The organism is Microlunatus ginsengisoli, from assembly GCF_039537205.1.
Taxonomy (GTDB): Bacteria; Actinomycetota; Actinomycetes; order Propionibacteriales; family Propionibacteriaceae; genus Microlunatus; species Microlunatus ginsengisoli.
Genome location: NZ_BAABAB010000016.1, coordinates 132,527 through 246,914 on the forward strand (window position 1 = coordinate 132,527; position 114,388 = coordinate 246,914).

Genomic DNA, 114,388 nt, shown 5'->3' on the forward strand with positions numbered 1-114,388 from the left:
AGTCGCGGTTGGCCGAGCGAAGTCGGGGTGTGGGCGGGTCCGGGGCGCGACCCGCCCCACGCCACGCGGCGCCGGGGCGGCTGGTCGCCGTCACCTACGGCGGTGACGGCTCGGCCCTGTTCGAGCACGGCCGGCAGATCGCGTCTGCGCCCGGACACGACGTAGCCGTGGTGAACACGATCGGCGCCGGAGACGCGTTCTGCGCCGCCCTCGTGCTCGAGCTCAGCTCCGGGCTGAATCCGGACACTGCGCTGCGGGTCGCCAATGCGGTCGGCGCCGACGCGGTCGGGGACCCGTCGTCCCAGCCGGAGCTGGCGCCGCTGTCGGACTACCTGGCGCGGGTGCGCGACCTCGTCCCCGCCTGATCCGGGGCGCGCGGCGCCCCGCGTCGGACGCGGCGGGTGTCGCAGATCGACCCCGGGCGCCGCGGAAACCGTTTGCCGATGACGTTTCCCGCGTTCCGAGGTCGATCAGCGACACGACCCGTCCCGATCGGCCACGCTCCGATCGACAACCGGGCAGGGAGGCGGGTACGTCGGCACCGTGCCGTCGTCACCGTCGTCGCCGTCCGCGGGCGGGCGGGCGTCGACGACGGAGAGAACGGCACGGCAGCGACGTACGCGTGGCGCACGGTGTGGAGGCGGTCCGAGCAACGACCGGCGAGCCGGCAGCCGTCGATGCCGGTCACGACAGCGCCCGCGCCAACCAGAGCCGGAACCCGTGCGCCAGCTTCAACGCACGAACTCCCGGCCCTGGCCGGCTCGCCATCGCGTCCCCGTGACCTCGGTCCTCACCGGCAGGCTGGGCCTGCGGGGCAAAGCCCTCGATGCACGTACTCATGCCGCCACCTCGTCGGGCAGCGGGTGCTTGCGCGGGCGACCACGCGGCCGCTTGCGGGCCACGACCGCGCCGTGGACGAACAGCTGCCCGCCCCACACGCCCCACGGCTCGCGCCGCTCCAGGGCTCCGGCCAGGCACTCGGCCCGCAGCGGGCAGTCCAGGCACAGCGCCTTGGCAGCCTCGACGTCGGCCGGCGACTCGGCGAAGAACAGCTCCGGGTCGACCAGCCGGCACGGTAGTCGGTCCAGCACCCCGACCGGGTGCTGCGTTGCGAACGTTGCGACGGTCACGTCGCCTCCTCCTGCAGATAGTGGTTCGGCCAACAGTGGTGGAGATCCAGGCATTGGATTCCTCTGGTTGCGGTGGCCGGGAAACACGAAGGCCGTGAGTCCCGGTTGACTGGGATTCACGGCCTCTGCAGGGCTTCGGTCGGCTAGACCGAAGGTCTACGTGGAGGTGGTGCTCCCAATCGGGTGTCGATGTCGTCGGTGAGCTGGCCGAAACCGAAGCCGCCGAAGACGATGGAGTTGTGGGTGGTCGTGGTGCGGTGCTGCCAGCTCATCGGCGACTTCGCCATCCGCGCGCCGACTGCGACCGGGCAGACCTCACCCGTGAAGGCGGCGGAAACGGGCGCTGTGGCACGCGTCCAGGCGTCGATGGGACGGGCAGCGAGTCGGGGCGAGAACGACAGGGCGGGGCGATAACGGTCGGTTGTCGCGCTCGCGGCGTCGATCGTCGTCACGCGCTGCGCGCGATCCGTGGTGGACGTGTTGGTGACCATCTCGTTCCCCTCCTCTCGGGGTCTCGTCGTGCGGGTACGGAGTGATCCGCGTCCGGGCGGCCCGTCCTGGGCGTAGGCGTACGCCTACTCCAATCGGGACCGGTGATCAGCCTAGGGAGTATCCATCAGTGCCGCAAACCCTTTTTCTGCCCTCGATGCCTTCTTTTTCTGCCGGGTCCGGGCGCGGACGCCGAACAGCCGGGTTTCCCGCTCGAATCTCGAAGCGCGCCGCCCCGGAGGCGCCGGTGAGCCGTCACAGCCAGAACTCCGCCAGCTCGCGGGCCCGCGCCGCGCCCTGCCGGTGGCCGGCTCGCGCTGCCGGCGGCCGGATCGACGGATCCGTCAGATCGGGTCCGAACGCGTCGAGGGCATCGTCGTCGGGCAGGACCGTCTCGACGCTGCTGCCGCCGGCGCGCAACTCCTCGACCTGGACGGCGAGTCGTAACCCCCAGTCCAGCGGCGCTCGGGTCCGGCCGCCGAGCGGGGACAGCACGAGCACCCGCCCGTATCCGGCGGCCAGGTCGGCGTTCTCACTGGACCGGCGGTAGCCGCCGTCGATGTAGCGGCGATCGCCGATGGCGTACGGCAGACCGCTGGAGCAGCTGGCCGCGACCGCGTCCACCAGATCCACACCGCTGTCCCGGTCGAAGACGACCGGCTCGCCGGTCCGGGCGTCGACGGCCACGATCTGCAGCGGCCGCTCCGGCCAGTGCGGGCTGGGCAGCCGGGCCGCCACGATCTCCCGCCAGCGTGCCGTCCAGGCGCCGTCCGACGCCGCGTCCAGCGCGAGCGCCGAGGCACCCAACTTCCGTCGCAGATCGGGCAGGTCGGTGGCCGCGGCGAAGATCTCGTCGGTTCGGCGCAGGTGGTCGACCACCGGCCCGCCGCCGCGCGCTCCGCCCGAGCCGGGCCGCCCAGCCCGCGCCGGGGGTGGTGCGGGCGACACGATGTCGGCGAGCAACCGGTCCGGGTCGGCGGCGCTGATCTGCGCGGCGGCGGTCGATCCGGCCGACGTCGCGATGATCAGATCGGCCCGGGTGACGTCGACCCCGGCATCGAGCAGGCCGGCGACGACGCCGATCGACCACGCGTTGCCGGCCGCTCCGCCTCCGCCGAGGACCAGCGCGCGCCGGCCGGCCGGTGTCGTCGAGCCGGGCTGCGGCCCCGCGAGCTCTGGGGTCGGTGCCTTCGGATTCGATGTTTGCTGATTCGGGGCCTGCGGATTCGAGGCCTGCGTGTTCGGGGAAGGTGTGGTGGTGTTCATGGGAGTCGCCTCTCGCGAGTGTGTCCGGCGGGCGCTCCCGGTGGCGACTACCCGAGTCGCGCGATCGTGGGCGGCAGCGGAGCACCCACTGCTGATGCGTTCATGGGTCTCACCTCCTGCCGACGGATCACGATCAGCAAGGACGGTAGCACGCCTGCGACACGGCGCATCGGGTCGAGCTCACGGACCCTCAGGCGTTGGCGTGCTCCGCGACCCTCCGCTGAGCGGCGGCGAGAATCGCCAGCACGGCCTCGCCGTACTTCTCGATCTTGACCGCGCCGATCCCCGGCACCCGGGACAGCTCGGTATTGGTGGACGGCTCGCTCTCGGCCAGGGCCACCAGGGTGGCGTCGGTGAAGATGCAGTACGCCGGCAGGCTCTGTTCGCTCGCCTCCTGCTTGCGCCACTCCTTCAGCAGGGCCAGCGTGCGTTCGTCGTACGTCGACGGGCAGTCGGCATGCCGGCCCAGCTTTCGCTCGGCGCCGCCGGTGAGCGGCTTGCCGCAGGATCGGCAGTGTGCGGCCAGCGAGGAGCGCCGCTGGCGCCCGCCGCCCTCCCCGCCGGCACTCATCGAGGGCGGCAGCACCGCGTCGAGGAAGCGCGACGGACGCCGGGTGGACCCGCCGCCGTTGCGGGTCAGCGACCAGGAGAGGCGCAGCCGGCTGCGCGCGCGGGTGATGCCGACATAGAGCAGCCGCCGCTCCTCGGCCAGCTCCTCCGGCGTGGTGGCCAGCACGAACGGCAACGAGCCCTCCTGCATCCCGTACAGCGCGACCGCGTCCCACTCCAGCCCCTTGGCCGCATGGATCGTGCCGAGTGTCACCCCTTGGGCGGCCGGCACGTGCTGCGCGTCCGCCCGCCGGTCCAGCTCCGCCGAGACAGCTGCCAGATCGATCGCGGGCGAACCGGTCGAACCGGCCTCGAGGAGGGTCCCGGCCGTCGCCCGGGCCTCGGCCACCAGGTCCTCGGCCACGCTGACCAGCGCGGCCAGGGACTCCCAGCGCTCCCGCACCGCACCGGCGCTGTTGGGTGGCTGCTCGGTCCAGCCGAGTGTTCCGAGCACGGCCTTGACCTGCTCCAGCACGTCGCCGCCCCCGTCGGCGTCGAGCGCCCGCGCCTCGTTCCGCAGGGTCAGCAAGGCCTGCCGGACCTCGGGCCGCTCGTAGAAGCGTTCGCCGCCGCGGACGAGATAAGGGATGCCCCGGTCGGCCAGCGCCTGCTCCAGCGCCGGCGAGTTCGCGTTGATCCGGAACAGCACGGCCATCTCGCGATATTCGATCCCGGGTCGATCGGCGGTGGGTTGGGCGAGCCGGGACAGCCAGTCGGCGATCTGGCCGGCCTCGGCCTGCTCGTCGGGCGCGGAGGCGAACTCGACCGCCGGTCCCGCGGGCTGTTGCGCCTGCAGCCGGACCGCCGTACCGCTGCGCACGCCGGCGTCCATCACCTGGTTGGCGACCCCGACCACCTGCGGCGTCGAGCGGTAGTCGCGGACCAGCCGGATCACGGTCGCGTCGCGGTGCCGGCGGGCGAAGCCGGTCAGATAACTCGCCTGGGCGCCGGCGAAGGAGTGGATGGTCTGGGCCGGGTCGCCGACCACGCAGACGTCGGATCGGTCCCCGCGCCACAGGTCGAGCAGGGCCTGTTGCAGGGGTGAGACGTCCTGGTATTCGTCGACCACGAAGTGCCGGTACGTCGCCCGGACCTGCTCGGCCACCTGCGGATGCTCCGCGATCAGGGCGGCCGCGCAGAGCAGGATGTCCTCGAAGTCGATCCGCTCCCGGGACCGCTTGGTCGCCTCGTACGACTCGAACACCCGGCCGACGGTCTCCGGATCCATCGAGCTGACGCTGCGGTGGTGCTGCCCGGCCAGCCGGGCATAGTCCTCCGGCGCGACGTTGCTCACTTTCGCCCAGCTGATCTCCGACACCAGATCGCGCAACCGCGGTGTGTCAACCTGCACCCTCAGCCGGTTGGCCGAGTCCGCCACCAGTGACATCTTGTTCTCCAGCACCCGCGGCAGCTCCGAGCCGTAGGCACGCGGCCAGAAGTACTGGGCCTGGCGCAGCGCCGCGGAATGGAACGTCCGGGCCTGCACGCCGGTCACCCCGAGCCGTTGCAGCCGGCCGCGCAGCTCGCCGGCCGCGCGGGTGGTGAAGGTGACCGCGAGCACCGACGTCGGCCGGTAGACCCCGGTCGCCACCCCGTACGCGATCCGGTGCGTGATCGCCCGCGTCTTGCCGGTCCCGGCACCCGCGATCACCGCCACCGGACCGCGCAGCGTCGACGCGACCTCCCGCTGCTCGGGATCAAGCGCGGCGAGGATCTCATCGGGCGATCGGAACACGTCCCACACCGTACGCGGCACGGGAGACAGTTCCACGTAGCCGCGGGGCCGGTCGATCAGCCGGACTCGCCCGACTGTCCGGATATAACGGCGACACGCCGAGAACCCCGCGCAATTCGGGCCTCAGTGTCCAGATCCGTCATCGGTCGGATCGGCCGACGAGGCGCCCTTCGACAAGCTCAGGGCACATCATCCAGCGGCCACCGACGCTGCGCTCCCGCCGAGTCGAAGTGGACCCGAGCAATCAGAGCGTCATGTCGACGGGTTGCGCGGTCTGCTCCAGCACCGCCATCCAGAGGTCACCGTCCGGGGCCACCGAGTAGCGCTCCGAGATGACCAGCGAGATGGGTACGTGGATGAACCGGTTGTGCCGGCGGCCCACCACCATGTCGGTCCGGCCGGCCATGCCGGCGTGGACCGCCGACTGGGCCAGCCGGAGGCAGTAGACGGCGTCGTGCGGATCGGGCCGGACCGAGCGGATCGCGTAGCTGGGCTCGACGTACTTCAGCGTGAGCGCGCTGCCCTGCTCGGCGAAGTAGCGGGTGATCGAGTCGCGCAGGTGCACGCCGATGTCGGCGAACCGGGCGTTGCCGGACTCGTCGGTCGCGCCGCTCAGCTCGAGCAGGTCCTGCCCGGCCCCCTCGGCCACCACGACGACGGCGCTCCCCCGCTCCTTCACCCGCTGGTGCAGGCAGTTGAGCAGCCCGTTCGGACCGTCCAGCGCGAACGGTACCTCCGGAATCAGGACGAAGTCTGCCTCGTGGTTGGCCAGCGCGGCATAGCAGGCGATGAAGCCCGAGTGCCGGCCCATCAGCTTGACCAGGCCGACCCCGCCGACCGCCGCCTGCGCCTCGACCATGGCGACGCTGATCGACTGTGCGGCCCGGCTGAACGCGGTGACGAAGCCGAAGCTCTGACCGATGAACGGGATGTCGTTGTCGATCGTCTTGGGCACGCCGATCACCGCGATCTCCAGACCGCGCCGGGCGACCTCGGCGACGACCTTCGACGCGCCGCGCATGGACCCGTCGCCGCCGATGACGAACAAGATGTCGATGCCGAGCTCGACCAGGCGGTCGACCATCACCTCGGCGTCCTGCGATCCCCGGGACGTCCCGAGCATGGTGCCGCCGTGCTGGTTGATGTGGTGCACGACCTCCGGGGTGAGCCGGACCGGATCCGGCCCGGCCGGGGTCAGCCCGAGATAGCCGTTGCGGAACCCGGTCGCCTCCCCGATCCCGTAGTGCAGCGCCAGCTCCATCACGATCGCCCGGATGACATCGTTCAGGCCGGGGCACAAGCCACCGCAGGTGACGATGCCGACCTTGGTCCTGGTCGGCGCGAAGAACAGCCGGCGGCGCGGTCCGCCCGGCTCGAAACTCGGCCAGCTGTGCGGGTCGGGCGCGCGGCCGTCCAGGTCGGACACGGTGTCGTGATAGAGCACCCGGTCGTCCTCGGAGACGTAGTGCTCGTTGGTCCGCCGACCGGCCACGAAGGCGGCCAGCGGCGAGTCGTACCGCGGCTCGCCGAGCCGCGTGATGCGCAGGTCCGCCAGCTCGGCCATGACCTGAGCGTGGCACCGCCCGGTGACGACCATGTGACGGCGACGAAACAGTGTCCGTCCCGGCGACCGGCGGGCCGACCCGATACTGGTCCGGTGGCCCACATTCTCGTCACCGGCTCGGCCGACGGGCTCGGCCGGCTCACCGCCGAGGCCCTGCTGAACCAGCGCCATCGAGTCACCGTGCACGTCCGGCACGCCGGCAGGCTCGACGCCGTGCAGGACCTTCTCGACCGGGGAGCCGAGGTGGTCGTCGGCGACCTGGCCGACGCGGAGCAGATCAGATCCGTTGCCCGCCAGGCCGGCGAGCTCGGCCCGTACGACGCCGTGATCCACAACGCCGGCGTCTATCGGGGTCCGGAGGTGATGGCGGTGAACGTGGTCGCGCCGTATCTGCTGACCGCGTTGATCGACCCTCCGGCTCGACTGGTCTATCTCACCAGCGGCGTCCAGGACGGCGCCCGCGCCGAGCTGGGGCGCCGGGACTGGATCGGCGACGCCGGGCGCGGCGCGTACGCGGACAGCAAGCTGTTCGTCACCGCACTCGCCTTCGCCATGGCACGTCGCTGGCCAGAGGTTTTCAGCAACGCCGTCAATCCCGGCTGGGTGCCGACCAGGATGGGTGGTCCGCATGCCACCGACGATCTGCGGCTCGGTCACCTCACTCAGGAGTGGCTGGCCACGAGCGAGGACGCCGAGGCGCTGACCAGCGGCGGCTACTGGTTTCACCAGGAGCGACATCCGGCACCGCGGACCGCGAGCGATCCCGAATTCCAGGATCGGCTGCTGGCCGAGCTGGCGCGGCTGACCGGCGAGACGCTGCCCTGATCCGACCCGCGATGGTCCAGCCCAGCGCGTGACGTTCGGGCAACGGCGCCGCCGGGGAACGGGTGAGCTGCTCGCCGGAATCCGTACGGGTAATGCCGGTCACACCGCGGAATAGCCTTCGCCGGTGGCGTGCTGAAGCGGCCGTGACCTTCTCCGATCGCGCTGCCGAGCTGACCATGTACACCACGAGCTGGTGTGGGTATTGCGTCCGACTGAAGAGCCAGCTGAAGCGCGCCGGGATCGGTTTCCGGGAGGTCAACATCGAGCACGAGCCGCGGGCCGCCGAGATCGTCGAGCGGGTCAACGACGGCAACCAGACCGTGCCCACCCTGGTCTTCTCCGACGGCAGCGCCCTGACCAATCCCTCGGTCGTCCAGGTGAGCCGCCGGCTGGACGAGCTCGCTGCCTGACTCGCGCACGCCCGCCGCGGGGCGCGATCGCCCCGTCTCGGCCCGAATCCTCTCCTCCCCGTTCGGCAACCCGCCGCCCCGCATTCTCGGATCCCCTGTAGCGATTCGGATCCGCTGCAAAGGATCCGAATCGACGCAAGGGATCCGAGTTCCCGTTTGGGGTGCGTCGCACCCCGACAGTTCGCCACAGATCCTCGGATCCCCCATTGCGCGCCGGATCCCTTGTAACGCGCCGGATCCCCCACAGAGGATCCGAATCGACGTAAGGGATCCGAGTTCCGGTCCCGGCGGTGCGTTACCCCGGCACCTTGCTGAAGCTGTTCGGATTCCCTGGAGCGCACCGGAGCAGCGGTTGGGCGCGCGGGGCGCACGGCGTCGTACGCGCGTGAGTTCTGTCGGAGGCTCCGCCTAAGGTATGCGGCACCATGTCGCTTTACCTGCACCGCAGCGAACGCGCGGACCTGCTCGCGGCCGGCCTCGCCGGCCTGCTGAGCGACCCGCCGAGGGACCCGTTCGCGGCCGAGATCGTGGCGGTGCCGACCCGCGGGGTCGAGCGCTGGCTCGCCCAGACCCTGTCGAGCACGCTCGGCGCGGCGGCCGGCCGGTCGGACGGCGTGTGCGCACTGGTCGACTTCCCGTCCCCGCAACGACTGATCGGCAACGCGCTCGCCGCGGTCACCGGCGTGGACCGGCGGGAGGACCCGTGGCGCGCCGACCGGCTGACGTGGGCGGTGCTGGATCGGATCGAGGCGGCCCGGGGTGAGCGGTGGGCGCGATTGCTCTGGACCTTCGTCGACGGCTCGGCCTCCCTGTCCCCGGGCACCGTGATCTCGGACGACGTACCCACCTCCGAGCCGAGCGCCGCGTCCGGGCGGACGTACCGGCCGGGCCGGCGCTGGTCGACCGCCGCGCACCTCGCCGACCTCTTCGATCGGTACGCGGTTCAGCGGCCGGGCATGATCCGGGACTGGGCCGCCGGCCGAGACGTCGACCCGAACGGCCAGCCGCTGGACCCGACGCTGGCCTGGCAGGCCGAGCTGTGGCGGCGGGTCCGGTCCGAGGTCGCCGAGCCCAGCCCGGCCGAACGACTGCCCGACGCCTGCCGCCGGCTCGTCGAGCGGCCGGAGGCGACCGACCTGCCCGAGCGGCTTTCTGTGTTCGGCCCGACCCGGATCGAGCCCGACCAGCTCCGAGTCCTGGAGGCCCTGTCCCGACACCGGGACGTGCACCTGTGGCTCAACCATCCCTCCCCCGTGCTGTGGACGCGGCTGGCGGAGCGCCTTGGCAACTCCGTTCCGGAGCGGGCGAGCGTCGCTGGTCCGCGACGTGATGATCCGACCACGACCCTGCCGCGGCACCGGCTGCTGGCCTATCTCGGCCGCGACGTCCGCGAGCTGCAGCTCCAGCTGGCGACGGTCGACGCCGATTCTGTCGTGGACCTGCCGACGAGGGACCGACCGGTGCCGACCGATCCGGGCGCGGAGTCCGGCAGCCTGCTGACCTGGCTGCAGCGCGACATCACCGCCGACCGGGCGGCCCTGCCACCGGCCGAACGGCCCGTCCTCGCGTCCGGTGACAGCTCCGTCCAGCTGCACGTCTCGCACGGACCGGATCGGCAGGTCGAGGTGCTCCGCGAGGTGTTGCTCGGCCTGCTCGCGGACGATCCCACCCTGGAGCCGCGCGACATCGTCGTGCTCTGCCCCGACATCGAGACGTTCGCCCCGCTGATCGCGGCCACGTTCGGCCTGGACACGGGCGCCGAGACCGCGCCGGGCGCGCCGTCCCGTCCGCCCGACCATCCCGGCCACCGGCTCCGGGTGAGGCTGGCCGACCGAGCCCTGCGCCGGGTCAATCCGCTGCTGTCGGTGCTGGACCAGATGCTCGACCTGGCCGACTCCCGGCTGCCGGCGTCGTCGCTGCTCGACCTGGCCGCCAGCCCGCCGGTGGCGCGCCGATTCGGGTTCAGCCCCGACGACCTCGAGCGGATGGCGCAGCTCATCCACTCGGCCGGCGTCCGCTGGGGGCTCGACGCCGCCCACCGGGGGCGGTTCGGATTGGGGCATCTCGGCCAGAACACCTGGGCGGCCGGCCTGGATCGGATGCTGCTCGGGGTGGCGATGGATCGCGAAGGCGAGTACTTCATCGGCACCGCGCTTCCACTGGACGAGGTCGACTCCTCCGACGTCGATCTGGTCGGGCGGGTGGCCGAACTGCTCGCGCGGGTGCGGATCTTCGCCGATCGGGTGCTCGGGGTTCCAGCCGGCGGTTCGACCCTGCGCCGCCCGCTCGGCTGGTGGATGGAGACCTGCCGCGAGGCCCTCGACTCGCTCACCTCCGTGGCGCCGCGGGACATGTGGCAGAACGCCCACGCCTACGGCGAGCTGACCCGGCTGGCCGGCCAGGTCGGCGACGAAGCGGGGCGCGCCGACACCGAGCCTGATCCAGGTGCCGGGCTGTCCCTGGCGGACGTACGCAGCCTGCTGGCCGACGCGTTCAAGGGCCGGGCGACCCGGGCGAACTTCCGCACCGGCACCCTCACCATGTGCACGATGCTGCCGATGCGCTCGGTGCCGCACCGAGTGGTCTGCTTGCTCGGCGTCGACGAGGCGACCTTCCCGCGGCACCGGGTCGCCGACGGTGACGACATCCTCGCGGCCGACCCGTGGATCGGCGATCGAGACCCCCGCAGCGAGGACCGGCAGCTCCTGCTCGATGCGGTGATGGCCGCCGAGGAGCACCTGGTGATCGTCTACTCCGGGATCGACGCCCGGACCGGTGCCGGCAAGCCGGTCGCGGTCCCGGTCGGCGAGCTGCTCGATGCGCTGGACGAGACGGCGACCGTCCCCGGTGGCCGTACCGTCCGCGCGGCGATCACCACCCGGCACACGCTGCAGGCGTTCGACCCGGCCAACTTCACGCCGGCCAACTTGGCCCCGGCCGACTTCACGCCGGCCAACTTCGCCCCGGTCGATGCCACGCCGAGCGGCGCCCCGCAGAGCTTCGACCGCTCCGCGCTCCGCGGGGCGCAGGCGGCGTCCGGGAGCCGCGCGGATCCGCCGGACATCTTCGCGACCGCCACGCTGGAGCGGCTCCCGCCGCCAGACGAGATCGCGCTGGACGAGCTCACCCGGTTCTTCCAGCATCCGGCCCGGGCGCTGCTCCGGCTCAGGGCCAGGCTGTATCTCGGCGAGGACGATCCGGAGCCCGCCGAGCAGCTGCCGATCGAACCGGACGGCCTGCAGCGCTGGGCGATCGGGGACCGGATGCTGCAACGACACCTCGACGGTGTCCCGATCCCGCAGCTGGAGGGCGCGGAGTGGCGGCGGGGAGAGTTGCCGCCGCGCCGGCTCGGCGCGGCCACCGTCCGCGGGCTGTCGGCAGACGTGACCGAACTGGCCGCCGCCGTGGCGCCCTACCTCGGCGCCGACCGCGAGACCAGGGACGTCCTGGTCGAGCTGGACGACCGGACGCTGACCGGCTCCGTGGCCGGCGTCCGCGGCGAGCGGATCGTCACCGCGCTGTATTCGCGGCTCGCCGCGAAGCACCGGTTGCAGGCCTGGATCCAGCTGCTGGCGCTCACCGCCACCGATCCCGGGACCGGCTGGCAGGCGGTCACCGTCGGCCGCGGAGGGCGCTCGGTGATCGGACCGGTCGGCGAGCGGTATGCCCGTGCCGTGCTCGCCGACCTGGTCGAGTTGTTCCGGACCGGACGCAACGAGCCGCTGCCGTTCGCGCCGAAGACGGCGGCGGAATATGCCCGGATCCGCGGCGACGGCAAGTCGGTGGCGGCGATGCTGGGCGCGATCGAGCGCGAGTGGTGCGGAACCCGGGGCGGCCGGGGCCGGCCGCCGCGCCCGGGTGAGCGCGATGACGACTACGCCCGCTTCTTTCCCGAGTCGGTGGAGGAGTTGCTGGCACCCCGATCCGGTCCCGACGACGTACGCGGGGCGTTGGGTGAGCCGAGCCGCTTCGGCAGCCTGGCCCGCCGGGTCTGGCAGCCGCTGCTGGATCACGAGGAGCTGTCCCGGTGAGCGCCGTGACCCTCGCCGCCCCGCCGGTGCCCTTCGACGTGTGCGGACCGCTGCCGACCGGGACGACGGTGCTGGAGGCCAGCGCCGGGACCGGCAAGACGTACACGATAGCCGCCCTCACCGCCCGGTACGTCGCCGAGGGCCGCGCGAGCCTCGGCGAGCTGCTGCTGGTCACCTTCGGCCGGATGGCCACCTCCGAGCTGCGGGCCCGGGTGCGGGAGCGCCTGGTCTCGACCGAACGCGCGCTGCGGGCTGCGCTGGACGGGGACACGGCCGGGACCGCGCATCGGGCCGAGGACCGGGCTGGAGATCGGGTGGAGGCACTGCTGGTCGACGCGCCTCCGGCGGAGCTCACCCGCCGGCACCGGCGGATCCGGCAGGCGCTGGCCGACTTCGACGCCGCCACCATCGCCACGACCCATGAGTTCTGCCTGCAGATGCTGGACGGGCTGGGCGTGCTCGGCGACCGCGAGCCCGAGCGCCGCATCGTCGACCACCTCACCGACCTCGTCCACGAGGTGGCCGGCGACGTCTACCTGTCCCGCTATGCCGAGTCCGCACCGCCGATGCCGTACGACGCCGCGCGCCGGCTGGCCGAGCAGGCGGTCGAGGCGGGGCACGCCCGGCTGGTGCCGGCCGCGCCCGCCGACGTACCGGAGGAGAACTGGCGCGAGCTCGCCGCGTACGAGCAGAGCGCGTTTGCATCCGCGGTCCGGGCCGAGGTGGAACGGCGCAAGCGCGAACGCAGGCTGTTCAGTTATGACGACATGCTGACCCGGCTCCGCGACGCGCTGGCCGATCCGGAGTTCGGTACGGCGGCGTGCCGCCGGCTGCGCGATCGCTTCCGGGTGGTGCTGGTGGACGAGTTCCAAGACACCGACCCGGTCCAGTGGGACATCCTCCGCCGGGCGTTCCGCCCGGCCGTCGCCGAGCCGGCGGAGCGCACCACGATGATCCTGATCGGCGACCCGAAACAGGCGATCTACGCGTTCCGCGGTGCGGACGTGTTCAGCTATCTGGCCGCGGTCGACGAGGCCGACACGGTGGCGACGCTGGACACGAACTGGCGCAGCGACGCCGGCCTGGTCGAAGCGCTGCAGCAGCTGACCGGCGGTGCGAGTCTGGGTGATCCGCGGATCGCGGTCCGGCCGGTCTCCAGCGCCCACCCGGGCAGCCGGCTCAGTGGCAGCGGGCCGGCCGCGGCGCCGCTCCGGCTGCGGGTGGTGGTTCCCGACGGCGAGCCCGGCGAGACCCCCCGGGTCGGGCCGCTGCGGCAGCGGATCGAGGACGACCTGGTGGCGGAGGTGATCGCGCTGCTCACTTCGGGGGCACGGCTCCGGCTGCCGCCGGGCGACCCGTCCGCGCCCGGCCTACCACCCGCGCCCGATCTGCTACCCGCGCCCGATCTGCAGAACGTCACCGCGCCGGACGGGGCGGACGAGCCGGACCGCACCCGGCCGGTCGATCCGTCCGATATCGCCGTGCTGGTTCGCAAGAACAGCCGCGGCGAGGCGATCCGTGACGCGCTGATCCGGGCCGGCGTGCCGGCCGTGCTGCTGAGCGCGACGTCGGTTTTCGCGTCCCCGATGGCGCGCGAGTGGCTGACCCTGCTGCAGACGCTGGAGCAGCCGCGGCAGTCCGGTGTCCGGACCGCCGCACTGACCTGTTTCGTCGGCTGGACCTTCGCCGACCTGGCGCGTGCCGACGACGACCGGCTGAACCAGCTGACCTGGCGGATCCGGTCGTGGAGCCGGCTGCTCGCCCGCCGCGGCGTCGCGGCGCTGCTCGAGGCGATCACCGGCGACACGGGGTTGACCGAACGGCTGCTCGGTCAGTTCGGCGGCGAGCGAGCACTGACCGACCTGCGCCACATCGGCCAGAGCCTGCACGCGGCGATGCAGGGCCGGCAGCTCGGCATCAGCGCGCTGGTCGAGTGGCTGCGCGAGCGGATCGACGAGGCCGAAAGCCGCAGTCTCGACGGCTCGCGGCGGCTGGACACCGAGGCGCGCTGCGTCCAGGTGCTCACCGTGCACGCCAGCAAGGGCCTGGAGTTCCCGATCGTCTTCCTGCCCGAGCCGTGGGACACCCATGTTCCCGACGACGAGGGCCAGTCGCTGCGGCTGCACGAACGCGCGGACGGCTCCCCCGACGACTGCCTGCTGGATGTCGGCGGGCTCGCCGGGCCCGGCCGGCGGGACCGCCTGGAGAAGTCCCGCCGCGAGGATGCCGGCGAGGACCTCCGGTTGCTGTACGTCGCTCTCACCCGCGCGCAGTGCCAGGTGGTCGCCTGGTGGGCGCCGTCCAGGAACACCCCAGGGTCCGCCCTGCAGCGCTTCCTCTACCGCGACCGTCAATCCACCCTCGCCGGTGCCGGCGCCGAGCTCAGGCCGAGCTATCCGCTCGCCGGGGATCCGCGCGGGCTGAGCACACTCGGGCCACAGGTGGCGATCGAGCCGGTAGAGCCGCGTCCGCCGGCGCGGTGGCAGCAGCCGGGTGGTGGCCCGCCCGCACTGGCGGTGCGCAGCTTCGACCGGACGCTGGACGACGAGTGGCGCCGGACGTCCTACTCCGCCCTGACCGCGGCCGCCCACGGTCTGGACCCGGTCGTCGCCGGCGTCGGCAGCGAGCCCGAGGTGAGGGTCGAGGACGACGAGCCCCTGCCGACGGCACCGACGCCTGCACTCCCGCCGACAGCGGAGCCGGCCGACCGGGCGACGGAGGCCGAGCTCGGCCGAGCGTCCCCGATGGCCGGCCTGCCGATGGGCACCGAGTTCGGCACTCTGGTGCACGCGGTGCTCGAGGCGGTCGATCCGGCGGCCGGAGACCTTCTCGACGCGTTGACGACAGCGGCGGCCGACGCGCTGTCCCGGAGCTCCCTCGCACTCGGACCCGGGCAGCTGGCCGAGGCGCTCGGACCGGTGCTGCGGACGCCACTCGGCCCGGTCGCCGACGAGCTGAGCCTGGCCGGCATCGGTGCCCGGGACCGGCTGGCCGAGCTCGACTTCGAGCTTCCCCTCGCCGGCGGTGACCGGCCGCGCGCGGACGTACGGCTGCGAGATGTCGCCGACCTGCTGGCCGAGCGCCTCGATCCGGCCGACCCGCTGGCCGGCTACGCGGTCCGGTTGGCGGACCCGGCGCTGTCGGAGCAGACCCTGCGCGGATTCCTGACCGGCAGCATCGACGCCGTCCTTCGGGTCGGGTCTGACGCCGAGGCAACCCGCTATCTGGTGGTGGACTACAAGACGAACTGGCTCGGAGCACTCGACGGGCCCGAGCTCACTCTGGCGGCCTACGCGCCTGAGCGGCTGTCCGAGGCGATGATGGCCGCGCACTACCCGCTGCAGGCGCTGCTCTACTCGGTCGCGCTGCACCGGCTGCTGCGCTGGCGCCAGCCCGGCTACGACCCGGACCGGCACCTGGGCGGGATCGCCTATCTGTTCGTCCGGGGCATGGCCGGACCGGACACCCCGCGCGTCGGCGGCGTGCCGTGCGGGGTGTTCGGCTGGCGCCCGCCGGCCGGCCTCGTCCCGGCGCTGTCGGAGCTCCTGGACGGCGGCCCGATGGGTGGACGACCGTGACGGCCCCCGACGTTCTGGCGGCCGCGACCGCCGCGGCCGGCAGCGGGCCGCCGGAGGAGCAGCGGGCGACGTACGCCCGGCGTGCGTCCGGGCTGCTCCGGCTGTTCAACGAGGCGGGCGTCCTCGGCCTGGCCGACGTCCACGCCGCTCAACGGATCGCGTCGATCTGTGCCGAGCCGGACGAGACGGTCGGGCTCGCCTGCGCGCTCACCGTCCGAGCGCTGCGCCAGGGGTCGGTCTGCTTGCGGCTGACCGAGGCCCGGCAGGCGACGCTGGACGAGGCCGACGAGTCGATCGACACCTCCGCGCTGCCCTGGCCGGATCCGGCGGAGTGGGCCGCGGCCTGCGAACGCTCGTCGATGGTGACGATCGGTGCCGACCCGGCCGGTGAGCGTCCGCTCCGGCTGACCGGCGGCCGGCTGTATCTGGAGCGCTACTGGCTGCAGGAAGAGGCCGTCCGCCGGCAGCTGCAGGAGCGCTGGGCGCGGCCCGCACCGGCGATCGACCGCGACCGGGCCCGGGCGGCACTGAGCAGGCTGTTCGACGATCACGATCTGCCGCCGGGCGAGATCGACCGGCAGCGGCTCGCGGCGGCCGTCGCCGCCCTCAGCACCGTCAGCGTCATCGCCGGTGGCCCCGGCACCGGGAAGACGACGACGGTCGCGGCGCTGCTCACACTGCTCTGCGACCAGCCCGGCCCGCGACCGCGGATCGCCCTGGCGGCGCCGACCGGCAAGGCCGCCGCGCGGCTGACCGAGGCCGTGCACCAGGCCCGGGCCCGGCTCGACCCGGCCGACCGGGACCTGCTCGGCGAACTAACCGCCCAGACCCTGCATCGGCTGCTGGGCTGGCGGCCCGGGACCCGGGGCCGGTTCCGGCACGATGCCAGCAACCACCTGCCGTACGACGTAATCGTCGTCGACGAGATGTCGATGGTGTCGCTCACCCTGATGGCCCGGCTGCTGGAGGCCGTCCGGCCCGGTACGCGGCTGGTCCTGGTCGGCGACCCGCGGCAGCTGTCCCCGGTGGAGGCAGGTGCGGTGCTGGCCGACATCACCGAGGCGAGCGGCGACCCGGAACCGGCACTGGAGTCGGAGCTGATCGCGCTGGAGACCGCGTGGCCGGATCCTGAGCGGGTGGTGCGCCGGGTCGTCACCCTGCAGCACACCTGGCGCTTCGGCGGCGCCATCGACGAGCTGGCGCACGCCATCCGGTCGGCGGAACCGGACGTCGTCTTGTCGGTGCTGCGCTCGGGACGCCCCGAGCTGGAGTTCGGTGAGGTGGACCCCGGCGGTCCCGGGCTGACGCTGGATCGGCTGGCCGCCGAGGTCCGGGCGGCCGGTCGGCAGCGACTCGCGGCGGCAATCGCCGGCGACGTCGAGGGTGCGCTGGCGGCCGTCGACCGGCACCGGCTGCTGTGCGCGCACCGGCGCGGGCCGTACGGGGTGGCCCGATGGAGCGACGAGGCCGAGCGCTGGCTCGCGCCGGAGTCCGCGCCGGCGGCGAGCGCCGCCGACGGCGAGTGGTACGTCGGCCGTCCGGTCCTGGTGGTGGCGAACGACTACGACCTCGGCCTCTACAACGGCGACATCGGCGTCGTGGTCGCCACCGCGTCCGGTCCCAAGGTGGCGTTCGCCCGCGGCCGGGACCCGCTGCTGGTCGCCCCGGTCCGGCTGGACGGGGTGCAGACCGTGCACGCGATGACGGTGCACCGGGCCCAGGGCAGCCAGTTCGAATGCGTGTCGTTCGTCGTCCCGCCAGCCGACTCCCCGCTGCTCACCCGGGAGCTGTTCTATACCGCGGTCACCCGGGCCACCGCCCGGGTGCAGATCTTCGGCACCGCCGAGGCGATCGAGCGGGCCGTGCTGCGCCGCGCCGGCCGCGCCAGCGGCCTCGCCGAACGCCTCTGATCCCTCCCTCCGGTCCGACTCGCGCACCTGGGCCTAACCGGCGCGACACGCCGGCGATGCGCTCCTGCGCGCGCACTGCGCTGTCACCCCGTCACGGAAACTGTGCAGATCTCGCAGGTTGAAGCGTTTTAGACCTGCCGCTTCTGCACACTTTCGGGCTTTGGCGCCGGGGTTGAGAGGGATGAGAGGGGTGAGAGGGCCGAGCGGGAGCCACAGAGCTGGAGCTTGCCGTCGCGCCGGTGACCCCGTCGCCGGTGACCCCGTTGCGCCGGTGACCCCGTTGCGCCGGTGACCCCGGTGGCCCCCGTTGCGCCGGTGGCCCCCTCACGGAAACTGTGCAGATCTCGCATTCTGAAGCGTTTCAGACCCGCCGCTTCTGCACACTTTCCGGCTTGGGCGCGGCGGCTGAGCGGGCCGGGGCGGGAGCTTCAGAGCGGGAGCTCGCCGTCGCGCCAGGCCTGGATCAACCGGGAGGCGATCGAGGACCGGCCGGGCAGGCCCAGCTCACCGGCGTCGAGCTTGCGAGTCAGCTCGTCGCGGGTGTACCAGTCGGCGTACGCGATCTCCTCGTTGTCCACACAGATCGCCGATGTCGCCGCCCGGGCGGCAAAGCCGACCATCAGCGATCGTGGAAACGGCCAGGGCTGGCTGCCGAAGTAGGCGACCTCGGACAAGGTGACGTCGACCTCTTCGGCGATCTCGCGGTGGATCGCCTGCTCCAGCGACTCCCCTATCTCGACGAATCCGGCCAGCACCGACACCCGGTTGCCCCAGCCATTCTGGCTGCCGAGCAGGATCCGGTCGGCGTCGTCGACGACGGCGACGATCACCGCCGGGTCGGTCCGCGGGAAGTGGTCGGCGTTGCAGGTCTCGCAGTGCCGGGCGAAGCCGCCGTTGATCACCCGGGTGGCCCCGCCGCACTTGGCGCAGAGCGGCTCGTTGCGGTGCCAGTGGGTGAGCGCTGCGGCGGTGGCAGCGATGTCCCGCTCGTTGTCGCTGAGCTGGAAACCCACCTCGCGGAGGTCGTGCACCTCTCCCTCGGTCAGCGCCTCCACGGCGAAGATCGGGATCCCGTCGAGCAGCCCGAGGAGCCGGTGCCGCTGGTCGTCGAACTCCACGAACGGCTTGGTCATCCGCAGCTTGCTGCCGCCGGCGTTGGTCGTGAACCGCGACTCCGCGTCGAGCTTGAGCAGCTTGGCGTCCTCGGAGCGCCACAGACCGGCCACCCAGCTGGTCGATCGTCGATGGTGGTCGACGCGATCGAGATCGCTGGCAAGGGCCCAATGAATCACCCCGTCAGCGTAATCCGGCCGGTGGAACCCGTCATAACCCCCGATCGGTGACGGACGGGACCGAGCCGGCCAGGATCGCCTCCAGCTCCGGCCGCTCCGCCAGCCCGGTCGGGCGGATCACCCGGTCGGCGCGGACGTGGTAGAAGACCGCGTCGACCCGGTCCGGCGGAGTCCGGGTGACCTCGGCCCAGGCCAGCCGGTAGATGGCCAGCTGCAGCGGGTCGGCGCTGTCCACTCGGCCGGTCTTCCAGTCGACCACCTGATAGCGGTGATCGCCGCCCTCCGTACCGAGGTCGTACACGGCGTCGATCCGGCCACGGATCAGCCGACCACCGACCACCACGCTGAACGGCGCCTCGACCGCGTACGGCACGCGGTGGCCGTACGCCCCGTCCGCGAAGGCCCGGCACAGCTCCCGCAGGTCCTCGTCGGCGTCCGCCCCCGCGTCCGCGCGGTCCGGCAGGTCATCGGGGTCGATCAGCTGCTGCTGACCGAGACCGCCGACGCCCAGACGGCCCGCGAACTGGCGCTCCACCCAGGCGTGGAACCGGGTGCCGAAGCGAGCCGCGCGGGACGGCGGTCGCGGCATCGGCCGGGCCAGCTCGGCGGCGAACCGTTCCGGATCCTCGGCGAGCCGGAGCACGGCGCTGGCCGACAGATCGGCCGGCAGCAGCACCGTCCGCCGCCCCGATCGGCTGGACCGCAGCTCACCGATCAGCCGGCCGAGATCGGCGTCCCAGCCCGCCACGACCTCCGCGTCGTCGAGCAGCAGCTCGTACGTCCCCGGGTCGATCCCGCCGGCCCGGCGGGCGGCTTCCACCGCGGCCGCCGCCTGCTCTCGGCGGCTCGCCGCCTCGGGGTCAAGCGGTGCCGGCCAGGACTTCGGCACCGCCTGCACCACCAGTGGGTTCACCGGCCCCGGTTCGGCGGCGAACAGGTCGAGCCCGTTCTCGGCGTCGGCGGCGTCCATGATCGTCTGGAGGTAAGCCGACGGCTGCCGCGGGTTGGCCAGCTCCGCACGCCAGTAGTGCCCGGACCCGACCAGCAGCCGCTTCGCGCGGGTCGCGGCGACGTAGGCCAGCCGGTCCTCGGCCAGCAGCTGCTGGCTGCGCAGCGCCGTCTTGTACGCCCCCATCGCCGTGTTCGACGCGTCGGTCAGCTGCGGCACGGCACCGGCGTCGCCGCGCAGGTCGGCCGGCAGCACCGCGGGGTTGGCGACCCAGTTGTCGGTCACCCGGTCGCTCGGGAAGACCCCGTGCATCAGCGCCGGCAGGAAGACCACCGGCCACTCCAGCCCCTTGGCCCGGTGCACGGTGAGCAGCTTCACCGCCTCGCGGTCCGACGGCACGGCCTGCTCCAGCCCGGCGCCCTGCTCGATCTCGGCCTGCAGATAGGCCAGCAGGCCGGACAGCGAGGCGTCGCCGTCGACGTCGACGTAGTCGGCCACCGCGTCCAGGAACGTACCCAGCTGGTCGCGCCGGCCACTGCGGACGAACTCCGGCGTCGCCATCACCTCGACGTCGAGGCCGAGGGTCACGATCACCCGCCGGGTCAGGTCCAGCACCGGCTCGTCACTGTGCTGGCGCAGCTGGTCCAGTTCGGCGGCGATGTGCCGGAACCGGCGGAGCGTCTCGGCCGAGTAGTCGGCCTCACCCGGATCCTCCAGCGCGTCCAGCAGGCAGACCAGATCCGCCGGGTCGACATCGGCGACGGCGTCCTCCAGCGCCCCGAGCAGGTCCTCGGCCCGCTCGGCGGCCTCCCCCGCGGTCCGCGGGGCGTGTGCCAGCTCGCGCGCCCGCCGGCCCAGCAGGGCCAGGTCGCGGACGCCGATCCGCCAGCGCGGCCCGGTCAGCAACCGGACCAGGTCGGGATTGGCGGTGACGTCGTCGATCAGCCGCAACACGGCCAGCACGTCCGCGATCTCGGGCAGCTGCAGCAGCCCGCCGAGACCGACGATCTCGACCGGCACGTCCCGCCCGGTGAGCTCGCCGTAGAGCGCGCCGATGTCGGCGTTCCGCCTGGTCAGTACGGCGATGTCGGCCCAGTGCGGGGCCGTTCCGTCGGCCCGGGCGGCGACCACGCGGTCGCCGATCCAGCGCACCTCTTCCGGCCAGCTGCGGTGCATCGCGGCGTGCACCCGCCCGCTCGGCGTCCCCTCCGGTGCCCGCAGCAGCCCGAGCCCGTCCACGGTGCCGGCGCCGCCGAGCAGCCCCGTGGTGTCGGTCCGCAGCGAGGCACTGAGCGTGTTCGCCACGTCGAGGATCGCCTGACCGCTGCGCCGGTTGACCGTGAGCGCGAACTGCCGGGCCGGCCGACCGCGCCTGGTGCGGAAGTCGTCGGCGAACGCGATGATGTTGCTCGCCGCTGCGCCGCGCCAGCCGTAGATCGCCTGGAACGGGTCGCCGACCGCGGTAACCGGATGACCCAGGCCCTCATCGGGCGTACGTCCGGAGAACAGCCCCCGCAGCAGCGCCGCCTGGGCGGCCGACGTGTCCTGGTATTCGTCCAGCAGCACCACCGAGAACGCGTCCCGCAACGCCGCGGAGACCTGCGGCACCTCCTTCGCGAGCCTCGCCGCGATGGCCATCTGGTCGGCGAACTCGACCAGGCCGAGCCGCTGCTTCAGCGCCTGGTAGTCGCGGACCAGGCTGACCAGCTCGAGCCGTTCCTCGGCGGCGAGCATCGCCTTCTTCACGTCCGCGTAGACGTTCCCGCGGTTGTTCAGCGGCGCCGACTCCAGTGCCAGCAGGTAGTCGCGGGCGTGCGGGTCGAGCGCGTCCGGGGCCACCAGGTGCTGCTGGAGGTCGCTGTCCAGCTTCAGCACCCGGTCGGTCACCGTCGCCGGGCGGAGCCGGGAGATGTGGTCGAACGGGCCTGCCGCAGCCTTCACCACCCGGGAGGCGAGACGGTAGCGGGTCGCCCCACTGATCATGGTCGGGTCGGCCTCGAAGCCCAGCCGGAGGCCGTGCTCGGACACCAGCCGGCCGGCGAACGCGTCGTAGGTCATCACCACCTGCTCACCGCTGGAGTCCACCCCGCGGCCGTCCACTACCCCGGCGGTGACCAGGGCCGCCCGGATCCGCGCGGACAGCTCAGCCGCCGCCTTGCGGGTGAACGTCAGCCCGAGCACCTGCTCCGGCCGAACCGCGCCGGTGCCGACCAGCCAGACGACCCGGGCCGCCATCACCGTCGTCTTGCCCGAGCCGGCCCCGGCGATGATCACCCCGGGATCGAGCGGCGCGGTGATGGCGGCGAGCTGCTCGTCGGAGAAGTCGACCCGCAGCGCGTCGCACAGGTCCGCCTCGTCCCGGAGGATCGCGCTGACCGGAATCGGGTTCAGCGTGGACACGGTCACGGGCGGAGCCTCTCGGGAGTGAGGAGGGGTTTCGGGCGACACGCCGTTCCGTCGTCCGAAACGCCGACGAACGAGCGAGACCCCGCGCAGCCCGTGACCGCGGAGCGCGGAGCGCGACCATCGGAATCAGTCACGGGCGGAGCCTCTCGGGAGTGAGGAGGGGTTTCGGGCGACATGCTGTTCCGTCGTCCGAAACGCCGACGAACGAGCGAGACCCCCCGCAGCCCGTGACCGCGGAGCCCGTGACCGCGGAGCGCGCAGCGCCACCGTCGAGCCCGGTCACGCCACGACCTGCTTCCCCGCGCTCTGGGCCGGGCAGCTGGTCCGGAAGGCGCACCAGCGGCAGGCGGGCCCGATGGTGGCGTCGAAGCGTTCCGCCCGGATGATCGCGGCGGCGTCGGCGAGCCGGCCGTGCACCCAGGTGGGTACGTCCGGCCCCGCCTCCCCGGTCCCCTCCGGCCAGCCGAGCGGGAACGGCTGGTCATCCAGCGACGGCTGGCCGAAGACTTTCGGCAGCCCCGGCCCCGGGCCCGACCCGTCGCTCAGCCGGAGGAAGACCAGCTCGGCCCCGCCGGGACGGGCACCCGGACCCGCCACCGCGGCGAACGCACCGGCCGCCACCGCCAGCTGATAGACGCCGAGCTGGTCGTGCACCATCACGTCGGCCGCGGCGAGCGGCGCGCGCGAGGTCTTGAAGTCGACGATCCGGACCCGGCCGTCCGGGTCGCGCTCGACCCGGTCGGCGGTGCCGGTCAGCCGTACCCGCTCGCCCCGGGCGACGATCTCGCACTCGAACGGGACCTCGGTGCCGAGCAGCTGCTGGCCGGAGCGGGCCTGCTGCCAACCGGCGAACCGCTCGAGTGCGGCCTCGGCCTCGATCCGTTCGGTGGCGGACAACCAGTTGGCGTCGAAGTCGAGCTGGTCCCAGACCGTCTCCAGGTGCGCGGCCATCTGGTCGGCGTCCACCCCGCTGCGGGCGCCGTGCTCGGCCAGCACGTGGATCACCGAGCCGAAGCTCGCGGCGGCCTGCCGCGGTGTCTCGGCGCTGGCCTTGCGGGACAAGAACCACTGCCGGGGGCACCCGAGCACCGTGCCGAGCTGGCTGCCGGACAGGTGCACCGGATCGCCGGGCCGCTGCACCGGCGCGGTACCCGCGCCGTCCGGAGCGTCGCTCAGCGGGCGCATGCCCCACCAGTTGGCGGGTCGCGCCGCCGGAACCAGCGGGCGGCCCTCGTCGTCGGTGGAGTCCGCCAACCGCGCCAGCCGGACGGCGGCCTGCTCGCGCAGCGCCGGGCTCCGCTCCGGGTCGACGCTGACGCTGCGCAGCTCCGCCACCAGCGCCGGCAGCGACAGCGGCCGGCGCGGCCGGCCGGGGCGGGACCCGACACTGACGTCCAGCTCGGTCAGGAACCGGCTCGGCTGGTCGCCCTCGCCCTCGGTCCCGTCCACCGCGGTCACGATCAGCCGGGACCGGGCTCGGGTGCAGGCGACGTAGAACAGCCGCCGCTCCTCGGCGATCCGGACCGCGGTCGGAGCTGGATCGACCACGCCGCGCCGGCTGAGCCGGTCGGCCTCCAGCAGCGACCCTCGCCGCCGGACGTCCGGCCACACCCCCTCCTGGACGCCGGCCACGACCACCAGCTCCCACTCCAGGCCCTTGGCCCGGTGAGCGGTGAGCAGCCGGACCCCGCCGCCGCGGACCGGTGACTCGCGCAGCGGGTCGGCCGGGATCTGCTGACCCTCCACCTCCGCGAGGAATCCGGTGACCCCGCGCAGCCCGGAGACCTCCTCCGACCGGGCCGCGATCGCGAACAGGGCGCAGACCGCGTCCAGGTCACGGTTGGCCCGGCGGCCGACGTCACCGGCGCCGGCCGCGGACGTCCGCAGCCGCTCCGGCCAGCCGGTGCCCGACCAGAGCAGCCAGAGCACCTCCTCGGCGGTCCGGCCGGACCCGATCGCCGCGGCGGCCTCGTGCAGCAGCCGGGCCAGCCGGCGGGCGGCCGCGGCGTCGGCGGAGTCGGCCAGCTCGTCCAGCAGCGCCGGGTCGTGCAGCGCAGCCGCCAGCAGCTCCACCGACGGCCGGGGCAACGCGACACCGGCCAGCTCCCGGCGCTCCGCGTCGCGCAACGCGCGGCCGAGCCGCCGGATCGCCATGCTGTCCAGGCCGCCGAGCGGCGACATCAACAGCGTCTGTGCCTCGTCGGTGGTCGGCCGGACCGGGCCGGACGCGACGTGCAGGGCGGTCAGCAGCGGACGTACGGCGGCCTCGGCGGCCAGCGGGATCTCGTCACCGGCGACCTCGACCGGCACCCCGGCCGCGATCAGCGCCCGGCCCAGCATCGGAATGGTGCGCCGGCCGGACCGGACCAGCACCGCCATCTCCGGCCAGGCGATGCCGTCGCGCAGGTGCGCGGCGCGCAGCAGCTCGGCGATGTGCTCGGCCTCGGCGCCGGGGCTGACGCAGGTGAAGACCTCCACCCGACCCTTCGCCGTCCCGGGAGCGCAGACCGGCGACCGGAACGTCTCGAAGACCTCGCCGGGCAGGCTGCGCGGCACACCGAGCCGCCCGACCAGGCTCCGGCTGGCCGCCAGCAGCCGGGGGCCGAACCGCCGGGTCTGGCCGAGCGCCACCACCGGCGCCCGAGCGCCGGCGACGGTCGTGAACAGGTCGGGGAAGTCGAGGATGCCGCGCGCCTCGGCACCGCGGAACGCATAGATCGACTGGTCCGGGTCGCCGAACACCACCACGTCGCGTCCGTCGCCGGCGACGGTCTGCAGCAGCGCGACCTGGGCCGGGTCGGTGTCTTGATACTCGTCCACGAACACGGTACCGATCTCGCGCCGCAGCTGGTCGGCGACCCCCGCCGCGGCGAGCATAATCCGGCAGCGATGGACCAGCTCGGCGTAGTCCAGCACCCGCTCGGCGTCCAGCACGTCTAGATACTCGTCGAAGAACTGCCCGACGCTGACCCACTCCGGCCGGCCGGCGGCCAGCCCGGCGTCGACCACGTCCTCCGGGTCCATCCCGAGCTGACGCGCCTTGGCGATCACCGCCCGCACCTCGGCGGCGAAGGCCCGGGTGCCGAACGCGCCGGCGACCGACTCCGGCCAATCGGCCCGGCCCGTGTGCGGGCTGCCGGCGAGCACCTCGCGGACCCGGAACTCCTGCTCGGGGCCGGTCAGCAGCCGCGGCGGTGCGTCCTCCGGGCTCTCCTCGGCGAACCGGCGGACCAGCGCGTAGCAGAAGGCGTGGAAGGTCATCACCATCGGCGTGACCGCCGACCGGCCCAGCCGGGCACCGATCCGGCTGCGCAGCTCGGCAGCGGCACGCCGGGAGAAGGTCAGCACCAAGAGTGTGTCCGGAGCGACCCCGCGACGCTCGATCCGGTCCACCACCGACTCCACCAGGGTGGTGGTCTTCCCGGTGCCGGGACCGGCCAGCACGAGCAGTGGCCCGCCCGGGTGGTCGACGACGGCCCGCTGGGACGGGTCCAGCGCCGGCGGCAGGGCCCGCTCGGGCGGCTGTCGGATCAGTTCGTACATATCGCTTTCCGAGGATGTGCTTCGGCGAGGTTACGCCGAGGCCAGTGAAGCGGCGGGCACTGACACTCCCGGCGCACCACTCGGTCCGGCCAGTCAGTCCGGCCAGTCAGTCCGGCCAGTCAGTCCGGCCAGTCAGTCCGACCGGTCAGTCCGGCCGGTCAGTCCAGCGGGCGATCGCGCACGAAGGCCTGCACGATGACGGCGAACGCCGCCGCCACCAGACCGACCCCGAGGACGAGGTCGCCGAGCTCGACGAACGCGTCGACGGAGAAGCGGCCGGCGTCGCGGATCAGGGCGGCATAGGCGACCACGACGGCGAGCATCGCGGTATTGGTCAGCACCAGCAGCACCCGGGTGGGCCGCGGGAACCGGCGGCTGTCGCCGTTGCCCCAGCCGGCGCCGGTGAGCAGGTCCCAGAGCAGGCCGAAGACCGCCAGGCCCAGTCCGGAGTAGCCGACGATCTCCCCGACCGGATCGCCGAGATAGCGGCGCAGCGAGAACAGCAGCATCAGCACCAGCAGGGCGGACCCGGCGACCGCCCGGCCGGGCGTCAACCGGCGCCGCACCGCGTACGTCCCCAGCAGCCCGAGCACGCCGACGCTCGCCAGCAGGTTGACGGTGTCGGGGTCGAACCAGATCGCCCACCGCTGACCGGTCAGCGAGCGCATCGCGGTCGCGGTCAGGGTGACCGCGATGCAGCCGAACAAGACCGCCCTGGCCGCGCGCCCGCGCCGCGCGAGCCGGACCCCGAGGGCGACCAGCACGACCGCGAGCCCGATCCGGATCACGTCGGTCAGCTCGCTCAGCGCGATAACCCCGTCCAGGCTGCCCCGACCTGCCGCCGCGGTCGGGGCGAGAAAGACCACCACCGTGTACGCCGTCGCCGCCACCAGGATCGGCACCGTGAGTCCCACGATCGCCGCGCCGAGCGGCAGCGCCACCCGGCCGAGCTCGTCGGGCAGGGTGGAGACGGCGATCGGCGGCCCCGACCGGGCGAGCCGCAGCAGCACGGCGGACACCGCGGCCAGCGCGACGACGACGGCCAGCCCGGGCAGCACCGCGAGCCAGCCCTGCCGGACCGGGTCGAGATGGGTCAGCCGCCAGCCGACCTCGACCGCACGAACGGTGACCAGCCCGGCGAGCACGGCGTACGCCCCGCGCGCGCCGCGCGCCGCCGGACCGGTCCGTCGCCGGTCGGCCTGCGCGGCCGCCGTCACGGTCAGACCGACGGTCAGCTCCGCAACCGCGGTACCGGCCGCCACGGCCGCCGGCAGCGACAACTGCATCAGGCTGGAGACCGTGATCGCAGCCAGGTCCGGGACGATGTTCGCGCCGACCTGCCGCCCGCGGAACGCGAAGTCGCCGGTGCCGAGCGCGATCGCGAAGCCGATCGAGGCCACCAGCACGGGAAACTCCCACCAGGCGAACCTGCGTCGGTGCCGGACCACGCTGAACACGACCAGGCCGGCGATCAGCACCGCCACCGCGATCGGCACGATCGGCCCGGCCGCCAGCGCGGTATGCAGCCCGAACGTGCCCATCACCAGCGCACAGACGGTGGTGGTGAGCAGCAGCAGCCACCAGGGCCCGTGCAGTCCGGCGTGCTGGCCCAGCGCGAGAGTGACCGCGAGCAGCACGAGCAGCAGTCCGACCAGCGGCTGCGGGATCGAGGATCCGGTGGCCGCCGGCACGTCCAGCTCCGCGGCGCCGCGGAGCCAGTGCGATCCGAGGGCGAGCAGGCAGGCGATCCCGATCAGCCCGCCGCCGACGGCGACCACGGCGTCCAGACCGCGCGGCCAGCCGACGTCACGCAGCCGGCCCTCGCGGACCCGTTCGAGCACCGCCCGGTCCAGCAGCAGCCGTACCATCCGGGATCCGTCCGCAACCCGGGTCCGCGGTGCCGCCGGCCGCTCCACGGTGGTGGTCGGCTCGCCCGGTGGCACCCGGTCACCTTAGGCCATCGGCCGCCCGGCCGGGGGTAGAACTGTGCTGTGAGTGATCACTCCATCGAGCTCCGCTGGATCGGCCCCGACGGTACCTCGCTGCATGACCTGGCCGAGTTGGACGCGTTGCGCTCGCGATCCGACGGTTTCGTCTGGCTGGACGTCCCGGAGTGGACCGACGAGGCCGATGCCCTGCTGCGGGAACGGTTCGGCTTCCACCCGATCGCGCTGGACAACTGCCGGGACCGCAACCACACGCCGCGGGTGCACCGCTACCCCGACCACCTCTTCATCGTGGTGCACGCGCCGCTGATCGGGACCGGGGGCCACGTCCACTACCTCGAGCTGGACCAGTTCATCGGCCGCGACTTCCTGGTCACCGTGCACGGCCCGCTGAACCCGACCGTGCCAGTTGCGGAGGCCCTTCGGGAGACCCGGCACGTGGTCGAGCGGCTGGAGACCGGCCGGCTCCGGCCGACCTCACCGTTCGGGCTGTCGTACGCGATCGTCTCCACGATCGCGCGCGGTGAGGCGGCGATGGTGGCCGATCTCGCCCGCCAGGTGGGGTTGCTGGAGCAGCGGGTGATGGCGGCCACCGACGAGGAGCCGCAGCAGTTCCTGGCCCAGCTGTTCAGCGCCCGGCACGAGCTGATGACGATCAAGACGATGGCCAGCCAGGGTGGCGAGATCTATCGCCGGGCGATCAAGCTCGCCGCCTTCGCCCCACCGGAGGCGGTGCAGCTGCTGGAGGACCTGCTCGACCAGTACGAGCGGGTCGCCCACATCGCCCAGGCCCAGCTGGACTTCCTGGCCGGGGTGACGGAGTTCTATCGGGCCCGGACGGACACCAAGATGACCATCGCCGCCGAGCGGCTGGCGGTGATCGCCGCGGTCACGCTGCCGATCACGTCGCTGTCGTCGATCCTCGGCATGAACGTGATCGTCTACACCCACACCCACTGGATCTGGCTCGGCTTCCTGGTCGCGGTGATGATCGTGATGTCCGCCCTGCTGCTGCGCTGGGCCCACCGCCAGGGCTGGTGGGGCTGATCAGCCGGGCGGCGCGCCCCAGAACAGCCAGTCCCAGGTCTGGGTCGCGAGCAGCACGCCGGTGCGGTCTGCCGCGACGAGTCGCTGGCCGTCCACCACGCTGAGCGGTGGGATCTCCCGGCCTGCCAGCACCGTGCCGTCGGCGTCGAGCAGGTCGGCCCGGGTGTCGGCCCAGCCGACGAAGCGTCGCCCGGGCCCGGTGCCGGGCTCGGCCGTCACGACCGCGTACGACCTCGGCAGGTCCCGGGCCCGGCCGTCGGCGGTCAGCAGCTGGGACCCGGTCCGGCCGGTCAGCACCGCCCCGCCGGCCGCCGCGCTGATCGAGCGGAAGGTGCCCCGATAGGGCCGCATCCAGCGCCGCCTCCCGTCCGCCGGGGCCACCGCCTGGACGGTCTGCTCGCCGACCAGCAGGACCGCGTCGCCGGCCGGGGCGGCGCCGAGGTACTGGTCGATCTCCAGCTGCCAACGGGACCGGCCGTCGGCGGCGTCGAACGCGCTCACCGCCCCGCTCCGGTCGGCCACCACCACCAGGCCCGCGCCGGCGACCGGGGCGGTGCCGACGTCGCCGGGCGTGCTCGACCGCCAGCGCACAGCGCCGGAGGAGATGTCGACGGCGCGGACCGAGCCGGCCAGGTCGACCACGGCCAGCGAGTCGGCGGACAGCCGGACCGGGGCGGCGAAGGCCAGCTCGTCGAGGTCGACCGACCAGAGCCGGACGCCGTCGTCGCGGTAGCCGACCAGCTGCCGCAGGCTGGTGGACACCGTGACGACGTCGCCGAACGCAGCGACCGACAGAACGGACCCGCCGGGGTGCAGCCGCCACAGCGAGCGCCAGCGGCGGGCGGGATCGCCCGGCCCGTCGACGTACGGCGCGAAGGCGACCACGTCCTCGGCGCCGGCGGCCGCCCGGAAGATCCGTCCACCCGCCGTCACGACCGGCGGCAGCAGTGCCGGGACGGCCGTGATCGGTCCCTCGCCGAACGTCGGGTCCACCGAGACGGACTTGGCGGTGACCGAGCGCCACCCGCCCGCCTCCGGCCAGGCCGGAGGTGCCGTCGGTGTCGTCGAGATCCCTTCCGGGGCGGCGATCCGGCCGGTCGAGGTGAGGGTGACGGTCACGTCGTCGGCGGTCTCGCTGACGTCCACGATTCCGCGGTCGTGGCACCAGAGCTTGTCGCTGACCGTGCGCGAACGCAGTTCCCCGGTCTTCGTGGTCAGCCGGAGCTCACCGGCCACCCGGAGGCACTCCCCCGCTGCCGCGGATGCGCTGAACGAGGCGGCGTAGTCGGCATCGGTCCCGGCCGATCCGCTGCTGGTCCAGTGGCTGCCGACCGCGACCTCGGCCGGCAGCTCGACCACGCCGGGGTCGAAGACCATGCCGCGGCCCGGCCAGGACTCCGCGATCAAGGTGACGTCGCCGCCGAGGGCATAGACCCGGATCTGCTGCGGCTGGTCCGACCCAGTGGCCGAGGTCGTGGTGGTCCGCCAGAAATCCTTGCCGACATACGATCCGCCGACCGGAGCGAGCACCTGGGTGGCCAGCGTGAAGTCGAGGGCGGCGCGGAGCTCGCCGGCGGCATACCGTGCGGACTCCACCACCACCGGTTCCGCCGGGGCCCCGGCGGAGCTGCGCTCGGCCCAACCGACCGCGCCGTCGCGGGGAACGTACCGGATCGCCGCCGAACCGCCGTGCGGACGGCCCAGACCGTTCGCCACGACGATCGCGCCGGCGACGAGTGCCAGCACGACGAGGATGACGATCAGCGGCGACCGGCTCCGCCGCGATCGCGCCGGGCGGCCGGCCGGCGACCCCAGGTCCGCGCCCGGCGGCGGCAGCGTCGACCAGTCCTGCACCGGGAACGGCGCCCACCGGCCGTCGGTCGAGGTCGAGATCCCGGCGGACCGCACCGGCTGCGTCATTCGGAGCGGTCGACGTCGCGACCGCGGAGCCCGAGCATGAACAAGATCGCGTCCAGGTACGGCACCGAGACCGTCGTCCCGACCTGCCGCCGGACCAGCGGCTTGGCGTTGAACGCGATTCCCAGCCCGGCCGCGGCCAGCATGTCGAGATCGTTGGCGCCGTCCCCGATCGCCACCGTCTGGCTGAGCGGGATCCCTTCTGCTGCGGCGATCTCGGCCAGCAGCTCGGCCTTCCGGGCGCGATCGACGACCCGGCCGAGCACCTCGCCGGTCAGCACGCCGTCGCGCAGCTCGAGGGTGTTCGCAAAGGCGTGATCGAGATCCAGCTCGGACCGTAGCCAGTCGGTGAACGGGGTGAAGCCGCCGCTGATGATCGCCACCTTGGCGCCCAGCCGCTGCAGCGTGGCGACGAACGTCCGCGCCCCCGGGGTCAGCCGGATCCGGCGTCGGGCCCGCTCGATCGCGGCAGCGTCCAGGCCGGCCAGCAGCCGGACCCGCTCCCGCAGGGAGCCCTCGAAGTCCAGCTCGCCGGCCATCGCGCGCGCGGTGATCTCGGCCACCCGGGCGCCGACCCCTGCCTCGTCGGCCAGCAGCTCGATCACCTCGTCCGCGATCAGGGTGGAGTCGACGTCCATCACCACCAATCGCTTGGCCCGCCGTTCCAGGCCGCCGGCCTGCACGGCGATGTCCAGCCGATGATCATGAGCGACCTCCATCAACGACCGACGCATGGCGTCCGGGTCGTCGACGATCACGGCGAAGTCGTACGCGATCACCGGCTTCGTCGCCAGCCGTACGATCCGGTCGATGTTGCCGCCGCTGCGGGCGATCGCCTCGGTCACCGCGGCCAGCCCGCCAGCGCTCAGCCGCTCCCCCAGCACGGTCACCGCGTGCCGTGGCAGCTCGGCCCGCGACGACCTCGACTCCACCAGCGAGGCCGTCACGCTGAGCCCGTGCCCGGACCCCCAGTCGGTCAGCAGGCGCAGCGTCGTCGGGATGTCGCCGTCGAACCCGTCGAGGCGGACCAGCACGTCGAGGGTGAGCCGCTCCCGGACGACCAGCTGCTCCATGTCTTCCAGCACCGCCCCCTGCTCGTCCAGCAGAGACAGCAGCTCGTGGGTCAGCCGCGGCCGGTCGTGCCCGAAGATCCTGACCAGCCAGGGCCCGCCGGTCACCGGCCGAACCCCCAGACCAGCACCTCGGCCGGATCCAGTGCGGTGATCATCGACCCGCCGCGGTCACGGAGCTCCCCGTGATCCCCGGCCCCGAGCGGCCCCGCGCCCTCGAGCTCGATCCGGCCGCGGCCGACCAGGACGAACAGCGCGGGCGCGTCCGGCAACCGGCGCGCCTCGCCGGCACCGAGCCGGGTGGCCCAGAAGGTGGCGTCGCGGGTGCCGAGATCGATCGCCGCGTCCCGGTCGCGGCCGGAAGCGACCGGCACCAGCCCGGCGTCGAGATCGGCCGGTGCCAGCTCGCGCTGCGCATAGCCGGGGGTGGCGCCGGAGCGGTCCGGACTTACCCACATCTGGACGAACGAGACCGGCGCGACCGGGCGCTCCGGATCCAGCCGGTAGGCGTCGTTCACCTCGGCATGCACGATGCCGGAGCCGGCGCTCATCCGTTGCGCCAGGCCCGGGTGGACCACGCCGACATTGCCGAACGAGTCGCTGTGCCGCAGCGAACCGGCGAGCACCCAGGTGAGGATCTCGGCGTCGCGGTGCGGATGGTCGGGATAGCCGTGGTCGGCAGCGATCAGGTCGGTGTTGCACACCAGCAACGGACCGAACCCGACCCGGGCGGGATCGTAGTGCTCGCCGAAGGAGAACGCGTGCCACGACGTCCGTCCGGGGGCGGAGGTGACGAATCGCTCCCCCGCCCGCCGGACGACGACGCCGGTCCCCATCGCGCGATCCCCGCCGAGCACCGGACAAGTATCCCCGGCCTCACCCGGCCGTTCGGCTCGGGCTGGCCGGCTCGGTCGGGGACGGCCGGCTCAGTTCCGGATCGCCGGCTCAGTTGGGGATGGCCGGTTCAGTTGGGGATGGCCGGTTCAGTTGGGGATGGACAGGGTCGGCGAGTACTCCCACGACGTCCAGGCCGAGGTCACGCCGTGGCTGGCGACCCGGAAGCGGACCCGCTGCCGAACGTGCTCGTTGCCGGCACCGGTCTCGGGCAGTGCCTGGGTGACCCACAGGCTCACCGTTCCGGTCGAGCCGAACGTGTGCTTCAGCACGCTCTGCCCGAGGTACTTGTCCGGGCTCGGCACGGTGTCGTAGCGCCGCTGCTCGATGGCGATCGACCGATCGGCCGAGCACTTGACGGTGACCTTGTAGCGGACCAGCTTCACCCCGGAGCTGTTGAAGCCGACGAAGTACGGCCTGAGCGGCGTGACCGAGCAGCTGCTGCTGGTCGTGGTGGCCTGCGCCGGCGCGCTGGCCAGGGCGATCGGTGCCGCCGCGGCGAGCGCGATCATGCCGCCGACCACGGTCCGGCGGAGCTTGCCCTGCGTGGAGATGATGGTCATCTCGTCCCCCTCTGGTTGTCTGTTCCGGCCCTCCCGGAACATCAACTAGGGTGCGGTTTTCGCGCCGTCGGCGAATCTGCCCGCGGGCAGATCTTCGACCTCTGCCGGACGGCATAGACCGGGAGATCGGGCCGGCCTGAAGCGCAGCGAGGGCTTGCCCGAGCGGAGCCATCAGAACAGCGCGAATTCACCAGCACCGACGCTGCGCGCCGGGGAGTGCAGGAGGATCTGGTGAAACACGCCTTTCGTTTCACCAGATCCGACGAACGAGCCGGCCTGAAGCGCAGCGGAGCGCGGAGCGAGGGCTTGCCCGAGCGAAGCAATCAGAACAGCGCAGCGGAGCGCGGAGCGAGGGCTTGCCCGAGCGAAGCCATCAGGCACGCACCAGGCCGGATCGATAGGCCAGCGCGACCGCCTGGACCCGGTCCCGGCTGCCGGTCTTCATCAGCACCCGGGAGACGTGGGTCTTGATCGTTCCCTCGCCCACCACCAGCCGCTCGGCGATCTCGGCGTTGGACGACCCGTCGGCCATCAGCACCAGCACCTCCCGCTCGCGGGCGGTCAACCGGGCGATCAGGTCGCCGGAGGGCTCGCCCACCCGGGGCGTCCGGGCCAGCGCGGTGATCACCTTGCCGGCGACGGCCGGGTCCAGCCAGGCGTCGCCGTCCGCGACCCGGTGGACCGCGGCCACCAGGTCGTGCGGAACCGCGTGCTTCAGCAGGTAACCACTGGCGCCGGCCAGCAGCGCGCCGTAGACGGCCTCGTCGTCGTCGAACGTGGTCAGCATCAGCACGCGTGGGCCCGGTCCGTCCGCGGACGGCCGATCGGCGCACAGCGTCCGGGTCGCGGCGACCCCGTCCAGCACCGGCATCCGGACGTCCATGATCACCACGTCGGGCCGGTGCTCCGCGGCCAGCGCGACCGCCGCGGCGCCGTCACCGGCCTCGGCCACCACGGCCAGGTCGGGCTGGGCGTTCAGCAGCAGCACGATCCCGGCCCGGATCAGGGCCTGATCGTCGGCGACGAGGACGGAGATCATCCGGCCTGCCCGCTGGCCAGCAGCGATCCGGCCCGGACGCCGTGCCGAGGAAGGATCGCCCGGACCCGGAAGCCGCCGTCCACCGGGCCGGCCTCGAGGGCGCCGCCGACCATGATCACCCGCTCGCGCAGGCCGCGCAGGCCGTGGCCGGAGGACAGCGCGGCCGCCTGCTCGGCCGACAGCTTGGGCCCTCGTTCGCGGTCGGTGACGCTGACCTCCAGCGCGCTCTCGGTCCAAGCCAGCCGGACCCGGACGATCGCCTGCGGTCCGCCGTGCTTCGCCGCGTTCGTCAGCGCCTCCTGGACCACCCGGTAGGCCGCCCCGGACACGCTCGGGTCCAGCGTCCCCGGCGTCCCGACCTCCTCCAGCGAGACGTCTCGGCCGGCCTGGGCGGCCGCTCCGACCAGATGCTGCAGATCGCGCAGATCGGGCTGCAGCGCGCCCGGCTCGTCTTCGCCGTCGGGCATCCGCAGCAGGTTCAGCATCCGGTGCAGCTCGGCCATCGCCTGCACGCCGGAGTCCTCGATCACCTCCAGCGCCTTGCGCACGTCCGGCTGGCCCGGTTCCAGCACGGCCTTCGCCCCGGTGGCTTGGATCATCATGATCGTCACCGTGTGCGCGACGATGTCGTGCAGCTCGCGGGCCAGCCGCATCCGCTCGGCCTGGACCGCGGCCGCAGCCTCGGCGACCTGGAGCTCGTGCAACCGGAGGCTGCGTCGGGCGGAGACGTACGACAGCCGACCGACGGCCCAGGTAGCGGTGGCCAGCAACATCCAGAGCACCATCACCTCGGCGAAGGCGCGCGGCACGACGGTGCCGCCGACGTCGGCGGTCCGGGCGCTGTAGAGCGAGAACGGCACCAACGTCGCGAGCAGGGCGAGCACCGACCAGCGAGCCGACAGCCGGGCGGCCACGGCGTGCAGCGCGATCAGGAGCGCGGCGAACGGCTGGAACCAGACCTCGATCATCGTCGTCCAGGTGAAGCACCACTGCACGCAGAAGATCACGATCGGGTGCCGCCAGCGCAGCAGCAGGGTCGCATAGACCGCGGCGGTGGCGAGCACGAACAGGATCGGCGCGATCTGACCACCGCCGATACCCTCGGGTCCGGCGGCGACCAGGTCCATCATCAGCGCCAGGACGACAACGGCGACATCGCCGACTCGACGCAGCCGCAGCCTGAGCCGCGAGTGGGCACCGGGCCCACCGCGGGCCGGCGGGGCGCTCATCTGCAGTACGAGGCGTGGGGGAAGAGCACGCACCACAGACCGACCGGAATCGGAAAGCCGTGAGGATGCGGATTCGGCGGCCTTCCGGGCTGCTTCGGTCGCGCACCGTGGAGCAGCGCCGCCAGCTGCTTGGCGTCGAACTGAGGCACCGGCTGGTGGGAGATCGGCTTGCCGGGCCAGAAGATCGCCGGAGCCCGGGCCGGCTCGCTCAGTTCCAGTCCCCAGAGCGGGGCCCCGCCGAGGGCAACGGACTCCAGGACGCGGGCGACGTCGCGCAGCTCGACGAACAGGGTGCCGTCGGACCGCAGCGCGGCCAGCGCGACCTGCAGGGGTCGAGGCGGATCGGCAGACGCCAGCGCGGCGTCCAGGGGCGGATCGACGACGACGAGTTGGGGCGACGGCAACATTCCGCTGCCCAGCCGCTGGATCCGGCTCTGTCCGGCCGGCGTGCCGTAGACGGCGGCGACCGTTTCGGTGGCCATGTGCTCAGTGTCGACCCGCGGCGACCGCCCTGTCACGGCCATACCCGGTCGACCGTCCGGTTCGGGTTCGGACGGGACACTAGGGTGGGCGCATGACGGCGGAGGACGTACCGCGGGGACGTCCCGTTCCCGACGCGATCGCGCCCGGGCAGGAGTCGGTCTGGGACTACCCGCGGCCCCCGGTCGCGCGCTTCAGCGACGAGGAGATCGTGGTCGTCCTCGGTGGTGAGGAGATCTGCGAGACCAGGACCAGTTGGCGGGTGCTGGAGACCTCGCACCCGCCGACCTACTATCTGCCGCGGTCGGCCTTCCGGCCCGGCAGCCTGATCTCGACCCGCGGCGGCTCGTTCTGCGAGTGGAAGGGGTCGGCGAACTACCTCGACGTGTACGGCGGCGAGCGGCTGGCCCGGCGGGCGGCCTGGTACTACCCACGGCCCAGCCCCGACTTCGCGATGCTGGCGAACCATGTCGCCCTGTACGCCGCGATGATGGACTACTGCCTGGTCGACGGCGAGCGGGTCGTGCCGCAGCCGGGCGGGTTCTACGGCGGTTGGATCACCTCGACCGTGGTCGGGCCGTTCAAGGGCGTACCCGGCTCCCAGGGCTGGTGAGGTCGCGATGCCCGATCGGGGTGTGGAGCCGCCGGCCGAGGACGACTACACCGAACTGGTGCTGGCGGTGGTGGAACGGATCCCGCCGGGCCGGGTGATGACGTACGGCGACATCGCCGAGTACGTCGGCCGCGGCGGCCCGCGCCAGGTCGGCACGGTGATGTCTCGCAGCGGGGCCGGCGTGCCGTGGTGGCGGGTCATCCGGGCCGACGGGCATCCGGTCCGCGGGCTGGAGGATCGGGCGCTGGACCGGCTCGCGGCCGAGGGCTGCGCGATCAGCGGCGACCGCATCCGGCTGTCGGTCGCGCGCTGGAACCCGGGCGCAGATTAAGGCGGCGTTTCGGCTCCCGATTAGTGGCCGGCACGAAGTAACCGCGAGCCCGCGACGCGCCGATGGAGGAAATCGACATCGGGTTCCACACCGCCCGGAAGTGTGCAAGGCTGGTCCCGCTGTTGAGCAAGTCTGTGTCGTGGTCAGTGCTACGCCCCCAGAACTTTGCGTGGGCGGCGGAGCACCCGGCGTCCGGCAGCAATGTCGAGGTCGTGAGGTGCGGCCTCGAGTGCCAGATGCTAGGAGATGTTTCATGGCGCAGGGAACCGTCAAGTGGTTCAATGCCGAAAAGGGCTACGGCTTCATCGCCGTGGACGGCGGCGGGCCGGACGTTTTCGTCCACTACAGCGCGATCGACGCGGCCGGGTTCCGCTCGCTCGACGAGGGCCAGCGGGTGGAGTTCCAGACCACCCAGGGCCCGAAGGGCCCCCAGGCCGACCAGGTGCACGCCATCTGAGGTTGCTGACCAACGAAGAAGCCCCCGTACCTTCGTGCGGGGGCTTCTTCGTTCCCGACCACCGGCTCAGGAGCCGCCGAATCACCAGCCGGTGAGCGTTTCTCCTCCCTCCGATGATGTTGCCTTCCGCGCACGGCCGGGCACCATCATCGGAGTCGTCCGCGCCGGTCCCCCGACCGGCGGAACAGGAGGAGAATTGTTCGGCCTCGCCGCCGGTGTCGCTCTGGCGTCGGCCGCCTGCTTCGCCACCGGATCCGCCGTCCAACATCGCGTGGTCAGTTCCGCTGCCGACGACGGGCGGTCGAGCATGGCCCTGGTCGCGGTGCTGGCGCGCCGGCCGGCGTGGCTGATCGGGCTCGCGTTGAGTGCCGTCGCCTTCGGACTGCACGCGCTGGCGCTCGGGCTGGGCGAGCTGACCGTAGTTCAGCCGGTGATCGTCAGCGGCGTGGTCTTCGCGGTGCTGATCAGAGCCGGCCTCGACCACCGCCTACCGCCGGCCCGGACCTTGATCTGGCTGTGCTGCACCTGGGGCGGGCTGGCGCTGTTCCTCGCGGTCCGGCAGTCCGGCACCACCGCCGCCCCGCAGGTCGGGCTCGCGGCCGCGTTCGTCGGTGCCGGATCGGTGCTCGGGTTGCTGCTGGCCGTCGGCGCCCGCGCCGGTTCGGGCGAGCGACTGCAGGGGCTGTTGTTCGGAGCGGCGGCCGGTGTCTTGTTCGGGCTGGTCGCCGGGTTGGCCAAGGTCGTCGTGTCCCAGCTCGGCACCGAAAGAAGCCGGGTTCTGCTCGGCTGGCCGGTGTGGGCGCTGATCGTCGTCGGCGCCTGCGCCGTGCTGCTGAACCAACGGTCCTATCAGGCGACGCGGCTGTCGCTGACGGCACCGATGCTGAACATCTCCCAGGTCGTCGTCGCGCTGCTGTTCGGCGTGCTGGTCTTCCACGAGAGCCCGGGTGGTTCCGGGCTCGTCTTGGCCGCCGAGGTGGTGGGACTCGGCGTGGTCGGCCTCGGCATCTGGAAGCTCGCCTCAGCGACGCCGGCCCGATCGGCCGAGCGGTCGGCTGCCGGCCCGGAGCAGCGTCCCGGCTCCGCCGGGTGACGGCACCCGCCAGCCGGGGACGTGCACATCAGGGACGCCCGCTGCCGTCTCAGCCCGTCGCCCGGCAGGCAACCGGTCGCCGGACGACAGGTTGAGCCGACCACGCCGGGGTAACCAACCACGGCTGCCAACCGAAGGAGCACAACCCATGCCCAGCGTTCCCACGCTCACCCTCAACACCGGCCTCCCCATTCCCCAACTCGGGTTCGGTGTCTTCCAGATCCCGCCGGAGGACACCAAGAAGGCGGTCACGACGGCGCTGCAAGCCGGATATCGGCTGATCGACACCGCCCAGGGCTACCGGAACGAGGAAGGTGTCGGTGCGGCCATCGCCCAGTCCGACCTGGCACCGGACGAGCTGTTCGTCACCACCAAGCTGACCAACAGCGAGCAGGGCTACGACTCCACCCTCGCCGCGTTCGACGCCAGCATGACCAAGCTCGGTCTGGACGTGCTCGACCTGTTCCTCATCCACTGGCCGCTACCCAAGTTCGACCAGTACGTCGACACCTGGCGCGCCTTCGAGAAACTGCAAGCCGACGGTCGGATCCGGTCGATCGGTGTGTCCAACTTCGAGATCGCGCATCTGGAGCGCCTGGCGGCCGAGACCGGCACGGTGCCGGCCGTCAACCAGATCGAGCTGCATCCCCAGTTCCCGCAGGCCGAGCTGCGGGCCTACCACTCCGAGCACGGCATCGTCACCGAGTCGTGGGGGCCGCTCGGCCAGGGCAAGGGCCTGCTCGACGATCCGCGGATCGCGGCGCTGGCACAGAAGACCGGCCGCTCGCCGGCCCAAGTCGTCCTGCGCTGGCATCTGCAGCTGGGCTGCGTGGTCATCCCCAAGTCGGTCACCCCGGAGCGCATCACCCAGAACCTCGACGTCTTCGACTTCGAGCTCGACCGGGCCGACCTCGACAGCATCGCCGAGATGGAGACCGGCGCGCGCCTCGGGCCGGATCCGAACGAGTTCGACGCGCGCTGACGCTGCGACTCCGCCGGCGCGAGACCGCGCCGGCGGTGCGCTCAGTACGAGGCCTGCGACGGATCGATCTGGCTGACCCAGGCGGAGACCCCGCCACCGACGTGGACGGCGTCCGCGAGCCCGGCGTCGTGCACCATCGCCAGCACCTCGGCGGACCGGACGCCGGTCTTGCAGTACAGCACGACCTGCTTGTCCTGCGGCAGGTCCGCCAGCGCGGCGCCGGTCTGGAAGTCGCCCTTGGGAATCAGGATCGAGCCGGGAATCTGGTTGATCTCCCGCTCGACCTGCTCACGGACGTCGATCAGCACGAAGTCCCGCTCGCGCGAGTCCCGCTCGTTCAGCATCTCCTCGAGCTGCTTGACCGACAGCGTGTGGCCGACCTGGGCCGCGGCGGCCTCGTCGGTGATCGCGCCGCAGAAGCTCTCGTAGTCGATCAGCCCGGTGATCGGTTCGCCGGCCGGATCGCGACGCAGCTTGAGCGTCTTGTAGCTCATCTCCAAGGCGTCGTAGACCATCAGCCGGCCGATCAGCGGCTCGCCGATGCCGGTGATCAGCTTGATCGCCTCGGTCACCATGATGGAGCCGATCGAGGCGCAGAGCACCCCGAGCACGCCGCCCTCGGCGCACGAAGGCACCATTCCGGGCGGCGGCGGCGAGGGATAGAGGTCGCGGTACTGCGGGCCGTGCTCGGCCCAGAACACGCTGACCTGGCCCTCGAACCGGAAGATCGAGCCCCAGACGTACGGCTTGTTCGACAGCACGGCCGCGTCGTTGACCAGATACCGGGTGGCGAAGTTGTCGGTGCCGTCCAGGATCAGGTCGTACTGGGCGAAGATGTCCATCACGTTGTCGTTGTCCAGCCGGGTCTCGTGCACGACGACGTTCACCAGCGGGTTCACCTCGGCGATCGACTCCTTGGCCGAGATCGCCTTCGACTTCCCGATGTCGGACTGGCCGTGGATGATCTGGCGCTGCAGGTTGGACTCGTCGACGGTGTCGAAGTCGATCACGCCGAGCGTGCCGACCCCGGCCGCGGCGAGATACAGCAGCGCGGGGCTGCCCAGCCCACCCGCGCCGATCACCAGCACCCGGGCGTTCTTCAGCCGCTTCTGTCCCGCCATCCCGACGTCGGGGATGATCAGGTGCCGGCTGTAGCGGTGGACCTCTTCGCGGGTCAGCTCGGCGGCGGGCTCGACGAGTGGCGGGTAGGCCACGATTCCTCCAGAATTCAAGACGACGTACGCGCGGTGCGGTGGACCGACTCCGCGATCCTCTCCGCCCAACGTGTACGTCCCTGGCGCTATTCCACATCCTGGGCAGCCGTCTCAGCGCAACTCGGAACAGAACGCGGGGCCCGGCCCCTCCCCGTCCCCCGGAACTCCCCCGTCCCCCGGAACTCCCCCGTCCCCGGAAAGTGTGCGGCTGTCGCAGTCGGCACCGGCGTGTCGCTGCAAGACGCGCACAGTTTCGGCTCGGGCCGCCCGGAGAGAATGGGCGGGTGGCAGCCGAGATCCTGGTCCGGGTGGGTGGACGGACGCTCTCGCTGTCCAACCTGGACAAGGTGCTCTATCCGGCCGCCGGCTACACCAAGGCCGAGGTGATCAGCTACTACACCCAGATCGCGCCCACCCTGCTGCCGTACGTCCGCGACCGGGCACTGACCCGGGTCCGCTTCCCCGACGGGGTCCGGTCCCAGCCGTTCTACGAGAAGAACCCGCCGAACGGCTCGCCCGACTGGCTACGTACGGTCCGGGTGAACACCAGCGACGGAATCGTGACGTACGTCGTCGCCGACGACGAGCCGACCGTGGTCTGGCTGGCCAACCTGGCCGCGCTGGAGTTGCACGTCCCGCAGTGGACGATCGCCAGCGCCCGCCCCGACCCGAACGGGATCGTCGGACTCCCTGAGCACGGCCCCCGAGACGGGGAGCCGCTGGCCGACCGGGTCGTGGTCGACCTCGACCCGGGCGAGGGGATGACGATCGTCGAGTGCGCCCGCGCTGCGCTGCTGGTCGCCGGGCAGATGGCAGCCGACGGCCTGCTGCCGGTGGCCCAGACCTCCGGCAGCAAAGGGATCCAGGTGTACGCCGCGCTGCGGCCGTGCCGGAGCCGGGACAGCTGGGGCTATGTCAAGCGGATGGGCCGGCAGTTGCGCGACGCCTACCCGGACTTCTTCGTCGCGACCATGTCCAAGGCACAGCGGGCCGGCCGGGTCTACGTCGACTACAACCAGAACCTGGCCGCCCGGAACACGGTCGCGCCGTACTCGATGCGCGGCCGAGAACTGCCCAGCGTCGCCACCCCGGTGAGCTGGGAGGAACTCGGCTCGGTCGCCCGGCCGGATGACCTGCGCTTCACTCCGGAGCAGGTGCTGGACCGGGTGGCCGGACTCGGCGACCTCGCCGCCGACCTGCTCATCGCGGACCCGCCGGCGCTGCCCGATCCCCCGGAGGAGAACGGCTGAAGGCGGGTGGGAACCGTTCGCGCCGAGCCGGACTCTTCCACCACATGACCCGTCTCCGAAGCCCGTTGCGCGGACACCGCGATGACCGCCGGTGAATCACCGGCGGGGGTGCGCCACTCTGAACCGGTTGTGAGCACCCTCGACGGCGATCGCTCGGACGCCCAGCTGTGGCAGCGGCTGCGGCTCGCCGACGAACGCGCGTTCGCCGAACTGTTCGCGCGGCACCGCGACGCCGTCTACACCTACGCGTTCCGGCGGACCGCGTCCTGGTCGGTCGCCGAGGACGTCACCCAGGCGACGTTCACCACGCTGTGGCGCCGGGCGCGTCAGCGCCGGATCGAGGAGCTCCGGCTCGAGTCGGCCCGGCCGGTGCTGCTGGCGATGACCAGAGACGAGTGCAGCAACGCCAACCGGTCGCGCCGGCGCCAGCTGGCCCTGGTCGATCGGGCCGGCAGCCGTGAGTCGACCGGCGGCGACACCGACGACCTCGGCCGGTGGGTCGAGGCCGAGGCAACGATGCGCGAGATCCGGACCCTGCTCGCCCGGCTCCCCCGCAACCAGCGTGACGTGGTCGAGCTGGTGGCCTGGGCCGAGCTGTCGCCGGCGGAGACGGCAGCCGCGCTCGGCGTCGCGATCGGCACGGTCAAGTCCCGGCTGTCCCGGGCTCGCGCGCGGCTGCTCGCCGCCGGTGGGGCCGCCCTTCTGCACGATCCCGATCGGAGCCTGTGATGTCCCTCGACCTGCCGCCCCGGCGGCCCCTGCCCGACCCGGAGCGGATGCTCCGCGAGATTCTCGACGACACGGCCGCGGAGCCGCCCGGGCCGCCACGGCGCGGCACCGTGCTGACCGGGGTGCTGGTCGCGGCGGCCGCCCTCGGCGTGACCGCGGTCGCGGTCCCGGCCGTGTTGCACCGGGTGGGAACCGTCGCCGCCACGCCCTCCCCGACCGCACGCGCGTCCGGCCCGGTCCACCCGACGCCGGTCCACCCAACGCCGGTCCACCCAACGCCGGTCCACCCAACGACCGGGACCCTCGCCCTCGGCGACTCGGCCGAGCTGCCCTACGTCAGGGTGACCGTTCGGGAGGCCACCACCAGCCTTCCCTTCGGAGCGCTCGTCCTCGCCGAGGTCTGCGTCCGCGGCCTTCCGCCGGACTCGACGGGCGACACGCTGCAGGTCGGATGGACGTCCTGGACCGTGAAGAACGTCGAGGGTTCCGCGACCGCTGAGCTCCGGCAGGGTCCACGGCCGTCGAAACCGCCGAAACTGCTGCCCCGTGAAGCCGATCTGAGGGTCGGCGATTGCGTCAGCGGCTGGATCCCGTTCAATGCCGACGAGCACTCGCCGGTGCAGAGCGTGCACTACTCCGACGCGCTCGGCGAGACCGCCGCCTGGGACGGCAGCTGAACCCCGCCGGACGACGCTCAGCCGGCGGGGACGGCCACCACCGGGCAGTGCGAGTGATTCAGGATGTAGTGGCTGACCGAACCGGAGATCAGCCGCTCCAGGCCCGAGCTCGAGCCGGTGCCGACCACGATCAGGCTGGCCTGCTTCGAGGCCTCGGCGAGCACGCCGCGCGGGTCGTCGACGACGTACTCCAAGCTCCAGGAGTCGTCCGGATCCACCGACTGCCAGACCGCGGTCAGCGCCTGCCGATAGCCGGCGTTGATGGATTCGACCGGGGTCTCGACGGCCGCGCCGACCAGTCCCGCCAGGGCGAACGCGTCCGGCAGCTTGAGCACGTGGATGCCGCGCAGCGAGGCACCCGTCACCCTCGCCTGGGCCGCCGCCCAGCGCAACGCCGCAACCCCGGCGTCGGACAGATCCACGCCAACCACGATCTCGCCCACGGTCCCTCCCGGTCGCTCGCGCCCGGCCGAGCGGCCGGGTCGTCGCCGACGCTAGCCCGGCCCGGTGAACACGAGGCGTCGGATTGGCGCCGGGCCCGATCAGGCAGCGCCGGATACGATGCGTGAATGGCCCGTACGCAGCCGGCCGCGAGGCAGCAGAGTCAGCCCCAAGGTCGGGTGGCTCGGATGCCGCGCGACCAGCGCCGGGCCCAGCTGCTGGACGCGGCCAACCAGGTCTTCACCTCGAAGGGCTACCACGCCGCCGCGATGGACGACATCGCCGAGCTGGCCGGCGTCTCCAAGCCCGTGCTCTACCAGCACTTCCCGTCCAAGCTCGACCTCTATCTGGCCCTGCTCGAGACGAGCTGCGACCGGTTGATCGAGGTGGTCGAGGACGCACTCGACTCGACCGAGGACAACGCCGCCCGGGTGGTCGCCACGATGGGCGCGTTCTACGACTTCGTGAACTCTGCGAGCGGGGAGTTCCGGTTCGTCTTCGAGTCCGACCTGACCGGTGACGGGCAGGTGCAGAAGCGGCTCTGGGAGGTGAACAACCAGATCGCCGACGCGATCGCCGAGGTCATCGTCGAGGACACCGACCTCTCCCCCGACCGGGCGAAGCTGCTGGCCATCTCGCTGGTCGGGGTGGCGCAGGTGAGCGCCCGCTATTGGGTCTCGGGCGGCACCAAGAAGTCGATCGCGCTCGAGGAGGCGAAGCAGCTCGTCAGCACGCTGGCCTGGCGCGGCATCGGCGGCTTCCCCCTCCACGAGCACGCCCTGCCCGGACACAACCCGCCCGGACACAACCCGGCCGGGCACAGCCTGCCCGAAAGCGATCTGCCCGATTACGAGCTCCCCGATCGCGAGGTCCCCGAGCTGCGGACCCGGACGGCCTCGTCCTGACCGCTACCGCACCGAGCGCGAGTCCGCCCCAGCCGTATCCGCACCGATGGCGGGTGCTCGCGCTGACCCTGGTGATCGGCTTCATGAGCCTGCTGGACGTCACCATCGTCAACGTCGCGCTGCCCTCGATCCAGACCGGACTCGGCGCCGGCAACGAGACGGTGCAGTGGATCGTCTCCGGCTATGCCCTGGCCTTCGGCCTCACCCTGGTCGCCGGCGGCCGGCTGGGCGACGCGCGTGGCCGGCGGATCATGCTGATGATCGGGCTGATCGGCTTCATCGCGTCCAGTGCCGCCGTCGGCTTCGCCCCGAACGCCGAGCTCGTCGTCGCGGCCCGCCTGCTCCAGGGCGCGGCGGCCGGCCTGCTCACCCCGCAGAGCTCCGGGCTGATCCAGCAGCTGTTCAGCGGACGGGAGCGCGGCATCGCGTTCGGCTGGTTCGGGACCACGGTGAGCATCGCCAGCGCGACCGGGCCGGTGCTCGGCGGGCTGCTGATCGCGGCCTTCGGCGAGGATCGCGGATGGCGCACGATCTTCTTGGTGAACGTGCCGATCGGGCTGGTCGCGCTGGTCTTGATCTGGTTCTGGGTGCCGCGCCGACGCCGGGCCGCCGACCCGGCCGAGACCCGGCTCGACGTCGTCGGCGCCCTGCTGCTCGGCGCCGCGGTGCTCTGCGTGCTGCTGCCGGTGGTCCAGGCGCAAAGCGGGGTCAGCTGGGCGTTGGCCGTGCTGGTCGGGGCACCGTTGTTCGGCTGGGCCTTCGTCGCCTGGGAGCGGCGGGTGAGCGCCGCCGGCCGACCGCCGCTGCTCGACCTCGCGCTGTTGCGCGGGACGCCCGGTTATGCGTCCGGGATCGCGGTGGGGACGATGTACTTCACCGGGTTCACCGGCATCCTGCTGATCTTGTCCCTGTTCTTCCAGCAGGCCGCCGGGCTGACCGCGCTGCAGGCCGGCCTGCTGGTCACGCCCTGGGCGCTGGGCGGCGCGATCAGCTCACCGATCGCCGGCCGGCTGGTCGCCCGGATCGGCCGGATGATCACCGTCTACGCGATGCTGATCATGATGTCCGGCATCGTGGCGCTGACCCTGGTGCTGCCGCCCACGCCGGGCCAGTTGCGCTGGCCCCTGCTGGTGCTGCCGCTGTTCGTCGCCGGCCTCGGCGGCGGCGCGGTGATCTCGCCGAACATCACCTTGTCGCTGAACGACGTACCACCGCGGATGGGCGGCGCCGCCGGTGCCGCGCTGCAGACCGGGCAGCGGATCGGGTCCGCGTTCGGGGCCGCGCTGCTGGTGACGGCGTACCACCTCGGCTCGGCCCGGTTCGACCCGGCCGGCGGCCTCCGGGTCGCCCTGGTCTGCTCCCTCGCAGTGATCGCCGTTGCTCTCGGGCTGGCCGTCTGGGACGTACGTCGCCGAGTCGCCTGACCACCCGCCCACCCTGCTCCTGCACTCGCCCCGACCCCCTCCCCGCGAAACTGTGCACATCTCGCAGTCTGAATCGCTTCAGAATCGCAAGATATGCACAGTTACCGAGAGATGGCGGGTCCGGCGCCCGCCCGCTCAGCCGCGGACCCCGACCGCGGAGACCCCGATCCTCGATCCCGCCACAACGCGAAACTGTGCACATCTCGCAGTCTGAATCGCTTCAGGTCTGCAAGACGTGCACAGTTTCTGCGCCGGGGGGCGGGCTCCCGGGACCGGAATCCCGGCGCCAGGGTCCGGGGCCGGGGTCCGCCGCCGGGCCCGGTGGGTCAGCCCTTGGCGAGGGTGGTGGCGCCGGTCATGATCGCGACCGCCTCGGTCGGGGTGTGCGACTTGGGCGTGATCACGCCCGCACAGCCGCCGAGCCGGGCGATGTGGATCCGGTCGGACACCTCGAACACGTTGGGCATGTTGTGGCTGATCAGGATGACCGGCAGGCCCTTGGCCTTGATCTGCTGGATCAGGTTCAGCACCTGACCGGTCTCCTTCACCCCGAGGGCCGCGGTGGGCTCGTCGAGCACGACGAACTTCGTCGCGAACGTCGCCGCCCGGGCCACCGCGACCGCCTGCCGCTGGCCGCCGGACAGGGTCTCCACGGCCTGGGACATGTTCTGCACGGTGGCGATGCCGAGGTTCGCCATCGACTTGCCGGCGTCCTCCTTCATGCCGGGCTTGTCCAGCATCCGCAGGACGCTGCCGAGCGGACCGCTGCGCCGCCGCTCCCGGCCGAGGAACATGTTGGCCGCGATGTCGAGCGCCGGAGCCACGGCCAAGGTCTGGTACACGGTCTCGATGCCGGCACTGCGGGCATCCTGCGGCGACCTGAAGTGCACCTCCCGGCCGTCCAGGAACACCTGGCCGGAGTCGGGGATCAGAGCCCCGGTGAGCGCCTTGATCAGCGTCGACTTGCCGGCGCCGTTGTCGCCGATCACCGACAGCACCTCGCCGGGGAACAGGTCGACGTTGACGCCGTCCAGGCCGACCACCCGCCCGAACGTCTTGATCAGGCCGCGCGCCGACAGCACGGTGTCCTTGGGGTCGGCCAGCACCGGCGGGTTGCCGAGACCGACCGCGCCCTGCTCCTCGGGCGACAGATCGCTGGTAGCCGGAGTGCTCATCCCTTCACCTTCCGAATCCACTGGTCGATGCTGACGGCGACGATGATCAAGACGCCGATGGCGAGAACGCGCAGCTGGGCGTCGACGCCGGCCAGGCTGAGGCCGATGTTGAACGAGTAGACGATCAGCGCACCGAGCATGGTCCCGATGATCCCGCCACGACCGCCGAACAGGCTGGTCCCACCGATCACGACGGCCGTGATCGTCTCCAGGTTGGCGTCCACGATCGCGTTCGGGCTGGCCGTGCCCGCGCGGCCGATCAACACCCAAGCGGTGATGCCGTAGATCAGACCGGCGACGGTGTAGACGCTCAGCAGCACCCGGTCCACCCGGATGCCAACCAGACGCGCGGCCTCGATGTCGTCACCAACGGCGTACACGTGCCGACCCCAGGCCGTCTGGCTCAGGATGAACGCGACCACGACCGCCATCAAGACCACGAACAGCAGGCCCAAGGTGAGGTTGAACGGACCGAGCTTGAACCGGGTCGCCATCACGTTCAGGATCGCGGGCATGTCCGCGCGCCCGACGCTCTGACCACCGGAATACATCAGCCCGATCGCGGTGTAGATGCTCAACGTGCCCAGGGTGACGATGAACGGTGGAAGTTTGACCCGAGTGACCAGGATGCCGTTGAGGAATCCACACAGCGTGCCGACCGCGATGCCGATCAGCAGCGCGAGCGGTCCCGGAACGCCGTTGTGCGCCGCCAGGTTCGACATCACCAGCATGGCCAGGATGCAGGTCGCGCCGACAGCGAGGTCGATACCCGCGGTCAGGATGATCAGGGTCTGACCGATCGCGAGCGCGGCGATCACGGCGGTCTGCTGGAGGATGATCGAAATCGTCGCCGGCTGGGCGAACCGCGGATTGACGATCGTGAACGCGATGAAGGCCACGATCAGCACCAGCAGCGGGCTGATCGCAGGATGGGAGTGCAGCAGGTGCTGGATGCGCTGGACCGGCGATTGCCGGCGCATCGCGAACTGTTCGGCAGCCGTGGTCGGCGTGCTCGCTGGCGTCGTAACGCTCATCTGGGCTTCCTTGCCGTCGGGTGTGAGTGGGAGTATGCCGCGAGCCGGCCCCTCCACGCGGGAGGGGCCGACCCATCGGGCGCGTCAACGACCTACTTGGCGCCCCAGCAGATCTTCTCGGCCTCGTCGGTGGTGATGCTCGGCACGCCCTCGACCGGCTTGTCGGTCACCAGCTGGACGCCGGTGTCGTAGAAGTCGAGACCGGGGGTGGTGGTCGGCTTCTCACCGGTCCGGACGAACTTCGCGATCGCCTCGACCCCGAGCTGGGCCATCTTCAGCGGGTACTGCTGCGAGGTGGCGCCGATCGTGCCGTCCTTCACTGCCTTGATACCCGGATCGCAGCCACCGTCGACCGAGACGATCGTGGCCTTCACACCGGCGTCGTTCAGCGCACCGGAGGCACCCACCGCCGCCGGCTCGTTGATCGTGTAGACGGTGTTGATGTTCTTCGACTTGGCCAGGCAGGTCTCCATCGCGGTCTTGCCGCCGTCGGTGGCTCCCTGGGTCGGCTCGTTGCAGACGATGGTGTAGTTGCCGCCCTTGCCGCCGGTGTACTTGCCGGACTTGTCCTCGTCGCCGTTCTTCTGCTTGTCCTTGGTGTCGATGCCCATCCCGGTCAGGAAGCCCTGGTCGCGGTTGTAGTCGACCGAGGCAACCTTGTCGTTGAACAGGTCGAGCAGTGCGATGTTGGCGTCGCCGCCGTTCAGGGTGCCGGCCATCCACTTGCCGATCAGCTCGCCGGCCTTGAAGTTGTCGGTGGCGAAGGTGATGTCGACGACGTTCGGCGGGTTGGGCGGCGTGTCGAGGGCGATCACGTACAGGCCAGCGTCGCGGGCCTCCTGGATCTTCGGATTCACCGCGTCGGTGGCCGGCGTGATCAGGATGCCCTGGTCGCCGCGGGCGATAGCCGCCTCGATCGCGTCGATCTGCGTCTGCTCGTCACCGTCGGCCTTGCCGGCAACGGTGGTGACCTTGACGTTGTTGTCCTTGCCGGCCTGTTCGGCACCCTGCTGCATCGCGATGAAGAACGGGTTGGTGCTGGTCTTGGTGATCAGCGTGACCGACACGGGCTTGTCGCCGCCGCCTCCGCCGCTAGCGCCTCCGCCCGCCGTGTTGTCGCTGCTGCCGCCGCACGCCGCCAGGGCGAGGACAGCCGAACTCAGCAGCGCGACAGGAACCAAGATCCTGCGCGCGAGCCGCGTGCCTCGATGCATCTATGCCTCCACGAGAAGTGTGCCCGCCGCCACACTGACAACGGTGTCGAATCATTTCTAAGGCATTCTCAGCCAGCCGTCAAGGCACCCGTGGGGTGATTCTGTAACGGTTTGCACTACGCTGAGTGAAACAATCCGGCGTGACCCCGAAGGGCACAGGACAACGATGTCATCTTCAAGCGATCCGCGGAGTCCGCGACCGCGAGCCACCATCCGTGACGTCGCGGCGCTTGCCGGTGTCGGCATCAAGACCGTTTCACGTGTGATAAACGATGAGACTAACGTCTCCGACCAGATGCGGGAACGTGTCGAGCGCGCAATCGCCGCACTGAATTTTCAGCCCAATCTGGGGGCCGGAACGCTGCGCCGCGGCGACCGCAAGACGCTCACCATCGGGCTGCTCCTGGAGTCGGTCGGCAACCCTTTCTCCGCGGCGATCAACAGAGCGGTGGAAGAGGTCTCGGTGGCCCGCGGCACCGCCGTGTTCGCGGCCAGCTTCGACGACGACGCGGCCCGCGAACGCAACCTCGTCCGGGCGTTCACCCGCCGCCGGGTAGACGGCCTGATCCTGACCACGATCACCCCGGATCACGGCTACCTCCAGATCGAGCGCGAGCAGGGCACGCCGATCGTGTTCGTCGACCGTCCTCCGGTCGGGCTGCTGGCCGATGCCGTCGTGATCGACAACGCCGGCACCGCACGCCGCGCCGTCCAACACCTCGTCGCCCACGGCCATCGCCGGATCGCCCACTTCAGCGGGAATCCGGCGGTCTCGACCACGATCGAGCGGCGCCGCGGCTTCGAGGACGAGATGCGGCAGTCCGGACTCGATCCTCGGCTGTACGCCGTCGACGGATCCACCAGCACCCATCCGGAGAACGAGCTCGAGGCCGCGGTCGAGCGGCTGATGGCCCTCGACGAGCCGCCGACAGCGCTGTTCACCAGCCAGAACTTCCTCACCCTCAGCGCGCTGCGGGCGCTGCACCGGCTGAGCCTGGCCCACCGGGTGGCGCTGATCGGGCTGGACGACCTCGCCCTCGCCGACCTCGTGGATCCTGCGGTCACCGTGCTGGCCCAGGACCCGGCAGCCATCGGGACGCTGGCCGCCCAGCGGCTGTTCGCCCGGCTCGACGGCGACACCTCGCCGGAGGAGACCATCATCGTCCCGACGGAGCTGATCGTCCGCGGATCGGGAGAGATCAGACCTGTGTGATCTGCTCCGCTCGGCAAGCCTCGCTCCTCGCTCCGCTGCGCTTGAAGCCGCGGGGTTGATTGCACTCCCGGCGCTCCGCTGGCAGCCGTGCCGAAGTTCCGATTCCAGGGCCGACTCGCCGACAATCCCGCAGCAGACGGGGACGACGGACCACTACCCGTCAACCCTCGGGCAGGTAGATTTGGGGCCCATGACCGAACCGACTGGCGCGGCTGCGCCGATGCCGCTCGCGCCGCCCGATCCGAGCCCGCTGACGCTGACGGCTCCGGCGCCGCCCCAGCCCGTGGCCGCCACGCAGGCGCCGGCGATCGCACCCAAGGTGGACCCGGCGGCCGTGCCGGCCCTGGACAGCAAGGTCGACTCCTTCATGTCCGCGCTGATGAACGCACAGACCCGGTCGCCGGAGTTCGCTACCCAGGCGGCGAACGTCCGCAGCATGGGCGACGCGGACGTACGCCGGGCGGCGGAGACCTCGAACCGGCTGCTGCAGACCCCGGTCCGGGCGCTGAAGGAGGGCGGGCTGGCCGAGGGCTCGAAGGTCGGCAACACACTGCTCGAGCTCCGCCGGACGGTCGAGGACCTCGACCCCAGCCAGGCGACCGGCACGAAGAAGTTCCTGGGCATCATCCCGTTCGGGGAGAAGGTCGAGAACTACTTCCGCAAGTACCAGTCGGCCCAGACCCACCTGGACGGCATCCTGCACGCCCTGCGCAACGGCCAGGACGAGCTGACCCGGGACAACGTGGCGCTGAACCTGGAGAAGCAGAACCTCTGGGGGGCGATGGGCCGGCTGAACCAGTACGTCTACATCGCCGAGCACCTCGACTCGCAGCTCAGCGCGCAGATCTCGCAGCTGGAGATCACCGACCCGGAACGGGCCAAGGCCCTCAGCCAGGACGTCTTGTTCTACGTCCGGCAGAAGCATCAGGACCTGCTCACCCAACTGGCGGTGTCGATCCAGAACTACCTGGCGATCGACATCATCATCAAGAACAACATCGAGCTGATCAAGGGTGTGGACCGGGCCTCGACGACCACGATCGCGGCGCTGCGGACCGCTATCATCGTGGCGCAGGCACTGGGCAACCAGAAGCTGGTGCTGGATCAGATCACCGCGCTCAACACCACCACCTCGAACCTGATCCAGCGGACCTCGGAGATGATGCGCGACAACTCCGCGCAGATCCAGCAGCAGGCCGCGTCGGCGACGATCGGGATGCCGCAGCTGCAGGCGGCGTTCCAGAACATCTACGCCACCATGGACTCGATCGACACGTTCAAGCTGCAGGCCCTGGACACGATGGCGCAGACCATCGGCACGCTGGAGTCCGAGGTCGCCAAGTCCAAGGAATACCTGGACCGGGTGAATCAGTCCGACCAGCGGCTGGCGTCGGGCTCGCTCGACCTGGACAGCGGCGGCGGTCCCGGCAGCCTGCGCTGAGTCCGTACGATCGGGGACCCGACGGCGGAGTGGACAGGGTGAGGTGACGTGGGTTTCCGGGAGTGGTTCGGCCGGGTCTTCGGCGGCGGCGGAGCCGCCGATCCGGCCTGGGACACGCCGGAGGCAGCGGCCGCCCCGGTGGCGTCGGTGCCGACCGAGGCCGACCTGATGGCGGCTCTCGACCGGACGGAGTCGATGGTGGCCGGCGGCGTGGTGCCGCCGGTCGTGGTGTCCCGGGTCAAGCGGATCACCGACACGGTCCGGCAGACGCTGCCCCGGCTGCGCAATCTCGGCCTGGGCAGCCCGGAGGCGTACTCGGTGATGGCCACCGCGACGGACTACCTGCCCGAGGCGGTCGGCGCCTACCTGCGACTCCCCCGGCAGTGGGCCGACACCCGGCCGATCGAGCACGGCAAGACGTCGCTGATGCTGTTGATCGACCAGCTCGACCTGCTGGGCGCGACGATGGACAAGATCTTGGACGCCGCGGTCCGGTCCGACGCGGAGGCGTTGATCGTGCACGGGCGATTCCTGCAGGAGAAGTTCGGTGCTGCCGCCAGCGGCGGCGCGCTCGGGCTGGACGGTGGGAACGTGCCGCCGCCCCCGCCGCCTAATACCTTGGACCTGCCATGACTGACGACCGTACGCCGCCGGACGATCTCCGCGCCTGGGGCACCCGCACGATGGCCGCCCTGAACGACGCGATGGACAAGCTCGTCCGGCAGCGGCAGGCCTCCGACCAGATCGCCGCCCCCGACCCGCGGCAGCAGGACTGGTTCGACCTCAGTCACATCGACCCGCGCACGCCCGGGGCGTTCCCCGGGATCGGCAGCTCCGGCACCGGTCAGCGTTCCGAAACCGGCGAAGCGCAAGCGGGCAGCCCTTCGACAGGCTCAGGGCACGAGGGGGAAACGCGCGCTGAGCCTGTCGAAGCGCAGGTGCAAGGCCCTTCGACAAGCTCAGGGCATGAAGCTGCGGGCTCAGGGCACGAAGCCGAGCAGCCCGAGAAGAGCCTCGAGGAGCTGCTGGCCGAGCTGGACGCCCTGATCGGGCTGGCCGACGTCAAGGCCGAGATCCACCGCCAGGTCGCGGTCCTCCGGGTCGAGGGCCTGCGCGCCAAGGCCGGCCTGCGCTCGACCACGATCACCCGGCACCTGGTCTTCGTCGGCAACCCGGGCACCGGGAAGACCACTGTCGCCCGGCTGGTCGGCGGCATCTACCGGGCGCTCTCGCTGCTGTCCAAGGGGCAGCTGGTGGAGGTCGACCGATCCGAGCTGGTGGCCGGCTACCTGGGCCAGACCGCGATGAAGACCGCCGAGGTGGTGGCCTCCGCCGCGGGCGGCGTGCTGTTCATCGACGAGGCGTACAGCCTGGCCGGCGACCAGTACGGCACGGAGGCGACCGACACCCTGGTCAAGGAGATGGAGGACCGCCGCGACGACCTGGTGCTGATCGTGGCCGGCTATCCGGACCCGATGGCGCTGTTCATCGCCCAGAACCCGGGCCTGGCCAGCCGGTTCCGGACCACGATCGAGTTCGCCGACTACACCGACGACGAGCTGGTCTCGATCTTCCTCACGCTGGCCGCGAAGGCCGACTACGACGTACCCGAGGACTCCAGGCGGCGGTTCGAGGCGATCCTGCTGACCACGCCGCGCGGACCGCTGTTCGGCAACGGCCGGTTCGCCCGCAACCAGCTGGAGGCCGCGATCGGGCGGCACGCCTGGCGGCTGCGCGAGGTGGCCGAGCCGACCCTCGAGCAGCTTCGCGAGCTGCGCCCGGAGGACCTCGACGACGAGCCGCGCGAGGAGCCCGCCGAGGCGCAGGACGAGAGCCGTTCGACAGGCTCGGAGCAGGCACCACAGGAGAGCCCTTCGACAACCCCAGGGCACGCGGTTGAGGAGAGGCAGGCATGAGTCAGGCGGCGCAGGCGACAGCCCCACCACCCCCGGCACCAGCACCCACCCCGGCAAGCGGTGCCGTGGCGACGACGCCGACGCCGGCCCAGCCCAGCCAGACCCCGCGGCGATTGCGACTGCTCACCATCGGCGTACTGGTAGCCGGCCTGCTGTTCGGCATCGTCGGCGGTGCGTGCTTCGCGTTGCAGGCGCGGGCGCTGTCGCGGGCGGAGGCGAACGCCGAGCAGCTGGTGCGCGTGCAGCAGATCCAGACCGACCTGCTCAGCGCCGATGCGACCGCCACCAATGCCTTCCTGGTCGGCGGCCTGGAGCCGCCGGCCCAGCGGGCGCGCTACGACCAGCTGATCAGCGAGACGTCGGAGCTGATCGCGGCCGCGGCCGACGCGCAACCGGCTGACGCGGACGCACTCGCGGCGTTGAACGACGAGGTGGTGACCTACGCCTCCACCATCGAGCTGGCACGGGCCAACAACCGGCAGGGTTTCCCGGTCGGCGCGCAGTATCTGCGCACCGCCAGCGCCGGGCTGCGGGCGGACGCGCTGCCGATTCTGGACACCCTCGTCGCGGTGAACGCGCAGCGGGCCGCCGACGAGATGGACGCGCGGCCGGGATGGTGGTTCGAGGCGATCGGCGTGCTGCTGCTCGCCGGCTTCGTGCTCACCATGATCTTCGTCGCGCGCACCTTCCGCCGGACGATCAACGTCGGACTGCTGACCGGCGGCGTGATCATGCTGGTGCTGCTGGTCGGCGGCGCGATCGCGCTGGGTCAGACCGGCAGCGCGTTGAACGGGTTGAAGGCGGACTCGCTGAACCCGCTCACCGCCGCCGCGCAGGCCCGGATCCGGGGCAACGACGCCAAGGCCAACGAGAGCCTGACCTTGATCAGCCGGGGCTCGGGTGCGGCCTTCGAGCAGGCCTGGAAGGACTCGGCGGCCAAGGTCGACGACGCCCTCGGCACGGTGCAGTCGGACGAGCTGACCCAACGCTGGACCGGCTATACCACCGTCCACGGCCAGATCCGCAAGCTCGACGACGGCGGCCAGTGGGACGCCGCGGTCGCGCTCGCCACCGGCACGGGCGATGACTCGGCGAACGCGACCTTCGGCGCCTTCGACGATTTCGCGGTCGGCGTGGTCGACGGTCTCGCCGGCGATCTCGGGTCCGGGCTCCGGGCGCCGCGGACCGGCATGATCATCGCCGCGATCCTGGCCCTTGCGGCCGGCGTCGCCGCCGCCCTGTTCGGCCGGCGAGGATTGGCCCTGCGACTGCGGGAGTACCGATGAGCGCGACCGGAAGCAGCCGGCGCCGGCTGCCGCTGGCGCTGGCCGCTGCCGTGCTCACACTGGCCACGGGCTGCTCGCTGGCCGGCTACCCCGACACCCCTCTGCCGACCCCGGCGCCGAGCGCCTTCCCCACTGGCGGCGGCGCCAGCACCACCCCGACGACCTGCGACAACGCGCTGGCCTCGTACGCCCCCAGCGGCGACCAGCCCACGGCAGGTCAGATGCCGTCCGGCTCGACCATGCGCAAGATCGCCGACCGCGGTCGACTGATCGCCGGTGTCTCCGCGGACACCTACCTGCTCGGCTCCCGCAACCCGCTGAACGGCAAGATCGAGGGCTTCGACATCGACATGGTCAAGGCCGTCTCCAAGGCCATCTTCGGCGACGAGAACCGCTACGAGCTGAAGGTGATCACCGCCGCCCAGCGGATCCCGGCGCTGCAGAACGGCGACGTCGACATCGTCGCCCGCAACATGACGATCACCTGCGACCGGTGGAAGCAGATCGGCTTCTCCACCGAGTACTACCGGGCCGGCCAGAAGATCCTGGTCCGGAGAGGGTCCAAGGCGACCACGCTGGCCGACCTGTCCGGCCAGAAGGTGTGTGCGCCGAACGGCACCTCGAGCATGGACAACCTCCGCAAGCTGGCGCCGAAGGCGATCCCGGTCGGCTCCGACAGCCACACCGGTTGCCTGGTGCTGTTCCAGTCCGGCGCCGTGGACGCGATCACCGGCGACGACACAGTGCTCGCTGGGCTGGCCGCCCAGGACCCGTACGCGGTGGTTCCGGACCAGAAGGCGTTCACCGCCGAGCCGTACGGGATCGGGGTCAACGCCAAGAACGTCGACATGGTCCGCTTCGTCAACCAGGTGCTCGCCGGGATGCGCTCCGACGGCCGGTGGAGCGCCACCTACGACCGTTGGCTGCGGGACGCGCTCGGCCCGGCCCCCGCTCCGCCCAAGGCCGTCTACGGCAGGAACCCGTGACCGGCTCCCCGGCGCCGGGCGCGAGTGGACAGGAAACACCGTGACCGCGGCGGCTGCCCTCGCCCCGCCGGCACCCGGGCGGCTCGGCGTCGCCGTCGAGGCGCTCGCCGCCCAGAACTACCTGGCCGCGCTGGGCGAGTGGCGGACGGCCCGCAAGACCGAGCTGGACCGTCTCGACCGAGCCGCACTGGATGCCGGCAACTCCGCCGCCACCGGAGACATCATGTTGTCGATGGCGCTGTGGAAGGCGATCTCGGACCGCTACGAGCTGATGCTGGCGACATGGGACTCCGGCCGGGTCGGACCGACCGAGCGGGAGCGGTTGTCGGCGCTGATCTGGGGCCGGATCGACACCAATTTCGCCTCTCCGGGGATCGATCCGTCCGGGCTCGCGGTGTCCACGCCGGAGGCCTGTCGGCTGTCCGACGCGCTGGCCGCGAGCCTGCGGGTGCGGCTCGGCCTGGACGGCGGCGGGCTGGACCTGGCGGAACGGATCCGCGCCCTGCGCGCCCAGCTGGAACGGATCCGCGACCAGGTCGGGCTGGAGCCGGCCGGGCCGGACCAGCAGCTGGCCGCCCAGCGCCAGGCGAAGCTCGCCGGCCGGCTGCAGGAGCTGATCGACAAGGCCGGCCGGGGCGGAGACGTCGGCGGCCTGATCGGACCGCTGGAGGCCGACGCCACCCGGTTCGAGCGCGACCTGATCGTGCACTCGGCGCAGCGACGGGAGGCCGGCGCGATCGTCGCCCGAGCGCGGGCGATGCGGCGCGACCTGGAGGCCCGGGAAGCCGCGCTGCACGCGATCGTCGAGCGCTGCGTCGCCGCCGTCGACCCCGCACCGAAGTACGCCGTGCCGGACGTCGACGCGCTCGGCCCGATGCCGAACACGGCCGAGCCGCTGAAGGCGTACGTCGCCCGGCTGGAGCAGGTCGGCAAGGCGATGACACTCGCCCAGGGCGCCTACCTGCAGGCACTGGCCCGGCGCGAGGAGCTGGACGGGCGGCTCGAGGCCTATCGGGCGAAGGCGGCCGCCGAGGGGGTCGACGACGATCCCGACCTCGGCCGGGCGTACGCACTGGCCCGGGATGCGCTCGACCGCACCCCGACCCGGATCCCGATCGCCGAACAGCTCGTCACGCTGTACCAGAGCTATCTGCAGGTCGTCCGGCCGGCGGCCGGCACGACGGGAGGAGGATCGTGACCGCCTGCACCCAGCCGGGCTGCACCGGCACCATCGAGGACGGCTACTGCAACGTCTGCGGCAGCCCTGGTGCGCCGGAGGGGTCGAGCGCCCCTCCACAGACTCAGGGCACCTCCGCCCGGTCGAGCGCCGGCCCACAGACTCAGGGGACCTCCGCCCGGTCGAGCGCCGCGAGCGGGCCGGGGAAGTGCACCCAGCCGGGCTGCACCGGCAGCATCGTCGACGGCTACTGCGACGTCTGCGGCAGCCCGGCCGCCGGTGAGGAGTCACCGATGGCCGACGGCGCGATCTCGCAGCTGACCCAACCGTCGATGCCGGCAGGCACGGCGTCCACCATCACCCGGGCATCCAGCCGGCTCAGCTCGACCGCGCTGGGCTCGCAGCGGCTGACCGCCGGCGGCTCCAAGGTCACCCGGCGGATCCAGTCCGGCTCGCAGCGGCTGCGCTCGGCCCGGCTCGGCGCCGGCCAGACCCGGGTCCGGCCGGCGCCGACGGTGGAGCCGCTGCAAGCGATCATGGCCGACCCGATGGTGCCCGAGGAGAAGCGGGTCTGCCCGTCCTGCGGGGCACCGGTCGGCCGCTCCCGGGACGGCCAGCCCGGCCGGACCGAGGGCTTCTGCCCGCGCTGCCGCAACCCCTTCTCGTTCACCCCGAAACTGAAGCCGGGCGACCTGGTCGCCCACCAGTACGAGGTCGCCGGCTGCCTGGCCCACGGCGGCCTGGGCTGGATCTATCTGGCCAAGGACCGCAACGTGTCCGACCGCTGGGTGGTGCTGAAGGGCCTGCTGAACACCGGTGACGCGGACGCCCTCGCCGTGGCCCTGGTGGAGCGGCAGTTCCTGGCCCAGGTCGAGCACCCGCTGATCGTGGAGATCTACAACTTCGTCTCCCACGAGGGCGCCGGCTACATCGTGATGGAGTACGTCGGCGGCACCTCGCTGAAGCAGATCCTGAAGGAGCGGATGCGCCGCGCCCGCGGCGCGTACGACCCGCTGCCGGTGGACCAGGCGCTGGCCTACATCCTGGAGATTCTGCCGGCGTTCACCTATCTGCACGACATGGGCCTGGTCTACTGCGACTTCAAGCCGGACAACCTGATCCAGGTCGGCGACGCGGTGAAGCTGATCGACATGGGCGGCGTGCGGCGGATCGACGACGAGGAGTCGGCGATCTACGGCACGATCGGCTACCAGGCGCCCGAGGTGGCTCAGGTCGGCACCACCGTGGCCTCCGACATCTACACCATCGGTCGCACGCTGGTCGTGTTGATGATGGAGTTCCGCGGCTACCAGACGAAGTACGTCGCCAGCCTGCCGCCGGTCGAGGAGACGCCGCTGTTCCAGCAGCACGACTCGCTGTATCGGCTGCTGGCCAAGGCATGTGCGCCCGATCCGGCCGACCGGTTCGCCAGCGTGGACGAGCTCCGGGTCCAGCTGCTCGGTGTGCTGCGCGAGGTGGTCGCGGAGAAGAGCACCGGAACCGCGCTCACCTCGGCCGCGTCGATGCTGTTCGAGGCGCCGGCGATCAGCAGCGACGCGCTGCACTGGGACGAGCTGCCGACGCTGCGCGCCGACACCACCGACGCGCAGTTCTCCTGGCTGTCCAACATCACCGCGGACTCGCCCGAGCTGCGGCTGGCCGCGCTGTCCAGCGCGCCGGCGGTCTCGGTCGAGGTCCAGCTGGCGCGGGCCACGGCGATGCTGGAGCTCGGCCGGCCGCAGCTGGTCGACACGGTGGTGAACGAGATGCTGGCCGCCGACCCGTGGGAGTGGCGGGCGGTGTGGATGAGCGGTCTGGCGCAGCTGGCCCGGGACGACTTCCGGGCCGCCCAGTCGGCGTTCAACGCGGTCTACGGTCAGGTGCCGGGCGAGCTCGCGCCGAAGCTCGCGCTCGCGCTGGCCTGCGAGCGCGGCGGGGAGGGAGCGCTGGCCGAGCGGCTCTATGCGACCTGCGCCCGGACCGATGCCAACTATGTGGCGCCGGCGGCGTTCGGGCTGGCCCGGCTGCGGGTGGCCCGGGGCGACATCCATGCGGCCGTGGAGGCGCTCGACCTGGTGCCGCCGACCAGCCGCGCCTACCCGGAGGCGCGCCGGTTGCGGGCAGTGCATCTGTACAACTCCGACGGTGGGTTGCCGGTGCTGGCCGAGGCGATGAACTCGATCACCGGAGTACGGCTCGACCCGACCGAGCAGGCCGAGCTCACCGCACAGATCCTGGAGCGGGCGCTGGCCACCGTGACGGCGAAGGGCCCGCAGAGCCAGCTGCGGATCGGGACGTACCCCGCGGACAACAACTCGCTGCGCGACGGGCTGGAGACCGCGTACCGCACGATGGCCCAGGCCAGCGACGACGAGCAGGAGCGATACCGTCTGGTCGACCAGGCCAACCGCGTGCGAAGGTGGACCCTCACATGACGGACCCTCACATGACAGGCCCCCCCGTGACGGATCCCCAGTCGACCGGCCCCGCCGTTCCGGCTGTTCCGTTGCACTGCCCCACCTGCGGCAGTGAGGTACGCGGGTCGGACAGCTTCTGCGAGGCCTGCGGCACCAGCCTGGCCTTCGCCGCGGCCACCGACGCCGACGGCACCCCGCTCGGCAGCGACGACGACCTGCTGGAATCGCCGATCACCCTGTCCCGCTCGCTGGTCAGCTCCACGCCCGAGGCGGCCACCGACACCGTGGTGGTGAACCGCCGGCCGTGCCGGGAGTGCGGCGGCACCGTCGGCCCGGACGGGTACTGCGAGGTCTGCGGCACCAAGGCGCCGACCGAGCGGGACCACTACACCGAGCAACCCGCGCCGTGGGTAGCCGCCTGCTCGGACCGGGGCATCCGGCACGACCGCAACGAGGACGCGTCCGCGATCGCCGCCGACGCCGCGCCCGGGTCGCGCGCCGTCCTCGTGGCCTGCGACGGGGTGTCGACCTCGACCGACTCCGACGTGGCGGCACTGGCCGCCGCCCGGGCGGCCCGAGACGTGCTGGTCGCCCACAACCCGGCCGGGATCGGCCTGCCCGCCAGCCGCACCGCCGCCGTGGCGTCGGCGATCGGCGCCGCCGTCGCCGCCGCGAACGACGCGGTGATCGCGCACACCGCACCGAACAGCCCGAACGCCGCGTCCTGCACCTTCGCCTGTGCGGTGGTCGAGGGCGACCAGGCGACGTACGGCAACGTCGGCGACAGCCGGGTCTACTGGATCCCCGACACCGGCGAGGCCGCGCTGCTCAGCGTCGACGACTCCGTCGCCCAGCTCCGGATCGACTCGGGCGCGACCCGCGAGCAGGCCGAGGCCGGCCCGCAGGCGCACGCGATCACCAAGTGGCTCGGCCGGGACGCGCCCGACCTGACCCCGACCACCGGGACGGTGCAGCTGACCGAACCCGGCTGGCTCGTGGTCTGCACCGACGGGCTGTGGAATTACGCCTCGGAGCCGCGAGCGCTGCAGCATGTCTTCGCCGAGCAGATCGCCACCATCGGCTCAGCCGGGGAGTCCGCGGTCGGCCTGGACCCGCTGCCGCTGACCGAGGCGCTGGTCCGCTGGGCCTGCGACCAGGGCGGCAAGGACAACATCACGGTGGCCCTCGCCCGGCGCAGCTGAGCTCTCGGCGGCAGCGCCCACTCCGGTCTCTACCCCGCCCCGCCCGTTCCGTGCCCCCGTCCCGCTCGGCCCCTGCCGCTCGGCCCCGCTCGGCCCCTACCCCAGCCCCGCCCTCGGAAACTGTGCGCGTCTTGCAGCGACACGCCGGCAAAGCATGCAACAGCTGCACAGTTTCCGGGAGGGAACCGGAGATCGGGCACCCGGCGCCCGGCATACTGTGACGTTCAGCGAGGAGAGAGGTGGTCATGGCCGACTTCACCGCGGCGGTCTACCAGAACGAGTTCCTGCCCGACGGCGGCACCGACGTCAACGCGATCGTCACCGTGACCTGTACGAACGCGGGTCTGGCCGGTCAGTCCGGCGGCGGTTCGGCCGGTGAGATCGTCATCGTCGACACGTCCGGCTCGATGGGCCGGACCCGGCTCGAGGCGGCCAAGTCGGCCGCGTCCGCCGCGATCCAGCAGATCGTCGACGGCACCTGGTTCGCCGTGGTCGCCGGTACGCACGTGGCCTACCTCGCCTATCCGTACGTCCGCACCGGCGCCGGCATGGTGCAGATGAACCCGACCACCCGGTTCGAGGCGTTGCAGGCGATCGCCCAGTTCCGTTCCGACGGCGGCACCGCGATGGGCACCTGGCTCACCCTGGCCGGGCGGCTGTTCGACTCGATCCCGATGCTCGCCCAGCGACACGCGATCCTGCTCACCGACGGCGAGAACCACAACGAGACCCCCGACCAGCTCAGCGCCGCCATCGCCGCGGTGACCGGCAAGTTCCAGTGCGACTGCCGCGGGGTCGGGGTCGACTGGCAGGTCGCCGAGGTCCGGCGGATCTCCCAGGCCCTGCTCGGCACCGTGGACATCATTCCCTCGCCGGAGGAGATGCCGCAGGTGTTCGCCGACCTGATGCGGCGCTCGATGAGCCGCGGCGTGGCCGATGCGCAGCTGCGGGTGTGGACGCCGCAGGGCGCCCAGATCATGTTCGTCCGCCAGGTCTCGCCGACCGTCGAGGACCTCACCACCCGGCGGGTGGAGGTGAACCCGCTGACCGGTGGCTACCCGACCGGGTCGTGGTCGGACGAGTCGCGGGACTATCACGTCGCGGTCCGACTGGCGGCCAAGGCGATCGGCCAGGAGCAACTCGCTGCCCGGGTCCAGGTCGCGCTCGGCGGGGCGGTGGTGGCCCAGGGGCTGGTCAAGGCCAAGTGGTCGGACTCCGACGAGCTGACCGCCCGGATCAGCCCTGAGGTCGCGCACTACACCGGTCAGACCGAGCTGGCGCAGGCGATCCAGGAGGGTCTGGCCGCCAAGGCCGCCGGCGACGTCGAGACCGCGACCACCAAGCTCGGCCGCGCCGTCGCGCTGGCCGCGGAGACGGGCAACGAGGAAGCCACCACCCGGCTGCGCAAGGTGGTCGACATCGACGACGAGGAGACGGGCACGGTCCGGCTGAAACGCAGCGTGAACAAGGCCGACGAGATGGCCCTGGACACCGCCTCGACCAAGACCACCCGGGTGCGTGGCTGATGAGCGCGGTCTGCCCGAACGGCCACAGCTCCACCGCCGAGGACTACTGCGACGTCTGCGGGGCGCCGATCGAGGCCAGCGGCCAGGGCGCCGCAGCACCGTCGGCACCGTCGGCCCCGGCTCCGGTCACCGCGGCGAGCGGCGGCCCCCAGCCGTGCCCGCACTGCGGCACCGAGAACGTCGCCGAGGCGCTGTTCTGCGAGGCCTGTGGTTACGACTTCACCACCGGCACACTGCCACGCGGCGAGGAGAGCGGCGCGGCAACGGCCGGCGGGACCGATCAACCCGATGTCGCGGCCGAGGCCGCGGAGCAGACCGCCGCGACACCGACGGCTGAGGCCGGTCCGGACGGCTCGCCGGCGCCGGCCGCGGCGGGGGATTTCGCCTTCGTCGCGGAGGTCTGGATCGACCCCGCCTGGTACGAGGCCCAGCAGAGCCCCGACCCGCTGCCCTCCCCCGGCCTGCCGGAGGTGATCCCGCTGCGCAAGCCGTCGCTGCTGATCGGCCGGGTCTCGCGCAGCCGCAACATCCATCCCGACATCGACTGCGAGCCCGACTCCGGGGCCAGCCGGCGCCAGGCCCAGCTCACCACCGACGGCACCCGTTGGTGGGTGGAGGACCTGGAGTCGGCGAACGGAACGTTCGTGGCCGGCGGCAGTGACCCACTGCCGGAGAATCCGATCCCGGTCGGGCTGAAGCAGGAGATCCAACCAGGGATGAGGATCTATGTCGGCGCCTGGACCCGGATCGTCGTCCGGCCGGCGACCAGCGAGGAGCAGGAGAGCCTGGTCTGACGTGGCCCGACGACGTACCCCTGCCGCCGCCTCGCAGACCCCCCGACTCGGCAGACCCCGCCGCGGCCGACCGCTGCCTCGGCCAACCTCGCATCCCGCGTACGCGTTCGCGCAAGTTATAGGCCATGCAAACCGCCACAACCTGTGCGAACTCCGGCGATGGTCCGGCGCGGTGGTGTGTCGGGCGGCAGCGGCTACGCCTGTGGTGAACGCGTCCCGGCCGACGTCGTGCCAGGTCGTAGGCTCGTCGTCGGCGCGCTCCGCGTGCCCAGCAGGTCCGAGTGCGTCAGTCGAAGTCAGCAGGGAGATACGTCGTGGAGATCAAGGTCGGCATCCTGAACGTCAACCGTGAGGTCGTGATCGAGTCGACCGCCACCGCGGCCGAGGTCGAGAAGGACTTCGCCAAGGCGGTGAAGGACGGCGGCGTCTTCGCCCTGACCGACGAGCGCGGTCGCCGGGTGCTGATCCCGGCCGAGCAGATCGGCTACCTCGACATCGGCCAGGAGAATGTTCGGCACGTCGGCTTCGGGTCGGTCTAGTCTCCGAGTTCCCATCCGCGAGTTGTCAGGTTCTCAGCGCGCTATAGCGCGCTGAGAACCTGACAACTTGCCGGAAGCTGGGCCTGCAGGCCGCGCATCAGGACACCAGCACCCCGGCGAACCGCAGGAACCCGGCGATGGTGTTGACCGGTGACCCGTCGGCCAGCCGCACCCCCTGGCGCGGTGACCAGCCCGACTGAGCGACGTACGACGTCGGGTCGTTCCGCAGTTGGGCGATGATCGTCGCCGCGACCAGCGTGCTGCCGACCGGCCCGAGCGACGCACCCTCGGCCCGGATCTCCGCCTCGGCCAGGATGTAGAACCACAGCGGAGTGCGGTCGAGGAACTCGCCGTCCTCCAGGGCCTGGGTGACGGCCGGGCCGGCGTTGGCGAGCAGCTCGGCAGCGGTCAGCTTCGGCAACCCCAGCGCGTCGGCGACGGCCTGCCCGGTCGGCAGGGACAGCTTGAACCCGCGCAGCAGGTTGCGCCGGGCGAGCTGCTTGAGCAACTCCCGGACCTGCATGCTGAGGGTCGGGTCGAGGCCCTCGTTGAGCAGCACCGCCAGCGGAGGTGACAGCCGGGTGTCGATCCGACGGGCGAACCGCTCGGACACCTGGGAGTTCTTGTCGATCATCCGATCCCACTCGGCCGGCCAGGTGTCGGGCAACGACGGCGCGCCGCGGAACGGATTGGCCGACCGGCCGGTGAACTCGAACAGCTGGTCGAAGGTGGCGAAGCTCTCGCCGTTGTTGCCGGGGCGGCCGTGGTTGCGGTTCCAGTCATAGCCGCCGCGGATCATGCTGTGCCCGAAGCGGAAGGCAGCTACCGAGAACTCCAGCGGCATGTACGTGCCGCGTCCTGACAGGTCGAGCAGGTCCGCATCGTCGGCGAGCAGCCGATCGACCGTGCCGGGCTCGGTGACGGTGGTCAGGAAGTCGTTGACCGTCGCCCACTGATAGGCCCACCGGGTGAGGTCGCGAGCGCGGCGGAACACGTCACCATCGGTGGTCCGCTCCGGCTCGTTCGCCCGGACCCAGTCCACCGCGGCGTTGTGGAAGCGCAGGAACGCCAGGTGCAACTGCGCGAGGATGAGGTTCTCGTCGTTGCGGGCGTCACCGATCAGCGCGCGTGCCGGGTTGGGGTGGGCCGCGTCCGTCATCGGCCCGATCCGCGGAAGGTCGCGGGCCCGATCGGTCACCGGCGGGATCGGCGCGCCGTCGGCCGGCACCGAGGACAGCGTGCCGATCCGTAGCTTGATGCCGTCGTACGGAACGAACTCGCTGTCGGGCGCGGCGTAGGGACCGTCGCCGTAAACCGGATCCAGGTTCAGCGCCGGCTGTCGCAGGTTCTCCAGACCCGCAATCACGTCGGCCGGCGGCTTCGGTTCGAGCGGCGTGTCCAGAATGCTGACCACGTCGTTCCGGTCGGTGTTGGCGGTCAGGTCGTGGTCGATGAACTGTCCCCAGAATGTGTAGATCGAGGGGATCGGCGAATTCGAGGTGAGCGCGGTCAGCTCCGTGCCCTGCTCGATCATGGCCACCCCCAGCGCGTTCAGGGCGGCCACGGTGCGGTCGGCGTCCGTGCCCTCCGGGAGCCGGTTGGCGGGATCGTCCACCAGGGTCGGGAACAGATAGCCGAATCTCGTCGTCGGCGTGATCGCAGCGGTCGAGGTGGCGGCGAGCGAGACGCTGGTCAGGTCGGCCTCGGCGCCGTCTGCGGCGCCGGACCTGTTGCCGCCGGGCCCGTTGCCATTGGACCCGTTGCCGTTCCGGTGGCCGCTGGTCGGGAAGGCGATGGTGCCCCCGTGGCTGAGCGCGTCGAGCGCTCGCGGCTGGTCGGTGCTGGTCATGATCATTTCCCTTCGGGTGGACTCGGATTCGGGGATCAGTCGGTCGTCACCAGCGCGACGGCCGCACGAGCGACGCCCGCCGCGCTGGCAGGGTTCTGGCCGGTCACCAGCCGTTCGTCGGTGACCACCCAGGGCTGGAAGTCGGGGGCGCCGGTGTGCTTGGCGCCGTTCTCCTCCAGGCGGGTCTGCAGCAGGAACGGCACCACCTCGGCGAGCCCGACGGCGGTCTCCTCGGAGTCGGTGAACGCGCTGACCTGCTTGCCGTCGATCAGCCGCCGGCCGTTGGAGAGCCGCAGCTCGACGAGCGCGGCCGGCCCGTGGCAGACGGCCGCGACGACCCCGCCCCGCTCATAGATCGCCCGGGCGAGACCGGCCAGACCCTGGTCGGACGGGAAGTCCCACATGGTGCCGTGGCCGCCGGCGAAGAAGATCACGTCGTGGTCGAGCGGGTCGACCTCGGCCGGCGCCAGCGTGTGCACGAGCTTTGCCGACATCTCGGGGTCGTCCAGGAACTCCTGCTGCACCGGGTCGTCGGGCTTCACGCCGTCGAGCGGCGGCGTGCCGCCGGCGACGGACACCAGCGCGACGTCGAAGCCGGCGGCGCGGAACTCGCGCCACGGGTGCGCGATCTCGGGCAGGTAGGCGCCGGTGCGGCGACCGGTGTCGCCGAGTCGGTCGTGGCTGGTCAAGGCGATGAGCGCCGAGCGGGGTCTGGTCGACATGGTTGGTCGTTCCTTCGATCGAGGGGCCGGAGGCTCAAATATCGATCGGAATATTCATAGGGACCAATAGAATTGCGCCCGCGAAGCGATAGGAGAACTTATGTCCGAAACCGTCGACATCCGCCTCCTGCGAACCCTGGTCGAGGTGCACCGGACCGGCAGCCTGACCGCCGCGGCGACAGTTCTGGACATCTCCCAGCCCGCGGTCACCGGACAGCTGCAGGCGCTCGAGCGGCAACTGGGCCGTCCCCTGTTCGTGCGCGCCGCCCGCGGCGTCGTGCCGACCGCTCTGGGCGACCTGCTCGCGACCGAGTCGGCGCCGCACGTGGACGCGCTGCAGCGCATCGTCGGTGCCGACCTGCGCTCCGAGCCGAGCATCGCCGGTCGCACCCTCGCCCTCGGCGGACCGGCCGAGTTCGTCTCTCAGCTGGTCGTCCCGGCGCTGACCCCGCTGCTCGCCGACGGGTTGCGGATCCGGGTCGTGCACGGACTCCCGGACGACCTGCTGGGCTCGTTGCATGCCGGGCACCTCGACCTCGTCGTCCTCACCACGAGGCCGCCGAAGCGCCGGCTGCACACGGTCGCCCTGTGCGACGAGGAACTGGTCCTCGTCGCCCCACCGGACTTCGACACGAGGGTCGCCGTCGGCGGCGACCCGTCGCCGGTTCCGCCGGCGGTGTCCGCCAGCCCGATGGTCGCCTACGCCGAGACGATGCCGTTGATCCGGCGCTATTGGTCGTTCGTCTTCGGCAGCCGGCCGCCCGGTCCGCCGGCGCTGGTCGTGCCGGACCTGCGCGCCGTGCTCGCGGCCGTCGCGGCCGGCGCGGGCATCTCGGTGCTGCCGGGCTACCTCTGCGCCCAGGCGATCCGGCAGCACGAGGTGACGGTTCCGGTCGAGCCGGAGATCCCTCCGATCAACACCCTGCACCTGGCGATCGCGGCCGGGCGAGCCGCCCAGCCGCACATCGCGCGCGCCGCCGAGACGCTGCTCGCCGCAGCGCGGAGCTGGTGAGGCCCGGGCCTGTATCAGTTCTCGTGGCGCACGGTCCGACGTACATCACCGAAGACCGCGAGAGGGGTCACCGCCATGCCACAGGTCGTGCTTCTGGCCTCCAGCTGTACCGGGCTGCCCGGCACCACCCGCCGGCTCGGCGTCTCGCTCAGCCAGCTGGGACTGGTCCGGCAAACGTTCCGGTCGGCGGGCTGGGCGGTCCGGCTGGCGACGCCGGCCGGCGGTCCGGTGCCGGTGGATGCCGGGACGCTGAGCGAGGAGTGGTTCGAGGCGACGCGCTACTGCCTGCGCGCCGAGTCGATCGCGGACGTGGAGCCCGCCACGCCGGATGCCTGGCTCGTCCTGGGTGGGCATGCCGGACTGTGCGATCTGGTCGGCTTGGCCGAGCTCGAACGCCGGCTGGAGACGGCCGCCCAACTGGGCCGGACGGTCGCGGCGCTGGACCACGGGGGCGCGGCGCTCGCCGCCGTGGCGGGCCGCCTGCGGCGCGACCGGCGCCGGCCGTACCGGCTCACCGGACGCACCGACGAGGAGGAGCACGCCTCACGCCACCTGCACCTGCTGCCGCGCAGCAGCGAGCAGGTGATCCGCAGCGCGGACGTCTCGTTCGTGGCCGGTCCTGCCTGGCAGCCGTACGTCGTCACCGACGGCCCGTTCGTCTCCGGCCAGAACCCCGCCTCGGCGAGCGCGGTGGTCGACGCCGTGATCGCCCGCGACGCCGACCGCGCACTGGCGGCCTGACGATGACCGTGAGCCACTACCGCCCGTCGACGGCGGACGTCGCCCGGTTGTCGGACTCGCTGACCGACGATGCCGCCGCCCTTACCTTCGAGCCGTTCCGGGACGAGTCGGCCCGCTATCTCGAGGAGCTGATCCCCAAGCCGTGGGGACACGAGTTCCGGGTCTATTCCGACGACCTGTACGACGTGTGGAAGCTGTGTCTGCGACCCGGCCAGTCGACATCGGTGCACTGCCATCCCCGCAAGGAAACCGCCCTGCTGTGCCTGGACGGCACGGCTCGGATGCACCTGCTCGACCGCACCGTCGACGTCGTCGCCGGCGACGTCAGTCACATCGGCAAGGGCGTGTTCCACGGCACGGCCAACGTCGGCAGCGGCCCGCTCCACCTGGTCGAGGTCGAGCTGCCGCGGAACAAGTTCGACCTGGTCCGGCTATCGGATCGCTACGGGCGTCGTGGGACCGGCTACGAGACCGAGCCCGGCCGCGCCCCCGTCGCCCTGCGATCCGGTCGGCTGGTCGCCCGGTCCTCGGTTCGCACCGGCGTCGCGCTGGATGGCTTCAGCTTCGACGTCCGGGCCGGGCTCGACCTGATCAGCCGGCCGCTGGCCGGGCTGCTGTTCGCGGTCGGCCTCGACATCGCCGCCGCCCTGCAGCACCGGATCGAGGTGCTCGGCCCCGACGACCTGACCGAGCGCGGCGGGCACGAACAGCTGTACCTGACCATCGTCCGCGCAGACCCGACCACCACCCGCACTCCCGCCACCCGCACCCCCACCACCCGAAAGAAGGACTGACCATGCCCAGCGCCGTCATCATCACCGGACCCGGCTTCCAGGACCACGACGTGGTCTACACCTACTACCGCCTGCTGGAGGAGGGCTACCAGGTCGACGTCGCCACCGCGGCCGGCACCGGCGTCCATGGCAAGTACGGTGTGCCGCTGCCGATGGACAAGACCGCACGGCCGTTGACCACCTTCGACGCTTTGTCCGTTGCGGACTACGACGTGGTCGTGCTCACCGGCGGCCACGAGGCCCCCGACCGGGTGCGGCAGGACCGCCGCGTGCTCGACTTCGTCCGGGCCATGGCCGACGCCGACAAGGTCGTCGCCGGGCTCTGTCACGGTCCCTGGATCATGATCTCCGCGAAGGTCATGACGGGGCGGCGGGCCTGCGCCTACCCGGGCCTGAGGGACGACATGATCAACTCGGGCGCGCGGGTCGAGGACGCCCGGGTGATCACCGACGGCAACATCATCACCTGCTCCTACTACGGCTACGTCGGCGAGTTCATGCAAGCGGTCTTCACCGCTGTCTCGGACCGGCTCGTCGCGGCGGCATGAACACCGCGCCGACGGCGTGCACGGGACCGCCGGTCCGCGCGATCGCGCTCGACTTCGACGGCGTGATCTGCGACGGTTCGACGGAGTGCGCGGTCACGACCTGGAACGCCTGGACCGGCCGGTCGGTTCCGGCCGGCCCGGCCGGCGCCGTGCCGGCATCGTTCCTGGACCGCTTCCTCTCGCTCCGCGGATACGCCCGCCAGCTCGGCCACTTCGTGGTGCCGCTGCTGGGGCCGAGCGCGCCGATCGACGATCAGGCCGCTTTCGACGCGTGCTTCGCCGCGATCCCGGCGGAGCGGGTGGATCGGTTCGTCGCCGCGGCGGAGCGGTATCGAGCGACGGCGAGGCGGCTCGACCCTCAGCGCTGGCTCGCCCAGCACCGCGTGCACGCACCAGCCCTCGAGACCCTCCGCGCGCTGCCGCTGTCGTACGTGGTGACGGCGAAGGACGTGCAGTCGGTGATCGAGATCCTGGCCGCGTACGGCCTCGAGCTGGAGCCCGATCGGATCTACGGCGGCCTACGGGACAAGCTCGACGCGCTCGCGGACGTCGCTCGGCGCTCGGCACTGCCGGCTGAGGCGGTGCTGTTCGTCGACGACAGCGTCGCCAACGTCGTCGCCGCCCGCGCGGCCGGCTTCGACGCGCGCTGGGCGACCTGGGGCTTCCACACGCCGGACCAGCTCCGGACCGCCGACGCGCTCGGCCTGCCGCGACTCGCCCTGGCCGATCTCGACGACGAGCTCGGGCTCGTCCCCGCCGGCCGATGACCACCGTCGCGGGCCGCCGCCGGGCCCGAGTCGGCGGGGCCCCCGTCGGACCGTTCGGAGCGGTAGCGCCCGGCCGGCCGGCGGGCGGCTGCGGCGGACGTATCAGACGCACCCCCTCCCCTGTCCGGTTCGGTAGCCGGATCATCTCCACCCCCCGAACAGGGAGTACCACGGTGCCCGAACCCGAGGCCAACCCAGCCGACCACGACGACCCAGCACACCAAGACCCAGCAATCGACGACCCAGCACACGACGACCCAGCACACGACGACCCAGGCGGATCGGCCGACGACGCCCGGACCCCGTCCCCGATCGCCGCGCTGATCGTCGCGGCCCGCGCCGGCGACCGCGCGGCCTGGGACGAGCTCGTCGTCCGCTATACCCCGCTCCTGCTGTCGATCTCCGCCCGCTACCGGCTGCGGCCACCGGACGCCGCCGACGTCGCGCAGACCGTATGGCTGAGACTCTGCCAGCACCTCGGCGATCTCAGGGAGCCCAGGGCGCTGCCCGGCTGGCTCGCCAGCACGACCCGGCACGAGTGTCTGGACGTGCTCGCACAGCAGCGGCGGACGGTGAGCTACGACCCGCTGCAGCCGCACCACGATGAGCGTGCGTCCGAGCCGGACATCGGTGAAGGGACGGTCGACGCCCTGCTGCTCGCCGACCGGCGGCTCGCCCTGCTCGCCGCTCTGGCCGAGCTGCCGGATCGTGAGCGTCAGCTGCTGTTGATGTTCCTGCACGACCCGCCGCTGCGCTACGCCGAGATCAGCCGACGCACCGGCGTGCCGATCGGGAGCCTCGGACCGACCAGGTTCCGAGCGCTGGCCCGGCTGCGCCAGCACCCGCTGCTGGTCGCCCTGCGTGACACGGGCTCCGGGGGTGACACTGGCTCCGGGGGTGACACTGGGTCCGGGGGCGACACTGGGTCCGAGGGCCGCGACATCGAAAGAGCGACACCATGACAACTGATCCCACCCCCGGGCCGCTCGACGGCGACGACGACCTGATGGCGGAACTGGCCGACGCGCTGCACACGGCGCACCACCCGCAGTACGACCTGATCGTGTCCAACGCTCAGGACGCCTACTGCGGGACTCCGCTCGAGGACGAGCTGGCTCGGCTCGTCTTCGACTCGTGGAAGGCCGAGCACGCCGGCGCGATCCGTTCCGGGGACGTCCGTCCGCCGGTCCGGACGCTGGCATTCGAGTGCTGCGCCCTGTCGGTAGAGATCGAGGTCTACGGCGGCGAGCTGATCGGTCAGGTCGGCCCGCCCGGTCCGGCCCTGGTGAGTATGCAGCCCAGTGCCGGTGAGATGGTGACCGTGGAGACCGACGAGCTCGGCTGCTTCGTGCTGCCCAGACCACCGGACGGCCCGCTCCGGTTCAAGGTCACCCACGCCGGCGGCCGGGTGGTCACCGAGTGGACCCGACTGCACTTCCCCGAGTAGCGATCCGGCCGGTCGACCCGGCGCCCAGGCAGACGAAACTCGCCGCGCACGCCCGGGTGGCCGGATCCGCGCCGCGGTGCGCCTCCTGCGCGGCGGCCAGGGCGACCGAGGGTGGGCTGCCGCGACCGAGCTCTCGGTGGTATGCGAGCATCACCGACTGCGTCTCGGCGTCGGGGATCACGACGACCGGCGCGACCAGGGTCGCGGTCTGCTGATTCAGCAGGGTTGCCGCCAGTCCCAGGATCTCCTCGCCGGCCGTGACATAGGAGACGGCGGCCCCGCACGCGGCGAGCACGACGTGGTCGGGGGTGTCGACGATCCGCTCGAGGTCGTACACCGTGAACGGCCCGTCGGACAGCTGCAGCGACGAGAACAGCGGGTTGTCCCGGCGAGCCGTGGCGTGGGTGGCGAAGTGCACCAGACCGGCGCCGCCGATCGCGCCACTCACCCCGGCTGCGGTCGCCCGCGCCCCGGCCAACACGACCGAGCCGGGATACAGCTCGCCGACCGCGCGTGCCTCGCGCGCCGCGCCCGGCAGTCCGGGACCGGCGATCGCCACCACCCGGGAAGACCGGGGCTGCCTGGTCGCCGCCGACCGCCAGAGCGCCGCCGACGGCGACACGCTCACCGGCCGCCCCCGGCACGACGGCAAGAGCGCCCATGGAACCGAGTGCAGCCAGCCGTTCGGAACGACCACCAGTTCTCGCCCGCCCAGCCGGCGAGCGAGCGGCATCAGCAGCGCCCGGTCCAACTCGAGCGCGGCACGCTCCAGCACTGCCTCGGCCGCCGCACGCTGGCCGACGCGGACGGTCCCGCGGGCCAGCCGGTTCAACGCAAACGGCAGATGGGTCAGATGCCGGCGGACCAGCGACGCGACCGGGCCGAGGCGGTGCAGTCGCGCCCGCCCGGCAACGATGGTCACGGCGGCGACGTCGCCGTCGAGCTCGACGAACTCGACCATCACCGCGTCGGCCAGGACGTCGGTCAGCTCGGCAACGGTCGGCGGAGTGATCGCGTCGCGACCGCCGTCGCCGGCCTCGCGACAGTGGTCGCGGATCGCCTGCTCGATCTCGACCTGCTGGGCGAGCAGCGGCTGCAGCACGTGCTGCGCGGCGCTCGCTTCGGCCAGCTCGGTGGCCAGCGCGCGTAGGTCGGCCAGCATCCGCGCCAGCGCGGCGTCTCTCGGCGGCAGCGCCGGCCGCGGCCGATCCGCACTCGCCCGGCCGATCTCGGACCACCAGTGCACGTCGCGCGGACAACCAGCGGCAAGCGCGAGCCGCAGGCCGGCCCTGGCCAACGACCCGCGATGGACCGAGATGTGGGCTCGGAGCTCGGTCGCGCCGAGGGTGCGCCGGTAGTCCGCGACCGCCCTGATCCCCGCCCGCAGCGCAGACCTGGCGCCGCGGGTGTTCCCCTGAGACTCCCGCAACGTCGCCTCGCCGAGCCACGCCCTGGCCCGCGCTTCGGCGGGCCCCGACCGGCGGGCGGCCGCAGTGCGGCGGAAGTCGTTCCGCGCGGCTGGGATGTCGCCGAGGCCGGTGGCCAGCCGGCCGGCGACGACCCGGGCCTCCAGCGCGGGAACCGACCAGCCGTCGCGTTCCAGGTCGTCGGCGACCACTCGGAGTCGATCGGCCAGCCTGGCCACCAGTGTGCCGTCCGCGGGCAGGTCGGACAGCTCTGGGCCCACCAAGGCGACGACCTGCGCCTGCAAGGCGGCGAGCTCGGCCAGCGTTCGCCACTCCGTACGACCGAGATCGTCGAACTCCCGGATCGCCCGCCGGCCTGCCGCGGCGGCAGCGGCGACGTCGCCGTCGAGCAGAGCAATGGTGGACAGCAGCAGTCGCGTCTCGGGCAGCTCGCCCGCACTGCCCTGCTCGGCGAACGCGGCCTCGGCTCGTTCGACCGCCGCACGGGCCTCACCGATCAGGCGGACGCCGAGCAGCACCTTGGCCCGGTCGAGCCACAACGAGCCCAGCTCGGCACCCAGTTCGGTGTAGGCCGCCTCGGCGCGGTCGAAGTGCGCGAGCGCGGCCGGGACGTCGCCACACATGGCAGACAGGCAGCCGAGATTCTGCTCCACGTAGGAGCCTGCCAGCACCAGCCCGTGCGCGGTGCAGAGGCCCTGGGCGCGGGCCAGGTCGGTCCGTGCGGCCGCGTACTGCCGCCGCGCGATGAAGATCAGACTCCGGTTCGACAGCGCTCGGGTCTCCCACTGCGGATCCCCGGCCCGGCGCAGCGCCGGGATCGCGATCCGGAGATCGTCGAGTGCAGCCGGCAGCCGGCCGAGCTCTTGCAGGATGGCGGCGCGCTGGGTGCGAGCGCGGGCATGATCCAGGCCGCTGGTCTGCTCCAGCGCCCGCCCGATGGTCTGCAGGGCGTCCTCGGTGTGACCGCGCAGTACCAGCGCGGAGGCAAGACTCATCCGCGCCGCGCCGGCGAGCTCGGCCGCACCGCAGCTGTCCCCATCCTGAGCGGCCGATCGCAGTTGCTGGACGGCCAGATCCAGCCGCCGGAGCTGCAGCGCGGCCACGCCGCGGGCGCGGCGGCTGACACTGAGCGCAGCTCGGTCGCCGGCCTCGTTCGCCAGCCGCTCGGCCCGGCGCGCGAGCGCGTCGGCCGGCTCCGGCGTCACCGTCGCTAGGTCGAGCGCCTGGCGGGCCAGCGCCGCCGGCGTCGCCTCGTCCGAGGACCCGACGACGGTCGCCACCGCACCGGTCATCAGCCCGGCAGCCGGCGCATGGTGAGCACGCGCGGGGCGACGCCGCCGAGCCGGCCTGCCGGGGCCGGCCGGGCGGTGCTGAGCAGAGTGGTCAGCGACTGCCGGGCGGTGACCCGGCCCGGATCGATTCCGGCCGCGACCGCCCCGCTGACCTGGGCCGCGGCGAAGGACGTACCACTCCAGCTGGCGAAACCGGAGGGGTACGACACCGGCTGCCCGCGGTCGCCCGAGACCGTCGGCGGGAAGCAGCTTTCCACGTCGACGCCGCGCGCGCTGACGTCGATCCAGGGAACGTCCGGGGAGAACGGCGCACGATTCTCGTCGGCGTCGACAGCGCCGACGGCGACCACGTCGTCGAGCGCTGCCGGCCAGCCCGGGTCGTGTTCGTGCCCGCGAACGTCACCGTGATTTCCGGCGGCGGCCACCACCACGATCTCGGGATCGAGCCGGTCGATCGCCGTGCTGAGCACCAGCGGCGCACGCCCGTCGTCGCTGTAGCCGACCAGGGACAGGTTGATCACGTCCACGCCGCTCCGGCCGATGGCGACGATGGCCTCGGCGACGTCCCAGGAGGACGCGGACGCCTCCGCGTCGTCCAGGACGTGGCGCAGCTGCAGCAGCGCCCCGGGTGCCTGGTCGAGGACCAGGCCGCCGACGAAGGTGGCGTGTCCGCCGCGGTAGGGCGGGACCTCGTCGCCGAGATAGGTATCGGTGTAGTCGCCCACCCAGCCGTCGTGGAGGTAGGCGACCGGGAAGAGCCGGGTATCCACGATCCCGACCCGAACCCCGCTGCCAGGTCGGGTCCACCGCCGCACCCGGCTGCCAGCAGCGGTAGGCGCGGGGGTTCCGCTCCCGTGCGAGATCGCGCCGGCGGGGCTCACCGGCTGCGGGTGACCGTGCGAGATCGCGCCCGAGCCGCGGGTGACGTGGTCGAGCATCCGGTTCTTGCCGATCGTCGGCGTCCAGCGCCCGTACATCGCGGCACAGCACGCACGCACCCCCTGGAGGATCCGCTCGAGGTCGTCGACGGGCGGGGCGCCGAACTCCGCGAGCTGGCCCGGGGAGACGGCCGCCTCGTCCAGCCGAGCCCGCAGGGCCTGGAGCGATCGGCCTGGATCCCGCAGCACGAACCGGGTGAGCCCGAGCAGGTCGTTCGGCGCGGGGACCTCCTCCTCGATCAACCAGGCCACCAGTGCGGCGTGCTCGTTGGCGACGACGATCTCGTTCGGAACGTATTGCGTTTGGGGAGCTTGCGCCAGCAACTGCGTCATGCCGGAAGCCTAGACAGAATCGGTTTCGGTCGGCACGAATATTTCCGCTCTCATCGGCGGTCGAATGGGGCCGCACGCGGCAAACGACATTTGCCATTCGCTTTCTTATCGGACGTGATCATCGTTGCTATCGGAGCGCACCGCTGCACACACTCCTTCCCCTGAAGCGATCCCGCGCAGGCGGCGAACGTGGGCCCGCTTCGGCGAAGGCGGGCCGAGCGGCCGGCTCGACCCGTCGACTCCGATGGTCGAGCCGTATCAGATCGCGTCTGGTCCGGTCCGGTCGAATACCAGACAGGTCGTCGGACGGAATTCAAGGAAAAGCCATGAGCCAGATCACCAAAACACAGAATTCTTCGGGCTCGGAGCGCCTGCGCGGGGTCGCGCTCGCCACCGAGAATCGGATCACAGGATATCTGCGGCGCTGGAGCGTGCCGATCTTGCGCAGTTGCCTCGGGGCCGTGTTCGTGTGGTTCGGCGCACTCAAGGTCGCCGACGCCACACCTGTGGCCGACCTGGTCGCCGGCACGGTCCCCTGGCTGGACCGCAGCTGGTTCGTACCGGTGCTCGGCGGCGTCGAGGTGCTGCTCGGCATCGGCTTGCTGCTGGGCCGGTTCACTACCGTCGTCTGTGCCCTGCTCGTGGGCCATCTGTGCGGCACGTTCCTGGTGTTGGTGATGGAGCCGCAGCTGGCGTTCCAGCGCGACAACCCGTTGCTGCTGACGACGGTCGGCGAGTTCGTGGTCAAGAACCTCGTGCTGATCTCGGCAGCGCTGGTGATCGCGGCCTGGTCGGACCGGCCGGCGCGGCGAGCCCGTCCGAGCCAGGTCTGAACCGCGACGGGCGGATCAGGCCTGGAGGCCCAGCTTGGCCATCCGCTTCGTGTGGTTGGCCACCAACCGGGAGAACATCCGGCTGATCGCGGCCAGGTCCAGCCCGGGGCGGTCCGACGTGCCGGTCAGCAGGGAAGTCAGCGCGTCACGGTCGGCGGCGACCCGCTGGGCCTGGCTGAGCGCCTCGCCCACCAGCCGCCGGCCCCACAGCGCGAGCCGGCCGGCCAGCTTCGGGTCGGCCTCGATGCCGGCCCGCACCTGGCTGACCACGAACTCGTCGTGGCCATGATCGGAGAGCACCTCATAGACCAGCTCGCGGGTCTCCGGATCGACGAACGCGGCCACCTCGCGATAGAAGTCGGCCGCGATCCCGTCGCCGACGTACGCCTTCAGCAGGCCCTCGTACCAGTCCTTGGGGTGGGTGTACTCGTGGAAGGCGTCGAACGGCGCGTGGAACGGCCGCATCGCCACCAGCACGTCGACGCCGAACTCCTTCAGCCGGTCCCGCATCCGGTCGAAGTACGCGATCTGCTGCGCCGCCATCGTCGCCATGTGGATCTTGTCGCCGAGCGTCGGCGCCTTCTGGGCGTCGTCGGCCAGCCGCTCGAACGCGGTCAGCGCGCCATAGGCCAGGGCGCCGAGCAGGTCGACTGCGCCCGCGCGATAGGACTCGTCGGTCGGTGCGCTCGGCGGCGTCGCCGAGGCGGGCGCTTCACTCATGGCCGCAGCCTAACGGGCGGGCCGCGGACCGACGCCGGCCCGCCGAGGCCGTGCTGGTCGGGAGCGTGACGCGCGCACGGTAGACTGCCACCCAGGAGAGCCGCAACCGGGCGCGTGGAGCGCCATCTGCGCCGCGCCATGGCGTTGGCGGCCCCGAACGCGTGCCGGACACCGCCGGCTGCGCGGCACAGACTGCTATCGAAGGCATTCAACTGAACACCGACCTGACACCACCCGAAACCGACCTCACCGAACCGGAGCCCACGGCGCCGGAGCCCCCCGAAGTGGACGCTGCCGAGGAGCCGGCCACGCCGGCCCGGGACACCTTCGCCGACCTGGGGGTGCTGCCGGCCATCATCGACAGCCTCACCGACGTCGGCATCGTGCACCCGTTCCCGATTCAGGCGATGGCCATCCCGATCGCGCTGACGGGCACCGACATGATCGGCCAGGCCCGCACCGGCACCGGCAAGACGCTCGCCTTCGGCATCACCTTGCTGCAGCGGATCGTCGTCCCGAGCGAGCGGGACTTCGAGCTGCAGGCGAACCCCGGCGCGCCGCAGGCGCTGGTGGTGACGCCGACCCGTGAGCTCGCCAGCCAGGTCAGCCGAGACCTGCAGATCGCCTCCACCAAGCGGGTGGCGCGCGTGCTGACCGTGTACGGCGGGGTCGGCTACGAGCCGCAGCTCGACGCGCTCGACAGCGGCGTCGAGGTCGTCGTCGGGACGCCCGGCCGGCTGCTGGACCTGGCGGACCGGGGCGCGCTGGATCTCAGCCACGTGAAGGTGCTCGTGCTGGACGAGGCCGACGAGATGCTGGACCTCGGCTTCCTGCCCGATGTCGAGCGGATCCTGGCCAAGGTGCCCGAGCTGCGCCAGACGATGTTGTTCTCGGCGACCATGCCGTCCGCGATCGTGACGCTGGCCCGCGCGCACCTCCGGCACCCGGTGAACATCCGGGCGGAGTCCGCCCACGACACCACCACCGTGCCCACCACGGCCCAGTTCGTCTACCGCGCCCACGACCTCGACAAGCCCGAGGTGGTGGCCCGCATCCTGCAGGCGGAGAACCGCAACCGGGTGATGATCTTCTGCCGGACCAAACGGGCCGCCCAGCGGGTGGCCGACGACCTGATCGAGCGAGGCTTCGCGGCCGCCGCGATCCACGGTGACCTGTCCCAGGTGCTCCGGGAGAAGGCGCTGAAGCGGTTCCGCTCGGGCAAGGCCGACGTGCTGGTGGCGACCGACGTGGCCGCGCGCGGGATCGACGTCGAGGGCGTCACCCACGTGATCAACTACGAGTGCCCCGACGACGAGAACACCTACGTCCACCGGATCGGCCGGACCGGCCGGGCCGGGGCGTCCGGGGTCGCGATCACCTTCGTGGACTGGGCCGACACCACCCGCTGGAAGGTGATCAACGCCAGCCTCGGGTTGCCGTTCGAGGAGCCGGAGGAGACCTATTCGACCTCCGAGCACCTCTTTCACGACCTCGGCATCGACCGGTCGGCCCGCGGCCGGATCGCTCCGCCCAAGGAGGAGCCGGCCGACGAGGCGCCGCGGGAGCGCAAGCCGCGCGAGCGGGCGCCACGCAACCGGAGCCGGCAGCGGCTGCGCAACGGCGTCCCGGTGAGCCGGGACGACGCCACCGATCACTCGGTGCAGGCCCCTTCCGCCGACGGCGCGGGCGAGGATGCCGCCGCCGAGAGTGGGGGCCCCGTCGAGGAGCCGACCGGGCAGGGCGCAACCAAGCGGCGTCGGCGCCGTCGCCGTCACCCCGCGGCCGGCACGGCACCCGCGGCTGCGGAGTAGCCCGAGCTCAGCGCGCCGGGCCCACTGGGTCGGCGATCACGACCAGGTTGCTCTGATAGCCGCCCTGTTCCGGCACGAACCGGCCGGCGCAGGTGATCAGCACCAGCCGGTGGTCACCGGTCTGGTCGAGGGCCGATCCGTCGTCGGCCAGCGCCTGCTTGGCCACCAGCCCGACCGACCGGACCCGGTACGTCGCCCGGTGGCCGTTTGCGCTCACCGTCACCCAGTCGCCCTTCTTGATCTGCAACAGCCGCGCGAAGAAGCCGACACCCTGGTCGACCGAGTCCACGTGACCGGCCAGCACGGTCGCGCCGAACGGATCACCGACGTACGCGCTGCCGGTCCACCAGCCGATCTCGTGGACGTCGGTCGGCACCTGGAGCACCCCGTCCACGGTGTCGGCCGGCTCCACCTCGGCCGCCGCGCCGCCGGGCAGCACAACCCGTTGCGGCACGAACCGAACCCGCTGGCTGCGCGCCGGCCTGGCCAACCGGGCGGCGCCCGTGGTCGGCCCGGCGGTGTCACCGGTCGTGGGCTGCGCCGACGCCGACGCCGACGCCGCGCCGGCCGGCACCCGCGAGTCCTCGGCGGCCGACGGGGTCGCGCACCCGCTTGCCCCCGCCGCCAGCACGACGAGCGCGGCGAGGACCGGCACGATCCGGTGTCTCACCTGGTCAGCGCGGGCAGCTCGGTCACGTGTGCGCCGACCGCCTGGCCGCCGGAGCCGGTGTTCACCCGCTTCGGCTTGCCCGAGCCCGAGCTCCCACCCTTCGTGTCCAGCACGTGCACCACGACGTTCATCGTCTTCGACGCCGGGTTCCCGATCGCATAGACGGCGTTCAGCGAGCCGCCCTGCACGGTCAGGTCGACGGGCCCGAAATAGACGGGCTTGGACTTGCCGGTCGGCACGATCGCGACCTCGTACGTCGCGACCGGCACCACCAGGTGCAGCGACTGACCGTTCGCGATGTCCTCGAACAGCACCTTGCCGTCGACGGTGACATCGGCCGGCGGCACCGCGGCGGTGTGCGCCACCGTCAGCGATGCTTTGTCCTTCGACACGGCCGCAAGATCGTTCTTGTACGTCGTCAGCAGCGGCTTGCCGTTCGGATCGGTCGGCAGATGGACGACGACGTCGGCGCTCCAGCCGGCTCCGACCGAGACGGTCTGATCGACGATCGTCCGGCCGCTGGCCGACACGGTCACCCGGCGCTTCCCGCTGCTCACCGCAACAGGCGAGGAGACGGTGCCCGACTTCTGTCCGCTGGCGACGGTCTTGCCGTCCACGGCGAACGTCACCGTCTTGCCGGGCAGGCCCTGGACCAGATAGATCGTCGCGTCACCCGCGGCCGAGCTGACCGGGACGGCGAGCGCCGTCACCCCGAGCGCCACCGCGCCGGCCAAACCCACGGCCAGCCAACGACGAACCGAACCGCGCATGCTGCTCCCCTTGTCCCCGATCAGCGCCGCGGGGGATCTGCGGCGCTCCTGGGGGCAATTTACTCCGTATACGGGCGGCTCACTGCGTCTGTGCCAGGATCGCGTACCGGCGCTCCGGCCGCCCGCGGGCGCCGTAGCGCAGGCTCACCGAGACCGTGCCCCGGCCGGCGTAGAACTCCAGATAGCGGCGCGCGCTCACCCGGGCGATGCCGACCGCGTCGGCGCACTCCTGCGCCGAGAGCTCGACGCCTGCCGACGCCAGCGCGGTCAGGATCGACTCGGCCGTCTCCGGACTGAGACCCTTCGGCAACGGTTCGCCACGACCGCCGTCCGAACGGCCGAGCAGCTGGTCGACCGCGGCCTGATCGGACAGCGTCGCCGGCCGGCGCGCCGTCCGGGTCGCCTGATACTGCTGCAACCGGGTCACCAGATCGGCCTGGGTGAACGGCTTCAGCAGGTAGTTCACCACGCCCAGCTTGACCGCACGCTCGACCGTGCCCGACTCGTTGGCTGCGCTGATCACGATGGCGTCGCCCTCGACCCCGGCGACCCGCATCCGGTTCAGTACGTCCAGACCGAACACGTCCGGCAGATAGAGGTCGAGCAAGATCAGGTCCGGCACCAACGCGACCGCCAGCCGGAGCGCCTCCTGCCCGGTGTTGGCCACCCCGATCGTCCGGAAGCCCTCGACCCGGTCGACGAACGCGCTGTGGATCCGGGCCACGCGGAAGTCGTCGTCGACCACCAGCACCGTGATCATGCGCCGGCCACCGCCTCGACCTCGTGCACCGGGGCCGGACGTACCGTCATCCAGGCCGCGAACTCCGCGCCCGCGGCGGCGGATCGCACCTCGACGTCGCCACCGCGGGTGCGGCAGATCCGGCGGATCAGCGCCAGTCCGATCCCCCGCTCCCCGCCCCGGGCGGCCTTCGTGGTGAAGCCGTGCTCGAACACCTCGGAGGCGATCGAGCTGGCGACTCCCGGACCGGAGTCGCGGACGACGATCTCCACCACGTCCGCGGTCTGCCGGATTTCGACCTCGACCCAGCCCGGGGCGTCGGTCATCGCCGCGTCCACCCCGTTTTGGACCAGGTTGCCGACGACAGTGGCCACGTCGAACGAGGACTGCGGATCGAGCGGCTCCAACGCGCTGGCCGGGCCGACCCGCAGCTCGACCCGTCGCTCCGCCGCCTGGGCCGCCTTCGCCACCAGCAGCGCGGCGACCGAGGAGTCCCGGATCCGCTGGGTCAGGCTCAGGTCCAGCGCCGCCCGGCTCGCGACCAGCGTCTGGACGTACTCCACCACCTCGTCGTAGTCGCCGATCTGGATCAGCCCGGCGATGGTGTGCAGCTGGTTGGCGAACTCGTGCGCCTGGGCGCGGAGCAGGTCGGTCGTGCCCTGGAAGGCGCCGAGCTCGCGCTCCAGCTCGGCCAGCGGGGTCCGGTCCCGCAGGGTGGTGACCGAACCGATGTGCCGCCCGTTGTGATCGACCGGCATCCGGTTCAGCACCAGCACCCGACCGGAGCGGATCACGACCGCGTCGCCGTCGGCGCCGTCGACACCGGTCAGCACGTCGCGCAGCCGGCCCCTGACGGCGAGCTCGTCCAGGGTCGAGCCGACCGGGTCGGCCGGCAGCGAGAGCAGCGAGATCGCCGGCGGGTTGGCCAGCGTGATCCGGTTCTGGGTGTCCAGCGCGACGATGCCCTCGGCGATGCCGGCGAAGATGGCCTCCCGCTGCTCGGCCAGTGCGGCGATCTCGGCGGGCTCCATGCCGAGCGTGCCGCGCTTGATCCAGCGCGCCAGGAGCAGCGACGCCACCACGCCGATCAGCATCGCCGCGCCCAGATAGGTGAGCAGTGTCGGCGCGGCGCTGACCAGGGACTCCCACCGGGTGGCGCTGCGCCGGCCGACCAGCGCGACGCCCAGTTGACGCACGGGCTGGCCGGAGTCCGGGTTTGACAGGATCGGCGCCGCCGCCAGCAGGTACGTCGTCCCGCCCACGGTGACCGTGGCGCTGTGCGAGCGTCCGGGGCTGGCGACGAGCTCGGGCCAGGGCACCCGGTCGCCGACCACGGTGGTGTCGGTGCTGGCCACGATCGTGCCGGAGTTGTCAGCGATCATGGCGAGATCGACGCCCGTCACGGTCTGCAGCTGGGTCACCACGGCGGGCAGTACCGATCCGGCGGCGCCCGGTTCCCGGGTGCGGACGACCGGGTTCCCCGCGAGGTTCTCGGCCAGCGTGAGCACCCGGCGGCCCTCGTCCCGCTCGAAACCGAGCCGGGTGATCTCGACCGACACCGCCGACACCGCCAGCAGCACCGCGGCGATCACGATCAGCTGCACGGCGACCAGCTGCTGGGCCAGCGGAAGGCGCAACCGGCGACGCACGATCCGCACCTCCCAACCGCCCCGACGAGCGGAGCTCCGACAACACCGTCGACCCACATTGTGATCCCCGACGCGACCGAAACTGCCACTGTGGCGGCGACCACAATGACCACAACGATCACCATGGCCGAAAGCAGACATGCCGGCATCGCCCCTGCCAGAGTCCAGCCAGGGCCCGCTGCAGGGTCCGCCCTCGACGAGAAGGAACGACGATGTTCGACAGGCTGAAGAAGAAGCTCACGGTGGCCGGCGCCCTCGCCGCCGCCGGCGCCCTGCTGCTGAGCGGCTGCGGAGCCACCGCGAACCGGGCCGAGCCCGCCGCGGGTGCCGATGGCGACCAGCCGCTCAGCGGAGTCCGCTTCATGGTGCCCAACACCGCCGGCGGCGGCTACGACACGACGGCCCGGGCCGCGGCCAAGGTGATGGACGACATCAAGGTCACCAAGAGCGTCGAGGTCTTCAACCTCGCCGGCGCCGGTGGCACCGTCGGGCTCTCCCGCACCGTTGCGGAGAAGGGCAACGGCAAGTTGATGATGATGATGGGCCTCGGGGTGGTCGGCGCGCAGTACACCAACTCCTCGGCGGCCAAGCTGGACCAGACCACCCCGATCGCGAAGTTGATCGAGGAGTCCGGCGCGATCGTGGTGCCGAAGAACTCGCCGTACAAGACGATCAACGACCTGGTCTCGGCCTGGAAGGCGAACCCGAAGGCGCTCGCCGTGGGCGGTGGCTCCTCGCCGGGCGGCCCCGACCACCTGCTGCCGATGCAGCTGGCGCAGGCGGTCGGTATCGATCCCAAGCAGGTGAACTTCGTCTCCTACGACGGCGGCGGTGACCTGCTGCCGGCCCTGCTGGGCGGCAAGATCGCCTTCGGTGCCTCAGGGTTCGGCGAGTTCCTCGACCAGGTCGAGGCCGGCGAGGTCCGCGTCCTCGCGATCAGCGGCGCCGATCGCGTCGACGCCATCGACGCCCCGACCCTGAAGCAGTCCGGGATCGACCTGGTGTTCACCAACTGGCGCGGCGTGGTCGCGCCGCCGGAGATCTCCGAGGCCGACAAGACCGCCCTGGTCACCGCTCTGACCCAGATGCACGACAGCCAGGAGTGGAAGGACGTGCTGGCCAAGAACGGCTGGACCGACGCGTACCTGCCGGCCGATCAGTTCGCGCCGTTCCTGACCGAGCAGACCACCGCCGTCCAGACGACGCTGGGCAAGCTGGGCCTGGCATGAGCACGCCGGTTCCCGCCGGCGCGGCCGAAACGGCGACCCCGGGGAGGCCGGAGCGCGACCTCGCCCAGCTGGGGCTCTGCGTGTTCCTGGCCGTTCTCGGCGCCCTCGTGCTCTACACCGCCGCGACACTCGGCGACAACCGCACGGGGGTCGACCCGCTCGGCCCACGGGCCGTGCCGCTGATCATCGGGCCCGCACTGATCGTGCTGGCGATCGCCCTCGCCGTGGCGACGCTGCGGGGAGAGCGCGGCGAGGCCGAGGGCGGTGAGGACGTCGACCTGGACAGCCGGGTGGACGTGAAGACCGTGCTGCTGCTGGTCGGGGTCTTCGTGGCGAACATCTTGCTGATCGACGTCCTCGGCTGGGTGATCTCCGGCGGGCTGCTGTTCTACGGTTGCGCGATCGCGCTCGGTAGCCGCCACTTCATCCGCGATCTCGCGATCTCCGCGGCGTTGTCGCTGGCCACGTTCTATGGCTTCGCCATCGGTCTGGGGGTCGGCCTGCCGGCCGGCATCCTCCAGGGAATTCTGTAGGGAGGGCGTCGCAGATGGAGAATCTCCAGTTCCTCGTCGACGGCTTCGTCACCGCCGCGACACCGCTGAACCTGCTGCTGGCCCTGATCGGGGTGATCGTCGGCACCGCCGTCGGCGTGCTGCCCGGGATCGGGCCGGCGATGACGGTCGCCCTGCTGCTGCCGATCACCTACGGCCTCGAGCCGACCAGCGCGATGATCATGCTGGCCGGCATCTTCTACGGCGGCATGTACGGCGGCTCCACTACCTCGATCCTGCTGAACACACCGGGCGAGTCCTCGTCGGTGGTCACCGCGATCGAGGGCAACCTGATGGCCAAGGCCGGCAGGGCCGCGCCCGCGCTGGCGACGGCGGCCATCGGGTCCTTCGTCGCCGGCACCATCGGCACCACGCTGCTCGTCTTCTTCGCGCCGATCATGGCGAAGTTCGCGGTGTCGCTCGGCGCGCCGGAATACCTCGCGGTGATGCTGCTGGCCTTCGTCGCGGTGACCGCGGTGCTCGGGTCCTCCCGACTGCGCGGATTCATCGCGCTGGTGCTCGGCCTCACCATCGGCATGGTCGGGCTGGACGGGGTCACCGGCCAGCCGCGGCTCACCTTCGGCATCCCCCAGCTCGGCGACGGCATCGACGTCGTGGTGGTCGCGGTCGGCATCTTCGCCGTCGGCGAGGCGCTCTGGGTGGCGGCCCACCTGCGCCGGCAGGCCGCCCAGGTGATCCCGGTCGGCCGGCCGTTCTTGAACAAGCAGGACTGGAAGCGGTCCTGGAAGCCGTGGCTGCGCGGCACCGCGTTCGGCTTCCCGTTCGGCGTCATCCCGGCCGGCGGGGCGGAGATCCCGACCTTCCTCTCCTACATCACCGAGAAGAAGCTGACCAAGCATCCCGAGGATTTCGGTCGCGGTGCGATCGAGGGCGTCGCGGGTCCGGAGGCGGCCAACAACGCCAGCGCCGCGGGCACGATGGTGCCGATGCTGTCGCTCGGCCTGCCGACCAACGCCACGGCGGCGGTCATGCTGGCCGCCCTGACCTCGTACGGCATCCAGCCCGGGCCGCTGCTGCTGCAGCGGGAGAGCGGCCTGGTCTGGGCCCTGATCGCCAGCCTGTTCATCGGCAACGTGCTGCTGTTGATCTTGAATCTGCCGCTGGCGCCGGCCTGGGCGAAGCTGCTCCGCATCCCGCGTCCCTACCTGTACGCCGGCATCTTGTTCTTCGCCTCGATGGGTGCGTACGCGGTCAACGGGTCGGCGTTCGACCTCGTCCTGCTGCTGGTGCTGGGCCTGCTGGGCTTCGCGATGCGGCGCTTCGGCATCCCCGTGCTGCCCTTGATCGTCGGCGTCATCCTCGGGCCGCGGGTCGAGCTGCAGGCCCGCCGGGCGCTGCAACTCTCCGGCGGCGAGCCGAAGGGTCTGTTCGGCAGCGTCGACGCCGCCACCGGACAGTTCGTGGTCTCGGCCATCGCGGTGATCGTCTATTTGATCATCCTCGTGGTGCTGCTCTGGCCGCTGCTGTTCAAGCTGATCCGCAAGGCGCTCCCGGCCAAGGCCGAGGCGGCCGTCGAGCAGTTGTCCGAAGAGCTGCACCACGACCTCGACACCGACCAGCACGGCCATCCGCTGGCCGCCGCCGGGGATCGCCCGATCACCCTGCCGACCGCAGCCACCTCGGCGTCGCCCCCGACCGGCCCTCCGGGGGCACGGGGCCCGGAACCCGACAAGACCAAGGAGACATCGTGATAGTCGTCGGCTTCAGTGCCACCGCCCCGGGCCGGGCGGCGCTCACCGCCGCGGTCGGCGAGGCCATCCTGCGCCGGCAGCCGCTGCTCGTGCTCAACTCTTCGCGCGGGGACGCCTACGCCGACCCGCGGTACGCGCAGCAGGCCGACTGGGACTGGGTGAAGACGACCCTGGACGAGGCCGGCGTCGCGTTCACGGTCCGGCAGGAGCTCCGCGGCCGGGGGCCTTCCGAGGAGATCCTGGACGTCGTGGAGGAAGTCGGCGCGACACTGTGCGTGATCGGTATCCGCAAGCGCACCGCGGTCGGCAAGATGCTCTTGGGCAGCAACGCGAACCGGATCCTGATGGAGTCGCCGTGTCCGGTGCTGTCCGTGCGTGCCGCTGAGGAAGACTGAGATGGGAGGACTGAGATGGCCGAAGCCGTGACACCCGTGCCGACCGCCGACCTGGTGGACAGCTACGGCGACGCGTTGGAGAGCATCCCGGTGCAGTTCCGGCGGTTCGGCACGGTGAGCCGGTTCGCCGGCCGCGTGGTCACGGTGAAGTGTCAGGAGGACAACGCGCTGCTGAAGGCCACCCTGTCCGACCACGAGGACCCGGTCGGCCGGGTGCTGGTGGTCGACGGCGGCGGGTCGTTGCGGACGGCTCTGGTCGGCGACCTGATCGCCGGCATCGCCGTCGACCGCGGCTGGGCCGGACTGGTGATCAACGGAGCCATCCGGGACAGCGTGGCGATCGACGCGCTCCCGATCGGGGTCAAGGCGCTCGGCACCAACCCGCGCAAGAGCGGCAAGACCGGCGCCGGCAAGGTCGGCGTCTCGATCGTGATCGGCGGGATCATCATCCGTCCGGGCCAGGTGCTGCACTCCGACGAGGACGGCATCGTCGTGCTGCCCGCCGACTGACCCGCTCGAGCGTCGACCGAGATCGCGTCCGACCCGACCGCAGCCCACCACCCGGCCCATCACTTCGCGCGTCGAACCGCGACTTCGCTCGCCGTCGCCGGTGAGCGAGGTCGCGCCTCGGTGAGCGAAGTCGAACAAGGACGGGACTAGCCAGCCGGACGACGTTCGGCTGTGGTCACGGGTTCGGCAGGGTCAGCCGCTTCGGACGATCTCCTCGGCCACCCGGAAGGCCAGCGCGAGCACGGTGAGCACCGGGTTCACCCCGCCGTTGGTGACGTGCAGCGACGCGTCGCAGACCCACAGCCCGGGGTGGCCGTGCACCCGGCCGAACGGATCGGTCACCGACGTGGCCGGATCGGTACCCATCCGCGCCGTTCCGGCCTGGTGCTGGCCCCCCGACAGTCCGGTTCCGATCGGGGTGACCCAGACCTCGCGAGCCCCGCCGGCGCGCATCCAGGTCTCTGCCCGGCGACGCAGCGCCTCCGCGGCCCGCACGCTCTCCGGGTGCACGGCGCCGGACAACAGCACCGCTGGCTGCCCCCAGGCGTCTCGCACCGAGTCCGACAGCCGGACTCGGCACTCCGGGCTCGGGATCTCCTGGATCGGCCCGAACACGTGGCTCGTCCGCAGATAGACGTCGCGGACGCGCTGCTTCCCGGCCCGGCCCCAGCGGGGCGCGTCCGGACCCAACGCCCACGACCAGAACAGCGCGGGGATCTTGATCACCTCGTTGGCGAGCACGCCGCCGCCGATCCCCTCACCACCGAGGTCGTCGATCCAGTCCGCGGTGGCGATGCTGACGCCCGGGCCCTGCATGTCCTGCACGATCTCGTCGAAGATCCCGTACGCCCCGGTATAGATGTGGCCTTGCAGGTGCCGGCCGACCTGGTCGGTGTCGTTGCCGAGTCCGGCCGGCCAGCGGTCGGTTGCCGAGGCGAGCAGCAGCCGGGCGGTCTCGATCGCGCCCGCCGACAGCACCACGCTGGCCGCCCGCACGGTCCGGCGGAGCCCGGTGTCCAGGTCCTGCACCTCGACCCCGGCCGCGCTGCCGTGCCGGTCGACCAGCACCCGCCGGACGTACGCGCCGGTGGCCAGCGTGCACGAGCCGGTGGCCAGGGCGCGGGCGATGGTGGTGTTGTGCGCGCCGTTCTTGGCGTCGACCGGGCAGGCGAAGCCGACGCAGGTGCCGCAGCGGACGCAGTCGGCCCGGCCGTCGCGGGGCACCGAGTTGATCAACAGCGGCACCGGCCCGGTGGTCAGTCCCAGCTCGCGGGCCCCGCGGCCCAGGACCTCCGCCTCGAGCGTCGGCGGCAGCGGCGGCATCGGGTACTCCCGGCTGCGGAACCCCTGCCGGCGATGGGCCGACCCGTCGCCACAGACGCCGAGCTCCCACTCGGCGCGGGTGTAGAACGGCTCCAGGTCGGCGTAGGTCAACGGCCAGTCCGCCAGTGAGCTCGCCGCCGGCACGCCCCACCGGGTGGCCAGCGCGAAGTCCTCGGGCTGCAACCGCCAAGCCATCCCCTGATAGACCCGGGTGCCGCCGCCGACCGTCATCGCGTTGTTCTGCCAGCCGGGTGCATACGACTTCGCGATCAGCCGGTCGCCGCCGGCCTCGCGCATCAGCCGCGGGTTCCCGTCGGCTTCCGGCCCGGCGTTGTGCCCGTACGCCGACAGCCGCTGGTTGGCCAGGTGGTCCGTGCCGATCTCGGCATAGGACAGGAAGCGGCCCCGGTCCAGCAGCAGCACCCGGGCACCGGCGGCACTGATCACCTGCGCGGCCACGCCGCCGCCGGCACCTGCGCCGACGATCACCACGTCATAGCTGTCCGCCACCTCGCCGAGCGACACCGACCGGGGCTCGACGAAGACCACCGGCGCGCTCGGCGGCCGTTTGCCGGCCGGATCGAAGCCGACGGCCGGCCAGCTCGGGCTGTCCGGCGCCCCGTAGTAGCCCAGCTGGGCGATCCGGTTCATCGCCTCGACGAAGGCGGCGGGAGACACCGTCCAGCCGGGACGGACGCTCTGCTGCTCGAGCTCGGCGACCAACCGCTCGCTCGGCGGCCCGGGCTCGGCCGCGAGCGATCGAAGTCCGGGCTCCAGCAGCTCACGCCACGCCTCCGCCAGCTGGTCGGCGATCAACGCGTCCAGCCGGTCCAGCACTCCGGCACCGACCGCCGAGGGCTCGCTGTCCGCCGGCACCAGGACGTCCAGCAGCGCCGCCAGGATGGCACGGCCCGGTCCGGTCACCGGTCGTCTCTCACGCGTCCGCGGTCGCCGGCTCCAGCAGACCCCGCTCGAGCAGCAACCGGTCGGCGACCTCGCGATAGGCCGCCGCGCCTTTGGAGCTGCGCGCGGTGACCAGGATCGAGCGGCCGACCGCGGGTGCCTCCGCGAACCGGACCGACTTCGGAATCGGCGGCTCCACCACCGGCACGCCGTAGTCGGCGCCGATCCGCTCCAGCACCAGCTTGCTGTGCGAGGTCCGGGCATCGAACAGGGTCGGCAGCACGCCGATCACCGTCAGCCGGCGATTGGTGATCTTCTTGACGTCATGCACGGTGTCCAGCAGCTGCCCCACCCCGCGGTGGCTCAACGTCTCACACTGCAGCGGGATCAGCACCCCCTGGGCGGCGGTCAGGGCGACAGTGGTCAGGATGCCCAGGGTCGGTGGGCAGTCCAGCAGCACGACGTCGTACGAGGTCAGCACCGGAGCCAGTGCAGACTTCAGGATCTGCTCGCGCCCGGTGCGGGTCATCAGCAGCTGCTCGGCGGTGGCCAGCTCGATCGTCGCCGGGACCAGGTCGACCCCGTCGTCGGTCGTGATCACCACGTCCGCCAGCGCGGTCGCACCGGTCAGCACCTGGTGGATGGAGCCCTCCACGTCCTCGGGGTCGAACCCCAGCGAGAAGGTCAGGCAGGCCTGCGGATCGAGGTCGACCAGCAGCACGCGCAGCCCTCGCTCGGCCATCGCGGCACCCAGCGACGCCACCGAGGTGGTCTTGGCGACGCCGCCCTTCTGGTTGGCGACGGCGATCACCCATGCCTTGCGCCGGGCCGGTGTCCTGGCCAACGGATCAGCCCTCCCGGACCGGCCTGACGGCCAGCCTGTTCCGCAGTTCGGCGAAGTCCTCGGCCGAGGTCAGGTTGCAGCCGAGGTCGTGATCGACCTTGCCGCTGCCGTGGTAGTCGCTGGACCCGGTACCGAGCACCGCGAGCCGGCCGGCGAGCCGGCGCAGCCTGGCCCGGGTCTGCTCGTCGTGGTCTTGGTGGTCGACCTCGAAGCCGTCCAGCCGGTGCTCGGCCACCAGCGCCGTGAGCACGTCCTCGGTCAGGTTCTGCTCCCGGCCCCGTCCCCACGGGTGGGCGATGATCGCGACGCCGCCGGCGTCGTGGATGAGGTCGATCCCCCGCTCCAGCGGGGTGGCATAGCGCGGCACGTGGGCCGGGCCGCCGTCGGCCAGGAAGCGATCGAACGCCTCCTTCCGGTCGGCCAGATAGCCGGCGGCGACCAGCGCGTCGGCGATGTGCGGCCGGCCGATCGACGGGCTGCCCCCGACCTGGAGCAAGACCTGCTCCTCGGTCAGTGGGTAGCCGAGTGCGGCCAGCCGCTCCAGCACCGGCGCGAGTCGCATCGACCGGCCCGCCCGGATCCGCTCCATCTCCTCGTTCAGTCCCGGATGGGACTCGTCCGCGCCATACCCGAGCAGGTGCACGCTCTGCCCCGCTCGACGAGTGGACAGCTCGACTCCGCGGACGACCTCGATGCCCAGCTCACGGCCGGCGGCCACCGCCTCGTCCAGGCCGTCGAACGTGTCGTGATCGGTCAGCGCCACCACATCGAGCCCGGCCGCCTGCGCCTTCCGCACGAGCTCGGCCGGCCGGTCCGTCCCGTCGGAGACGGCCGAGTGCGTATGGAGGTCGATCCGCATGGGCCAACCCTACTGAGCGCTCCCTGCTGTTAGGGTCCGGTCATGGCCTGGGGGGCTGTCGCCGCCGCGATCGTCGACGTGCTGCCAGCTGCCGCAATCACCGATACCCGGCTCCCGTTGCCCCAACTGGTCGCGGCCGTCGGCGAGGAGCTCGGCTCGCGGATCGCCAGGTCAGGCGTCAATCTGGTGGCGCTGGACGTGGGAGCGCTGGACCAAGAGGTCGCGAGCACCATCCGGTCCTTGTCCGGGCGGCCAACCGCCCTGTCCTTGGCCGACGCCGACGACGTGCTCGCTCATCTCCTCGGGGCGGACTCGACCCGGCCAGAGCCCACGTCGGCCCGGCACGCCGTGCTCGCCGCGGCCTGCGAGGAGCTGGCCACGCTCGCAGCCGTCGAGGCGGGCACCGATCCGGAGCTCTGGGTCGACCTCGGCGACGCGGTGCTGCGGGTGGCCGAACTCGGTCGCGATCTGGGCCTGACGGCGCGGCTCGGGCTGACCGAGGAACATGACCGCTGGCTCGCGCGCCGACTGACGAGCGCCCGGCTCCGGCAGGCCGTCAGCGACGACTTGGCCGACATCTTCGACGGCTTCCAGCCGGCGGCCGGCTACCTCCCGGCGCCGCTCGTCGGCACGGCGGTCGATCTGGCGACGGCGGTCTTCCGGCGCCACCCGGCCTCGGTTGCGATGGCCGAGGCGCTCGCTCGGCGCGGGGACCGGCTGGCAGCGCGCAATCTGGTTGACATAGCCGCCGACGGGGACTGGTCGGCGCGGACGGCGCTCGCCCGGGTGCGTTCGACGCGCAGCCATCCCCAGGAGCTGCTGGCCGAGCTACGTCGGCGCGCGGACTCCGGCGAAGGCACCGGCCGGCAGGATCTCGCTGCCTATCTGCTGACCCGGGAGGACGATGGTGCGCGCGCGGAGCTGACGACGCGGGCGCGGATCGGCGACGAGGCGGCCGAGGACGCACTCGACTGGCTCACCATGCTGCCGGAGCCGATGCTCGGCACCGTCGATCCGCGGGAGCCGTCGACCTTCGAATCCGGCTGGTCGCGGTGGAGTGGGACGTCTTTCGCCGCCCCCCTCGTCGCAGGCCAGATCGCGCGGCCGATGATCCTGGGCCGGGTAGCGGAGACGTTGAGCACGAATCCCTCCACCAGCGCCGCGCCGGCCCTGCTCAGCACGGAGTCGCTTTACGGTGCCGCCGTGACGAGCCCGTACCTGAGGCTGCACCAGGCCGACCTCGCACCGTCGCTCACCCCGGTGGTCGACCGTGTGCTGCTGAGCGCCTGCGCGGAGGTCGACAAGCTGGTCAACGCCGACAGCGGCCAGCTGGACCGGGGCGGGACCGTCGGAGGGCGGCCCGCTCGGCCGAGGATCGAGCTCGGCCGCGGCGGCGAGCCGGATCGGACGACCAAGGTCAACATCGGCTTCGCCCCGGACACGGACCCGTACGCAGCCGACGGACTGCGCCGGCTCCAGCCCGGCTCGGACTACTGGGTGTGGATCGAGCTGGGGCCGCCGGTGCGCGGCGCACTGCCCGGCGGACTCCGGATCAGGACCGAGTGGCTTCCCGCCGACGCGGTCATCGAGGTGGTGCTGGTCGCCGATGAGGGGCTCCGGCTGCCGCAGGCGACGTCCGGCTCGGTCCGGCTCGACGGGACCGCAGGACCGCTGCCGGTGGTCAGGGCTGCCGACGTACCGCCGGAGCCGCGTCCGGACCACTTGGCGGATCGGTTGTTCTTCCGGCTGTCCGCCGCGGCCGCCGGCTCTCCGCGGCTTCGCTGTTGCCTGTACGTGAGCAACCTGCTGGTGCACGTCGAGGAGGTGGATGTCGCGGTCGGGGACGACGCCCCCGAGCGGGATGCCCGGACGGCCTTCCGGCTGACCAGCGATCTGAGCGCGCTCGGTCGGACGGCCATCACGCCCCACCTGCTCAGCATCTATCTCAACGGCGACGACGACACCCACAGCGTGAGCTTCCGAGCGGCCGGAGCCGACAACGCGACACAGCACCAGGGCACCATCCCGGCGACTGCCGTGGACACGCTGATCTCGACGGCCGACAAGGCGCTGCAGACTGCGTCCTGGGGAACTCCCACCCCGTCGGCGCCCTCGAGCCTGGCGTATCGCTACGAACCGCCGGCCAACGACGCCGCCGCGGACTTCGCCGAGCTCAGCAGGCTCGAAGCCGACCTCTGCCGACTCGCGCTCGCTGGTCGGGCGATCTGGAACGACCTCACCACCCGACTGACCGGGAGTGAGCGTGAGCGGACGGACCTGCGCCGGACCATGAAGACCGCCGGGCTGGTGCAACTGGCGCTCAGGTCACAGTCGGATCAGTTGCTCCCGCTGTCCGCCAGCTACGACTTCCCGCTGGACACGACGCTGAACCTGCAGGAACTTCGGCTGTGCAAGCCGGCTCGGGACTACTTCGCGTCCGCACCGCCACGACCGACCGAGCTGCCGTGCAGAGGCGGCTGCCCTGACGCCGAGCAGGCGCCGGCCCGCGACGTCGTCTGCCCGAGCGGCTTCTGGGGCTTCCGGCACACCATTGCGATCACCCTGGACAACGCCGATGCGCTCGACACCGCACCGCCGGACTTCCACCCCGCGGGCGGCCTGCAGCCCACCGTGCTGGCCGGACTCACTCGGGACCCACGAGTGACCGCCCTCGCCGACGTTCACCTGACGACATTGGGCCGAATGTTCACGGTGAACGCCCGCTATGACGTGGCCGACGTCCGAGACAGCCTGATGGAGGGCTGCCCGGACCTCATCTACTTTCTCTGTCACGTTCGCGACGGCACCGCCGGGGCCGTCGTGGTGGTGGGACGGATCGACGACCAGGGACCCGGAATCGACACCAGCGCGCTGCTGGACTGGGATCTGACATCACTGCGCCGGGCCCGTCCCCCGGTCTTCATCAATGCCTGCCACTCGATCGCCCCGGCGCCGGGCCGGCTGATCTCACTCGCCGACACTCTGTTCCGGTTCGGCGCGTCGGCGACCATCGGCACCACGGTCACGGTGTACGTGTCGCTGGCGATGCCGCTGGCCGAGAGCCTGCTGCGCGAACTTCGATCGGGTTCATCGGTTCCGTCGGCGCTGCACCACGCTCGGCTGGAGCTGCTGTCCCGGCGCAATCCACTCGGTCTGGCCTACCTCACCTTTGGAGTCCCGCGATGAGCGACGATCTGGTCCTGCACTACCGCCTGCCGCTCAGCCGGCTCCTGGTGTGCGGCGTCCTGCGCCGCAGCGTCGATCGCGCCCTGCAACCCGACGCGGACCTGGCGAGGGTGGCGGCACAACTGGTGAGCTACTCGATCGAACCGACGACGGTCGCCGACGGGACAGAGTTGACCGCACACCTCGGCCGGTCCTGGCTGTTCGCCACCAAGAACACCTTCAGTCTCACCTCCGACGGCAGGCTGTCGTCGGCCAGCGTGGAGTCGACCGGCCAACTCGGCGAAGTAGCAGCAGCAGCCGGACAGCTGCTGGGAGCGGCTGCCGCCGTCGCGCTCGGCGACGCACCCGATCCGCATTTCGTCGCGTACGAGGTGATCCACCCCGCCAGCGCCGCTCGGATCACTCGGCTCCGGCAGGCACTGGCCGCGCTCGGGGCGGCCCTCGACGCCGAGTACACCGCGGCCACCGAGAACACCGATCCGGGAAACGGTCGTACGTCCGGCCGGATCGCGCGGCTCGAACGGCTCGTCGGAGGCCTGGAGCGACGACTCGCGGCGGCGGAGGCTCCGTTCGAGGCGTGGATGAGCCGGCAAGTCGTCACGGTCGACACGTATTTCTCCTTCGTCGTGGAGCTTGTCGACATCCCGGAGTCGCCGCCACAGGCAGCGCCACACCCGGCAGACACCTTCACTCCGCCGGTCGACCTCGACACGCTGTGGAACGAGTACGGTGTCACAGTCATCGCCCGGTGGCAGTCCGTGCGGGCCACGAACGCGTGGTCGCGGCCGGTGCAGCCCACCGAGCGCAGGAAGGCCGCACAGGCTCGGCGGGTCCTCTTCGCCCGCTGCGCCGACACCGTCGAACTGGACACGGTCTGCTCTCGGCAAGGGTTGACGACGGTGAAGACGACGACGCGGGCCGACGTCGCCGACGCCTACTCGACGCACCGGGAGATCCCGCTGCGGCGGTCTCTGTTCGGTCGGCGAAGCGTCGGAGTCACGTTCAGTGCCGAGGGCTTCCTCACCGGGCTGTCCAGCGAAGGGGACGCTGCGCTCGGCAAGGCGGCGCAGGCCGCGGCCTCGCTACCCGGCAGTGTCCAGACCGGCATCGAGGGAGTCACCAAGCTTCGCACGGCGTCTGCGGCCGCGCGTCGGGCGACGATCGACAGTCAACTGGCCGCGACCAAGGCCGCCCTCGACCTGGAGCAGGCCCGCACGAGCCTGACCGGCGCGCAACTGACCAGCCAGGATGCGGCAAGGCTCGCGCGGCTGACCCAGCTGAAGGCGATCTATGAGTCGCAGCTCGCGATCACCGGCCCGGACCCGGACCTGACGGCATGGGCGCGCGGGCAAGTCGAGTTGCTCGGCACCGCCGACGAGCCGACCCTCCGTCGCTGACGGCCCGATTCAGCCCTGCGGCAGCAGCGAACGGACAACCCGGAGGCCGACCGACATCCGGGCGAGGTCGGGCCGGCCGGCGGTGATCGAGCGCAGCGTCCGGACCGACTCGGGCGCCCCCTTGTTGCCCCGCTCCCAGTGCTTGACCAGCGTGGCCGGATCGGTGATCGCGCCGGGCTCGCGGGCCAGGACGTCGGCGGTCAGCTGGGCGTGCACGGCGTGCAGGTCGTCGCGGAGCGCGGCCCGGGCCATCGTCTGCCAGCGGTCATCCCGCGGCAGCTCGATGATCCGGGCGAGCAGCCGGTCCATCCCCAGCTGCTGACCCAGGGCGAAGTGCACCCCGGCGACCTCGACCGGGTCGCGCCCGTCGCGGCTGGCGGTGAGCACGATCGGCAGCGCCGCGTACGCCGCCGGCAGGACCGCGACGGCCAGCGCCAGCTCCTCCGGGACGCTCGCGGCGACGTAGGTGTCGAACCGCGCCTGGTAGGCCTCCTTGTCGCGCCGGTCCAGCAACAGCGGCAGGGCATCCTGCACCCGACGTACGCCGGCGGCGAGCTCGTCCACCGCCGCGCCGATGTCGACCGGCCGGCGGCGGTTGTTCACCAGCCAGCGGGTGGCCCGCTCGACCAGGGTGCGGACCTCCATCCGCAGCGTGGTCTGCATCCGCGCGTCGATCCGGTAGTCGAGGTCCCGGATGGCGCGGTCCAGCGGCTCGGCGGAGAAGATCGTCCGGGCCGCGATCTGCGCTCGGACGACGTCCGGTGACCCGGCGCCGGTCTCGCCCGACAGCCGGTGATAGCAGGAGATGCCCGACTGGTTGACGAAGTCGTTCACCACGACGGTGGTGATGATCTCCCGGTGCAGCCGGTGGCCCGGCATCTGCTCGGCGTAGCGCTGCTGCAGCTGGGTCGGGAAGTAGCCGATCAGCCGGTCCGCGAGATAGGGGTCGTCGGGCAGACCGGAGTCCAAGATGTCCGACTCCAGCGCGATCTTGGTCCAGGCCAGCAGCGTGCAGAGCTCGGGTGAGGTGAGGCCCTTGTGAGCCGACCGGCGGGCCTCCATCTCCTCCTCGTTCGGGAGGAACTCCAGCGCCCGGTCCAGCACGCCCGCCTCGGACAGCCGCTCCATCCAGTCGCCATGCACGTGTGCCATCTGCGGCGCCTGATAGACCGCGTTGGCCAGCGCCAGATTCTGCGCGTAGTTGTGCGCCAGCACCAGGCCGCCGACCTCGTCGGTCATCGAGGCCAGCGTCTCGTCGCGCTGCGCCATGGTGAGCCGACCGGCCGCCACCTCTCCGGCCAGCAAGATCTTGATGTTCACCTCGTAGTCGGAGGTGTCCACCCCGGCAGAGTTGTCGATGAAGTCGGTGTTGATCCGGCCACGGTTCGCGGCGTACTCGATCCGGCCGCGCTGGGTCAGGCCGAGGTTGCCGCCCTCGCCGACGCAGTGGGCGCGCAACTCGCAGCCGTCCACCCGCAGCCCGTCGTTGGCCTTGTCGCCGACCTGGGCGTTGCTCTCGGTGGTGGCCTTGACGTAGGTGCCGATGCCGCCGTTCCACAGCAGGTCCACCGGAGCCTTCAGGCATGCGTTGATCAACTCGACCGGGGACATCGACCCGACGCCCTTGGCGATGCCGAGGGCCGACCGCATCGGCTCGGTGATGGTGATCGACTTCGCCGAGCGGGCGAAGATCCCGCCCCCCTCGCTGATCAAGGATCGGTCGTAGTCGGCCCAGCTGGAGCGCGGCAGGGCGAACATCCGGGCCCGCTCGTTCCAGGTGCGCTCCGGGTCCGGGTCGGGGTCGATGAACACGTGCCGGTGGTCGAACGCGGCAACCAGCCGGATGTGCTTGGACAGCAACATCCCGTTGCCGAACACGTCCCCGCTCATGTCGCCGATCCCGACGCAGGTGAAGTCGGTGGTCTGGCAGTCGATGCCGCGTTCGCGGAAGTGCCGCTGCACCGACACCCAGGCGCCACGGGCGGTGATGCCCATGCCCTTGTGGTCATAACCCGCCGAGCCGCCGGAGGCGAAGGCGTCGCCCAGCCAGAACCCTGCCGTGGTGGAGATCTCGTTGGCGATGTCGGAGAACGTCGCGGTCCCCTTGTCGGCCGCGACCACCAGGTACGGGTCGTCGGGGTCGTACCTGATCACCTGCTGCGGTGGCACCACGACACCGTCGACGATGTTGTCGGTGACGTCGAGCAGGCTGGTGATGAACAGCTTGTAGCAGGCGATCCCCTCGGCCATCCAGGCGTCCCGGTCCACGCTCGGGTCGGGCAGCCGCTTGGCATAGAAGCCACCCTTCGCGCCGACCGGCACGATCACGGTGTTCTTCACCATCTGCGCCTTGACCAGACCGAGGATCTCGGTCCGGAAGTCTTCCGCGCGGTCGGACCAGCGCAGGCCGCCCCGGGCTACCGATCCGAAGCGCAGGTGGACGCCCTCGACCCGCGGGGAATAGACGAAGATCTCGAACTCCGGCCGGGGCTCGGGCAGGTCGGCGATCTTCTGCGGCAGCAACTTCAGCGCGATCGTGGCCCGATCCGGCTGGTACGCGTTGGTCCGCACCGCCGCCTCGATCACCGCGAGGTAGGACCGCACGATCCGGTCGTGGTCCAGGCTGGCCACGTCGTTCAGCGCGGTCTTGATCTTGGCGCCGAGCGCGGCGGTCTGCTCAGCCCTGGCTGCCGCGTCGAGATCGCGGGCCGGGTCGAACTTGGTCTCGAACAGCGCGATCAGGGCGCGAGCCAGGTCCACGTTGGCCGCCAGCGCCTGGGAGAGATAGGTCTGGCTGTACGTCGACCCGCCCTGCCGCAGATAGCGTCCGATGGTGCGCAGCACGGCCACCTGACGCCAGGTCAGGTCGGCACCCATCACCAGCGCGTTGAAGCCGTCCGACTCGCTGTCGCCGTCGTAGGACGCGGCGAAGGCCGCCATGAACTGGTCCCGGGCCTCCAACGTCCACCTGGTCGCCACCGCGTCCCGGCCGCCCGGGACCCGCAGCCCGAGGTCGTAGATGAACGCGCGCTCGTCGCCCGGCAGCTGGAGCTCGTACGGGATCTCGTCGATCACGTCGACCCCGAGCAGGGTCAGGTGCGGCAGCAGCTTGGACAGCGACAGGGTCGCCTCGCGGCGGAAGATCTTGAGCCGCAGGTCGGCCTCGTCCTCGGCGCGGTCCGGAACGAACATGGCCATCGCCATCCCGTCGCGCTCCCCGCTCAGCGCGGCGATGTCCTTCAGCGCCTGCTTGGGGGTGTAGTCCTCCTTGTAGCCCTCCGGCAGCACCCCGATGAGCGCGACCAGTTGCTCGGCCGAGACCGTCCGACCGTCCGCGGTGGTGATCTCCTGACCGGCCACCAGGTCGGCGAACTCGTCGTTCCAGGTCCGGGTAGCCAGCGTCAGCTCGCGCTCCAGCGACCGGACGTCGAAGTCCGGCAACGCATCGCCGACCGGCATCCGGACGACGAAGTGCAGCCGCGCCAGCACCGATTCGGTCACCCGCGCGGTGTAGTCGATCGTCTTTCCGCCGAGCCGCTCCAGCAGGATGTCCTGCATCCGGTTGCGGACCGCCGTGGTGTAGCGGTCCCGGGGCAGATAGACCAGACAAGCGAGGAAGCGCTCGTACTGATCGCGGCGGACGAACAGCCGGACCTGCCGGCGTTCGGTCAGGTGTGCGGCCTTGTCGACCGTGGTGGCGAGCTCGGCGACGGGTGCCTGGAACAGCTCGTCGCGCGGATAGCTCTCCAGCACGTCCATGATCGACTTGCCGCCGTGGCTGTTCTGGTCGTAGCCCGAGCGGCGCAGCACCTCCTGCGCCTTCTGCCGCAGCAGCGGCACCCGGAGCACGGACTCGGAGTAGGCCGACGACGAGAACAGGCCGAGGAACCGGCGCTCACCGACGACGGTGCCGTCGGCACCGAACAGCCGGAACCCGAGGTAGTCCAGATAGGCCGGCCGGTGCACCCGGGACTTGTGGTTGTCCTTGGTGATCATCATCACCGCCGGGTGCTTCGCCTTCGGCCAGGCGTGGAACGCGTCCGGCGCGTCGGCGTCGGCTCGCAGGATGCCGAGCCCGGTGGACTGCACCGGCTCATACGTCGGCGCGTCCATCTGACCGACCTGCTTGTACTCCCTGTAGCCGAGGAACGTGAAGTGGTTGTCGATCAGCCAGCGCAAGAACTCCCGGGCCTGCAGCGCCTCGTCGTGCCGGCCGTCGGTGCCGGCCAGCTGGTCCAGCAGCTCGAGCGTCTCGTCGGCACGGGTGATCATCTTCGACCAGTCCTGGACGGCCTCCTCGACCAGCCGCAGCACCTCGACCAGCCCCTGCTCCAGCGCCGGGACGAGGCTGTCGTCGACGGCCGTCCGCGCCGGGGGCAGGATCTCCAGGTGCATCCAGGACTCGGGCAGCACGGTCGGGTCGCCCTTGGCCTCGGTCGCGGTGACGACTCCCCGCAGCTCTCCGCTCAGGTCGCGGCGGACCAAGAATTGGGGGTGGAAGACCTCGCGGATGCTCCAGCCCTGGCGGAGCACCTCCATCGTGACCGAGTCGACCAGGAACGGCCGGTCGTCGGTGACGATCTGGACCACGGTCGTCCCGCCCGCGGACCACCCGTCGGCGGCCGAGCTCGGGGTCCGGATGTCGATCGTCGCCCGGGCCGACGGCCGGTTCATGGCGGTCCGGTAGTGGCTCTCGACCAGGCCGAGCAGGTCGTCCACGCTGCGTTCGTCGATGTCGGCCGGGTCGACGTGACGGAAGTAGTGATCGAGGAAGACCCGGACCCGCTCCGGGTCCTGCCCCAGCTCGCCGGCGATGGCCGCTCCGCGCGAGGCCACCTCCGCCAGCTTCTCGGCCTTCAGGTTCTCCTGCTCCAGCTCGAAAGTGGTCACGACGTCCTCTGCCTCGACTCCTCGACCCACCGCATCGTGGGCTGTAACCGACCCTAGCCCCGATATCCCCCGATCTCGCCCCCACCTCCGGCGTCGCGGCAGCGAATGTGTCTCACCGGTGGGATGACATGATGGTCGGGTGGACATCTCCTCGACCATCGAGTTCGCCGCAGAGCCGGATCGTGTGTACGCCATGATGACCGACCCCGACTACCTCGAGCAGGTGTGCGAGGCGAGCGAGGCAACGGCGTACGACGTCTCCGTTGCCGGGGCGAAGACCACCACGAACCGGACCCTCCGGGCGCCGGCGGCCGCCGCGAAGTTCACCGGCCCGGACCTGCCGGTGGTCGAGGAGGTGAGCTGGGGCCCGGACAAGGGCGACGGCTCCCGGGACGGGGCCCTCAAGCTGACTATCCCGGGTCAGCCGGTCACGATGAACGGCACGATGGCGCTCGGTCGTGGCGGCCCGGGCACCCGGGTCGTGCTGACCGGGCAGCTGAAGGTGAACATCCCGCTGCTCGGCCGCAAGCTGGAGGAGTCGGCGGCACCGGCGGTGCTGGCCGGGTTCCGGGTGCAGCAGAAGGTCGGCAACAGCTGGCTCGAGGGCTGAGCCGCCGGGCTCGCAGAGTTCGCGTGCCGTGTGCGAATCTGCACACGCGATAGCCCGTGCGAGCCCGGATAGCCGGTGCGGACGTCGTCGGAGTCCGGCGCGCCAGAGGGCGGGTGCTATCCCATATGTGGATAGCGGTGGTCGGTCGGCGGCACCAGGGTCTCCTTGATCGACCGTGGGCTGGCCCACCGGATCAGGTTCCACATCGACCCTGCCTTGTCGTTGGTGCCCGAGGCCCGGGAGCCACCGAAGGGCTGCTGGCCGACGACGGCGCCGGTCGGCTTGTCGTTGAGATAGAAGTTCCCCGCGGCGTGCCGGAGCACGTCGGCGGCCTGGGCGAGCGCCGCCTGCTCGGTCGCCAGGATCGAGCCGGTGAGGCCGTACGGCGAGGCTTGGTCGACCTCGGTCAGGATCCGTCCGAAGTCCGCGTCGTCGTACACGTGCACGCCGAGGATCGGGCCGAAGAACTCGGTGGTGAAGATCTCGTTCCGCGGGTTGCCGGAGACGATGATCGTCGGGCGGACGTACCAGCCGGTGCTGTCGTCGGTGCTGCCGCCCGCCACGATCTCGGTGTCGCCGGAGCTGCGCGCCCGGCCGATCGCCTCGGTGTGCTTGGTGAAGGCGCGGCGATCGATCACGGCGGACGTGAAGTTGCCGAGGTCGCGGACGTCCCCGACGGCCAGGCCGTCGGTGATCCCCACCAGGTCGTCCTTGATCCGCTGCCAGACGCTCCTGGCGACGTACGCCCGGGAGGCGGCCGAGCACTTCTGCCCCGAGTACTCGAACGCACCCCGGACCAGCGCGGTGACCGTCGCGGCCGGGTCGGCACTCGGGTGGACCACGACGAAGTCCTTGCCGCCGGTCTCCCCGATCAGCCGCGGATAGCTGCGATACGTCGCCAGGTTGTGACCGACGGTCCCCCACAGCCGCTGGAAGGTGGCCGTCGAGCCGGTGAAGTGGATCCCGGCCAGCCGCGGGTCGGCCAGCGCCACCTCCGACACCGCGACGCCGTCGCCGGGCAGCATGTTGATCACCCCGGGCGGCAGCCCGGCGGCCTCCAGCAGGTCCATGGTGACGTGCGCCGCGTACTGCTGGGTCGGGCTCGGCTTCCAGACCACGGTGTTGCCCATCAGCGCCGGTGCGGTCGGCAGGTTGCCGGCGATGGCGGTGAAGTTGAACGGGGTGATCGCGTAGACGAAGCCTTCCAGCGGACGGTAGTCGGTCCGGTTCCAGACACCGGGTGAGGAGATCGGCTGATCGGCGAGGATCTGCCGGGCGAAGGACACGTTGAACCGCCAGAAGTCGATCAGCTCGCAGGCCGAGTCGATCTCGGCCTGCTGCACGGTCTTGCCCTGGCCGAGCATGGTCGCGGCATTCAGCCTGTCCCGCCACGGTCCCGAGAGCAGGTCGGCCGCGCGAAGGAAGACGCTGGCCCGGTCGTCGAAGCTCAGCCGTGACCAGTCCGCCGCCGCCTCGCCGGCGGCCTCGACCGCCTCGGCCGCGTCGGCCTGAGTCGCCGTCCGTGCCACCCCGAGCACGTGCCGATGGTCGCTCGGCATGGTCACCTCGAATGGCTCGCCGCCGGCCGGTCGGCGGTCGCCGCCGATCGCCGCGGTCAGCTCGATCGGCTCGGCGCCCGCGCGTCTTGACAGCTCGGCCTCGATGCTCGCCCGCTCCGGACTGCCGGGGGCATAACTCTTGATCGGTTCGTTGCGAGGTCGGGGTACGTCGGTGATCGCGTCCACCTGTCGAGGCTATCGCCGGCGCCGTGCTCCGGGTGGTTCCGGCCCCTCCTCCTCGACCGCCACACACCCCCGGCTGCCGCTTCGCACCCCGGACCAAGGGTGTGCGGCAGCAGTCCGCGGTGTGAAGCGCATGGCTGGTGGCTCGATCCTTCGCCGCTGGCTCCAGCTGACGGTCGCTTCAGCTGATGGCTGCCCTGGAGTCGAACTGGTGCTGGCTGACGTTCACCGTCGCGGCGCTGTTCACCGGGAACGGCTGGCCCTCCATCAAGGCGCCGACCCAGGTCTTCAGCTCCCCCGCGGTGCTCCGCCCGCTGGTGCCGTCGACGAAGGTCTGCATCGGCTTGGGATCGAAGTCCCAGTAGTCGTAGTACGTCGCCGTGCCCTGGAACTCCGCCAGGTCGCCGGTACGTCCCTTGGTCACGGTCAGCGTGCCGTCGAGGGTGACGGTGAAGTTGCCCAGGGTCTGGTTCTTGTTCGCCCCTCCGTGGCCGCGGGCACCGCTGATCGGCGCGGTGAACTGCTTGTACTCCGTGCTCGGCGCCGGATCGGCCTCCGCCTGGGCCAGCAGCCGGTTGCGCGCCTCGCGGACGGCCGGGAACCAGAAGACATTGGTCTGCGCGTCGACCTCGATCATCTCGGCTCTGGTCAAGTTGTAGGCACTGCCGGTGGCGTGCATGTAGTGGTTGATCAAGGACCGCGGCAGCCCGGGGTCGGCCTGGGCCAGCATCGACCCGTCGAAGACTCCGCGGTCCCACATGTCACCGAGCCAGCCGCGCTGGACGACCACCGTGGTCGCCTGGTTGCCGGCGGAACGCTGCAGGCCGAGCAGCAGCTGCGGCACCGAGGCGGCGAGGTATCGCGAGTTGTCGCCACGAGGCGTGACCGCAACCGGCTCGGACCGCTTGCCGTGGTCTGCCGAGCTCGGATCGGCCTGGTGACGATGCATGTCATTGGCCACGATAGGGTCGGCAGTCGGCCGTCGGACCTGGCGCGCAGACCACCCGCGGGGCACGAATCGCTGCCCGAACGGGCAACCGCCTTCCGGTTGCCCGTCCGCCCGACGTGCGCCGGACCGGCTGTCCGCCCGGCGGCTGACGAACGGCGGCTGACGAACGGCGGCTCGGAGTCCTAGGCTCGGACCGTGCTCGCCGTCGGGGTGCTGGGTCCGGTCGAGGCACGGCGGGACGGCGTCCTTCTCAGCCTGCCGGCAGGAAAGACGACCGAGCTGCTGGCTCGGCTCGCGCTGGACGCCGGGCGGCGGGTCAGGGTCGACGTTCTGGTGGACGATCTGTGGGACGAACCCACGGCCCGCAACACCTTGCAGTCGAAGGTGTCTGCGCTGCGCCGATCGATCGGCAAGGAGTTCGTCGTCGGATCGGCCGAGGGCTACCAGCTCGCGCTGCCGCCGGACTGTGTCGACGCCGTGCGGGCCGTACGGCTGGCGTCGACCAGCGCGGACGCCAGGACGGCCGGCGACATCGCGGCGGCGCTCAGCGCCGCGCAGGAGGGCTTGGCGCTGTTTCGGGGCGAGGTGCTGCCCGACGCCGGCGCCTGGGCCGCGGCGCACCGTACCCGGTTGGGCGAGGTGCGATCGAGCCTGTTGGAGCAGATGTTGGCGGCCCGGGTCGACCTGGGCGCCGGCGGGGAGATCGTCGCCGAGCTCGAGTCGGCGATCGAGAGCGATCCGCTCCGTGAGGGGCTCTGGGCGACCTTGATCACGGCGCTGTACCGGGCCGGGCGGCAGGGCGACGCGTTGGCTGCGTACGCGCGGGTGCGGCGGCGGCTGGTCGACGAGCTCGGCGTGGAGCCGGGGCTCGCGCTGCGATCGCTCGAGCGACAGGTCCTGCAGCAGAGCCCGCAACTGGGCGCCGGCGGCGCGGCCGCGAGGGAGGCTCGCCCGCTGGCGGGGCCGGGCAACCTGCCAACACCGGAACCACCCGGCATCGGTCGGCTCGGCGATCTCGACGACGTGACCGCCGCCCTCGGGCCACATCGGCTGGTCACGATCCTCGGGCCGGGCGGGATCGGCAAGACGAGGCTGGCGCTGGAAGTCGCGCACCGGCTCGATCCTCCGCCGGGCGGCGTCTGGCTGGTCCGCCTCGACGGGGTCGACGCGGGGGCCGACCTCTTCACCCTCGTCGCGGAGACACTACACGTGGCCGGCGGCGCGCGAGCGGTGCAGGAGCGGCTGTCCGGCGCCGAGACCGTCCTGGTCCTGGACAACTGCGAGCACCTCGCGGCCACGGTGGCGCCGTTCGTTCGGTTGCTGCTCGACGCCGCACCGCGGCTCCGCGTGCTCGTCACGAGCCAGGCGCGACTCGGCCTGCTCGACGAGCATCCGCACGTGTTGCTGCCGCTGAGCCAGCAGGACTCGGTGACACTGTTCTCGCGCCGCGCGGGCGAGCAGCGCCGCCAGCTCGCGCTGGATCCCGACACCGCCGCCGCCGTCGAGGAGATCTGCCGCTCGCTGGACGGGCTGCCGCTGGCCATCGAGCTCGCTGCCGCACGCGTACGGTCGCTGTCGATCCGTGACATCGCCAGGCGACTCGACAGTCGCTTCACCCTGCTCCGGGACCCGAGCAGCGCCCGGCCGGAGCGACGCCGCGCCTTGGTCGGCGCGATCGGCTGGAGCTACGACCTGCTCTTCCCCGACGATCAGCGGGCGTTGTGGGGGCTGTCCTGCTTCGCCGGAAGCGCATCGCTGAGCGCCCTGGAGCATGTCCTGGCCGCGCTCGCCGTGCCGGCAGAGGCGGTCCTGGACACGATCGGTCGATTGGTCGATCGATCGCTGGTCAGCCTGGATGCCGGGCCGGACGGTGAGGTGCGCTACCGGCTGCTCGACAGCATCCGGCTCTACGCCGCGGACCGTCTAGGGGAGGCCGGGCTGCAGGACATCGCCTCCGCCGCGCACGCCGCCTGGTATGCGCGGACCGCGGCCTGGTGCGACGCGCACGTCCGCGCGGCCGCGCAGCCCGCGTGCCTCGCCATCGCCCGCGCGGAACGCGCCAACATAGACGCGGCCCTGTCGTGGTGCACCCGCCACGATCCGCTTCTGGGGCTGCGTATCGCCAACGGCTTCGGCTGGACCTGGGTCATCCTGGGTGACGGGACGGCCGGCGCGAGCCGGGTGCGCAACGCGATCGTCGAGCAGGCGCCCCCGGCCGACCAGGTCACCGCGCTGCTGCTGGCGTCGTGGCTGGAAGCCTCGACCGGGAACGTGGAACTCGCGCAGGCCGAGCTCGACCGGGCTCGGCGGCTTGCCGCCCGGCCGGCGACGTCCCGGGACCGGCGCGGCGCCGACCGGTCACCGACCACGGACGTGCCTGCCGAGGTCGCGCTTGCCGACATCGACCGGCATCAGGCGTTCCTGGCCATCCAGGAGGGGCGCCCAGAACTGGCGCGAAGCGCGGCGGCCGGCAGCGTCGTGATCTACCGCTCGTGCGGGCTGGCCTGGGGTACGGCGGCGAGCCTGCTGCTCGACGCCTTCGGCTCGATCATGCTGGGCGACCCGACCACAGCGACCCGTGACGCGACCGAGGCGCTCGAGATCTTGCTCCCGATCGGCGACTCGTGGGGAGTGGTCCACGCCCAGGCGATGCTGGGGGCGATCGCGCAGGCCGAGCACCGCTTCGACGACGCCGGTCGAGCGCTGGAACGTGCCGCCGACGAGTCGGCGGCGATGGGCTTTCTCGGCCAGGCGGCGCTGCACCGCACGACCCTGGCCCGGGTCCGGCACCGAGCTCGCGACCCGCGCGCAGAGCGGTCCTATCTGGACGCCCTCGAGGCGGCGGCGGCATGCGGCGACGGCCGGCTCGCCGCAACCGCCCGGGTCAATCTCGCCCGGCTTCGCCGGTCCGCGGCAGACCAGGCAGGCGCGGTGAGCCTGCTGCAGGAGAACGAACGCTGGTACGCCGTCACCGGCGGCGGCGACTTCGCCCTCCTCACCAGCTGCCTGCTCGCGGCGACCCGTGACGACGCGGCCGCGCTGACGACCGTGCTGGCGCAGGCGAAGACCGATGGCAATGCCGAGGTCGCCGTCCACGCGCTCGACGCGCACGCCCGGCTGGCCGTCGCGGCCGGCGACGACTCGCTCGCTCGAGCCCTGCTCGCCGAAGCCGACGCACTCGCGCCCAGCGCAGCCCATGCGCTCGACGAAGCCGACCGCACCGACGCCGCCGCGGCCCGCCTCGCGCTCGCCGGTCGATAGCTCAGCGGCTCACCGGACGACGAACTGGTGTCGGACTCGCCGCCGCGGCCGCACGCGGCGCGATGTCAGCGAAGGCCGAGTCGCTTGTCCTCGTCCGTGGCGTCGCTCGCGTGGCCGTCGTTGCCTCCGTAGCCGGCCTCGATGTCGGCCTCGTGCGACGTGTCGTCCTCCTCCTCGGCCACTCCGGCCCCTCCCGCACCGGCCCCTGCCGTGGTCTCGTCGGCATCGTCGAAGCCCGCATCGACGTCTGCATCGTGCGAGTCCCGTGCTCGCGGATCGTCGTCAACCTGGTCGCTCATCGTCAGCCTCTGCTTCCTCCGCACGATCTGGTTCGCCGCGGTCGCTACAGCCCATACCCGAGTTGTCTCCGGTCAGACCCGATCGGGCACGGCTCGTCTCAGCCAGCGCACCGACGCCAGATCGCTAGAGGCACCGCCGGGCGGCGACTACATCGCCTTGGCCTTCTCGGCCTCCTCGCGCCGCTTCTTGGCGGCCTCGACCGAGGCGCGCAGGGCCGCGACCAGGTCGACGACCTCGGCCTCCTTCGGCGCCTCCTCGGTCGCCTCGACCAGCGGAATCCCGTCCGCCTTCGACTGCACGACCGCCTCCAGCGCCTCGCGGTAGGCGTCGGTGAACTCCTCGGGGTGGAAGTCTCCCGCCAGCGCGTCGATGAACGACTGCGCCATGGTGACCTCGGCATCGGAGACGGTGACGTTCTCCGGCGGCGCGGCGAACGAGCCGTCGCGCAACTCGTCCGGCCACAACATCGTGTGCATCAGCAGCACGCCGTCCTTGGGCCGGACCAGCGCGAGCGACTCGCGGGACCGCAGCGCGACCTTCACCACCGCCGCCCGGCCGGACTTGATCAACGCGTCCCGGAGCAGGACGTACGGCTTCGCCCCGGGCCCCTCGGCCTCGAGGAAATAGGTCTTGTCGAAGTACGTCGGGTCGACCTCGTCCTCGGCCACGAACTGGACCACCTCGACGGCCTTGGTCGTGCTCAGCGGGAGGTTGTCGAAGTCCTCCTTCTCCAAGATCACCATCCGGCCGTCGGGCAGCTCGTAGCCTTTGGCGATCTCGGCGAACGGGATCTCCTTGCCGCACTTCTCACAGACCCGCTTGTACTTGATCCGGCCGCCGTCCTCGGGGTGCACCTGACGGAAGCTGATGTCCTTCTCCTCGGTCGCCGAGAAGAGTTTCACCGGAATGGTGACCAGGCCGAAGGAGATCGCGCCCTTCCAGATTGATCGCGGCATGCCGCCAAGTCTGCCCGATCCGCTCAGCCGGCGGGCTCAGGCAACCGATCCAGTTCGGTCGGGGCGAACCAGAGCAGGTCGCTGTCGTCCAGCAGAGCCTCGATCCGTACGTCGTCCACGACCTGGTCGAAATCCCGCCCGGTCGCGAGCGTCCTGGCCCGGGCCACCCGATCGGCGCTGCCGGACTCGTCGGCGAACAGCGCCGTCACCTGCGTCCAGCCGAGCCCGTCCAGCTCCACCCGGCCGAAGCCGTCCTCGCCACCGGGCGGCGCCGCCAGCTCCGCGGCCAGCACCAGCCGGAGCGGATCGGAGCCGGTCAGCAGCGCCGTCACACCGGCATAGGCCAGCGCCGTGTACTCCGCGTCCTCGTCACCGGCGCCGAGGTCGTGGGCCCGCAGCAGGCCCGGCGTGACCGCGTGAGCGGCGATCGGTCCCTCGATCCGGCCGTCGTCGCGCAATGCGCGGGCCCGTTGCCGGTCCACCGCGACGTACGCCATGGTCATCGCCGGCGCCTCAGTCCGAGGCCGGCGGTGCCGGCTTCTTCGCCGGCCGGCTCGCCTTCGTCGGCGCCGATTTCTTCACCGGTGTGCGTTTCGCGGCCGGGCGCAGGGTGGCCGCGCCCAGGTTGCCGGCGGTGCTGGCCAGCTTGCGCACCGCGGCCCGCTTCTGACCGGACGTCTTCTTCGCCGCCTGCTGCTCGCGCAGCGCGGCCTTCTTGGCGGCGGCCTTCTTGGCGGCGGGCGTGGCCTTGCGGGTCGGCTGCCGCAGCGACCCGGCCCGCACCGTGGTGTCCAGCAACTCCTCCAGCGCGTCGTCCATGCACTGGACGAGTACATCCAGGTCGCCGACCGCATCCCGGTCGGCGTTGATCCCGATGCAGACCTCGCCGTCGTAGGAGGTGACCCCGATCGCCAGCAGGTGCCCGGACGCCAGCGGCAGCACGGGGAAGCTGCTGATCAACCGCGACCCGGCGGCATACATCGGCACCTGCGGGCCGGGGACGTTGGTGATCACCACGTCGTGCTGCTTGCGGACCACCTCCGCGGCCACCCGGACGCCGAGCGCGTGCAGCGTCGTCGGGGCGAAGCCGGCGATGTCGGAGATCGTCCGGGCGCCCACCGCGCGGCCGGACTCCCGGTGTGCCTGGGTGCCGAACGCGACCTGGTGCAGCCGCATCAGCGCATTCGGCTCGCCGATCGGCAGGGGCTGCAGGTGTGGTGCGACCGAGCTGCCGAGCGAGGTCGGCACGCCTTCCTCCTCGGTCACGCTCATCGGCACCAGTGCGGTGACGGTCGCTCCCGCGCTGAGCGACTCGCCCCGGGTGAGCAACCAGGACCGGAGCCCGCCGGCGATCATGCCCAGCACCACGTCGTTGATGGTGTGGTTGTGTTCGCTCCGGATGGCCTTCAGCTCCGCCAGCGGCACGCAGAGCGTGGCCACCCGGCGTTGCTCGGACAGCATCCCGCTCAGCGGGGAGCCCGACGGTGGACGGGTGCCGCGCAGCGCGTCGGCGGCCAGCGAGCCGACGGCGGCGCCCAGCCCGCCGACCGCGTCGCCCACCGCCACCGCGACGCCGAGCGCACCCATCAGCACGCCGCGGGCGTTCTGCACGGCGCGAACCGGGTCCTGCGCGCTCTCCAGCAACGCGCCCGCGACCAGCTCGACCGCCGACGGCTCGGCCAACGGTCGCCAGGTCGACTCCGCCCGACCGCCCGGCGGGACCGCCGGATCGGCCTCCGCGTCGAGCAGCACCTGACCGATGTCGACGGTGTCGATCCCGTCCACCAGGCAGAGGTGGGACTTGGCGACCAGGGCGAACCGGTCGCCCTCCAGCCCCTCGACCAGATACATCTCCCACAGCGGCCGGGACCGGTCCAACCGGCGCGCCAGCACCCGGCCGACGAACTCGCGCAGCTGCGCGAACGTGCCGGGCCGCGGCAGCGCGGACTGCCGGACGTGGAAGGTGAGGTCGAAGTTCTCGTCGTCGACCCAGATCGGGCTGGCCAGCCGGCCGGGCACCTCGCGGATCCGCTGCCGATAGCGCGGCACGAACTCGATCCGTTGCCGGACCAGGGCGATCAGCCGCTCGTAGTCGAAGCCGTCGGGTCCCGGGTCGAATACGTCGATGGTGCCGACGTGACCAGGGGTGTGCGTGGTGTCCAGGGCGAGCATCGACACTTCGAGGGGGCTGAGCCGTTGTGGCACGTCGGTCTCCTCTCCGCTCGGCAGCGTCGTGGCCCGGGCCCGGACAGGCCTACCGTACTAGGGCGCGGCTGACGATCCATGATCGGCTGCGCGCCGGCATGACCGGCTGCGCGACTGTTCTGACCCACCTCGGCCTCCCGGGAACGTACCGGGCCGCTCGTTCGTGCCCGGTGGAGATGGTGGCGCGCGCCGCTCGATACGGTGGCGCCCGAAAGTCCACGACCGCAGAGTCCGAGCACGAGGTAATCAGGTGTCCAGGTTGTCCTGTTCGATCCGCCCGATCCGCGATCGGGGGCCGGCGCTGGCCGCGGCCGTAGCGCTCTGCCTGGTCGGCTTTGCGACCGCGTGCACGCCGGCGCCGAGCGGTCCGGCGGCCTCGCCGAGTGCGGCCGCATCGAGCGCCCCGCCGACCGGAGCGCCGGCGTCGCCCTCGGGCTCGGCGAGCGCGGCCGGCCTGACCATCGACATCACCATCGCCGACGGCAGGGTGACCCCGAACGCGGAGAAGATCGACGTCGCCCAGGGCACCACGGTCACCTTGAACGTGACCAGTGATCAAGACGACGAGATCCACGCGCATACCGCCGGCGACGGCTACGAGCTCGAGGTGAAGGCCGGCGAACCGGCCACCGGCAGCTTCGTCGCCGCCGACACCGGCAGCTTCGAGATCGAGTCGCACCACCTCGAGAAGGTCATTGCCATCCTGAACGTCCGCTGATGCCAGCGCTGGTTCCCCAGCAGCTCATCCCCCTGCACGGGATCGGCACCCGGCACGACCTGCCGTTGCCGTTCTCGTTCGTGGTCGCCGGTGCCGCCGCGGCGCTGGTGCTCTCGTTCGTGATCTTGTTCTTCGCCTGGCGGCAACCGCGGTTCCTCAGCCCGGGCGGACGTACGCTCGCTGCGCTGACCCGGCTGGCCGACGCGCCGGCCGTGCGCTGGACGCTGCGCGGGCTGATGCTCGCGGCCTTCGTCTGGGCCGGGCTCGGGCTGTTCGCGGGCCAGGACCGGCTGACGAATCCGGCGTTCGGCTTCGTGTACGTGTGGATGTGGGTCGGTCTGGTCCCGCTGTCGATCCTGCTCGGACCGTTCTGGCGGGTGCTGAACCCGATCCGGACGATCCACCGCGGACTGGCCGCGCTGGCCCGGGTCGACCGCAGAGACGGCCTGTTCGACCTCGGCGACCGAGTCGGAGTCTGGCCCGCAACGCTCGGGCTGTTCGGGTTCGCCTGGCTCGAGCTGATCGAGCCGGACCGGACCACTCTCGCCGTCGTCCGGGTCTGGGCCCTGGTCTGGCTGGTCACGTTGATCATCGGCGCGGTGCTGTTCGGCGACCGCTGGATCGGCGCCGCCGACCCGTTCGAGGTCTATGCGACGACGGTCGCCCAGCTCTCGCCCTGGCGGCGGGTCGACGGGTCGCTGCGACTGGTGAACCCGTTGGCGGGGTTGAGCTCCTGGGACCCGCCGCCGGGCTCGGCGGCGGTGGTCGCCACGCTGCTCGGCTCGACGGCGTACGACAGCTTCAGCAACAACACCCGCTGGATCCAGACCGTGCAGACCTCCGACGTCAGCTCCCTGGTCTGGGGCACCGGCGGGCTGCTGACCATGATCGCGATCGTGCTGGTCACCTTCACCTTCGCGGCGCTGTGGATGTATCGCTACCAGTTGGACCCGGACCTGACTCCTGGCGACTTCCCGCGGCTGATGGCGGGTTCGGTGGTGCCGATCGTGATCGGCTACGCCGTCGCGCACTACTTCACCCTGCTCGTGGTCGAGGGCCAGCGCACCGCGATCAACTGGTCCGACCCGATGGGGCTCGGCTGGAACGTGTTCGGCTCCGCCGGCATGGGGGTGAACCAGCAGATCTTCAACCATCCCACGGCGATCGCCCTGGTGCAGGTGATCGCGATCGTGGGCGGGCACGTGCTCGGCATCGTCGCCGCGCACGAGAAGTCGCTCCAGCTCGTTCAGCCGCGGCACGCGCTCGTGGCCCAGCTCCCGATGCTCGCGGTGATGGTGTTCTACACCTGCTCCGGACTGCTGTTGCTGTTCTCTCCGTGAGCTTGATAGCTTTGTCAAGACAAACTCCCCCACCCTGTTGCGAAGGTTCGCCATGAGCTCAGCGCCCAGCTCCGACAGCCGTCCGCTCCGCGTCGGCATCATCGGCTTCGGCTGGATGGGCCAGGTCCACGCGCGGGCGTACGCCCGGCTCGCCCAGCACTTCCTGGACCTGCCCGTACGTCCCGAGCTGGTGGCGATCGCCGATAACGCCGCCGACTCCCGGCTGGCCTCGGCGGTGGCCGCGTTCGGCTTCCGCGATGTGCACGCCGACTGGCGCGAGCTGGTGGCCAGGGACGACATCGACCTGGTCAGCGTGACCGGTCCCAACTTCATCCATCGCGACGTGTCTGTCGCCGTCGCGCGGAGCGGGAAGCACCTGTGGGTGGAGAAGCCGGCCGGCCGGGACGCCGCCGAGACCCGAGAGATCGCCGCCGCCGTCGCGGCCGCCGGGGTCCGGTCGGCAGCCGGGTTCAACTATCGCAACGCGCCAGCGGTCGAGCGCGCCAAGGCACTGATCGCCGACGGCCGGCTCGGTGCCGTCCGGCACGTCCGGGTGCGGCTGCTGGCCGACTACGCGGCCCATCCCGAGGGAGCGCTGACCTGGCGCTATCAGAACGCGTGGTCCGGGTCCGGCGTGGCCGGCGACCTGGTCAGCCACGGTGTGGATCTCGCCCGATACGTCGTCGGCGAGATCAGCGAGCTGATGGCCGACACGGCGATCTTCATCCCGCAACGTCCTGCCCTCACCGGCGTGGCCACCGGCCACAACTCGCGCGGCGGCGGCGAGCTGGGCGCGGTGGAGAACGAGGACTACCTGTCCGCGCTGCTCCGCTTCGACGGTGGCGCCCGGGGCGTGCTCGAGTCCTGCCGGACGTCGGTCGGCGAGCAGTGCACGTACGGCATCGAGGTGCACGGCGGGCGCGGCGCCCTCGCCTGGGACTTCCGCCGGATGGGTGAGCTCCAGCTCTGCCTGGACCAGGACGTCGCCGACGCCTCCTACACCTGCGAGTACGTCGGCCCCCGCGCCGGTGAGTTCGGCGCGTTCCAGCCGGCCGGCGGGATCGCGATGAGTTACGACGATCTCAAGGTGATCGAGGCGCACCGGCTGATCAGTTCGATCGTCACCGGTCGTCCGGTCGGCGCCACCATCGCCGACGCCGTGGTCGCCGCCGAGCTGGTCGACGCCATGCTCGAGTCCTCCCGCACCGGCCGCTGGCTCCGCGTCGACCCGGTCCCAATCCCCGCCTGAAAGCTCGACCCCGCCACCCGACCCCCGCCCGACCCCCGCCCGACCCCCAGGCGTCCCGCCACCCCTCCCGGAAACTGTGCAGCTCCTGCACCGACACGCCGGTGAAAGCTGCAACAACTGCACACTTTCCGGGTGAGCCGAGTGGTCTCGAGCGGTCTCGAGCGCGTCCGAGGACCCGCGGACAATCCCGAGCGGGCCGCAGGACGCGCGGCCGCGAGTGAGGAGCGAGTTGCGCGCTG

General features: G+C 71.8%; 92 protein-coding genes. 50 read left to right on the forward strand and 42 right to left on the reverse strand.

All coding sequences use genetic code 11. The features are described 5' to 3' along the window. Window positions 1-365: carbohydrate kinase family protein (locus ABD747_RS12125; protein WP_344804790.1), on the forward strand; the 365-nt coding region annotated here is incomplete at its 5' end. Window positions 366-684: 319 nt separating this feature from the next. On the opposite strand, the gene ABD747_RS12130 is transcribed toward ABD747_RS12125, so the two are convergent. The 6 genes from ABD747_RS12130 to ABD747_RS12155 all read right to left on the reverse strand — a co-directional run bounded on the left by ABD747_RS12130 (window position 685) and on the right by ABD747_RS12155 (window position 6,793). Then, entirely contained in the window at window positions 685-840 is a 156-nt protein-coding gene (locus tag ABD747_RS12130) for a hypothetical protein (protein ID WP_344804792.1), read from the reverse strand. Further along, window positions 837-1,130 (reverse strand): WhiB family transcriptional regulator, encoded by a 294-nt coding sequence (locus ABD747_RS12135; RefSeq protein WP_344804794.1) that lies wholly within the window; start codon window positions 1,128-1,130, stop codon window positions 837-839. The genes ABD747_RS12130 and ABD747_RS12135 overlap by 4 nt, the downstream gene beginning before the upstream one ends. 143 nt (window positions 1,131-1,273) lie before the next feature. After that, on the reverse strand, window positions 1,274-1,621 hold the full coding sequence (locus ABD747_RS12140; RefSeq protein WP_344804796.1) for a hypothetical protein: 348 nt from the start codon (window positions 1,619-1,621) through the stop codon (window positions 1,274-1,276). Window positions 1,622-1,874: 253 nt separating this feature from the next. After that, window positions 1,875-2,885, reverse strand: a complete 1,011-nt coding sequence (locus ABD747_RS12145; RefSeq protein WP_344804798.1) for a patatin-like phospholipase family protein — start codon at window positions 2,883-2,885, stop codon at window positions 1,875-1,877. Window positions 2,886-3,075: 190 nt separating this feature from the next. Beyond that, window positions 3,076-5,229, reverse strand: a complete 2,154-nt coding sequence (locus tag ABD747_RS12150) for an ATP-dependent DNA helicase UvrD2 (RefSeq protein ID WP_344804800.1) — start codon at window positions 5,227-5,229, stop codon at window positions 3,076-3,078. A gap of 244 nt (window positions 5,230-5,473) precedes the next feature. After that, window positions 5,474-6,793 (reverse strand): ATP-dependent 6-phosphofructokinase, encoded by a 1,320-nt coding sequence (locus ABD747_RS12155; protein WP_344804802.1) that lies wholly within the window; start codon window positions 6,791-6,793, stop codon window positions 5,474-5,476. Between the two features lie 93 nt (window positions 6,794-6,886). Here ABD747_RS12155 and ABD747_RS12160 point away from each other — a divergent pair, with 93 nt between their 5' ends. From ABD747_RS12160 to recD, 5 genes are all read left to right on the forward strand, one after another. Beyond that, window positions 6,887-7,618, forward strand: coding sequence for an SDR family NAD(P)-dependent oxidoreductase (locus ABD747_RS12160; RefSeq protein WP_344804804.1), 732 nt, complete (start codon window positions 6,887-6,889; stop codon window positions 7,616-7,618). Between the two features lie 176 nt (window positions 7,619-7,794). Then, window positions 7,795-8,028 (forward strand): mycoredoxin, encoded by a 234-nt coding sequence (locus tag ABD747_RS12165; protein ID WP_344804973.1) that lies wholly within the window; start codon window positions 7,795-7,797, stop codon window positions 8,026-8,028. A 425-nt stretch (window positions 8,029-8,453) separates the two neighbouring features. Then, window positions 8,454-12,059: an exodeoxyribonuclease V subunit gamma gene (gene recC / locus ABD747_RS12170; protein WP_344804806.1), complete on the forward strand. Its 3,606-nt coding sequence runs from the start codon at window positions 8,454-8,456 to the stop codon at window positions 12,057-12,059. After that, on the forward strand, window positions 12,056-15,637 hold the full coding sequence (locus ABD747_RS12175; RefSeq protein ID WP_344804808.1) for a UvrD-helicase domain-containing protein: 3,582 nt from the start codon (window positions 12,056-12,058) through the stop codon (window positions 15,635-15,637). Before recC ends, ABD747_RS12175 begins: the two co-directional genes overlap by 4 nt. Beyond that, entirely contained in the window at window positions 15,634-17,547 is a 1,914-nt protein-coding gene (gene recD / locus ABD747_RS12180) for an exodeoxyribonuclease V subunit alpha (RefSeq protein WP_344804810.1), read from the forward strand. Before ABD747_RS12175 ends, recD begins: the two co-directional genes overlap by 4 nt. A gap of 428 nt (window positions 17,548-17,975) precedes the next feature. Here the strand turns inward: recD and nudC are convergent, their stop codons facing one another. The 4 genes from nudC to ABD747_RS12200 form a co-directional block, all read right to left on the reverse strand. Then, the gene (nudC, locus tag ABD747_RS12185; protein ID WP_344804812.1) at window positions 17,976-18,839 is read right to left on the reverse strand and encodes an NAD(+) diphosphatase; all 864 of its coding nucleotides are present in this window, start codon (window positions 18,837-18,839) and stop codon (window positions 17,976-17,978) included. 31 nt (window positions 18,840-18,870) lie between these two features. Beyond that, window positions 18,871-22,194, reverse strand: a complete 3,324-nt coding sequence (locus tag ABD747_RS12190) for an ATP-dependent helicase (RefSeq protein ID WP_344804814.1) — start codon at window positions 22,192-22,194, stop codon at window positions 18,871-18,873. A 279-nt stretch (window positions 22,195-22,473) separates the two neighbouring features. Then, complete coding sequence (locus ABD747_RS12195) at window positions 22,474-25,737, reverse strand: ATP-dependent helicase (RefSeq protein ID WP_344804816.1); 3,264 nt, start codon at window positions 25,735-25,737, stop codon at window positions 22,474-22,476. A gap of 158 nt (window positions 25,738-25,895) precedes the next feature. Continuing rightward, window positions 25,896-27,680 carry a hypothetical protein gene (locus ABD747_RS12200; protein ID WP_344804819.1) on the reverse strand — a complete coding sequence of 595 codons (1,785 nt, stop codon included), beginning with the start codon at window positions 27,678-27,680 and terminating at the stop codon, window positions 25,896-25,898. A 48-nt stretch (window positions 27,681-27,728) separates the two neighbouring features. Between ABD747_RS12200 and ABD747_RS12205 the strand changes: the two genes are divergently transcribed. Continuing rightward, the gene (locus ABD747_RS12205) at window positions 27,729-28,730 is read left to right on the forward strand and encodes a magnesium transporter CorA family protein (RefSeq protein WP_344804821.1); all 1,002 of its coding nucleotides are present in this window, start codon (window positions 27,729-27,731) and stop codon (window positions 28,728-28,730) included. Here the strand turns inward: ABD747_RS12205 and ABD747_RS12210 are convergent, their stop codons facing one another. The 7 genes from ABD747_RS12210 to ABD747_RS12240 form a co-directional block, all read right to left on the reverse strand. Further along, window positions 28,731-30,650, reverse strand: a complete 1,920-nt coding sequence (locus tag ABD747_RS12210) for an outer membrane protein assembly factor BamB family protein (RefSeq protein WP_344804823.1) — start codon at window positions 30,648-30,650, stop codon at window positions 28,731-28,733. It abuts the gene before it with no gap. Beyond that, window positions 30,647-31,825, reverse strand: a complete 1,179-nt coding sequence (gene serB, locus ABD747_RS12215) for a phosphoserine phosphatase SerB (protein WP_344804825.1) — start codon at window positions 31,823-31,825, stop codon at window positions 30,647-30,649. The genes ABD747_RS12210 and serB overlap by 4 nt, the downstream gene beginning before the upstream one ends. Then, window positions 31,822-32,553: a pirin family protein gene (locus ABD747_RS12220; protein WP_344804827.1), complete on the reverse strand. Its 732-nt coding sequence runs from the start codon at window positions 32,551-32,553 to the stop codon at window positions 31,822-31,824. The genes serB and ABD747_RS12220 overlap by 4 nt, the downstream gene beginning before the upstream one ends. 147 nt (window positions 32,554-32,700) lie before the next feature. Beyond that, window positions 32,701-33,174, reverse strand: a complete 474-nt coding sequence (locus ABD747_RS12225) for a hypothetical protein (protein WP_344804829.1) — start codon at window positions 33,172-33,174, stop codon at window positions 32,701-32,703. 373 nt (window positions 33,175-33,547) lie between these two features. Beyond that, complete coding sequence (locus ABD747_RS12230) at window positions 33,548-34,213, reverse strand: response regulator transcription factor (RefSeq protein ID WP_344804831.1); 666 nt, start codon at window positions 34,211-34,213, stop codon at window positions 33,548-33,550. Then, the gene (locus tag ABD747_RS12235; protein ID WP_344804833.1) at window positions 34,210-35,442 is read right to left on the reverse strand and encodes a sensor histidine kinase; all 1,233 of its coding nucleotides are present in this window, start codon (window positions 35,440-35,442) and stop codon (window positions 34,210-34,212) included. The genes ABD747_RS12230 and ABD747_RS12235 overlap by 4 nt, the downstream gene beginning before the upstream one ends. Continuing rightward, entirely contained in the window at window positions 35,439-35,924 is a 486-nt protein-coding gene (locus tag ABD747_RS12240) for a hypothetical protein (RefSeq protein WP_344804835.1), read from the reverse strand. The genes ABD747_RS12235 and ABD747_RS12240 overlap by 4 nt, the downstream gene beginning before the upstream one ends. Window positions 35,925-36,016: 92 nt before the next feature. Here ABD747_RS12240 and ABD747_RS12245 point away from each other — a divergent pair, with 92 nt between their 5' ends. From ABD747_RS12245 to ABD747_RS12265, 5 genes are all read left to right on the forward strand, one after another. Beyond that, the gene (locus tag ABD747_RS12245) at window positions 36,017-36,535 is read left to right on the forward strand and encodes a DUF427 domain-containing protein (protein ID WP_344804837.1); all 519 of its coding nucleotides are present in this window, start codon (window positions 36,017-36,019) and stop codon (window positions 36,533-36,535) included. A 7-nt stretch (window positions 36,536-36,542) separates the two neighbouring features. Continuing rightward, a complete protein-coding gene (locus ABD747_RS12250) occupies window positions 36,543-36,866 on the forward strand; it encodes an MGMT family protein (protein ID WP_344804839.1) in 324 nt (107 codons plus the stop codon). Window positions 36,867-37,119: 253 nt separating this feature from the next. Further along, window positions 37,120-37,323 carry a cold-shock protein gene (locus tag ABD747_RS12255; protein ID WP_344804841.1) on the forward strand — a complete coding sequence of 68 codons (204 nt, stop codon included), beginning with the start codon at window positions 37,120-37,122 and terminating at the stop codon, window positions 37,321-37,323. A 196-nt stretch (window positions 37,324-37,519) separates the two neighbouring features. Beyond that, window positions 37,520-38,416 (forward strand): DMT family transporter, encoded by an 897-nt coding sequence (locus ABD747_RS12260; RefSeq protein WP_344804842.1) that lies wholly within the window; start codon window positions 37,520-37,522, stop codon window positions 38,414-38,416. A 148-nt stretch (window positions 38,417-38,564) separates the two neighbouring features. After that, complete coding sequence (locus ABD747_RS12265; protein WP_344804844.1) at window positions 38,565-39,398, forward strand: aldo/keto reductase; 834 nt, start codon at window positions 38,565-38,567, stop codon at window positions 39,396-39,398. Window positions 39,399-39,439: 41 nt separating this feature from the next. Here the strand turns inward: ABD747_RS12265 and moeZ are convergent, their stop codons facing one another. Continuing rightward, entirely contained in the window at window positions 39,440-40,612 is a 1,173-nt protein-coding gene (gene moeZ / locus ABD747_RS12270) for an adenylyltransferase/sulfurtransferase MoeZ (RefSeq protein ID WP_344804846.1), read from the reverse strand. A gap of 284 nt (window positions 40,613-40,896) precedes the next feature. Between moeZ and ligD the strand changes: the two genes are divergently transcribed. The 3 genes from ligD to ABD747_RS12285 all read left to right on the forward strand — a co-directional run bounded on the left by ligD (window position 40,897) and on the right by ABD747_RS12285 (window position 43,268). Continuing rightward, complete coding sequence (gene ligD / locus ABD747_RS12275) at window positions 40,897-41,862, forward strand: non-homologous end-joining DNA ligase (protein ID WP_344804848.1); 966 nt, start codon at window positions 40,897-40,899, stop codon at window positions 41,860-41,862. Window positions 41,863-41,991: 129 nt separating this feature from the next. Further along, on the forward strand, window positions 41,992-42,591 hold the full coding sequence (locus tag ABD747_RS12280) for an RNA polymerase sigma factor (protein WP_344804850.1): 600 nt from the start codon (window positions 41,992-41,994) through the stop codon (window positions 42,589-42,591). Then, entirely contained in the window at window positions 42,591-43,268 is a 678-nt protein-coding gene (locus ABD747_RS12285) for a hypothetical protein (RefSeq protein ID WP_344804852.1), read from the forward strand. The genes ABD747_RS12280 and ABD747_RS12285 overlap by 1 nt, the downstream gene beginning before the upstream one ends. Window positions 43,269-43,285: 17 nt before the next feature. On the opposite strand, the gene ABD747_RS12290 is transcribed toward ABD747_RS12285, so the two are convergent. Beyond that, entirely contained in the window at window positions 43,286-43,690 is a 405-nt protein-coding gene (locus tag ABD747_RS12290; RefSeq protein WP_425562514.1) for a universal stress protein, read from the reverse strand. A gap of 147 nt (window positions 43,691-43,837) precedes the next feature. Between ABD747_RS12290 and ABD747_RS12295 the strand changes: the two genes are divergently transcribed. Then, a complete protein-coding gene (locus tag ABD747_RS12295; protein WP_344804856.1) occupies window positions 43,838-44,614 on the forward strand; it encodes a TetR/AcrR family transcriptional regulator in 777 nt (258 codons plus the stop codon). A gap of 53 nt (window positions 44,615-44,667) precedes the next feature. Next, a complete protein-coding gene (locus ABD747_RS12300; protein WP_344804858.1) occupies window positions 44,668-46,038 on the forward strand; it encodes an MFS transporter in 1,371 nt (456 codons plus the stop codon). 326 nt (window positions 46,039-46,364) lie between these two features. Here the strand turns inward: ABD747_RS12300 and ABD747_RS12305 are convergent, their stop codons facing one another. From ABD747_RS12305 to ABD747_RS12315, 3 genes are all read right to left on the reverse strand, one after another. After that, the gene (locus ABD747_RS12305; protein ID WP_344804860.1) at window positions 46,365-47,213 is read right to left on the reverse strand and encodes an ATP-binding cassette domain-containing protein; all 849 of its coding nucleotides are present in this window, start codon (window positions 47,211-47,213) and stop codon (window positions 46,365-46,367) included. Beyond that, window positions 47,210-48,247 (reverse strand): ABC transporter permease, encoded by a 1,038-nt coding sequence (locus ABD747_RS12310; RefSeq protein WP_344804861.1) that lies wholly within the window; start codon window positions 48,245-48,247, stop codon window positions 47,210-47,212. The genes ABD747_RS12305 and ABD747_RS12310 overlap by 4 nt, the downstream gene beginning before the upstream one ends. Window positions 48,248-48,339: 92 nt before the next feature. After that, window positions 48,340-49,314, reverse strand: coding sequence for a substrate-binding domain-containing protein (locus ABD747_RS12315; protein ID WP_344804863.1), 975 nt, complete (start codon window positions 49,312-49,314; stop codon window positions 48,340-48,342). A gap of 313 nt (window positions 49,315-49,627) precedes the next feature. Here ABD747_RS12315 and ABD747_RS12320 point away from each other — a divergent pair, with 313 nt between their 5' ends. From ABD747_RS12320 to ABD747_RS12375, 12 genes are all read left to right on the forward strand, one after another. Beyond that, window positions 49,628-50,674: a LacI family DNA-binding transcriptional regulator gene (locus tag ABD747_RS12320; protein ID WP_344804865.1), complete on the forward strand. Its 1,047-nt coding sequence runs from the start codon at window positions 49,628-49,630 to the stop codon at window positions 50,672-50,674. A gap of 190 nt (window positions 50,675-50,864) precedes the next feature. After that, entirely contained in the window at window positions 50,865-52,115 is a 1,251-nt protein-coding gene (locus ABD747_RS12325) for a toxic anion resistance protein (RefSeq protein WP_344804867.1), read from the forward strand. Between the two features lie 48 nt (window positions 52,116-52,163). Further along, window positions 52,164-52,748, forward strand: coding sequence for a hypothetical protein (locus ABD747_RS12330; protein ID WP_344804869.1), 585 nt, complete (start codon window positions 52,164-52,166; stop codon window positions 52,746-52,748). Then, window positions 52,745-54,031 carry an AAA family ATPase gene (locus ABD747_RS12335; protein ID WP_344804871.1) on the forward strand — a complete coding sequence of 429 codons (1,287 nt, stop codon included), beginning with the start codon at window positions 52,745-52,747 and terminating at the stop codon, window positions 54,029-54,031. The genes ABD747_RS12330 and ABD747_RS12335 overlap by 4 nt, the downstream gene beginning before the upstream one ends. Then, window positions 54,028-55,317 carry a hypothetical protein gene (locus ABD747_RS12340; RefSeq protein WP_344804873.1) on the forward strand — a complete coding sequence of 430 codons (1,290 nt, stop codon included), beginning with the start codon at window positions 54,028-54,030 and terminating at the stop codon, window positions 55,315-55,317. The genes ABD747_RS12335 and ABD747_RS12340 overlap by 4 nt, the downstream gene beginning before the upstream one ends. Further along, window positions 55,314-56,303: a glutamate ABC transporter substrate-binding protein gene (locus ABD747_RS12345; RefSeq protein WP_344804875.1), complete on the forward strand. Its 990-nt coding sequence runs from the start codon at window positions 55,314-55,316 to the stop codon at window positions 56,301-56,303. Before ABD747_RS12340 ends, ABD747_RS12345 begins: the two co-directional genes overlap by 4 nt. Before the next feature lie 40 nt (window positions 56,304-56,343). Further along, complete coding sequence (locus tag ABD747_RS12350; protein WP_344804877.1) at window positions 56,344-57,501, forward strand: hypothetical protein; 1,158 nt, start codon at window positions 56,344-56,346, stop codon at window positions 57,499-57,501. Beyond that, window positions 57,498-59,915: a serine/threonine-protein kinase gene (locus ABD747_RS12355; RefSeq protein ID WP_344804879.1), complete on the forward strand. Its 2,418-nt coding sequence runs from the start codon at window positions 57,498-57,500 to the stop codon at window positions 59,913-59,915. The genes ABD747_RS12350 and ABD747_RS12355 overlap by 4 nt, the downstream gene beginning before the upstream one ends. Before the next feature lie 26 nt (window positions 59,916-59,941). After that, on the forward strand, window positions 59,942-61,099 hold the full coding sequence (locus tag ABD747_RS12360; RefSeq protein ID WP_344804881.1) for a PP2C family protein-serine/threonine phosphatase: 1,158 nt from the start codon (window positions 59,942-59,944) through the stop codon (window positions 61,097-61,099). 245 nt (window positions 61,100-61,344) lie between these two features. Further along, on the forward strand, window positions 61,345-62,625 hold the full coding sequence (locus ABD747_RS12365) for a vWA domain-containing protein (RefSeq protein WP_344804882.1): 1,281 nt from the start codon (window positions 61,345-61,347) through the stop codon (window positions 62,623-62,625). Further along, the gene (locus tag ABD747_RS12370; RefSeq protein ID WP_344804883.1) at window positions 62,625-63,419 is read left to right on the forward strand and encodes an FHA domain-containing protein; all 795 of its coding nucleotides are present in this window, start codon (window positions 62,625-62,627) and stop codon (window positions 63,417-63,419) included. The genes ABD747_RS12365 and ABD747_RS12370 overlap by 1 nt, the downstream gene beginning before the upstream one ends. 314 nt (window positions 63,420-63,733) lie before the next feature. After that, a complete protein-coding gene (locus ABD747_RS12375; RefSeq protein WP_344804885.1) occupies window positions 63,734-63,958 on the forward strand; it encodes a DUF3107 domain-containing protein in 225 nt (74 codons plus the stop codon). A 97-nt stretch (window positions 63,959-64,055) separates the two neighbouring features. On the opposite strand, the gene ABD747_RS12380 is transcribed toward ABD747_RS12375, so the two are convergent. Beyond that, complete coding sequence (locus ABD747_RS12380; protein WP_344804887.1) at window positions 64,056-65,807, reverse strand: peroxidase family protein; 1,752 nt, start codon at window positions 65,805-65,807, stop codon at window positions 64,056-64,058. 35 nt (window positions 65,808-65,842) lie between these two features. Continuing rightward, window positions 65,843-66,529, reverse strand: coding sequence for a type 1 glutamine amidotransferase domain-containing protein (locus ABD747_RS12385; RefSeq protein ID WP_344804889.1), 687 nt, complete (start codon window positions 66,527-66,529; stop codon window positions 65,843-65,845). Between the two features lie 100 nt (window positions 66,530-66,629). Here ABD747_RS12385 and ABD747_RS12390 point away from each other — a divergent pair, with 100 nt between their 5' ends. The 7 genes from ABD747_RS12390 to ABD747_RS12420 all read left to right on the forward strand — a co-directional run bounded on the left by ABD747_RS12390 (window position 66,630) and on the right by ABD747_RS12420 (window position 71,838). After that, a complete protein-coding gene (locus tag ABD747_RS12390) occupies window positions 66,630-67,541 on the forward strand; it encodes a LysR family transcriptional regulator (protein WP_344804891.1) in 912 nt (303 codons plus the stop codon). A 75-nt stretch (window positions 67,542-67,616) separates the two neighbouring features. Further along, on the forward strand, window positions 67,617-68,282 hold the full coding sequence (locus ABD747_RS12395) for a type 1 glutamine amidotransferase family protein (RefSeq protein WP_344804893.1): 666 nt from the start codon (window positions 67,617-67,619) through the stop codon (window positions 68,280-68,282). An 8-nt stretch (window positions 68,283-68,290) separates the two neighbouring features. Continuing rightward, window positions 68,291-69,076 (forward strand): cupin domain-containing protein, encoded by a 786-nt coding sequence (locus ABD747_RS12400; protein WP_344804895.1) that lies wholly within the window; start codon window positions 68,291-68,293, stop codon window positions 69,074-69,076. Between the two features lie 2 nt (window positions 69,077-69,078). Then, on the forward strand, window positions 69,079-69,624 hold the full coding sequence (locus ABD747_RS12405) for a DJ-1/PfpI family protein (protein ID WP_344804897.1): 546 nt from the start codon (window positions 69,079-69,081) through the stop codon (window positions 69,622-69,624). After that, window positions 69,621-70,391 carry an HAD family hydrolase gene (locus ABD747_RS12410; protein ID WP_344804899.1) on the forward strand — a complete coding sequence of 257 codons (771 nt, stop codon included), beginning with the start codon at window positions 69,621-69,623 and terminating at the stop codon, window positions 70,389-70,391. The genes ABD747_RS12405 and ABD747_RS12410 overlap by 4 nt, the downstream gene beginning before the upstream one ends. A gap of 173 nt (window positions 70,392-70,564) precedes the next feature. Beyond that, entirely contained in the window at window positions 70,565-71,353 is a 789-nt protein-coding gene (locus ABD747_RS12415; protein ID WP_344804901.1) for an RNA polymerase sigma factor, read from the forward strand. Next, window positions 71,350-71,838: a hypothetical protein gene (locus tag ABD747_RS12420; protein ID WP_344804903.1), complete on the forward strand. Its 489-nt coding sequence runs from the start codon at window positions 71,350-71,352 to the stop codon at window positions 71,836-71,838. The genes ABD747_RS12415 and ABD747_RS12420 overlap by 4 nt, the downstream gene beginning before the upstream one ends. Here the strand turns inward: ABD747_RS12420 and ABD747_RS12425 are convergent. Continuing rightward, on the reverse strand, window positions 71,804-74,557 hold the full coding sequence (locus ABD747_RS12425) for a CHAT domain-containing protein (protein ID WP_344804905.1): 2,754 nt from the start codon (window positions 74,555-74,557) through the stop codon (window positions 71,804-71,806). The genes ABD747_RS12420 and ABD747_RS12425 overlap by 35 nt on opposite strands. Beyond that, window positions 74,557-75,828 (reverse strand): S8 family peptidase, encoded by a 1,272-nt coding sequence (locus ABD747_RS12430; protein WP_344804906.1) that lies wholly within the window; start codon window positions 75,826-75,828, stop codon window positions 74,557-74,559. The genes ABD747_RS12425 and ABD747_RS12430 overlap by 1 nt, the downstream gene beginning before the upstream one ends. A 326-nt stretch (window positions 75,829-76,154) precedes the next feature. Between ABD747_RS12430 and ABD747_RS12435 the strand changes: the two genes are divergently transcribed. Further along, complete coding sequence (locus tag ABD747_RS12435) at window positions 76,155-76,661, forward strand: DoxX family membrane protein (protein WP_344804908.1); 507 nt, start codon at window positions 76,155-76,157, stop codon at window positions 76,659-76,661. A gap of 15 nt (window positions 76,662-76,676) precedes the next feature. Here ABD747_RS12435 and ABD747_RS12440 read toward each other — a convergent pair whose 3' ends face one another. After that, a complete protein-coding gene (locus ABD747_RS12440) occupies window positions 76,677-77,381 on the reverse strand; it encodes a ferritin-like fold-containing protein (protein WP_344804910.1) in 705 nt (234 codons plus the stop codon). Between the two features lie 212 nt (window positions 77,382-77,593). Here ABD747_RS12440 and ABD747_RS12445 point away from each other — a divergent pair, with 212 nt between their 5' ends. After that, complete coding sequence (locus ABD747_RS12445; RefSeq protein WP_425562519.1) at window positions 77,594-79,192, forward strand: DEAD/DEAH box helicase; 1,599 nt, start codon at window positions 77,594-77,596, stop codon at window positions 79,190-79,192. Window positions 79,193-79,199: 7 nt separating this feature from the next. Here the strand turns inward: ABD747_RS12445 and ABD747_RS12450 are convergent, their stop codons facing one another. The 4 genes from ABD747_RS12450 to ABD747_RS12465 form a co-directional block, all read right to left on the reverse strand. After that, window positions 79,200-79,862, reverse strand: a complete 663-nt coding sequence (locus ABD747_RS12450; protein WP_344804913.1) for a class F sortase — start codon at window positions 79,860-79,862, stop codon at window positions 79,200-79,202. Beyond that, entirely contained in the window at window positions 79,859-80,632 is a 774-nt protein-coding gene (locus ABD747_RS12455; RefSeq protein WP_344804915.1) for a DUF4397 domain-containing protein, read from the reverse strand. Before ABD747_RS12455 ends, ABD747_RS12450 begins: the two co-directional genes overlap by 4 nt. A gap of 79 nt (window positions 80,633-80,711) precedes the next feature. Next, window positions 80,712-81,392: a response regulator gene (locus tag ABD747_RS12460; protein ID WP_344804916.1), complete on the reverse strand. Its 681-nt coding sequence runs from the start codon at window positions 81,390-81,392 to the stop codon at window positions 80,712-80,714. Beyond that, window positions 81,389-83,029: a sensor histidine kinase gene (locus ABD747_RS12465; protein ID WP_344804918.1), complete on the reverse strand. Its 1,641-nt coding sequence runs from the start codon at window positions 83,027-83,029 to the stop codon at window positions 81,389-81,391. The genes ABD747_RS12460 and ABD747_RS12465 overlap by 4 nt, the downstream gene beginning before the upstream one ends. Before the next feature lie 203 nt (window positions 83,030-83,232). Between ABD747_RS12465 and ABD747_RS12470 the strand changes: the two genes are divergently transcribed. The 5 genes from ABD747_RS12470 to rraA are packed head-to-tail and all read left to right on the forward strand — an operon-like array spanning window position 83,233 to window position 87,417. Beyond that, window positions 83,233-84,249, forward strand: a complete 1,017-nt coding sequence (locus tag ABD747_RS12470) for a Bug family tripartite tricarboxylate transporter substrate binding protein (protein WP_344804920.1) — start codon at window positions 83,233-83,235, stop codon at window positions 84,247-84,249. After that, window positions 84,246-84,782: a tripartite tricarboxylate transporter TctB family protein gene (locus ABD747_RS12475; RefSeq protein WP_344804922.1), complete on the forward strand. Its 537-nt coding sequence runs from the start codon at window positions 84,246-84,248 to the stop codon at window positions 84,780-84,782. Before ABD747_RS12470 ends, ABD747_RS12475 begins: the two co-directional genes overlap by 4 nt. A gap of 14 nt (window positions 84,783-84,796) precedes the next feature. Beyond that, on the forward strand, window positions 84,797-86,512 hold the full coding sequence (locus ABD747_RS12480; protein ID WP_344804924.1) for a tripartite tricarboxylate transporter permease: 1,716 nt from the start codon (window positions 84,797-84,799) through the stop codon (window positions 86,510-86,512). Next, complete coding sequence (locus ABD747_RS12485) at window positions 86,509-86,907, forward strand: universal stress protein (RefSeq protein ID WP_344804926.1); 399 nt, start codon at window positions 86,509-86,511, stop codon at window positions 86,905-86,907. The genes ABD747_RS12480 and ABD747_RS12485 overlap by 4 nt, the downstream gene beginning before the upstream one ends. 15 nt (window positions 86,908-86,922) lie before the next feature. Further along, window positions 86,923-87,417, forward strand: a complete 495-nt coding sequence (gene rraA, locus ABD747_RS12490) for a ribonuclease E activity regulator RraA (protein WP_344804928.1) — start codon at window positions 86,923-86,925, stop codon at window positions 87,415-87,417. 192 nt (window positions 87,418-87,609) lie between these two features. Here the strand turns inward: rraA and ABD747_RS12495 are convergent, their stop codons facing one another. The 3 genes from ABD747_RS12495 to ABD747_RS12505 are packed head-to-tail and all read right to left on the reverse strand — an operon-like array spanning window position 87,610 to window position 91,346. Then, the gene (locus ABD747_RS12495; protein ID WP_344804930.1) at window positions 87,610-89,664 is read right to left on the reverse strand and encodes a GMC oxidoreductase; all 2,055 of its coding nucleotides are present in this window, start codon (window positions 89,662-89,664) and stop codon (window positions 87,610-87,612) included. Between the two features lie 10 nt (window positions 89,665-89,674). Beyond that, window positions 89,675-90,487: a ParA family protein gene (locus ABD747_RS12500; protein WP_344804932.1), complete on the reverse strand. Its 813-nt coding sequence runs from the start codon at window positions 90,485-90,487 to the stop codon at window positions 89,675-89,677. Window positions 90,488-90,491: 4 nt separating this feature from the next. Then, window positions 90,492-91,346 (reverse strand): PHP domain-containing protein, encoded by an 855-nt coding sequence (locus ABD747_RS12505; RefSeq protein WP_344804934.1) that lies wholly within the window; start codon window positions 91,344-91,346, stop codon window positions 90,492-90,494. Window positions 91,347-91,388: 42 nt separating this feature from the next. Here ABD747_RS12505 and ABD747_RS12510 point away from each other — a divergent pair, with 42 nt between their 5' ends. Next, window positions 91,389-94,532, forward strand: coding sequence for a hypothetical protein (locus ABD747_RS12510; protein ID WP_344804936.1), 3,144 nt, complete (start codon window positions 91,389-91,391; stop codon window positions 94,530-94,532). Then, window positions 94,529-95,929 (forward strand): hypothetical protein, encoded by a 1,401-nt coding sequence (locus tag ABD747_RS12515; RefSeq protein WP_344804938.1) that lies wholly within the window; start codon window positions 94,529-94,531, stop codon window positions 95,927-95,929. Before ABD747_RS12510 ends, ABD747_RS12515 begins: the two co-directional genes overlap by 4 nt. Before the next feature lie 9 nt (window positions 95,930-95,938). Here the strand turns inward: ABD747_RS12515 and ABD747_RS12520 are convergent, their stop codons facing one another. Then, window positions 95,939-100,819 (reverse strand): NAD-glutamate dehydrogenase, encoded by a 4,881-nt coding sequence (locus tag ABD747_RS12520; RefSeq protein ID WP_344804940.1) that lies wholly within the window; start codon window positions 100,817-100,819, stop codon window positions 95,939-95,941. A 139-nt stretch (window positions 100,820-100,958) separates the two neighbouring features. On the opposite strand from ABD747_RS12520, the gene ABD747_RS12525 reads away from it, so the two are divergent. Continuing rightward, the gene (locus ABD747_RS12525; protein ID WP_344804942.1) at window positions 100,959-101,429 is read left to right on the forward strand and encodes a DUF2505 domain-containing protein; all 471 of its coding nucleotides are present in this window, start codon (window positions 100,959-100,961) and stop codon (window positions 101,427-101,429) included. A 116-nt stretch (window positions 101,430-101,545) separates the two neighbouring features. Here ABD747_RS12525 and pruA read toward each other — a convergent pair whose 3' ends face one another. Both pruA and ABD747_RS12535 read right to left on the reverse strand, forming a co-directional pair. After that, window positions 101,546-103,174: an L-glutamate gamma-semialdehyde dehydrogenase gene (gene pruA, locus ABD747_RS12530; RefSeq protein ID WP_344804944.1), complete on the reverse strand. Its 1,629-nt coding sequence runs from the start codon at window positions 103,172-103,174 to the stop codon at window positions 101,546-101,548. Between the two features lie 178 nt (window positions 103,175-103,352). Next, window positions 103,353-104,120 (reverse strand): hypothetical protein, encoded by a 768-nt coding sequence (locus ABD747_RS12535; RefSeq protein WP_344804946.1) that lies wholly within the window; start codon window positions 104,118-104,120, stop codon window positions 103,353-103,355. Between the two features lie 195 nt (window positions 104,121-104,315). Between ABD747_RS12535 and ABD747_RS12540 the strand changes: the two genes are divergently transcribed. Next, window positions 104,316-107,381, forward strand: a complete 3,066-nt coding sequence (locus tag ABD747_RS12540) for a BTAD domain-containing putative transcriptional regulator (RefSeq protein ID WP_344804948.1) — start codon at window positions 104,316-104,318, stop codon at window positions 107,379-107,381. A 65-nt stretch (window positions 107,382-107,446) separates the two neighbouring features. Here ABD747_RS12540 and ABD747_RS12545 read toward each other — a convergent pair whose 3' ends face one another. The 5 genes from ABD747_RS12545 to ABD747_RS12565 form a co-directional block, all read right to left on the reverse strand. Next, window positions 107,447-107,680, reverse strand: a complete 234-nt coding sequence (locus tag ABD747_RS12545) for a hypothetical protein (protein ID WP_344804950.1) — start codon at window positions 107,678-107,680, stop codon at window positions 107,447-107,449. Window positions 107,681-107,827: 147 nt separating this feature from the next. Beyond that, on the reverse strand, window positions 107,828-108,637 hold the full coding sequence (ku, locus tag ABD747_RS12550; protein ID WP_344804952.1) for a non-homologous end joining protein Ku: 810 nt from the start codon (window positions 108,635-108,637) through the stop codon (window positions 107,828-107,830). A 23-nt stretch (window positions 108,638-108,660) separates the two neighbouring features. Then, window positions 108,661-109,140, reverse strand: a complete 480-nt coding sequence (locus tag ABD747_RS12555; RefSeq protein WP_344804954.1) for a DUF6912 family protein — start codon at window positions 109,138-109,140, stop codon at window positions 108,661-108,663. Between the two features lie 10 nt (window positions 109,141-109,150). Beyond that, entirely contained in the window at window positions 109,151-110,842 is a 1,692-nt protein-coding gene (locus tag ABD747_RS12560) for a WS/DGAT/MGAT family O-acyltransferase (RefSeq protein ID WP_344804955.1), read from the reverse strand. A gap of 246 nt (window positions 110,843-111,088) precedes the next feature. Next, window positions 111,089-111,304 (reverse strand): hypothetical protein, encoded by a 216-nt coding sequence (locus tag ABD747_RS12565; protein WP_344804957.1) that lies wholly within the window; start codon window positions 111,302-111,304, stop codon window positions 111,089-111,091. A gap of 25 nt (window positions 111,305-111,329) precedes the next feature. On the opposite strand from ABD747_RS12565, the gene ABD747_RS12570 reads away from it, so the two are divergent. Genes ABD747_RS12570 through ABD747_RS12580 form a run of 3 tightly spaced genes read left to right on the forward strand, consistent with a single transcriptional unit; the run spans window position 111,330 to window position 114,149 of the window. Continuing rightward, window positions 111,330-111,560: a hypothetical protein gene (locus ABD747_RS12570; RefSeq protein ID WP_344804959.1), complete on the forward strand. Its 231-nt coding sequence runs from the start codon at window positions 111,330-111,332 to the stop codon at window positions 111,558-111,560. Further along, window positions 111,560-112,900, forward strand: a complete 1,341-nt coding sequence (locus ABD747_RS12575; protein ID WP_344804961.1) for a hypothetical protein — start codon at window positions 111,560-111,562, stop codon at window positions 112,898-112,900. Before ABD747_RS12570 ends, ABD747_RS12575 begins: the two co-directional genes overlap by 1 nt. Before the next feature lie 52 nt (window positions 112,901-112,952). Further along, window positions 112,953-114,149, forward strand: a complete 1,197-nt coding sequence (locus ABD747_RS12580; RefSeq protein WP_344804963.1) for a Gfo/Idh/MocA family protein — start codon at window positions 112,953-112,955, stop codon at window positions 114,147-114,149. Window positions 114,150-114,388: the final 239 nt, after the last annotated feature.

Coding starts and splice junctions, on each gene's coding strand:
- ABD747_RS12130 (WP_344804792.1), bottom strand. CDS start 840: ATGAGTACGTGCATCGAGGGCTTTGCCCCGCAGGCCCAGCCTGCCGGT.
- ABD747_RS12140 (WP_344804796.1), bottom strand. CDS start 1,621: ATGGTCACCAACACGTCCACCACGGATCGCGCGCAGCGCGTGACGACG.
- ABD747_RS12145 (WP_344804798.1), bottom strand. CDS start 2,885: ATGAACACCACCACACCTTCCCCGAACACGCAGGCCTCGAATCCGCAG.
- ABD747_RS12155 (WP_344804802.1), bottom strand. CDS start 6,793: ATGGCCGAGCTGGCGGACCTGCGCATCACGCGGCTCGGCGAGCCGCGG.
- ABD747_RS12165 (WP_344804973.1), top strand. CDS start 7,795: ATGTACACCACGAGCTGGTGTGGGTATTGCGTCCGACTGAAGAGCCAG.
- recC (WP_344804806.1), top strand. CDS start 8,454: ATGTCGCTTTACCTGCACCGCAGCGAACGCGCGGACCTGCTCGCGGCC.
- ABD747_RS12195 (WP_344804816.1), bottom strand. CDS start 25,737: ATGTACGAACTGATCCGACAGCCGCCCGAGCGGGCCCTGCCGCCGGCG.
- ABD747_RS12210 (WP_344804823.1), bottom strand. CDS start 30,650: ATGACGCAGCCGGTGCGGTCCGCCGGGATCTCGACCTCGACCGACGGC.
- ABD747_RS12220 (WP_344804827.1), bottom strand. CDS start 32,553: ATGGGGACCGGCGTCGTCGTCCGGCGGGCGGGGGAGCGATTCGTCACC.
- ABD747_RS12225 (WP_344804829.1), bottom strand. CDS start 33,174: ATGACCATCATCTCCACGCAGGGCAAGCTCCGCCGGACCGTGGTCGGC.
- ABD747_RS12230 (WP_344804831.1), bottom strand. CDS start 34,213: ATGATCTCCGTCCTCGTCGCCGACGATCAGGCCCTGATCCGGGCCGGG.
- ABD747_RS12235 (WP_344804833.1), bottom strand. CDS start 35,442: ATGAGCGCCCCGCCGGCCCGCGGTGGGCCCGGTGCCCACTCGCGGCTC.
- ABD747_RS12240 (WP_344804835.1), bottom strand. CDS start 35,924: ATGGCCACCGAAACGGTCGCCGCCGTCTACGGCACGCCGGCCGGACAG.
- ABD747_RS12245 (WP_344804837.1), top strand. CDS start 36,017: ATGACGGCGGAGGACGTACCGCGGGGACGTCCCGTTCCCGACGCGATC.
- ABD747_RS12250 (WP_344804839.1), top strand. CDS start 36,543: ATGCCCGATCGGGGTGTGGAGCCGCCGGCCGAGGACGACTACACCGAA.
- ABD747_RS12255 (WP_344804841.1), top strand. CDS start 37,120: ATGGCGCAGGGAACCGTCAAGTGGTTCAATGCCGAAAAGGGCTACGGC.
- ABD747_RS12265 (WP_344804844.1), top strand. CDS start 38,565: ATGCCCAGCGTTCCCACGCTCACCCTCAACACCGGCCTCCCCATTCCC.
- ABD747_RS12285 (WP_344804852.1), top strand. CDS start 42,591: ATGTCCCTCGACCTGCCGCCCCGGCGGCCCCTGCCCGACCCGGAGCGG.
- ABD747_RS12295 (WP_344804856.1), top strand. CDS start 43,838: ATGGCCCGTACGCAGCCGGCCGCGAGGCAGCAGAGTCAGCCCCAAGGT.
- ABD747_RS12305 (WP_344804860.1), bottom strand. CDS start 47,213: ATGAGCACTCCGGCTACCAGCGATCTGTCGCCCGAGGAGCAGGGCGCG.
- ABD747_RS12310 (WP_344804861.1), bottom strand. CDS start 48,247: ATGAGCGTTACGACGCCAGCGAGCACGCCGACCACGGCTGCCGAACAG.
- ABD747_RS12320 (WP_344804865.1), top strand. CDS start 49,628: ATGTCATCTTCAAGCGATCCGCGGAGTCCGCGACCGCGAGCCACCATC.
- ABD747_RS12325 (WP_344804867.1), top strand. CDS start 50,865: ATGACCGAACCGACTGGCGCGGCTGCGCCGATGCCGCTCGCGCCGCCC.
- ABD747_RS12335 (WP_344804871.1), top strand. CDS start 52,745: ATGACTGACGACCGTACGCCGCCGGACGATCTCCGCGCCTGGGGCACC.
- ABD747_RS12340 (WP_344804873.1), top strand. CDS start 54,028: ATGAGTCAGGCGGCGCAGGCGACAGCCCCACCACCCCCGGCACCAGCA.
- ABD747_RS12345 (WP_344804875.1), top strand. CDS start 55,314: ATGAGCGCGACCGGAAGCAGCCGGCGCCGGCTGCCGCTGGCGCTGGCC.
- ABD747_RS12365 (WP_344804882.1), top strand. CDS start 61,345: ATGGCCGACTTCACCGCGGCGGTCTACCAGAACGAGTTCCTGCCCGAC.
- ABD747_RS12370 (WP_344804883.1), top strand. CDS start 62,625: ATGAGCGCGGTCTGCCCGAACGGCCACAGCTCCACCGCCGAGGACTAC.
- ABD747_RS12380 (WP_344804887.1), bottom strand. CDS start 65,807: ATGACCAGCACCGACCAGCCGCGAGCGCTCGACGCGCTCAGCCACGGG.
- ABD747_RS12385 (WP_344804889.1), bottom strand. CDS start 66,529: ATGTCGACCAGACCCCGCTCGGCGCTCATCGCCTTGACCAGCCACGAC.
- ABD747_RS12390 (WP_344804891.1), top strand. CDS start 66,630: ATGTCCGAAACCGTCGACATCCGCCTCCTGCGAACCCTGGTCGAGGTG.
- ABD747_RS12395 (WP_344804893.1), top strand. CDS start 67,617: ATGCCACAGGTCGTGCTTCTGGCCTCCAGCTGTACCGGGCTGCCCGGC.
- ABD747_RS12405 (WP_344804897.1), top strand. CDS start 69,079: ATGCCCAGCGCCGTCATCATCACCGGACCCGGCTTCCAGGACCACGAC.
- ABD747_RS12410 (WP_344804899.1), top strand. CDS start 69,621: ATGAACACCGCGCCGACGGCGTGCACGGGACCGCCGGTCCGCGCGATC.
- ABD747_RS12420 (WP_344804903.1), top strand. CDS start 71,350: ATGACAACTGATCCCACCCCCGGGCCGCTCGACGGCGACGACGACCTG.
- ABD747_RS12425 (WP_344804905.1), bottom strand. CDS start 74,557: ATGACCGGTGCGGTGGCGACCGTCGTCGGGTCCTCGGACGAGGCGACG.
- ABD747_RS12430 (WP_344804906.1), bottom strand. CDS start 75,828: ATGACGCAGTTGCTGGCGCAAGCTCCCCAAACGCAATACGTTCCGAAC.
- ABD747_RS12435 (WP_344804908.1), top strand. CDS start 76,155: ATGAGCCAGATCACCAAAACACAGAATTCTTCGGGCTCGGAGCGCCTG.
- ABD747_RS12440 (WP_344804910.1), bottom strand. CDS start 77,381: ATGAGTGAAGCGCCCGCCTCGGCGACGCCGCCGAGCGCACCGACCGAC.
- ABD747_RS12455 (WP_344804915.1), bottom strand. CDS start 80,632: ATGCGCGGTTCGGTTCGTCGTTGGCTGGCCGTGGGTTTGGCCGGCGCG.
- ABD747_RS12460 (WP_344804916.1), bottom strand. CDS start 81,392: ATGATCACGGTGCTGGTGGTCGACGACGACTTCCGCGTGGCCCGGATC.
- ABD747_RS12470 (WP_344804920.1), top strand. CDS start 83,233: ATGTTCGACAGGCTGAAGAAGAAGCTCACGGTGGCCGGCGCCCTCGCC.
- ABD747_RS12475 (WP_344804922.1), top strand. CDS start 84,246: ATGAGCACGCCGGTTCCCGCCGGCGCGGCCGAAACGGCGACCCCGGGG.
- ABD747_RS12480 (WP_344804924.1), top strand. CDS start 84,797: ATGGAGAATCTCCAGTTCCTCGTCGACGGCTTCGTCACCGCCGCGACA.
- rraA (WP_344804928.1), top strand. CDS start 86,923: ATGGCCGAAGCCGTGACACCCGTGCCGACCGCCGACCTGGTGGACAGC.
- ABD747_RS12505 (WP_344804934.1), bottom strand. CDS start 91,346: ATGCGGATCGACCTCCATACGCACTCGGCCGTCTCCGACGGGACGGAC.
- ABD747_RS12510 (WP_344804936.1), top strand. CDS start 91,389: ATGGCCTGGGGGGCTGTCGCCGCCGCGATCGTCGACGTGCTGCCAGCT.
- ABD747_RS12515 (WP_344804938.1), top strand. CDS start 94,529: ATGAGCGACGATCTGGTCCTGCACTACCGCCTGCCGCTCAGCCGGCTC.
- ABD747_RS12535 (WP_344804946.1), bottom strand. CDS start 104,120: ATGCATCGTCACCAGGCCGATCCGAGCTCGGCAGACCACGGCAAGCGG.
- ABD747_RS12545 (WP_344804950.1), bottom strand. CDS start 107,680: ATGAGCGACCAGGTTGACGACGATCCGCGAGCACGGGACTCGCACGAT.
- ku (WP_344804952.1), bottom strand. CDS start 108,637: ATGCCGCGATCAATCTGGAAGGGCGCGATCTCCTTCGGCCTGGTCACC.
- ABD747_RS12555 (WP_344804954.1), bottom strand. CDS start 109,140: ATGACCATGGCGTACGTCGCGGTGGACCGGCAACGGGCCCGCGCATTG.
- ABD747_RS12565 (WP_344804957.1), bottom strand. CDS start 111,304: ATGGTCAGGCCGGCCGCGCTCGCCGAGCCCGAGGGCGACGCCGGCGCT.
- ABD747_RS12575 (WP_344804961.1), top strand. CDS start 111,560: ATGCCAGCGCTGGTTCCCCAGCAGCTCATCCCCCTGCACGGGATCGGC.
- ABD747_RS12580 (WP_344804963.1), top strand. CDS start 112,953: ATGAGCTCAGCGCCCAGCTCCGACAGCCGTCCGCTCCGCGTCGGCATC.